Here is an 87,340-nt window from a genome sequence, read left to right on the forward strand (position 1 = left end):
CCTGGTCGTCGACGATGCGCACCACCGTGTCGGGGCCGGGCACGCCGACGGCCAGCGTCCCGGACTCCGGGTCCACCGGTGCCTCACGACCGGGCGGCACGGCGGCGCAGGGGGCGGTGCACTCGGTGAGTCCGTAGCCGTTGCGGACGTACGGCCCGAAGCCGGCCCGGAACTTCTCCACCAGGGCGGGCGGCAGCGGGGCCCCGCCGGAGGAGATGACCCGGAAGGAGGAGAAGTGGCCGGGGGTGACGGACGGGTGGGCCGCCAGGGCCATGAAGGCGGTCGAGGGGCCCACGGTGTAGTGGGGCCGGTGCTCGGCGAACGCGTCCAGGACGACGCCCGGCTCGAAGCGGTAGGCGAGGACCAGCGTGCCCCGGCTGTTGAGGCACGCCACCAGTTCGCACACCATCCCGGTGATGTGGAACAGGGGTGCCAGCGCGAAGTAGACGGGCTGCTCGGGCAGGCCGAGACCCGTTCGCTGCCGCTCGGCGTTGTACATGATGTTGCCGTGCGTGTTGGTGGCGCCCTTGGGGGTGCCGCTGGTGCCGGAGGTGTAGCTGATCAGCGCGATGTCGGACGGGGCGGGGGCGCGGCCCTCGGGCGCCTTGTGGCCCTGCCGGGCGACGGCGAGCAGGTCGTCGGCGTCGGCGGCCCGCTCGAGCCGCTCGAAGGTCAGCACCCGTGCGTCGCCGCGGGTCTGGAGGTCCAGCTCGCAGGCCGTGAGCACGATCCGCACGGGCGATCCGGTGGCCGTCTCGCGCAGATACGACTCCCAGGCGCGGTCGGAGCACACCAGGGCGGTCACCTCCGCGTCCTTCAGGACATGGGTGACCTCGCCCGACTTGTACATCGGGTTGACCGGCACGACGGTCGCGCCCGCCTTCCAGGCGCCGAGCAGGGCGAGTACGAAGTGCGGGGAGTTCTGGAGCAGGATCGCGACGCGGTCGCCGCGCTCCAGACCGCGGCCGGCCAGGTACCCGGCGACGGAGTCGGTCAGCGCGTCCAGTTCCGCGTAGCTCATCCGGCCGTCGAAGTAGGCGAGGGCGGTGCGGTCGGCCGGCGCCCCGCGCAGGGCGTGCACCAGGGAGTCGGCGGGGCTGACCGGGGAGCGCTGCGCGTCGTCGAGAAGCGCGAGCCAGGGCTTGGCGGCATACCGGGAAGCGCTCACTGGGCGGCCTCCCACTTCTGCTGGAGGTGGTTCATGCTGGTCAGCCAGCGGTCCGGCTCGGTGGCGCGCGCTTGGTAGTAGGCGGCGACCTCGGGGTGCGGCAGGATCAGGAACCGGTCCTCCTCGATGCCCTCGATGAGCGCGTCGGCGACGTCCTCGGGGGCGATCGCGGTCGGTACGAGCACCAGTTCGCCGGCGCTGCCGGAGGCGGTCAGCATGTCGGTGCGCACGCCCTGGGGACAGATCGCGTGGACCTTGAGACCGCGGTGCCGGTACGTCAGCGACAGCCACTCGGCGAAGGCGTAGGCCCCGTGCTTGGTGACGCTGTACGGGGCGGCGCCGATCATGGTGAGCAGTCCGGCGGCCGAGACGGTGGAGACGAAGCGGCCCGCGCCGCGCTCCAGCCAGTCGGGCAGGAGGGCGCGGGCGGCACGCACATGCGCCATGACGTTGACGTCCCAGGCCTGGGCCCACACCTCCTCGTCGGCGGCCTCGGTGCCGCCGGAACCGAGGCCCGCGTTGGCGCAGTAGACGTCGACCGTGCCGCCGAGGGCTTCCCGCGCCTCGGCCACGATCACGGAGGCGTCGCCCGGGACCGCGATGCCGCCGATCTCGTCGGCCACGGCCTTCGCCCGGCCGGCGTCCAGGTCGTTGACGACGACCCGGGCCCCCTCGGTGGCGAAGCGGCGGGCCAGCGCCGCACCGATGCCGCCTCCCGCTCCGGTGACGACGACTCCCGCATCCCGCACGGCTTCCACCATCGGCCTCCTTCGGCACGACGCGAATCGGCTCTGTCGCAGTCGGCTCTGCCTGCAGCCGGCTCTGCTGCGGACGTCAGACTAACCAGTCGGTATGTGACGAGGGAAGAGGCGACCCACGGCGCACGGAACGAGGAAGCCACACGTGCCGGGTCGTGCGCCGGGAACGTATGGTTCCTTCCACAGCGCCGGGGGCCGCACTAGCGTGCGTGGCCATGACAGTTCCGTCGATCACGGAGGTCACCCCATGAGGCTGTCCAGACGAGGGCTGCTGGCTGCGGCCACGGCGGCCGTGTCGCTCCCAGCACCCGTGGCCTCCGCCGCCGCGGGCGGCCGGCGGCTGCGCACCGGCTTCGAACGGCTCGCGGCCGACGGCTACGCGCCACTGGCCGGGCAACGCGTCGGCATCGTGACCAATCCGACGGGGGTCACCAGGGACGTACGGCACATCGTCGACGTGATGCACGCCGACCCCCGGGTGAACCTGGTCGCCGTCTTCGGCCCCGAGCACGGCTTCCGGGGCACCGCTCAGGCGGGCGGCTCGGAGGGCCGCTACGACGACCCGGCGACCGGCCTGCCCGTCTACGACACGTACCTCAAGAGCGGTCAGCCGCTGGCGGACGTCTTCACGGCGTCCGGCGTCGACACGGTCGTCTTCGACATCCAGGACGTCGGGGCCCGCTTCTACACCTACATATGGACGATGTACGACTGCATGGAGGCGGCACAGCTCGCGGGCAAGCGGTTCGTGGTCCTGGACCGGCCGAACCCCGTGACCGGGCGGTCCGCCCAAGGACCTGTGCTGCACCAGGAGTTCGCGTCCTTCGTGGGACGGCAGCCGATCTCCCAGGCGCACGGGATGACGGTGGCCGAGCTGGCGCGGCTGTTCAACGGGGAGTTCCTCGCCAAGCCGGTCGCGCTGGAGACCGTCCTGATGACCGGCTGGAAGCGGTCCGACTTCTTCGACGCCTCCGGCCTGCCCTGGGTACTGCCGAGCCCGAACATGCCGACCCCCGACACCGCGCTCGTCTACTCGGGGACCTGTCTCTTCGAGGGCACGAACCTGTCGGAGGGGCGCGGCACCACCCGCCCCTTCGAACTCCTCGGCGCCGAAGGGATCGACGGGCGGTGGGCGGCCGAAGCGGAGCGACTGGGCCTGCCCGGCGTGCACTTCCGCGAGGCGTACTTCGCGCCCACCTTCTCGAAGTTCCAGGGCAAGACCGTGGGCGGTGTGCAGATCCATGTGCACGACCGGGCCGCGTACGACCCCGTCCGCACCGGGATCGCGCTGCTCGTCACCGCGAAGAAGGTCTGGAGCGGATTCGCCTGGCGGTCCGACGACTGGATCGACAAGCTCACGGGATCCACGCGGGTCCGCACGATGATCGACGCGGGAGCGACGGCCGACCAGGTCGTGGCCGCCTGGCAGGACGAGCTGGCTGCTTTTCGGCGTGTCCGCAGGGAATATCTCCTGTACGGATGAGTCGTGACGTATGGCCAACCCTCCCCGGCGGCAGGACGATGCGCCCACAGCGCACTGGGCCTCGGGACAAGGGAGTCCGTCATGGCGGTACCGGCAATGAGCGTGAGTCCCTACTGGGAGCTGACCTTCGACGCGGACGGCGACGTGGACGGGCCGGAGAGGGACCGGCTGCTCGCGGAGGTGAGCCGGCAAGGGGTGCGGGACCTGCTGGTCTTCGCGCACGGCTGGAACAACGAGCGCTCCGGCGCGAGACGGCTCTACGGCCGGTTCTTCGCGCCCGTGCCGTCCCTGGCACCGGGGGCGCGCCTCGGGTACGTGGGTGTGATCTGGCCGTCGATGATGTTCACGGACGAACCGATCCCGGACTTCCCGCCGACGGCGGTGGCCGCTGCCCCCACTCCCCCGCGTCCGCAGCTGGACAAGGGCAGCCGCCATGCCCTCCTGGAGATGTTCCCCGGCCGCGCCACCGTGGTGGAGCAGATCGCCCGGCTGCTGGAACAGCACCCGGACGACGACGCCTCACTGGAGGAGTTCGGGCGTCTGGTACGACTGTTGGTGGAGGTGCGAGCCGGAGGGCCGCAGGCCGGGTGCGCCGCGGACACACTGTCGGAGCAGGTGGCCGGGGGCGATCCGCTGATGCTGCTGGGCGACACGGCACGGGTGTGCCATGAGTTCGCGCGGGCGCTGGAGCGGGTGGAGTCGGGCGACGGAGAGGCTTCGGGGGCCGCGGGGTTCGCCTTCACGCCGAAGGGTGTGTGGGACGGGGCGCACGAATTGCTGCGTCAGGCGACGTACTACGCGATGAAACGACGCGCGGGCACGGTCGGGGAGCACGGCCTCGGACCGCTGATCGGGCAACTGGCCCGGACGGCGCCGAACGTGCGCGTCCATCTCGTCGGGCACAGCTTCGGCGGGCGGCTGGTGTCGTTCGCGCTGCGCGGGCTGCCCGACGGCGTGTGGTCGGTGAAGTCGGTGACGCTGCTCCAAGGCGCCTTCTCGCACTACTGTTTCGCCGCCCGGCTCCCCGAGGACCCGCATGCGAGCGGCGCGCTGAACGGGCGGCACAACCGCATCGACGGTCCGCTGGTGTGCTGCTACTCCCGCTTCGACTCGGCGCTCGGCACGCTGTATCCGATGGCGTCGCGGATGGCGGGCGACGACCGGTCGGCGGCCGGCGAGTTCCCCGGCCCGGCGGAGGGCTTCGACATCGGCCGCCTCCTCGGGCCCCAGTGGGGGGCGATGGGCCACGACGGGGTGCAAGCGGTCGACGGGACGCGGAACTTCACGCTCGCCGACGCGCTGACGAGAAGCCTGCCGACGTCGGGCTGCGTGAACGTCGACGCGTCCTCGGTGGTCTGCCGCGGCGGCCCGCCGTCGGGCGCGCACAGCGACATCGTCCACCGGGAACTGGCCCAGGTGGTCCTGGCGGCGGGCCGGGTGAGCTGACCCGGCCCGCCGCCCGGGACGGCCTACCGGTGCGACGTGTACTCCACCACCTGCTGGAACGTCGGCCGGTTCTGCCAGCTGATCCTGCCGTGCTTGATACCGCCGAGGGCGCGCTGAGCGATCGAGTCGGCGCACCACTGGTCGCCCGCCGAGCACTGGTCGTCGCCCGGGTACACCTGGGACGCGGTCATGCCGGCGGCCTGCTTGAGGGTGCTGATCAGGGCGTCACGGCAGGCGCTGAGGCTGCCGCCGCCGCAGTACTTCTGCGTCAGTGGGCCCTGCACCGGCCGGCCCAGCACCGCCCGGATGTCCTTGTCGACATAACTCCACCAACCGTACTGGAAGGAGCTCCCGGCATGCGATCCGGTCGGGCCGTGCGCCGCCGAGGGGGACTCGTCGACCGGCAGGTTGGCGGTGATGGCCGCGTACAGGTCGTTCCCGAGCCCCGGCTCGAACTCGGCCTTCACCAGCAACGGCCACCAGGCGTCCAGGATGCGGATGGCATCGGCGTCGGCGTACGTCTTCGAGCCCGCCGAGGTCTCCGTGCGCCGTGCGCCCGCCGACACCCACGCGGACAGCTTGCTCACCGCCGCCGCGGCCGCCGGGTCCGTGACGGTCGAGCTGTTGACGACCGCCAGCAGCTTCGGCAGCACGTCCTCGGCCCGCAGATCGGCGAGCGCCGCGTCCGCCATCGCCTTCGTCAGCGAGGCGCGGGTCACCCCGCCGGCCGCCACCAGCTTCTTCACCCGGTCCTCCAGCAGATTGCCGCGGTGGACCGGGCCCTCGCCCCAGGGAGCGGCCGTGTAGTCCTTGGCCTGCTTGTTGTTCCAGGAGATGTAGTAGTCCTGGTCGATGGAGTTGGGGTGCTGGGACGGCGGTGTGTAGTCCGCCGTGTTCGTCGCCGGGTCCCAGTTCCGCCACTCGTAGGCGGTCTGGGCCCACACCGGGAACTCGGCGTCGACACCGCTCGCGCGCACCGGGTTGTCGCCGCTGTTGAAGTACGCGGTGTGCTGGGAGTCGGCGTAGAACCAGTTGAACGTGTAGTTGATGTGCTGCACGGCACTCTGGAAGTCCTGCGGGCCCTTGACGTAGCCGGGGTCGTTCAGCATCTGGAACCCGATGATCGAGTCGGCCTCGTGCTGGAAGGACGAGCGCAGGGTGGTGTAGGCGACCTTCTTTCCGCCGACGGTGGCGCGGTACTCGACCGGACCGTACTTCGTCCGCCAGACCCGCATCGTGTAGGACCCGACCGCGGTTCCGTCGGCGACGGTCGGGGACCAGGCGTTCTTCTGCTCGATCTTGTCCATGGCGGTGCAGGTGCCGTGGTACAGGTAGTGGTAGTCGTCCTGGCACAGCTCGACCGCGTAGGTGTCGATGATGTCCTGGCCGGAGGTCGTGGCACTCCACGAGTAGTCCTGCCCGCGGCCCAGTTCGACGTACATGCCCAGGCCCGCGAACGAGGCACCGCGGGCGCTGATGCCCGGGCCCTGGATCTCCTGGAGCATGAGCAGTTGGGGCGCGAAGTAGCCGGTCTGCGGTCCGAAGACGGCGACCGGGTGACCGCTCGCCGTGTACTTGCCGCTCACCACGAGGGCGTTGGACATGCCCCGCTTTGCGGAGGTCAGAGCGGTGGTGGCGGCGGTCTTGGAGGCACGGGCGGCGCTCGCGCCTGCCGCGCTGCCGGTGCGGTCGTAGACGAGCGGCTCCTGGGTGACCGAACCGGCGTCGGGCAGTGCCGCGCCCTGCGGGCTGTCGGGCTTCGAGGCGTACGGGAAGCTCTCGCCGTTGTGGACGGTGAGGACGGCCTCGGGGTCATTGCGTTCGCGGAAGGACTCCCAGACCGCGGTGCCCTGCTCCACGCCGTACTTGGACTGGGCGGCGAGCAGCGAGATGGCGTTGTTGACCTCGCCGCCGCCGCCGGAGCCGAACAGCGCGCCGATGACCGAGGCCAGCGCGACCATGTCGGTGACCTTGAAGTGCTCGATGGTGCCGGCGTTGGTGATGGCGTCCTTGTGGCCGGTCAGGACGTACTCGCCGGGGAAATAACGGCCGCTGTCGGAGGCGTCGATGTAGGCGTTGACTCCGGCAAGGTAGGCGTTGACGTCGTCGAGGGCCTGCTTGCCGCGGTCGCCGGCGCCGGCCACCGCGCGGTCGATCTGGGCCTGGAGATCGGCCTCGGTGTACGGTGCATTGCGCCAGAACTCCTGCTCAAGGCCCTGGTTGGCGGCCGCGCCGCCGGCGAAGGAGGTCAGCTGGCCGCGTCCGACGTGGCGGAAGACGTCCATCAGCCACAACCGGTCCTCGGCCGCCGCGTATCCCGCGCCGAACTCGGTGCCGTAGCGAGTGGTGCCGGTGATGTGCGGCACACCGGACTTCTTGTCGCGGACGATCGTCACGTCACCGCGGCCCGCGGGCTTCTCGGAGGAGGCGACCTGATCGGACGGGACGCCGAACGACGCGTCGTTGAAAAAGTTGTTGATCTTCGCGTCCGTGAGCGTGGAGTAGCCGGTGGCCAGGTTGGCGTACGGGCCGAGTTGGTCCTCGGCGTGGCTCGGCTGGGTGCCGAAGGCCTGGTTGAGGAGGATCTGGGCGAGGGTGGCATTGCCGTTCTCGCCCGGTGGAAGGATGTCCGAACACTGACCGCCGCAGTAGTCGTTGGAGGCGGCCGCTTCGGCCGTACCCGCGGCGACCGGCGACAACAGACCGGCGATGAGCACGCATATCGACGCGGTCTTGAGGAACTTGGGGAACCTGCGAGGAGTTCTCAGTCTGTCGAGGGTGGTGCGTGGGGTGCGCCGTGGCATGGCAGCTCCTCCCGACGTTGGTGGGCGGGACGTTACCGCCGGTATCGCCGGGAGTGAATATGAACATGCGTCAACTTTTCGGAATGACAAGGGTCAAGTGGAGCTCTCGACGGCGACCGACGGCATGAGGGACAACCGAGAACCGTGGCTGATGGAGGTCATCGGAAAACGGATGGAGCCGAATCGCTTGTCGATACGTCTATTCGGCGGCGTCCGTGCGGACGTCGCCGAAGTGACCGAAGTACAGCTGCAGGTGTGACGGAGGTGCAGGGCGATGGCCGGTTTCCGGAGTCTGGCGAGACAGGTGCGCGACCCGCGGTGCGATCTGGCGCTACGCCGCTACTCGCTGCGCAAGTGCCTTGAGAAGTTCGCCCCGTACGGGCATCGGGCGACCTGGGACCATCTGTGCTCCGGGGCCGGGTTCGGTCCCGAGGACCGCTCCCCCGACCCAGTGCGGCTCGTGGCCGCACTGGAGGAACTGGAGGAGGCCCGTTCCGTCTGGCTCGCCTATGAGGCCGGGTTCACCGAGCGCCGCAAGCGGGAGAAGCACGACGGACTGCGCAGGCCGGGCAGTGTGGACGACTGGCACCGGCTGACCTGGGGCGGCTTCGGGGTCGCCTGGTGCGACGACCCGCAGGTCCACCCTCATGAGCCGCTGGCCGAGGTGCTGCGCCGGATCATCTCCGCACTGGAGCGCGAGCCGGGCTCGGTCTGCCCGGTGTGCACCGGCGAGCGCCTCGTCTGGATGTACGGCCTGACCCACGAACCCTCGTCGGGCCCGGTCTGCACGGACTGCGGCATCGTCGTTCCGGCTCCCGTTCTGACACCCGAGACGCTGACGGCGACCAGGCGCGTGCGCCTGCTGGTGTCGGCGTGACGACAGCCCTCGGGGCGCGGGGGTGCGCCGGTGCTGCCGCGCCCCCGTTGTCAGTGGAGTTCGGCACCGTCGGTGACCTGGTCCGGGTCCGGAGGGCCTGGTTCAGTACTGGCGTCCCAGCGCTGCCCCGCCCATGGGAGGACGGGGTCGTTCAGCAGCAGTTGTCGGCCGCTTCCCTCTGCTCCGGAGTGCGTGGCGCCCGCCTGGATCCCCGTTCCACCATCAGCCGCGACCCCGACTGCCGTACGCCGATGATGTCGTCCGGATTGGACAGCACACACGTCTCCAGCGACAGGCAGCCGCAGCCGATGCAGTCCGTGAGATGGTCACGGAGCCGGCTCAGCTGGCGGATGCGCTCGTCCAGTTCGGCACGCCAGGCCTCGGAGAGCCGGGCCCAGTCCGCACGGGTCGGAGTCCGCTCCTCGGGCAGTTCGGCGAGCGCCTCACGGATGGTGGCCAGCGGGATGCCGACGCGCTGGGCGGCGCGTACGAAGGCGACCCGGCGCAGTGTGTCGCGCTGGTAGCGGCGCTGGTTGCCCGCTGTACGGCGGCTGCTGATCAGACCCTTGGACTCGTAGAAGTGCAGGGCGGAGACGGCGGCGCCGCTGCGCGCGGACAACTGGCCTACGGTGAGCTCGTGGATGGTCTCGGGGATCTGGGGCACCCCGCAGAGCCTACCCACCACGTCACCTGACCGGTCCGTTGACAGGGAACCCGGACGGGACCATGCTAAGCAGTTGCTTAGGCAAGGGTGACTTAGTGACGCGAAAGGCCGGGAACATGGCAGAGCCGAGGACCTTCACGTCCGCCGACGACCTGAAGGCGGCGGTGGGCGAGCAACTGGGATACACCGACTGGGTGGAGATCGACCAGAAGCGGATCGACCTGTTCGCGGACGCCACGGGGGACCACCAGTGGATCCATGTGGACCCGGAGAAGGCGGCCGTCGGCCCCTTCGGGACCACCATCGCGCACGGCTACCTCACGCTGTCGCTGCTCCCGCTCTTCGGACCGCAGCTGATCATGGTCGAGGGCGTGCAGATGGGCGTCAACTACGGGACCAACAAGGTCCGTTTCCCCGCGCCGGTCCCCGTCGGCTCACGCCTGCGCGCGACCGCGACGATCAGCGGCGTGGAGGACGTGCAGGGCGGGGTCCAGATGGCCGTCGCCTTCACCGTGGAGCGCGAGGGCGGCGACAAGCCCGTGTGCGTGGCCGAGTCGGTCGCGCGCTACTACTTCTGAGCCCCTAGGGGCTGCTTTTCCGCACCCACCATCCGCAGGACGAGGTCGGCGTAGAGCGCGCCGACCTCGTCGGGGGTGCGGGGGCCGTCGATGTTGAACCAGCGGGCCACGTCGATGCACAGGGAAAGCACGGCGAGGGTGGTGGCCCATACGTCCAGCACGTCGAACTCGCCGGCCGCCACCCCGTCCTCGATGATCCCCCGCACCTCGGCGTCGCACTGCCGGCGCAGGGCGACGATCTCGGCCCGGGCGTCCGGTCCGAGGGCGTCCAGTTCGTACTGCACGACCCGCGCGGTGGTGCGCCGCCCGGCGTGCCAGCGCACGAAGGAGCTCACGGCGTCGCCGAGCCGCTCCGCGGCGCTGCCTTCACGCCGGGCCGCCGTACGCAGGATCTCGAGCGCCTTCTCGTGACCGATCCGGCTGATGCGGTGCAGCAGCTCTTCCTTGGTCTTGTAGTGGATGTAGAGCGCGGCCGGGCTCATACCGGCGCGGCCCGCGATGTCGCGCGTCGTGGTGGCGTGATAGCCGCGCTCGGCGAAGGCCTCGACCGCGGCGACCAGCAGCCGCCGGGCCGCGTCGGGGGTCACCTCGACCCACGGCTCCATCTCGCCGCCGGCCGTCTCCTCCGCCGTAGTCATCGCTCGCCCCTTCCACTGGCAGGACGAACACCATACCGCCGAAGGTGAGCGGGCGCTTAGCGTGCCCGCTCACGGCGTGGGAAACATCCCTCAGAGTTTCTCGAAGGGGCTGTACACCCTGTGGGCCGTCTCCTGCCGGTCACGGACCACCTTGGCCAGGGTGAAGGCGGAGGTCACGAGATAGAGCACCGCCACACCGAGGAAGGCCCGGACCCAGGCGTCGGCGTGCAGCTGGTAGATCCCGATGGCGGTGGCGACCATGGCGACGGCGAACGACGCCACCGCCTGGCCGTAGAAGGCGGCTGTGCTCAGTGGCTTGACCGGTATGTCACTCATGCGGACCAGGGTGGCCGGATGTGGCCGGTGCCACATCCGGCAGGATACTCAGACAGCTACTCAGAACGCCGAAACGCCCGTCAGCGCCCGCCCGATGACCAGCTTCTGGATCTGGCTCGTGCCTTCGTAGAGGGTCATCACACGGGCGTCGCGCAGGAGTTTGCCCGCCGGGTACTCGTCGATGTAGCCATAGCCCCCGAAGACCTGGAGCGCGTTGTTCGCCGCGCGCACGGCCGCCTCGGAGGCGAAGAGCTTGGCCTTGGAGGACTCGACGGCGAAAGGCTGGCCGCGGTCGATCAGATCGGCGACCCGCCAGGTCAGCAGCCGCGCCGCGTCCACATCGACGGCGATGTCGCTGATCAGCTCCTGGACGAGTTGGTGGTGGGCGATGGTCCTGCCGAACTGCTCTCGTTCGGTGGAGTACCGGACCGCCGCCTCCAGGGCGGCCCTGGCTATGCCGACACAGCCCGCCGCGACCGACATGCGCCCCTTCGCGAGGGCCGACATGGCGACGGAGAAGCCCTTGCCCTCGGCACCCAGCATCGCCGAGGCCGGCACGCGGACGTCCTCGAGGACCAGCTCGGCGGTGGCCTGGCCGCGCAGGCCGAGCTTGCCGTGGATGGTGCGGCGGCTGAAGCCCGGAGCGTCCGTGGGCACCAGGAAGGCGGAGACGCCCTTGTGGCCCGGGGCGTCCGTGGAGCGGGCGAACAGGAGCACGACATCGGCCCAGGTGCCGTTCGTGATGAACATCTTGGTGCCGTTGATCACGTAGTCGTCGCCGTCGCGGACGGCCCGGGTGGTGAGGTTGCCCGCGTCGGAACCGGTGCCCGGCTCGGTGAGCCCGAAGCAGCCGACGTACTCGCCGGAGGTGAGCCCCGGCAGCCACCGCCGCTTCTGCTCTTCGCTCCCCCAGGCGGCGACGGTCTTGGCGACGAGCCCCAGCGAGACGGACACGATCCCGCGCACGGACGAGTCGCCGCGGCCCAGCTCCTCGGTCACCAGGCAGTAGGCGAGGTGGTCGCCGCCCGAACCGCCGTACTCCTCGTCGATGGTCAGCCCGAGGAACCCGACCTCGCCCAGCTTCTTGACGATCGACCGGTCGACCTCCTCGGCCCGGTCCCAGTCGACGACGTGCGGGGTGATCTCACGGTCCACGAAGTCCTCAGCCAGCCGCCGGACGGCGACCTGCTCCTCGTTGAGCTCCAGGTTCACGACGCGTCACCCCAGGGAAGTCGGGAAGGTCTTTGAAATCCGCACATTTAAATTAGCACTGCTAGTTTACGCCCGCAGCCCTACTATGAGCGCCATGGCCCGACCGCACAAGCCCCTCCTCAGCACCGACCGCATCGTCGACGCGGCACGGGCCCTGGTGGACGCGGAGGGCCTTCCTGCCGTCTCCACGCGCCGGCTCGCCGCCGAACTCGGGGTCAGCGGGCCCTCCCTCTACAACCACTTCCGCACCAAGGACCAGATCCTCGAGGCGGTGGCCGACTCGGTGAGCGCCCAGGTCGACCTGTCGATGTTCGAGGACGGCCGGGACTGGCGGACCGCGCTGCACGACTGGGCCGTCTCCTACCGGGAGGCGCTGCGCGACCACCCCCACATCGTGCCCGTGCTGGCCGGCGGGCCGGGCCGCCGCCCGGCCGCGCTCCGTCTCGCCGACGCCGTCTACGGTGCGATGGTCGACGCGGGCTGGCCGCCCCCGCAGGCCACGTCCATCGGCGCGCTCATGCGCTACTTCGTCATGGGCTCCGCGCTCGGCTCGTTCGCGGGCGGCTTCGTCGACGACGAGTCGGCGTACGACCCGGCTGACTACCCCCACCTCGGCCAGGCCCACCTTCTCGCCGAAAAGCAGGAGAAGATCGACGACCGGGCCTTCGAGACCGGGCTCACGGCGCTGCTGGACGGGCTGGAGCGGCAGTACGAGCAGGTGGGACGCCCCGCGTAGGACGACCCGGCATCCTTCGGCGGGCGCCGAAGTGTCCGTACCCCATGCTGGAGGCATGACGAGCCGGAAGGAAGCGGGGGCGGCGGGTCTGGCCCGACTCGCCGGGCTGATCGCCGACGAGACGCGGGCCGGCTGCCTGCTCGCGCTGCTCGACGGACGGGCGTGGACCGCGGGTGAACTGGCACGGCACACAGGTGTCGCGCCGTCCACACTCAGCGAGCATCTGGGCAAGCTCGTCGCGGGCGGACTGCTCGCCGAGGAGCGGCAGGGCCGGCACAGGTACGTCCGGCTCGCCGATGCCCGGATCGCCCAGCTGGTCGAGGACCTGACGGCCCAGGTCGCCCCGGACTCCGCGGCCCTGCGTCCCCGCACGCTGGGTGAGGCGAGCGCCGGTTCCGCGATGGCCAGGGGCCGCACCTGCTACGACCATCTCGCCGGGCGGCTGGGCATCGCCGTCACCGACGCACTGACCGAGCACGGGCTGCTCCACCAGGACACGGGGTTCGCGCTCACGGACGCGGGGCTGCGGTGGTTCGATGCCGCCGGGATCGGCCTCGACCGCCGGGGCCGCCGGCCGCTGGCCCGTGCCTGTCTCGACTGGACCGAGCGCCGCCCCCATCTCGCGGGTGTCGCGGGCGCTGCCCTGTGCCGGCACGCCCTGGCCGCCGGCTGGTGCGTGCGCATCGGCTCGGAGCGGGCCGTGAAGGTGACGGAGACGGGTGAGCGGGCGCTTTCGGAACTGCTGGGGATCGAGGCCGCGGCGCTGCGCTGAACGCCGACGTGCCGTCCAAAATCCGCGAGTAATGCCGTCCCTGCCCTCCTAGCCTCTGGAGCATGATGAACATCTCCCCCTCCCGTCTGGCCGCCGGAGCTGCCACGGTCAGCGTCGTGCTCTGGGCCTCCGCCTTCGTCTCGATCCGCAGCGCGGGTGCCGTCTACGCACCGGGTGCCCTGGCACTCGGGCGGCTGCTCGCCGGGGCGCTCACGCTCGGGATCATGTGCGCCGTACGACGGGAGGGGCTGCCGTCGCGTGCCGCCTGGCGTGGCATCGCGATATCCGGCCTGCTGTGGTTCGGGTTCTACATGGTCACCCTCAACTGGGGCGAGCGGCAGGTGGACGCCGGCACCGCGGCGCTGGTCGTCAACATCGGCCCGATCCTGATCGCGCTGCTGAGTGCGCGGCTGCTCGGCGACGTCATGCCGCCGCGGCTGCTGGCGGGGATGGCGGTGTCCTTCGCGGGTGCGGTGACCGTGGGCCTTTCCATGTCGGGGGAGGGCGGCTCCTCGGTGCTCGGGGTGGTGCTGTGTGTGCTCGCGGCGATCGCGTACGCCGCCGGTGTCGTCTCGCAGAAGCCGGCGCTGGGCGCGGCGAGCCCGCTGCAGGTGACGACGTTCGGGTGCCTGGTCGGAGCGGTGGCCTGTCTGCCGTTCGCCGGGCAACTGGTCCACGACGCGGCCGACGCCCCGCTCTCCGCGACCCTCAACATGGTCTACCTGGGCGTCTTTCCGACCGCGCTCGCCTTCACGACCTGGGCGTACGCCCTGGCCCGTACGACCGCGAGCCGTATGGGCGCGACGACGTACGCCGTGCCAGCGCTGGTCGTTCTGATGTCCTGGCTGTTCCTCGGCGAGGTGCCGGGCCTGCTGACGCTCGGGGGTGGCGTGCTGTGCCTGGCCGGCGTGGGGGTCTCGCGGTCGCGTCCGCGCGTCTCGCCCCCGGGCGGGCCTGTCGTGCCGTCCGCGCCCCGGCGTGAGCCCACGCTGGACTGACCGCCCGGGGGTCCGCCGCCCGGGACCGCCGATCGCCGACGGCCTCGCCTCTGCACCCGGACAGTCCCGTACACCGGCGGGTCCCCGCCAGGGACACGCCGACAGAACACCACCCGGCGCCCCGCCAAGGACACACGGTGTCAGAACACCACCCGGCGGTCCCCGCCAGGCACACACCAGTCAAAAGACCACCCGGCGTCCACGCCAGGGGCGCACGGATCAGAAGACCACCAGTGCCCGTCCTCCCCGGCCGCCCACCATGTTCTCGAAGGCGCCCGGGATGTCCTCCAGCCCGATCCGTTCCGTCACCAGCGCGCCCAGGTCCAGGCGTCCGGCCCGTACGTGTTCCGCCAGGACCGGCAGGTCCTCGGCCGGGTTCGCGTTGCCGTAGACGCAGCCCGACAGCGTGCGGCCCCAGTGGAAGATCTCCAGGGCGTTGAAGGTGACCTGCTCGTCCTTGCCCCCGATGCCGACGACCGTCGTACGGCCGCCGCGGCGCGTGGAGTCCCAGGCCGCGCGAATGCTGACCGCGCGGCCCACGCATTCCACGGCGACGTCGACGCCCTGCTTGTCCGTCAGACCGCGGATCTCGCGGGGCGTGGTGTCGGAGGCGAGCAGGAAGTCGGTCGCGCCCGCCTGCCGTGCCAGGTGCTCCTTCTCGGGGGAGACGTCCACCGCGATGATCCGTGCCGCGCCCGCGATCCGTGCCGACTGGAGGGTCGCGAGGCCCACTCCTCCGGCGCCGAAGACCGCCACCGTCTCCCCCGGCCTGACCTTCGCCGCGTGGTGCACGGCACCATAGCCCGTGAGCACGGCGCAGCCCAGCAGGGCCGCGTCGGTCAGCGGCACCCCGCCGGGCAGCGGCAGCACACAGGACGCCGCCACCACCGTCTCCTGCGCGAACGCGGCCACGTTCAGACCGGGATGCAGGTCCGTGCCGTCGTCCCGGCGGCGGGCGTGGACGTCCCCCGAGCCGGTCAGCGCGTTCGCGCACAGCCACACCTCCCCCAGCGCGCAGGCAGGGCAGGCACCGCAGGACGGCGCCCAGTTGAGGACGACGTCGTCGCCCGGCGCGACATGGGTGACGCCCTCGCCCACGGAGACCACCGTCCCCGCGCCCTCGTGGCCGAGCACGGCGGGCACCGGCACCCGCATGGTGCCGTTGGACAGGGACAGATCGGAGTGGCAGACCCCGGCGGCGGCCAGCCGGACGCGGACCCGGCCGGGACCGGGCTCCGGAAGCTCGATCTCGGTGACCTCCAGCGGGGCACCGACGGCGGGCAGGACAGCGGCTCGGACCATCTGGCTCAGCGCTCCTGGAACTGGAGGGACTTGGTCTGGAGGTACTCCGCGAGCCCGTGCGCGCCCAGCTCGCGGCCCACCCCGGACTGCTTGTAACCGCCGAAGGGGGCAAGGGGGTTGAAGCGTCCGCCGTTGATGTCGACCTGTCCGGTATCCAGCCCGCGGGCGAAGGCGGCGGCCTCCGCGTCGTCGCCCGCCCAGACGGCTCCGGCCAGTCCGTAGACCGTGCCGTTGGCGATGCGCAGGGCGTCCTCCTCGTCCTCGTAGCGCAGGAGAGAGAGCACCGGGCCGAAGATCTCCTCCTGCGCGATCACCATGTCCGGGCTCACATCGGCGAAGACCGTGGGCGGTACGAAGTAGCCGTGCTCGTACGGGGACCCGGTGCCGCCCGCGACCAGACGCGCGCCCTCGGCCACGCCCTTGTCGATGTAACCCCGCACCCGCGCCTGCTGCTTGGCGTTCACGAGCGGGCCGATGCGGTCGCCGTACTTGGCCGCGGCCGCGGCGGCGAGTTCCACCGCCTCCTCGTACTGCTCCCGGTGGACCAGCATCCGCGTCCACGCGCTGCACGTCTGCCCGGAGTTGGACATGACGTTGGCGACGCCGACGTTGACGGCCCTGGCGAGGTCCGCGCTCGGCAGGATGACGTTCGCGGACTTGCCGCCCAGCTCGAGGGCGACCTTCTTGACGGCCGCTCCCGCCGTCGCGCCGATCTGCCGGCCCACGGCCGTGGATCCGGTGAAGGAGACCAGATCGACGCCCTCGTGCGCGGCGAGCGCCTGGCCGGCCACCGGGCCGAGGCCGGTGACGAGGTTGAACACCCCGGCCGGCACGCCCGCCTCGTGCACCGCCTCCGCGAACAGCTGGGCGGTCAGCGGGGTGTCCTCGGCCGGCTTGAGGACGACCGTGCAGCCCGCCGCCAGGGCCGGGGCGGCCTTGGCGACGATCTGGTGGAGCGGATAGTTCCAGGGCGTGATCGCACCGACGACCCCGACCGGCTCGTGATGGACGGTGGAGTTGCCGACCTTCTCCTCGAAGGAGTGCGTCGCGGCGATCTCGGCGAAGGAACCGGCGACCGCGATGGGCAGGCCCACATGAACGCTCTGCGAGAACGGCAGCGGTGAGCCGAGCTCGGCCGTGACGGTCTCGGCGATCTCGTCCTTACGGGCCACGAGGACGTCCCGCAGGGCCGCGAGCCGGGCGGCGCGGTCGGCGGGCGCGGTGACGGCCCAGGCGGGAAGGGCGGCCCTGGCGGCGCGTACGGCGGCGTCGACGTCCTCGCCGGTGCCTGCGGGTACGTGCCCGATGACCTGCTCGTCGACCGGGTTGACGACCGCGATGGCGTCGGTTCCGACGGCAGGGCGCCAGTCGCCGTCGATGTACATGCCGTCATGTGCCTTCATCGTCTTCCTCCCTGGCCGGGGTGCGTCGTCCGCGGCCCCAAACTAGCGCTGTTAGTTTTGCTGCGCCAGGGGCTCCGGGGCGCTCGGCGCGGGACCCGCTCGCGGCCGGTCGGTTCCCCACCCGGGCGGCGGCCGACGGTCGGCGCGCCCGCGCCCCACGGCGGGCATGGGCGCACATTCCGGGTCAGCGCGGTGCGGGGAGCGGCGCGAGTTCGACGGGGACGCCGTTGAGCACCGCGTTGCCCGACAGCGGGTCGAGCAGGCTGCCGTCGAGAAGCTGGTTGACGTTGACACCGGGGTCCAGCGCGGCGTGGCTCATCCGGGTTCCGGGCCGGTCGTGGCCCCAGCCGTGCGGAAGGCTGACGACTCCGCGCCGGATGCCGTCGGTGACCTCGACGGGCGCGGTCACCGCTCCTCCTGCGCCCTTGACCCGTACCTGCGCGCCGTCCGCGAGCCCGAGCCGCTCGGCGTCCTCCGGGTGGATGTGCAGGGTGCAGCGGTTGGAACCGCCGGTGAGGGCAGGGACGTTGTGCAGCCAGCTGTTGTTGGACCGCAGATGGCGCCGGCCGACCAGCACGAGTGAGCCGGCGCGTTCGCTCAGGGTCTGCCGTAGGCGGGGCAGGTCGGCCGCGATGGGCTCCGGCAGCAGTTCCACCGTGCCGCTCGGGGTCTTCAGCGGCTGCGGCAGCCGGGGTTCGAGCGGTCCGAGGTCGATCCCGTGCGGATGGGCGAGCAGTGTGCGCAGGCTGAGTCCGTCGGGCCGGGCACCGAAGCCGTCGCCGTACGGGCCGAGGCGCAGCATCATGTCCAGCCGCCGCTCGGGGCCGGTCTCACCGGTGAGCTGCCCGGCCAGTTCGCGCGGGTCGCGGCCGTGGACGGGCGCGTGGGGCTCGGTCACCGCCTTGCCGAGAGTCTGCTCGATGACCAGGGTGTCCACGGCGGCCGGGTCGGCGCCGTGCATGCCGGTGGCGGCCAGGACGAGCCGCGCGAGGATCTCGGTCTCCGCCATACGGCCCGCCTCCAGAGGCACGGCGGCACGGGTGTAGCGGACCTGGTTGCGCACGGCGAGGGTGTTGAAGGCGAAGTCGAAGTGCGGCGCCTGGGACGGCGGGGGCGGCGGCAGGACGACATACGCGTGGCGCGAGGTCTCGTTGAGGTACGGGTCGACGCTGACCATGAAGTCGAGCGAGCCGAGTGCCTTGTCGAGCCGGTCGCCGTCCGGGGCGGAGAGCACGGGGTTGGCGGCGACGGCGATGACGGCGCGGACGGGGCTGCCCTCGTCTGTGGCGGTGTCGATCTCCTCGGCGAGCGCGGAGATGGGCAACTCGCCCTTGGCCTCGGGGTGCCGGCTCACCCTCGAGTGCCAGCGCCCGAGCGCGAAGCCGCGCCCCGGCCCGGCCGGCCGGGGCGTCCTGTCGGTCGCCGACAGCGGGAAGAGGGCGCCGCCAGGCCGGTCGAGATTGCCGGTGAGGATGTTGAGCACGTCGACAAGCCAGCTGGCGAGGGTGCCGTGCGGGACGGTGCAGCTGCCGATGCGGCCGTAGACCGCGGCGGTGGGCGCGGCCGCGAGCTCGCGGGCGAGGGCGCGGATGGTGTCCGCCTCGACGTCGCACGCCCCGGCGGCGGCTTCGGGCGTGAAGTCCGCGACGACGGCGGCCACTTCGTCGAGGCCGGTGACATACGGCGCGAGGTTGCCCAGGTCCACCAGGTCCTCCTCGAAGAGGACGTTGGCCATCGCCGCAAGGAGCAGGGCGTCGGTGCCGGGGCGGACGGCGACGTGCCGGTCGGCGAGCCGGGCCGTGCGGGTGCGGCGCGGGTCGATCACGGTCAGGGTGCCGCCGCGGCTCTTGAGGGCCTTGAGCTTGCCGGGGAAGTCCGCGGCGGTGCACAGACTCCCATTCGACTCCAGGGGGTTGGCGCCGATCAGCAGCAGATGGTCCGTACGGTCGAGGTCGGGTACGGGAATGGCGTTCGCGTCCCCGTAGAGGAGCCCGCTGGAGACGTGCTTGGGCATCTGGTCCAGCGTGGAGGCCGTGAAGAGGCTGTGAGTGCGCAGACCGGCGAGCAGGACCGTCGGGTAGAGCGCGCCGGCCATGGTGTGCACATTGGGGTTGCCGAGCACGACGCCGACGGCGTGCGGCCCGTACTGCTCCACGACGGGCCGCAGTCCGGCGGCGACGGCGTCGAACGCCTCGTCCCAGGTGGCCTCGCGCAGTTCGCCGTCCCGGCGCACGAGGGGGGTGCGCAGTCGGTCGGGATCGGAGTCGGCGGCACCGAAGGAGGCGCCCTTCGGACAGACGAACCCCTTGCTGAACACATCGTCCCGGTCTCCGCGGGCGCCGGTGACACGGGTGCCCTCGATGGTCAGCGTCAGCCCGCAGGTGGCCTCGCACAGGGGACAGATACGCAGGGCGGTTCGGGACACGGGTCCTCCCGGAGGGACGGCGGCAGCGGTGACGCACGAACGGAGCCGAGCATACCGACCGGTATGAACGGAGGGGAGGGGCCGGCGGGCATACGTCCCGCTCATGTGCGGCACGCAGGGGCGGGCTAGTCGAGCGCCTTCTCCAGATAGGCCCGCAGCAGTCCCCGCGTCTCCTCGATGATTCTGTCGTCGCCCTCGGGGGACATCCGGAACGCCAGGTGGACCAAGGTGTCGGCGGTCTCCACCGCTATCAGGAACGTGAGGCGCAGGTCCTCGTCCGGTTCGCGGTCGAGGTAGGCCGACAGCAGGTCCGTCAGGCGGTCGGCGACACGGTGATTGGGCCCGCTGTAGCGGGCACCGACCGGTATCTGGTTGCCGAAGTCGACGAGGGAGAAGCCGGGCGCCGTGCGCTTCATGTCCAGGTACTCGTCCAGCACCGCGTCCATCGCCCCGCGCCAGCCGCCCTCGTCACCCGAGGCCGCGAGGCGGCGGGTGACGCGCTCGGTGTAGCGCTCCAGGTTGCGCTCCGCGAGGGCGTCGGCCATCGCCCGCTTGTTGCCGAAGAAGCGATACACGGAGCCGATGGGCACGCCGGCGCGCAGGGCCACGGCGCGGGTGCTCAGGTCGTCGTATCCGACCTCGTCGAGAAGGTCGGCACAGGCGTCGAGGATCCTGGTCAGTCGTTCGGCGCTACGGCGCTGGACGGGCGCGCGGCGCAGCGATCTCGCTTGGGACACGGGCTTCATAATGCCTTTCCGCCGAGGGCCGGTGAACCTCGCCCGTCAGTACGGAAAACGATGGCCGAAGCACTCATCGACTTCCCGCGGCGCTCACCTCGGGTCCTTCGGGCCCGCCGCTCCATCCTGACTTCCCGCTCCTCACGTCCCCGCCTTGCCGTCCGGGCTCGTACCCGCGTTGCCGTCGGGGCTCGTACCCGCTCCGGCTTCCGACGCCGTGATGTCCGCGGTGCTCTCCACGGGCTTTCCGTGCACCGCCCACACGGTCTGGTCGTCCGCGTACAGGCGGGCCGTGACGTGATGCGTACCGCGCGGGACCAGTGCGCCGCTGAGGTGGTAGTCAGGAGACCGCAGCCGGGTGAGCGGGTGGCCGTCCAGGTAGAGCCGCGCGACGCCGTGGCCGGCCACCGCCACCGGGTGCGCACCAGCGGGCGAGAAGCGGAAGTTGCGGACGGTCAGTCGCACGTCCCAGTCGTCACCGGAGTCCGGCTGCACCTCCAGCGCGATCTGCGGTGCGTCCTTCTCGTCGACTTCACGGTAGTGCCGCCCTTCCTCGTCCGTGCCGTCCAGCACCTTGCCCACTGGCGAGGCCGCCACCTCGCCCTTCCGCTCGTGCGCGTCGCCGGAGCCGCAGCCGGCCGAACCACCGAGTAGGGCACCCACCGCGAGCGCGGCGAGCACTCCGCGCGTCCACGACATGGCCGGGAGCGTATTGCACGCGCAGGACGGCCGGATCCCCCGCAAGGCTGGTTCTCCCGGCTTTCCGCGCCGTCGGTCCGGGGCAGGAGAAGGGCCGCTCTGGAGGCCGGGGGGCCAACCTCAACTCCCCCTTGCGAACCAAGGACCCGAATCCTACGGTGATACATAGGAATCAGCGACAAGGGAGCCGTGATGAACGGGGACGCGAGGAAGATCGCGGAGGGACTGACCTATCTCTCCGGTTTCGGCAACGAGCACAGCTCGGAGGCGCTCCCGGGTGCGCTGCCCGAGGGCCACAACTCGCCGCAGCGCGCGCCACTGGGGCTGTACGCGGAGCAGCTGAGCGGTACCGCGTTCACCGAGCCGAGGGCCCACAACCGGCGCTCGTGGCTGTATCGCATCCGCCCTTCGGCCGCCCACCCCACCTTCACCCGCACCGACAACGGCGCGATCCGGTCGGCCCCCTTCACCGAGACGGTGCCCGACCCCAACCGGCTGCGCTGGAATCCGCTGCCCGAACCTCCGGCCGGGACCGACTTCCTTCAGGGACTGTGGACCCTGGGCGGCAACGGCGACGCCACCCAGCGCACCGGCATGGCCGTGCACCTGTACCACGCCAACGCCTCCATGGACCGTGTCTTCAGCAATGCGGACGGCGAGCTGCTGATCGTCCCGGAGCGTGGCGGCCTGCTGCTGCACACGGAGTTCGGCATGCTCCGCGTGGAACCCGCGGAGGTGGCGCTCATCCCGCGCGGTGTCCGCTTCCGCGTGGAACTGCTGGACGCCGCGCCCGACGGCGGGCAGAGCCCGGCCGTACGCGGTTACGTCTGCGAGAACTACGGTGCCCCCTTCCGCCTCCCCGATCTCGGCCCGATCGGCGCCAACGGGCTGGCGAACGCCCGGGACTTCCGGGCGCCGGTCGCCGCTTACGAGGACGTCGAGGGCCCGGTGGAGGTGGTGAACAAGTTCTGCGGCAACCTCTGGACGGCGACGTACGACCACTCGCCGCTCGACGTCGTCGCCTGGCACGGGAACCATGTGCCGTACGTCTATGACCTTCGGCGTTTCAATGTGATCGGCACCATCAGCTACGACCACCCGGATCCGTCGATCTTCACGGTGCTCACATCGCCGAGCGACACCCCGGGACTCGCGGGCGTCGACTTCGTGGTCTTCGCGCCGCGCTGGCTGGTCGGCGAGGACACCTTCCGGCCGCCGTACTTCCATCGGAACGTGATGAGCGAGTACATGGGCCTCGTCGAAGGTGCCTACGACGCCAAGGCGGAGGGCTTCGTGCCGGGCGGTGGTTCGCTGCACAACATGATGTCGGCGCACGGCCCCGACCAGGAGACGTTCGACCGGGCCAGTGCGGCCGAGCTGGCGCCCCAGAAGATCGACGACGGGCTGGCGTTCATGTTCGAGACCCGCTGGCCGCTGACCCTGACGCCGCACGCCGCACACGCCGAACACCTGCAGCGCGGCTACGACGGGGTGTGGCAGGGCCTCCAGCGCCACTTCCGCCCGTTGCACTGAGCGCCGACGACCGGTACGGATAGCCCGTGACCTCCTTCGCCCCGGATTCGATCGTCCTGAACCGCAAGCTGCCGCTCTGGTATCAGGTGTCGCAGTCGTTGCGCGCCTCGATACTCGGCCGCTCGGCGCAGGATCCGCTGCGCCTGCCCACCGAGGAGCAGTTGGCGGGGCACTACGGGGTGAGCGTGCTGACCATGCGCCAGGCGCTCAAGGAGCTGGAGGTCGAGGGGCTGATCACCCGCCACCGCCGACGCGGCACGTTCATCGAGCCGAGCGCGCAACGGGGTGCCCCGGTGCGGCTGCTGGGCTCGGTGGACGCGATCGTGGCCCAGCAGTCCGGTATGACGACCGAGCTGCTGGACCACGGCAGAAAGCCGGTGCCCGCCGAACTCGCCGAGCACTTCCCGGATCTCGCCGAGGTGGCGACGTACCACCGGCTGCGCAGCGACGAGAAGAGCGGTGAGCCGACCAACCACGCCCGCAACTACGTCCGCCCCGAACTGGCCGAGCGCATCGACCACGCGGACCTGGTGCGGTGGCCGATGACCAAGGTGCTGCGGGACGTGGTCGGCGCGGACATCAGTCGCATCACGGACACCGTGGAGGCACGGCTGGCCGACCCGGAGACGGCCCGACTGCTCGAAGTGCCGCTGCTCAGCCCGATCCTGCACTACACAGGCGTCACGTACGACGCCGGGGGACAGCCGCTCGATGTGGCGGTGATCCACTACCGGGGCGACCGCTTCTCCTTCACGGTCACCCTCGAGGCCACCTGAGCACGTCGTACGATGCCCAGCGTGACGCACGACGACGCTCCGCTGCTCGCGGACCTCATGCCGTGGTCCGTCGCACCCCTGCGGCCGGGCCGCGCCTGGCCGGCGGCACCCGACGCGGCCTCGCTCAAGGCACGCTGGGACGCCTTCACGAAGGCCGAAGGGCCGGACCGGGAGGCGCTGTTCGAGCCGACACGTTCACGCACGCCGTACTCCGCGGTCGGACAGCTTCCGGGCCGGTCCGGCGGCACGGAGAAGCTGATGCGCGCCTCGGGCCCCTGCCCGGAGCCCGTACGCGTGCTGTGCGCCCCGTTCGACGAGCAGTGGCTGATCCCCGACCACCGGCTGATCGACGTGGCGCGGCCGGAGTTGTGGCGTGTCGCGGACGAGCAGCAGGTCTTCACGGTGGAGACGGCCCCGGCGCCCGACTCCCCCGGCCCCCTGCTGCTGGCCTCCTCGTTGCTTCCCCTACTGCGCGCCGGACGCATCCGCCCGCTGTACCGCCGCCCCGGCGGTGCCGAACCCAATCTGGCACCGGGCCTGCTGGAGCATCTGACCGCCAGGCTGGGCCTGTCCCCAGCACCCGTCGACGTCCTCGCCTGGAGCGTGGCGGCGGTACGCCCGGGGCCCGACGGCCTGGCCGTCCCGCTCACCGAGGACCCCGCGCTCTGGACCCACGGCGTCGAACTGGGCCACCGCATGCTCTGGCTGATGCGGCGCGACGGCGAACGCCCCAAACTCCCCGGCGGGCGCCGCCCCTACGTCCGGGCACCGCTGCCCGCACGCCCCCTCGCGCTCCACTACGACCGTGACGAGGAGACCCTCCGCCTCGACGAGGGCCGTATCTCCCCGGTGCCCCCGGAGGCCTGGGACTTCGAGGTGAGCGGAGTCCGCGTCCTGGAGCAGTGGTTCACCGCGAGGACCGCGGGGGCCGCACCCGGCACCCTGGAGGCGATCCGCTCGGCGACGTGGCCCCAGACCTGGACGTCGGAGCTCCTGGAGCTGATCACGGTCCTGGCGCTCCTCGCGGAACTGCGTCCGCAGTGGGCGGAGTTGGAGGTGACCGCCGCTCTCACGGCAGCCGAACTGCGCACGGCGGGGGTACTGCCGGTGACAGCGGCGGCACGGCGCCCGGCCTCGGTGCTCGACCACCACGAGGAAGGCCCCGAGGGTCAGTTCGCGCTGATCTAGCCCTTGGGCGCGAACCCCTCGAGCATCCGACCGAGCGTGCGCTCGAAGGCCGCCTCCAGATCGACCGGGCCCGGAGCCTCGGAGAAGGCGGCGGCGATTCTCGGGTAGGCGCCCGTGGCGATCCGGCTCCCGAGGTAGGCCGTCCGAGCCGCGTTCTCCTGCTCCTCCGACCAGGGCAGGGACCGGGCACGCTCGGCAGTGGCCAGTTCGTTGGCGACGTACATGGTCACCACGCTGTTGAGCATCGCGATGAGCTCCATCTTCGTGCCGGCGGGCGCCTCCAGCGGGTCGAGGCAGGCCAGGCAGTGCTCGACATAGCGCAGGGCGTTCGGGCTGAAGCCGTAGATCCCCGACATCAGGCGCGGCAGCCAGGGGTGGCGGCGCATGAGGTCGCGGGTCTGGTGGGCGACCCGGAGCATGTCGGCACGCCAGTCACCGGAGGGCTCCCACAGCTCGTGTTCACCGCTGACGGCGTCGACCATCAGCTCGTACAGATCCTCCTTGCGGGGAACGTAGTTGTACAGCGACATGGTGCCGCAGCCCAGCTCGGCCGCCACATGCCGCATCGAGACCGCGTCCAGCCCCCCGGCGTCGGCGATCCGCACCGCGGCCGCCGCGATGTCGGCTCGGCGGTAGGCCGGTCTCGGCCCCCGGCCCGCACGCTCGGGACGCGACCAGATCACTTCGGGTTCGGCCGCTCGGCCCGCCATCGGTCATCACCTCGGCCTCCATCCTAGTTACGTACACCGTACGTAGTGCGCTATGGTCCCGCCATGACTACTACGTACGCTGTACTTAGTGAGGGGCTGGAGAAGCGGTTCGGGACCGTCCATGCCGTCCGGGGGCTGGATCTGGCGGTGGCTCGGGGCACGGTCTGCGGGCTGCTCGGGCCGAACGGCGCGGGCAAGACCACGGCCGTACGGCTGCTCACCACGCTGCTGCGGCCGGACGCCGGCTCGGCGCGGATCGCGGGCCACGATCTGGTGCGTGAGCCCGAGGCCGTGCGCCGCGGGATCGGTGTCACCGGGCAGTACGCATCGGTCGACGGCGACCTGACCGGGCGCCAGAACCTGCGGCTGTTCGCACGGCTGCACAGGGTCCGGGACCCGGCGGGACGCGCGGGTGAGCTTCTGGACCGCTTCGGTCTGGCCGAGGCCGCGGACCGGCCCGTGTCCACCTACTCGGGCGGCATGCGGCGCCGTCTGGACCTCGCGGCGAGCCTGATCCGCCGACCCGAGGTGCTGTTCCTGGACGAGCCCACCACCGGGCTCGACCCGGCAAGCCGCAACCGGATCTGGGAGGCCGTGCACGCCCTCAAACAGCAGGGCACCACGGTGCTGCTGACCACGCAGTACCTGGAGGAAGCCGATCGGCTCGCCGACGACATCGCCGTCGTCGACCGGGGCCGGGTCGCCCACACGGGATCGCCGTCCCACCTCAAGGCGCTCATCGGCTCGCACGCGGAGGTCGTCGTCGCCCAGGCGGACGCGCTGGTGAAGGCGGCCGGCGTGCTCGACCGGCTCACCGGCGCCGAACCGACCTTCGACCACGACCGGAACGCCGTCGGTGCGGTCACCACCGACCCCACGCTCACCCTTCCCCGCCTCGTACGCGAACTGGACGCGGTCGGCGTGCCCTTGCTCGACGCGAGCCTGCGTCCCCCGACCCTCGACGAGGTCTTCCTGCGCCTGACCAGCGCCTCTGCGGACAGTGAGGAGCTCGCGGCATGACGACATGGGCGTACGACGGCACGGCGCTGCTCGGCCGTCAGCTCCGGCGGATCCGCAACAATCCGGGGCTCGCGATCCTCACTCAGACGATGCCGATCACCATGCTGCTGTTCTTCGGGTACGTGTTCGGCAGCGCGGTCGCGATGCCCGGCCGGGAGTACCGCAGCTTCCTGGTGCCGGGGCTGCTGGCGGCCACGGCGGCGGGCGGCATCATGACCGGCATGTTCCAGGCCGCCCAGGACTCGCACCGCGGCGTGATGGACCGCTTCCGAACGCTGCCGATCAGCCGGGCGGCCGTACCGCTCGGCCAGGCGGTGGCCGACCTTGTGGTCACCGCCGCGGGGACGGTCCCGTTGCTCCTGGTCGGCCTCGCGGTGGGCTGGCGGATCGAGGGGTCCGTGCCCCAGGCGCTGGGCGCCGTTGCGCTGTTGCTGCTGTTCCGGTTCGCGTGCACCTGGATCGGGATCCACCTGGGGCTGCTCAGCCGGAGCGAGGAGGCCGCCGGGCAGCTCGGCGGCGTCACCTTCGTGCTGCCGCTGCTGTCCAACGCCTACATCCCCACCGGGAACCTGCCTGGCTGGCTGCGCACGCTCGCCGAGTGGAACCCGATCAGCGCGGTGACCACCGCCCTGCGGGAGCTGTTCTCGGGCGGGCAGGCAGGTGCCCACGTCACGGCCGTCCCGGACGGAAGCGCCTGGCCGGTGGCCCACCCGGTGGCCGGGTCCCTTGCCTGGTGCGCGGTGCTGACCACGGTCTTCTGGCCGCTGGCTGTGCGCCGGTACACACGTCAGGAGCGCTGACCGCCTGCTGACAAAGGCGGCGGTCACGGGACATGATCCCCGGCATGGATCCACTTCCGCTGCCCCTGGAGGGCATCACCGTCGTCGCCGTCGAACAGGCCGTGGCCGCGCCCTTCGCCACCCGGCAGCTCGCCGATCTGGGTGCTCGGGTGATCAAGGTCGAGCGGGTCGACGGCGGCGACTTCGCCCGCGACTACGACACCGCCGCCCGGGGGCTCGCCTCGCACTTCGTGTGGTGCAACCGCGGCAAGGAGTCGATCGCACTGGATCTGAAGGATTCGCGGGGCCTTGCCGCGGTACGGAGGCTGATCGCGGGCGCGGACGTCTTCGTGCAGAACCTCGCCCACGGGGCCGCGGCCCGGCTCGGCCTGGACGCGGCCACCCTGTGCGCGGCACACCCGCGGCTGATCGCCGTGGACATCTCGGGCTACGGGGCGTCGGGGCCGTACGCGGACAAGCGTGCCTACGACATGCTCGTCCAGTGCGAGGCGGGCCTGGTGTCGGTCACCGGCACACCGGAGCAGCCGGTCAAGGCGGGTATCCCGGCGGCCGACATCGCGGCCGCCATGTACGCGTTCTCGGGGGTCCTCGCGGCGCTCGTCCGCCGGGGCACGACCGGGCGCGGCGGGCCGGTGGAGATCTCCATGCTGGAGGCGCTCGCCGAGTGGATGGGACATCCACTGCACCATGCGATGCACGGCGGCACTCCCCCGGCGCGCACGGGGCTGGCGCACGCCGTCATCGCCCCGTACGACGCCTATCCCACGGCGGACGGCGGGCGCGTGCTGCTGTCCGTGCAGAACGACCGGGAGTGGCGGCGGCTGGCCGAGCAGGTCATCGAGCGGCCGGAGCTCGGGACCGATCCCGCGTACGCGACGAACGCGGCGCGGGTCGCGCACAGGGAGGCCACGGACGCGCTGGTCGGCAAGGCGCTGGCCCCGCTCGGGGCGGACGAGGCCGTGGCCCGGCTGGAGTCCGCCGGCATCGCGTGCGCACGCCTCAGGGACCTGTGGGACGTCGCGGACCATCCGCAGTTGGCGGCCCGGGAGCGGTGGCGGGAGGTGGGGACGCCGGTCGGGCCGCTGAAAGCACTGCTGCCACCGATCACGCTGCCGGGCGGGAACGAGGCACGAATGGGGAATGTGCCCGCGCTCGGGGAGCACACCGAGACGCTGCTGCGTGCCGTGGGGATGACGGACGACGAGATCGCAGCACTGCGCCGGGACGGTGTGGCCGCCTGAGCGCGGGCCCTTGCCGGGCGCCCGCGTCGCGGGCGCCGTACGGTACGCCGGTGCTCAGCGCCCGCCGAAGAGCGAACGACGCAGCCGGCGCAGCGGCGCGAACAGCGAGACCTTGCTCACCCGCGCACCTCTGCCGGTACGGTCGTGCGCGGGCTCACGCGAGGTCAGTTCGCGCATCAGCGAGGTGGCCTCGGCCGTCTCACGCTGCGGGACGGCGGGGCCGGCCAGCACCGAGAGATGACGGTCGAGGCGCGAACTGGTCGCGCTGCTCCCGCACGTGATGGCAGGGACCCTCGCCCTGCTGCGCACTGTTATCTGATCCATGTCACTCCCCACCCGTACGAGTCCACCCGGCCCGGGCAGAGTAACCCTATCGCTCCCAGGTGGCACTCGTGTATCGCGGTCACAGGATTCACCTTCCCCATAAGGGGGTTGACGACTACTGTCCGAATCCGATGGATTGCAGGGCGAGTTGGACAATTGGCTGGCTGGTGGGCTGCGGTGAGCCTCCGTCGGGCTCGACGGTCACGGCGAGTGACGTCGCCGACCTGTTCAGACCGCTCGCGACCAAGGGCGTGTCGCCGTCGAACAGCCCCAGGGAGCGTGGTTGCTCATGGGGGCGCATCAGCCACAGTTGATGCACACGCCCGCCGGGCGGTGTACCGAGTCCGCGCAGGGTGACGACGGCGCGCCCCTCGGACGCGGAAGCAATCACTCCGATCCCTCGGCCCTGGGCGTCCCGGTCACTGGTCGCACGGGCGTCAGGAGCGGCTAGAACGTGGGCGATCTCACGCGCCTGGGCGCGCTCCGCGTCGAGTTTGTGCTGCGTCTGGGTGGCCTGGACGGCGAAGAGCGCGGCGACGACGAGGGCCGCCGCGGCCGTCGCGGTGGCGAGCGGGGCGAACAGGGGGCGCAGCCGGGGCGCACGGATGCGTGCGGGCGGCGGCGCGGTCCCCCAGACGTGCGGCGGCAGATGCGGCGCTCGGGCACGGGGCACGTCCGCCACGGGCGAGGGGTCCTGGGGGGTGTTCCGCACAGCGGTGAGGACACGGTCGCGCAGTCCGGGCGGGGCCAGGGCCGTCGTCGACCAGGCGAGGCGGACGGCGTCCTCGGACAGGGACCGCACCTCGGCGGCGCAGCGCTCGCAGCCCTGGAGGTGCTTCTCGAACCTCACGCGCTCCGCGGGTTCGAGAGCGTCCAGGGCGTAGGGGGCCGCCAGGGAGTGCAGGTCCTCGCGTGCGAACAGTCGGCCGAGGATGCTCATGCGACTCCTCCCAGGCACTCGCGCAGCCGGGTGAGTCCGTCGCGCATCCGCGTCTTGACCGTGCCGAGCGGCAGCGAGAGCCGCTCGGCCACTTCACGGTAGGTGTAACCGTCGTAGTAGGCGAGCGTCACCGACTGGCGTTGCAGGGCGGTGAGCCGGTCCAGGCAGCGGCGCACCCACTCGCGCTCCAGGCCCGCCTCCACCTCCTCGGCAACCTGGTCGAAGGCCGGGTGGTGGGCGCGCCGGGTCTCGCGCTGCTCGCGTTCACCGGCCGCGCGGGCGCTGCGCACCCGGTCGACGGCGCGGCGGTGCGCGAGGGTGAGTATCCACGACAGGGCGCTGCCCCGGCCGGGGTCGAACCGCGGGGCGGAGCGCCACAGTTCGAGCAGCACCTCCTGGGCCACCTCCTCCGACTGCGCCGGGTCCCGTACGACCCGGCGCACCAGGCCGAACACCGGCCCCGACACCAGTCCGTACAGGTCCTCGAACGCCTTCTGGTCACCTCCGGCCACCAGCACCAGAAGCTCGTCCGCCTCCACCCGTACCCCCCTCACCGCCGCCGTGCCCGGCATGCTCACTCCACTGTGACATTCGCTGCGCTCACGCCTTCGGATGGGATACGGATCAGCAGGGGGAAAACGCGGGTCGAGCAGGCACGAAAAGATTCTTCAGGATCGACCAATCCGCCTCGGCGGCAGCTCCGAATCCCAGTGCGTCAGGCAAGTTGGCACTGAGGACGGACGGCATGACACCTATCTCCAGGAGCGCGGGGCGCAGGAGCGTCGCGACCCTCATCTGTGGTGCGCTGGCCGCCGGGGGGCTCGCAGCCGCCGGCGTGACCGCGCTGGAACCGGGGGCGGCGTCCGCCTCCTCCCACCGGGAGGCCCCGCTGATCTCGGGGCAACCGCAGTACGACAACACGGATCTGTACGCGTTCGTGAGCCCCGACAAGCCGGACACGACGACCATCGTCGCGAACTTCGTCCCGTTCGAGGAGCCGGCGGGCGGACCCAACTTCTACACCTTCGCGGACGACGCCCAGTACGACATCCACATCGACAACAACGGTGACGCCCAGGGCGAACTGCTCTTCCGCTACACGTTCAAGACCCGTACGAAGAAGAAGAACACCTTCCTGTACAACACGGGTCCGGTCACCAGCCTGGACGACCCCGACCTGAACGTCACCCAGACCTACGACATCGACCTGCTCAAGCTGCACAACCAGAAGCTGGTCTCACGCACCAAGATCGCGGACGATGTGCCGGTCGCGCCGTCCAACGTGGGCAAGGCGTCGATGCCGGACTACGGCACGCTGCGCGACCAGGCCGTGCACAAACTCACCAGCGGTGCAACGACGTTCGCCGGGCAGGCGGACGACCCGTTCTTCGCGGACCTTCGCGTCTTCGACCTGCTGTACGGCGGGAACCTCTCCGAGGTCGGCAACGACACACTCAAGGGCTACAACGTCAACTCCCTGGCGCTGCAAGTGCCGAACGACTACATCCGCGAGTCGGCGAAGCAGCCGATCGTCGGCATCTGGTCGACCGTCCAGCGCAAGGACGCACACGGCGACTGGACGCAGGTCTCGCGGCTCGGCAACCCTCTCGTCAACGAGGTCGTCAACCCGCAGAAGGACAAGGACAAGTTCAACGCGTCCGCGCCCTGGAACGACGGGCAGTTCCTGAAGAACGTGACCACCCCGGAGCTGCCGAAGCTCATCGAGGCGATCTACAAGATCAAGGCGCTGGCCGAGCCGCGCAACGACCTGGTGGACGTCTTCCTGAAGGGCGTCAAGGGCCTCAACCAGCCACCGCAGGTGCGAGCGGCCGAGGAGTTGCGGCTCAACACCTCGATCAAACCCACCGCGAGCCCAAAGCGGCTCGGTGTGCTCGACGGCGACAACGCCGGCTTCCCGAACGGGCGCAGGCTCACCGACGACGTGATCGACGAGGCGCTCCAGGTGGTGGAGGGCGAACTGGTCGGCGCCAAGAACGACCTGGGCGACGCGGTCGACGCGAACGACATGAAGTTCGGGCACTCCTTCCCGTATCTGGCCGAGCCGACCTCGGGTTCGCGCGGTCCGCTGGCAAAGGGCACCGGCAACAGCGTGCGCAACCAGCTGGGTGACGGGCTGTTGGCGACCGGCTCCAGCGGCCCGGACACCGCGCTGATCGCGAGCTCCGCCGCGGCGGGTGTGGCGGGCGTGCTGCTGATCGGCACCGCCGTGATGTGGTGGCGCCGGCGTACCCGCTACCGGGCGTACTGAGCCGCCCGTCCGACGGGCGGCCCTCCGGTCCCCGTCCCCTCGAACGGCGCGGCCCGTACCCCTCCCATCCCCCACGGCGCGGGCCGCGCCATTCCATCCGCGACAACGACCGTTTCCGCCCGGAAGACTGAGGAGAGGGCATGTCCCCGCGTACGAATGACAGCGCGCCGGAGAGCGGGCACGGCGACCGGCCGCAGGCCGAGCCGACAGGGCCGACGCTCCGCGCGGCGGAGACCGGGCCCAAGGAAAGCACCACAGGCGCCGGGACGGCCGGCGAACGAACCGGCGCCGCGGCGCAGCCTCCGACAGACGACGCCCGCACCGGCAAGGGGCACATCATGGACGGACAGCGGGAGCCGGCCGGCCCGGCCACGGCCCCGGAGTCGACCGGCCAGGGACCTGGCGCAACGGCCCCTGCCCCGGAGACGACCGGCACACTCACCGGCCCCGCGGCCTCCGCCCGGCCTGCCCCCGGCCCCGAGGGGACAGGCCAGGGAGCCGGCCCAACGGCCCCTGCCCCGGAGACGACCGGCACACCCACTGGACCCGCGATCTCCGCCCGATCCGCCCCCAGCCCCAAGCCGATCGGACAGGACGCCGGCCCAACGGCCCCCGCCTCGGAGACGACCGGCACACCCACTGGACCCGCGATCTCCGCTCGGCCTGGCCCCGACCCCGGCCCCAGGGCGACGGGCCAGGAAGCCGGCGCAACGGCCCCCGCCGCCGCCCCGCCCGGCGGCTCCGACGAACGGGTCGTCGCGCTGCGGCGGTTCTCCGCCTCGGGGCGGCGTTGGCGAGCCGCACAGCTCGGGCTCTGTGCCGCCTCGCTGGCCGTCGCGCTCACCGCCGGCGCCGTGGTCGTCGGTGCGGTGCGGGACGGTGGCGGTGCGGCCCCGGTTGCCTCCTCGCCGGGCGGCATCTCGCCCGAACTGCTCGTCAGTGGTGACCTGGACCCGAGCATCCGCGCGCTGCAGGCCCATCTCCGGGCCCAGCCACGGGACCACGGCAGTTGGGCGACCCTCGGACTCGCGTATGTGGAACAGGCCCGCACCAAGGGCGACCCGTCCCGCTACCCACAGGCCCAGCGCGCCCTCGACCGGTCGCTGAGGCTCCGCCCGGACAACGACGCCGCGCTCGCCGGCCGGGCCGCCCTCGCCGCGGCCCGCCATGACTTCACCGGTGCCCTGACGTACGCGGACCTGGCCCTGAAGCAGAACCCGTACAGCGAGCGCGCCCTGTCCTCCCGCATCGACGCCCTCGTGGAACTCGGCCGCTACCCCGAGGCCGCGAAGGCCGCCGACCTGGCCGATTCCCGCCGGCCCGGCGTCCCCGTCTTCACCCGCTACGCCTACGTCCACGAACTGCGCGGAGACGTGAAGACCGCCCGGCGGGTCCTGGAGCAGGCCCTCGGCACGGCCACCACGCGCGGCGACATCGCGTACGTGGCCACCGCGCTCGGCCAACTCGCCTGGAACCAGGGCGACTACAAGACGGCCCTCGACCAGTACGCGCGGGCCCTCGCCGCCGACGACTCGTATCTCCCGGCTCTGGAGGGCCGCGCCCGGGCGCAGGCCGCCCAGGGCGACACCGCGGATGCGATCCGCGCCATGGAGCAGGTCGTCGACCGCTACCCGCTGCCCCAACCCCTGGTGGAGCTGGGCGAGTTGTACGAGGTCCGGGGCAAGGAGGGCGATCGGGCCAAGGCCCGTGACCAATACGCCCTCGTGGACGCCTGGGTGGCGCTCGCTCGCGCCAACGGCGTCGACGCCGACCTCGACACGGCTCTGGCCGCCGCCGACCACGGCGACCGCAAGGCCGCGCTGAAGGCCGCCCGGGACGAATGGGCGCGCCGCCACACCGTGCACACCGCCGACGCCCTCGCCTGGGCCCTGCACGTCAACGGCCATGACCAGGAGGCCCTTCCCTATGCCCGGCGGGCCACGGCCACCGGTTACCGCAACGCGGCCTTCCTCTATCACCGCGGCATGATCGAGCGCGCCACGGGTCACCGGGACCAGGCCCGCGCCTCGCTCACCGCGGCACTGAGGCTCAACGCCGGTTTCTCGCCACTGGGTGCGCGTGAGGCCCGTAAAGCGCTGGAGGCGATGAAGTGAAGCTCCGTCGCGCCGTCGCCTCCGGCACGGCGGTCCTCACCGCCGCCTGCGCACTCCTGCTGGCCCCCGCCGGCTCCGCGAGCGCCCACCCGCTCGGCAACTTCACCGTCAACCGCTACGACGGCCTGATCGCCGCTCCGGGACACCTGCGTGTCGACCATGTCGAGGACCTCGCGGAGATCCCGGCCACGCAGGCCAAGCCCGACATCGAGAAGCTCGGCCTGACGGAGTGGGCCCGGCAGCGGTGCGCGCGGGCCGCCGACGGCAGCAGGCTCACCGTGGGCGGGCGCACGGCGCCACTCACCGTCGGCACGAGCCACGCCGAACTGCGACCCGGTCAGGCGGGCCTGCACACTCTGCGCGTGGAGTGCCGGCTGACGGCGCCGCTGCCCAAGGGGGACACCGTCCTCCTCGGCTTCCACAGTGCGGGCGCGAGCACCGGAGCCGGCTGGCGGGAGATCACCGCCCGGGGCGACCGTATGACGCTGATCGCGTCGGACGTGCCGAAGACCTCCGTCTCCCGCGAACTGACCAGCTACCCCAAGGAGCTTCTCTCCTCACCGGCCGACACCGTCAAGGCGTCGCTGCGGGTGCACCCCGGTGGTCCCGCCCTGGCCGACAAGCTGCGGGACGGACCGGCTGCCTCCGTGCTGCCGCGCGGCGCCGACCGCTGGACGCAGGCTCTCGACAACCTGGTCGCCCGGCACCACCTGACCCTCGGCTTCGCGGCGCTGGCCCTGGTCATCGCGATCGGGCTCGGCGCGATGCACGCGCTCGCTCCGGGACACGGCAAGACCCTGATGGCCGCGACAGCGGCGGCCCGCGGCGGCCGGGCGAAGCTCAAGGACGTGCTGCCCCTGGCCGCTTCGGTGACGGTGACCCACACCCTGGGCGTCGTCGCCCTCGGCCTCCTGGTCACGGCCGGGTCGGCGGCGACACCGTCCGTGATCGCGTGGCTGGGCCTGGCGAGCGGGGTCCTGGTCACCCTGGCGGGCGCCTCGCTCGTACGCCGGGCGTGGCGCAACCGTGGCCATGGACACAGCCACGGGACCGCGCACGGGCACGGCCCTGCGCACAGCCATGCGGACCATGCGCACGACGACGCCCCCTCCCACGCCGGTCACGGCCACGCACACGACCACGACCACGCACACGACCACGCACATGGCCACGGCCACGGCGTCCCCCACACCCATGGCGGCGCCACCCACACCCATCCCACCGCCCCGACCCTTCGCGGCACGATCCTGCTCGGCTTCGCCGGCGGGCTCGTGCCCAGCCCCTCCGCCGTGGTGGTCCTGGTCGGCGCCGCCGCGCTCGGCCAGGCCTGGTTCGGTCTCCTCCTCGTCGTCGCCTACGGAGTCGGGCTCGCCCTGACGCTGACCGCGGCCGGGTTCGCCGTGGTCAAGCTCGGCAGCGGGATGAACCGGGTACTCGACCGGCGCCCGCGCTGGACCGCGGGCCCGGCGGCGCTGGTCCGCAGGACGGCACCCCTGGGATCCGCCTTCGTCGTCGTGGCCCTCGGCGCAGGACTGGTGTTCAGGGGGGCGGCATCCGCACTCGGTTGAGCTACTTTTGGGGAGAAATCGCGCGCAGTGGATACATCACGCGGATGCGAATGGGGGGCGCCCGTGTCCGAAGAACCCGGCCATGAACGTGTGATCGCGGGCCGTTACCGTCTTCTGTCCGCCCTTGGCCAGGGCGGCATGGGGACCGTGTGGCGGGCCCATGACGAGCTACTGCACCGGGAGGTGGCCGTCAAGGAGGTGCGTGCCCCGGCCGGGCTTCCCGCGGCCGAGGTCGAGCGCATGTACACCCGGCTGGAACGCGAGGCGTGGGCGGCGGCACGGGTGGCCAACCGGAACGTCGTCACGGTCTACGACGTGGCCCACGAGGACGGCCGCCCCTGGATCGTGATGGAGCTGATCCGCGGCATAGCCCTGTCGGACCTGCTGGACGCGGAAGGGCCGATCTCCCCTCAACGGGCCGCGCACATCGGCGCCGAGGTGCTGACCGCCCTGCGCGCGGCGCACGGGGCCGGGGTGCTGCACCGCGACGTCAAGCCGGGCAACGTCCTGCTGGCGAACGACGGGCGGGTGGTGCTCACCGACTTCGGCATCGCCACGGTCGAGGGCAGCTCCGCGCTCACCATGACGGGCGAGGTGATCGGCTCACCCGAGTTCCTCGCGCCGGAGCGCGCGCTCGGTCGCACTCCGGGACCCGAGTCCGATCTGTGGTCGCTCGGCGTGCTTCTTTACGCGGCGGTCGAGGGCAACTCCCCGTTCCGGCAGAACACTCCGCTCAACACGCTGCGCGCGGTGGTCGACGAGGAGTTGCCGGCGCCGCGGCGGGCCGGTCCGCTGGCCCCGGTGATCGAGGGGCTGCTGCGCAAGGATCCGGCGGAGCGGATCCCGGCCGACCGGGCCGAGCAGGACCTCCGGCTCATCGGCGCGGGCGGCACCCCGCGCACGGGCACCGCGGCGTACACGCCGACGGTCGCGGCGTTCCCGGCCGGCCCGCCGACTCCTCCGCAGCCCACGCCGTTCACCACCGCCGTGTCCCGGCCCGGTCACCCGGCGACTCCCGAGCCGCCGCAGCGCAGCCGGCGTGCGGCGGTGGTGCTGGTCGCGGGCCTCGCCACGCTCGCGCTGGCCCTGGCCGGGCTGACGTACGCCCTGGTGAACCGCGACGACACCGGGGGCGGCAGTGCGAGCGGCGTGGCCACGCACAGCGCCGGCGCCGGAGCCGGCGGATCGCCTTCCGCCAATTCCGAGCAGAGCACCACGGCCGGCGCCACGCCCAGCAGCGGGTCCACTTCCGGCAGCGGGGACGAGGGAGGCTCCACGCCGATCCGGCAGTCGGTCCGGGTGACGGTGACCGGGACGCACACCGAGTACCACGGGAGCTGTCCGCCGCCGGATGCCCAGGCGCCCACGTTCACCGCCACGTTCACGGTGGGCAGTGTGCCGGTGGACGTGTCCTACCGCTGGGTCACCAGGACCGGGCAGGTGTCGGACCCGGGGTGGAAGACCCTGTCGTTCCCGGCGGGCGGTGGCAGGACCGCACAGCGGCAGGTCGTCGTCTCCACGTACGACGCCGGGGGTTCGGTGCAGAACGAGATCGGTGTGGAGGTGCGCAGCCCGCTCCACGTCACCTCGAACTCCGTGCCCTTCACCGTCACCTGCGAGACGGAGACCCCGTCGGACGGGGCCTCCCCCTCGAGTTCGTGACCGTCAGGCCGCACCGGCCAGCACCGGCAGATAGCCGCCGGACTGGCCGGCCGCGGTCGGGTGGTAGGACTCGCCGATGTTCAGCCAGCTGACGCTGTGCAGCCAGGAGCTTGCGGAGCAGATCTCATGGCCGCTGAACGTGGTGCGCACGTCGCCGAAGGTGAAGCCGTGGTCGGCGGCTCGCTTGGCGATCGCGGCGTCGATGTAGTCGGCGGCCCCGTTTATCGCGGACCGCTTGGTCCCGGACAGTCCGAGGCAGAAGGTGCCGAGCTTGTAGAAGCGGGGGTAACCCAGCACGACCACGCGGGCTGAGGGGGCCTTGGCGGTGATCGCCGAGTAGACCTTGTCGAGTCGACCGGGCAGGGTCGAGTCGACGTACGCCTTGGCCGTCGCGATCCGCGACAGGCAGGCGCTGTCGGACTGGAGCACACAGGTCGTCATGACGTCTGCGAAGCCTGCGTCGTTGCCGCCGATGGTGATCGAGACGAGACCGGTCGACGCGGTGAGCGTGCCGAGCTGATTGTTGAGCACATCGGTCGTACGGGCGCCCGAGCAGGCCATGAAGCTGAACGAGGAGGGGGCGTGGGCGGCCTGCCAGAGGTACGGGTAGGCCTTCGTGCTGCGGTCGCAGTCGCCGCTGGAGCTGATGTAGCTGCCGGCGCCGACACCTGAGGAGTACGAGTCTCCGAGGGCCACATAGCCGGTGGCCGCCGCGAGAGGGGACGCCTGTGCCGCGGCCGCCCCGGTGAGAGCGAAGCCGACGGCCAGGAGGAGTGACGTCACGTACGCCGCAAGTCGGGAACGTCTCATGGAACCTCCCTTTAGCAGGATGTCTGCCACAACCGTCGTAGCAGCTACGCGAGTTGACTGGAAGTGTCCATGCCAAGACCGTTTGGGCACACTCTCGTACCACCGGTCGAGGTTCGAACGACTGCTCCCAGGAGGTCACCGCTCCAAGGGGGAACACATATTTGGACCAGGCCAAGAACCCGCGCACGGCCCGTCCCCGCCTTGACGACCCCTCTACGCTTTGCGACATTGAAGCCCGGCATCCGGCGCATCGGGGGGCAAAGTCGCCAATGCAGACCTTACGTATCAAGCCACCTTCATCGGGCAAGCACGGGCAGTCGGGACGGGATCCGGGGAGGAATCTGTTCCCGCTGCTCGCGGGCGCGGCCGTCGCGGTCGCGGTGGTCGGAGCGATCCTCGCGCTCAGCGACGCCGACTCTCCGCTGCGCGGCCCGTTCACCCTGTTCTTCCTGCTCGCCGCACCGGCAACGGCCGTCGGCACCGCTCTGCGGGGGCTCGAACCCGTGCCCCGCACAGTGGTGTCCGTCGCGGGAGCGATCGCGACCGACCTGCTGATCGCCCAAGGCATGTTGGCGATGCACTGGTGGTCGGTCCGCCTCGGGATCGTCGCGGTGACCGTGATCAGCCTGCTGGCACTCCTGCTGGTAGTGGTACGACGACAGCTCCGCCGCACGGCGAGAAACCAGGGTTGAAGACATGGACATCAGCGTGTGCCGCCCCGGCGAACTCACGGCCGCCGACCGGGCGGTGTGGAGCGCTTTGCAGTCGAAGGCCTGGCTGAACGGGTCGCCCGAACTGGCGAACCCGTTCCTCTCCCCCGAGTTCACGCTCGCGGTGGGACGGACGAGACGCGACGTACGGATCGCGGTCGTGCACGAGGACGGTGAGCCGGCCGCGTTCTTCCCGTACCAGAGAACCAGCACCGGTGTCGGACGCGCCGTCGGCCTCGGCCTCTCGGACTGCCAGGGCATGGTGCACCGGCCCGGCTTCATCTGCGACGCGCAGGAGCTGCTGCGGGCCTGCGATCTCGCCATCTGGGAATTCGACCACCTGGTGGAAGGCCAGGCGCCGTTCGAGGCGGGAGCCTCCGGCACGTTCCCCTCTCCGGTTATGGACCTCGACCAGGGCTACGACGTCTATATGCGCCGGCTGCGCACCACATCACCGGTGTTCACCCGCAGGACGATGACCAAGGAGCGCAAGCTCGGACGCGACGCCGCCCAGGTGCACTACGTCCATGACGAACGCGATCCGGCGGTTCTGCGCACGCTGCTCGGCTGGAAGTCCGCCCAGTACCGACGGACCGGACGCAGCGACCGCTTCGCGCACGACTGGATCAACCAGTTGGTGCACCAGCTCTTCCACACCCGTTCGGAGTCGTTCGCGGGGATCCTCTCCGTGCTCTACGCGGAGGGCCGGCCCATCGCCGCGCACTTCGGACTGCGCACCGAACGGGTGCTGTCCTGCTGGTTTCCGGCGTACGACCCTGCATTCGGAAAGTACTCGCCCGGGCTGATCCTTTTTCTGCGGATGGCCGAGGCGGCCGCCGCCGACGGAATCGCCTATCTGGATCTGGGGCGGGGCCAGAAGGGATTCAAGGACTCCCTGAAGACACGCGAGCTGTCCGTGTCCGAAGGGTGGGTGACTCGTCGTCACCCGGTCGCGATCGGGCACAGGGCGCACCGCGCCCCAGTCCGGGCGCTGCGCAATACGGTGCTGTCACGGCCGGAGCTCTTCGGGCCGGCCGACCGGCTCCTCAAACGGATGGGGAAAATCCGTTCGGGGGGTTGACTTTATGGCCATACCGACGAAATAGGCGGACATGTTCCAGATCTTGCCATAAAGTCGTAATCGTCAACACCGTCTTACACCTACCCGCATCGGTCCATCATCCAGCCGTCCAGGGGAGGGCTTGAGTACCGCGATGGTTCCGTCGCGGGGCGCGGTAGGGGCGTGACGTACTCGGCGATCTCGGTCGTACGAGTCGTGCCGCGCGACTGGCTGCCTTTTGCGGCAGTCGGCTAGCTTTGCCAGCTCACCCGGCGTGCCCGGAGATCCATTTCGGCATTCCGTAAGTGAGAAACCCCCCTTTCGAACCGGATAAACAGCCGGACCATCCAGGGGCGGACGGTCCACCGGACGAGAGGGACACCATCATGAGTTCTGTTCTGCGCCCCGCAGTTTCGGACCAAGATCCGTTAACTCAGGGAAAGTACCGCCCCATCTCCTCACACCTGGCCATTGCGCCGCCGGTGAGCGTGGTGATCCCCGCCCTGAATGAGGCGGAGAATCTCCCCTACGTTTTCAAGACCCTTCCGGACTGGATCCACGAAGTGGTTCTGGTCGACGGCAACTCCACCGACAACACCGTCGAGGTCGCACGTGATCTGCGGCCGGACGTCAAGGTCGTGGGGCAGCGGGGCAAGGGCAAGGGCGACGCCCTGATCACCGGGTTCGAGGCCTGCACCGGCGACATCATCGTCATGGTCGACGCGGACGGCTCGGCCGACGGCCAAGAGATCGTCAGCTATGTCTCCGCGCTGGTGTCCGGCGCCGACTTCGCGAAGGGCTCGCGGTTCGCGAACGGCGGCGGCACCTCGGACATGACACCGATCCGCAAGCTGGGCAACCGGGTGCTGTGCGCGGTCGTCAACGCCAAGTTCGGCGCCCGCTACACCGACCTCTGCTACGGATACAACGCGTTCTGGCGGCACTGCCTCGACAAGATCGAGCTGGACTGCACGGGCTTCGAGGTCGAGACCCTGATGAACATCCGGGTGGTCAAGGCAGGGCTGAAGGTCCAGGAGATTCCCAGCCACGAGTACCTGCGCATCCACGGATCGAGCAATCTGCGCGCGGTACGCGACGGATTGCGGGTGCTGAAGGTCATCCTCCAGGAGCGCTCCAACCGCCGCTCACTGCGTCGCCGCCCGCGCGCCGTGGCACTCAACTCGGATCAAGGAGAGGCGTCGTGAACAATCCGGATATCTCCGTGGTGATATGCGTCTACACCGAGGACCGTTGGGAGGACATCCTCGCGGCGGTCGCCTCGGTGCGGACGCAGTCCCGGCCGGCTCTCGAGACGCTGCTGGTCGTGGACCACAACGAGACCCTCCTGGAACGGCTGACCAATGAGTACAAGGAGGTCGAGGAGGTCCGCGTGCTCGCCAACGCGGGCCCCCGCGGCCTGTCCGCGGGCCGCAACACCGGAATCGCCACCTCGCACGGTGAGATCGTCGCCTTCCTCGACGACGACGCCGTAGCCGAGCGCGACTGGCTGAAGCACTTCGCCGAAGGGTACGAGGACCCGCGGGTGATGGCCGTCGGCGGCCGCACGATGCCCATCTGGGCGTCCGGCCGCCGTCCGGCCTGGTTCCCGGAGGAGTTCGACTGGGTGGTGGGCTGCACCTACAGGGGCCTGCCGCCCGGACGGGTCCGGGTGCGCAACGTCCTCGGCGGCAACGCCTCCTTTCGGCGCAGCGCGTTCGCAGCGGCGGGCGGCTTCGCCACGGGTATCGGGCGCGACGGCGACAAGCGCCCGCTGGGCTGCGAGGAGACGGAGCTGTGCATCCGCCTCACCCGGGCCAGGCCCGACGCGATCCTGCTGATCGACGACCGCGCGGTGATCCACCACCGGGTGCCCGAACCGCGCGAGCACTTCGCCTACTTCCGCACCCGCACCTACGCGGAGGGCCTCTCCAAGGCACTCGTGGCCCGCAGCGTCGGCTCCGGCAAGGGCCTTGAGTCGGAGCGCCGCTACGCCACCCGGGTGCTGCCCGCCGGGGTGGCCCGTGGACTGCGCGACGCCCTGCTGGCCCGCCCCGGCGGCGCGGGCCGGGCGGGCGCGATCGTCGCCGGGGTGCTCACGGCCGCCGGGGGCTACGTCCTCGGCAGTGTCCGGGCGCGCAGGGGCGGCACCACCTTCTCGGTGGTGGACATCGCGGACCAAGAGGGGGACACCGTATGAACGACCAGGCCGTACCGATCCTCATGTACCACTCGGTCGCCACCGCACCGAACGACGCGACGCGGGCCCTGTCGGTGGCGCCCGAGGCGTTCGTGGAGCAGATGGCCCAGCTCGCGGACCTGGGATTCACCCCGGTCACCACCGCCGACCTGGCGCGCAGCTGGCGGCGCGGCGGTCCGCTGCCCGAGCGGCCCGTCCTCATCACCTTCGACGACGGCTACGAGGGCGTGCACGGGCACGCCCTGCCCGTGCTCGCCAAGCACGGCTTCGCCGCCACGCTGTTCGTCTCCACCGGCTGGATCCGGGGCGCCCACGACACCGGCGGCGGCCTGGACACCATGCTCGACTGGGACCAGGTCCGCGAACTGGCGGCCGCCGGGGTCGAGATCGGCGGGCACAGCCACACGCATCCGGAGATGGACCAGCTCGCCGACGACCCTCTCCGGTTCGAACTGCTGCGCTGCGCGGAGATCATCACCGGCGAACTGGGCACGCGCCCCGTGTCGTTCGCCTACCCCTACGGCTACTCGAGCCGCCGGGTGCGCCGCGCGGTGCGGGAGACGGGGTACCGCCAGTCGCTCGCGGTCGGCAACACCCTGGCGCGCCGCCGCCAGGGCCCGTACGCGCTGCAACGCGTCACCGTGCGCCGCAGCACCGGCGCCGACGAGTTCGAACGGCTCGTCCAGGGCCGTGCGATCGCCCGCAACTTCGCCAGGGACCGCATCCTGACCAAGGGGTACGCCGCGGTCCGACGAGCGCGACAGGTTCGCCGGAAGGCCGTCTTTTCCCGTGTCTGACACGACGACAGCCCAGATCGCTCAGTCCACGACCGCGTCGCCCGAGCGGTCCGGACGCCGCCTGCGGCTTCGCGGACGTGGCGGAGGCGGCGGCAGCCAGTTGTTCCGCAACGCCTACGCGCTGATGCTCAACACCGGTATCTCCGCGGTGCTCGGCCTCGGCTACTGGCTCGTGGCGGCCCACTACTACTCCGATTCCGCGGTCGGCCAGGGCTCGGCAGCGATCGCGGCGATGAAGTTCCTCGCGGGGCTCACCGCGGTCACTCTCACCGGCGCGCTGGCGCGCTTCATCCCGGTCTCGGGGCGGAGCACCCGGCGTCTGATCCTGCGTACGTATGTGGGCAGCTCGGTCGTCGTGGCCTGCGCCGCGAGCGTCTTCCTGCTGACCCTGCACGTCTGGGGGCCCTCGTACCGCTTTCTGCACGGGACCGTCAACGGACTCGGCTTCGTCCTCGCCGTCGTGGCCTGGAACCTGCTCACCCTCCAGGAGGGTGTGCTGACCGGTCTGCGCAGCGCGCCCTGGGTCCCGGTGGGCAACACCGTCTTCTCCGTGGTGAAGCTCGGGCTGCTCGTGGCGTTCGCCGTGGCCATCCCGACGACCGGCGTCTTCGTATCCTGGGTCGCGGCCATCGCCACGTCCGTCGTCCCGCTCGGCTGGCTGGTGTTCCGGCGCCTGGTGCCCCGGCACGCCAAGGCGACCGCGGCGCACACCGACCCCCCGTCGCCGAAGGAGATCGGGCGGTTCCTGGCCGGCGACTACACCGGCTCACTGTTCTCGCTCGCGGTCGTCTACCTCGTCCCGGTGATCGTGGCCTCACAGGTCAGTGCGGCGGACAACGCGTACTTCTACGTCACGACCGCCATCGGCGGCACCATCAACCTGCTCGCCATCAACATGGGCGCCTCGCTCACCGTCGAGGGCTCGCACGACCCGGTGCGGCTCGCCGCCAACACCCGGGCCGCGCTCAAGCGCATAGCCGGCATCCTGTTGCCGGTGTGCGGGGTGCTGTTCATCGGCGCACCCTTCATCCTGCACGTCTTCGGCGCGGGGTACGCCCAGGCGGCGACTCCGCTGCTGCGCTGGTTCGCGGTCGGCGCGGCGCTGCGGGTGGTCATGGAGACGTACTTCGCGGTGCTGCGCGCCCAGAGTCGCACCTCGGGACTGGCCTATCTCCAGGGCCTGCTGTGCGTCCTGGTGCTCGGGCTGACCCTCCTGCTGCTCCCCCGTATGGGGCTGACCGGCGCGGGTGTCGCGGAGATCTCCAGCCTGGCGGTGATCGTGGCGATCGCGGCGCCGAAGCTGTACAAGATCCTGCGCGCGTCCCCGGCGGACACCCCGCCCGAGGACGCGGCACCGGACGGTGACCTCGCCGACCTGGGGGCGCGCGAAGTCCCCGCGCCGAGGAGCGGGCCGTCCTGGGCGAAGAACCTGGACCCCGACACCCTCGCGCTCGGCATCCATGTCGACTTCGACCATGGGGAACGGCGGCCGGACGTGCGCCCCGGCCCGGGCACCCCGCCCACCGGGATCCCAGCGGTGTCCGGTGGGCACGACCGACCGGCCTCGGCGCTGCGGCTCCCGGCACCCGACGGTCAGGTGGACCAGCGCACCGAGCCGGAGGTTCCCCCGGTCGAGCGAGACCGGGGCCGGGAGGCGGACGAGTCCTTCCTTGTCCCGGCGCGAGAAGCCACGGACGACGCACCGCTCACGGACGACCCGCTCTCCTCCGGTTCTCCCGGCGGCGCCCACCGGTTCCGCCCGACCCGGGCCGGGCTTCTGCTGGGCTGCCTGCTCGCCTGCGCGCTGCTGCTGTACTGGGTGCCCGCGCTGAGGCTGGACGACGCCGCCCTGGAGCGGATGGATGGTCTGGGCCTTGTCTCGGTCCTGCCGCTGCCGACCCTGGCCGGGGCCGCGCTGCTGGTCGTGGTCTTCGCCGCGCTGCTGCGGCGCGAGCGCGAGTCCAGGGTTCTGCTGCTGGCCACGCTGCTGGCCACAGTCGTATCGCTGCACGCGCTGCCCGCGGTGATCGAGACCGAACCGCGGTTCCCGACGGCCTGGCAGCACCTCGGCTTCCTCGACTACATCGACCGGACCGGGTCGGCCGTGCCCGACCTGGACGCGCGCTGGAGCTGGCCCGGCTTCTTCGCGGCGACCGCGTTCGTCGCGAAGGCCTGCGGCGTCACCGACCTCACCGAGGTCATCCGCTGGTGGCCGCTCGCCATCCAGCTCCTGTATCTGGCGCCGATGTTCCTGCTGGTCCGCTCACTGCGAGCGAGCTGGCGGGCCAAGTGGTCCGGAATCTGGATCTTCGTGCTCAGTGGCTGGGTCGGCCAGGACTACTTCTCCCCGCAGGGATTCACCTATCTGCTCTACCTGGTCTTCGTGGCCATGCTGCTGGTGTGGTTCCGGGCCCCGCGCGTGCTCTGGACGACGGCACGGCCAGGTGAGGCGGAGGTCGAACCGGCCGGGCGCGGGCAGCGGGCGGCGCTGCTCACGGTGCTCATCGGGCTGTACACGGCGAGCGTCCCGGCCCATCAGCTCACCCCGTTCATGATGCTGGGCGTGCTCACGGCACTCGTCCTGGTGGGCCGCTGCGAACTACGGGGGCTTCCTCTGCTGTTCGCGGTGCTGGTCGCGTTCTGGGTCTGCTTCATGGCCGAGCCGTACTGGTCCGGGCACTTCGACGAACTCTTCGGCGGCGTCGGCGGCCTCGGCAGCAATGTGTCGACCTCCGTATCGGGGCGCATCCAGGGCGGCGACCCGACTCACAAGCTCGTGTTGTACACGCGCGTGATGCTGGCCGGCTTCGTGCTGGCCTTCGCGTGCTGGGGCTGGTGGCGGCGGCGCGCGAACAAGTACCGGGAGCGGTCGCTGCTCGTCCTCGCCTTCGTCCCGTTCCTGGGCTTCGGCATGCAGTCGTACGGCGGCGAGATGGCCCTGCGCGTCTTCATGTTCGCCGTGCCCGGCGCGGCCCTGCTCGCCGGACTCGCCCTCTTCCCGCGCACAGGGGTGACGGCTGCCGAGCGGGCCAAGGACCGAAGGCACCTCGCCCCGGTCGCGGCTCTCCTGACGGGCCTGCTGCTGATGGGCGGTTTCCTGGTGGCGCGCTGGGGCAACGAGCCGTTCGAGCGGGTCCGCGCGGGCGAGGTCGCCGCGATGGACTACGTGTACGCGCACGACGACCCGACCGTACGGCTGCTGTGGCTGAGCAACGACACGTCCGACGACGTCACTCCGGCGATGCCGTGGGGCGCCAGGGACATGGAGAAGGTGCAGTACGTGCCGACGCTCGCGCCGGTCGATCCGGGCCTGGTGGCGGGCCTGGTGAAGGCACTCAAGGACGCGGGCCCGAACTCGTACCTCATGGTCAACGCCAGTCAGGTGGTCTCCCTGCAGATGGGCGCGGGCTACTCGCCGACCTGGCAGTCGCGGCTCATCGCGAACTTGGACGACCGCCAGGAACTGACGAAGGTCCTCGTCAACGACGACGTCACCCTGTACGCGCTGCGCGAGCAGCCCGCGGGCGCGGTGGCGGAGCCGGAACCGGGTCCGATCGGCCCTCGGGTGACCTGGACGCGGTGGTCGGTCGTCGGGGCTCTCGCGGCCCTGGTACTGGTCCCGTTGCTCACGGCGCGGGAGGTCGCGCGGGTCGCGGTGCGGCCCGGTGCGCGGCGAATGCGATGGCTGCGGGCCGGCTTCTGGTTCTCCCTGCCCCTGGTGGCGGTGCTGCTGGCCTCGCTGGTCCAGCGGTTCCTGACCCTGGGCAAGGGCTGAGCGTCAACCGGCGTACGGGGTGCGGCGGCTCACCGCTCGAGCCACTTCACCTCGTACGCCTTCATGTCGAACTTCTTGCCGTCGATCGCGGCGCTGATCGTGCGGCCCTGGGTGTTCACCACCAGAACGACCCTGTCGGTGGCGAGGACGCGCACATCGGGGTCGACGTCCTCGGCGACCTGGACCGTCGTGTACTTCGTCCCCGGCCGGAACTCCTTGCCGAACCGGGAGACGAGGTCGTACATGAGCAGCGGCCTTCCGCCGTTCGCGGAGTCGGTCGGCGACCACAGGCAGCCGGGGCAGTCGGGGCCCTTCTCCTCCTCCGGGTTCCAGTAGAAACCCGAGGTGGCGCCGCCCTTGACCATGGCGATCATCCCGGCGGCCTGCACGGCGACCCGGTGGTCCTCGCTCCAGCCCTTGCGGTCGTCGTTGCCGTCGGAGGGCTCCACGTAATACTCGGCCCACCACAGGGGCAGGTCGCCGGTCTGGCGCCGTACCCAGGCACTGACGTCGGTGAGCTTGTCGGTGGCACCGAACTCGTCGGGCAGCAGCTCGTTGTCGTCGGTGTAGCTGGAGCCGTCCACGACGACGAAGTCGGCGCCCGCCTTGTGCTCGTTCCAGTAGTCGAAGGCGTCGAGGACCCGCTGGTCCATCGCCCCCCACGGCCCGCGCAGGGTGGTGGAGGCGTCGTGCTGCTGCCGCGGGTCGACGCTGTCCATGACGAGGTACGGTCCACCCACCATGATCTTCGGGTTGACCTGCTTGAGCGCCTTGTAGACGAGGTTGTACAGCTCCGTGTAACCCTCGTAGTCCCAGCGGGCCCGGGAGTTGTTCCAGAAGCCCTTGAACTCGTTCCAGACGACGAAGTGGCGCACGTCCGGATACCGCTTGGCGACGGTTGCGGCGAGGGCCGCGAAGTCCTTGTAGTGGTCGCGGGTCGGGGCGGTCTCCAGCGCGGCCTGACTCCAGTCGGTCCTGTCGACGCCCGCTCGGCCGCCCTTCATCCAGTCCGGGGCGCAGCACAGCGTCACCACCGGGGTACTGCCCGAGTCCCGGATGAAGTCGATGCGGCGGTCCATCTCCGCGAAGTCGTAATGCCCCTTGACCGGCTCGGGGTTGCCCGCACCCCAGCCCATGATGTGCTGGTTCTGCGGCATCCGGTTCGCCGACAGCAGGTCCTCGACCCGCCGGGTGGCTCCGTCGCTGCCGTCGTCGGCGCTGAACTGGGTGTGGGTGAAGCCCCAGCCGACGTCGGGTGCCGTGTTCTCGGGCGGGGTGCCCGGTGTGCCGTGCACCTTTTCGCCCTCGGTGGTGGTACCTCTGATGCTTCCGCCGTCGGGCAGCGTGCCGAGCGTCACCGCCAGGGCCAGTGCGACCACGGCCGCGCCCAGCAGCGCGGTGAGGCGCCACCGCCGCCCCCCCGAAACCCACCCATGACTCCCCATCATGGACAACAGTAACGGCGGAGGTCGACCCAGGGGCAGGTTTTGTCATACGACATCCCCGTAACAGGACGTACCGGAAGCACGGGACACAGCCGACACACCCGACGCACCTCGGAAACCGGATGCACGGGGCGCCCACGTGACGGATCATCGCGGCATGTCCGCGAACCCACACGACGCGCTGCCGATCCGGCTCAACGTCGACGACAGCGACTCACCCTCCGACATCGTCGACGCGCTGTTCCTCGGCCGCTTCGCGGCGGGCGAGCAGCCGTACTCGCACGCGGCGAACATCGACCGCGTGCGCTCCGGGGCCACGCTTCTGCCACCGGGTGCCCGGGTGCTGCGGCTCGCCCGTGACGAGGACCGCAGCGCCACGCTCGCGGAGGGCGAGGGCTGGACGCTGCTGATCTCGCGCTGGAACCGCGGCGCGGACGTCACGGTGACCGCGACCAGCGCCGAACTGGCCGAAGAGGTGCTCACCCAGGCCACGGACGGCGCGGCGGACGAACCCGAGCCGCAGCCGGAGAACGTGACCATGGGGTTCTGGTATGTGTCACCGAGGCGGGGCCCGCACCGCACGACACGGCAGATCACGGCCGGCACCTGGGAGGAGGTCCGGGCCAACTACACGGCGCCGGTGGCGGATGCCATGGACCGTCTGATGAAGACGACGCCCGAGGACATCGGGGGCCGTCTGCTGCTGCTCCACGGTCCGCCGGGCACAGGCAAGACCTCGGCGCTGCGCACACTGGCCCGCTCGTGGCGCGACTGGTGCCAGGTGGACTGCGTACTGGACCCCGAACGTCTGTTCTCGGACGTCGGTTACCTCATGGACATCGCAATCGGCGAGGAGGACGGGGCGGGCAAGGGCCGCTGGCGTCTGCTCCTGCTGGAGGACTGCGACGAACTGATCCGCGGCGAGGCCAAGCACACGGCGGGCCAGGCGCTGTCCCGGCTGCTGAACCTGACGGACGGACTGCTCGGGCAGGGCAGGAACGTTCTGGTGGGCGTCACCACGAACGAGGACCTGGAGCGCCTGCACCCGGCCGTCGTCCGCCCCGGCCGTTGCCTGGCCCGGATCGAGGTCGGCCACCTGACCCGCTCCGAGGCGGTGGGCTGGCTGGGCCGGGACGAGGGCGTCGGACGCGACGGGGCGTCGCTGGCGGAGCTGTACGCGCTGCGGCGGGGCACATCTCCGGCGTCGGTGCCGGACCCGCGGGCGGGGGCGGACTCCGGGCTGTACCTGTAGCCCTGCCGGTGGAAGCCCGCTGTCGGTGCTTTGATGGACGTATGACCCTGTTCGTCGGCACGTCGGGGTGGCAGTACAAGGACTGGCGCGACGTCCTGTACCCCGCCGACGTGCCCATGCGGCTGTGGCTGGAGGAGTACGCGCGACAGTTCGCCACGGTCGAGATCAACAACGCGTTCTACCGGTTGCCGTCGCAGGAGACCTTCGAGGCGTGGCGGGAGCGGGTTCCACCGGACTTCGTGGTGGCGGTCAAGGCGAGCCGCTATCTGACCCACATCAAGCGGCTGAAGGAGCCCGAGGAGCCGGTGCACCGCCTGATGAGCCACGCGGCGGGACTCGGCGACCGGATCGGCCCCATCCTGCTCCAGCTGCCGCCCAATCTGCGCGCCGACCCGGGCCTCCTGGACGACTGCCTCGCCTGCTTCGCGCCCGGCACCCGGGTGGCGGTCGAACCGCGCCACGACTCCTGGTGGACCCCGCAGGTGCGCGAGGTGCTGGAGGCCAGGGGCGCGGCGCTGTGCTGGGCCGATGTGCTCTCCCGCCCGGTCACCCCGCTGTGGCGGACCGCCGACTGGGGATACGTCCGCTTCCACGCGGGCCGCGCCCGGCCGTGGCCGCACTACGGCCGCCGGTCCCTGATCTCCTGGGTCCACCGCATCGCGGCCGCCTGGCCCGACGAACAGGACGTCTACGCCTACTTCAACAACGACCCGCACGCGGCGGCGGTCCTGGACGCGTCGGTGTTCGCCCGGGTGGCGACGACGGGAGGCCTGGCGGTGACCCGCACGCCACGGCGTCTGCGGACGGCGGACACGGCACAGCTGTGAACCCGGCTCCGGAAGGTGTGGCTACCCTCCGTAGGCCGCCCGCAGGGCATCCCGGGCCGCTGCCAGGCTCTCGGCCTCGCTGAGCCCGAGGCGGTGCACCCGCTCGGCGTATGCCTGCGCGGCCGCCGCCGCCTCCCGCTCCGCGGCCGCACCTGCGGCAGCCACGAACGTGCCGTTGCGCCCCCGCGTCTCGATCACCCCGTCCGTCTCCAGCGCGCGGTAGGCCTTGGCCACCGTGTTGGGCGCGAGACCGAGCGACTCGGCGAGCCCGCGCACGGTCGGCAGCCGGTATCCCACCGGGAGCGCCCCCGACCGGGCCTGTTCGGCGATCTGTGCGCGCACCTGCTCGTACGGCGCACCCGCCTCCGTGATGTGGATCTTCAAGGTCACGCGCCGATTGTCCCGCACCCGCGGAAAATTGGGAGGACTCCCCTACCCGCCCCGCGTAGCGTGCACGCCCATGACCATCAGCGTGCGCGACCTCCGCCCCTCCGTACGAGCCGACGCCGAGGGATTCGCCCGGGTCCGGCGACTGGCCCTCCCCTTCGTTCTGTTCACCCCGGAGTCGATCGCCTACGACATCGGCCATATGCACCCCGACGCCCACTACCGCCCGCTCGTGGCCGAGGAGGACGGCGAGACGATCGGGACGGCCCAGGTGGGTCTCGCTCACGACAGCTCGGAGCCCGGCCAGGCGTACCTCAACATCTACGTGCAGCCGGATCGCACCCGTCGCGGCGCGGGATCGCTTCTCGTGCGGGCCGGTGAGGAGTATCTGGCCTCCGTGGGCGCCACCACCGTCTTCGCCTGGGTCCTGGACGAGCCGGGCAACCGCGCCTTCGCCGAACGGCACGGCTATCGCCCGAGCCGCTCGGCGCACTTCCTCCGCCTCGACCTCGCGAACCACGACCTGCCCCCACTCGAGGAGGCCCCGCAGGGTGTCGAACTGCGCACGGGATCGGACTTCGCCGACGCCCCCGGTCCCCTCTTCCGTCTCGACGCGGAAACGATCTCCGACGAACCGAGCGACATCGGCCATGAGTTCACCGAATACGAGGCCTGGCTCGAGGAGACCTGGAGGCACCCCCTGTTCAGCCCGGAGCTGACCTCGGTCGCGGTGGTCGACGGCCGCCCCGTCGCCTTCAGCATGGCCCGCACCGACGGAGGCGTCCGCTACGGCACGGTGATGACCGGCACAGCCCGTGCCTTCCGCGGCCGGGGCCTGGCCAAGCTCGCCAAGAACCATTCCCTGCACCGCGCCCGGGCCGCCGGGTACACCGAGGCGTTCACCGGCAACGACGCCGGCAACGGCCCGATGATCGCGATCAACAAGTGGTTCGGCTACGAGATCTGCGCGACGGAGGTGCGCCATGTCCGCGAACTCGGCTGACCCCGCAGCCCGGGTGGACGTCGCCCTCGTCAAGTCGGGCCGTGTGAAGATCCGTTATCCCGCTGAGCTGCTGCACGACGACGGCACCCGGATCACCGTCCGCGCGCCCTGGGCGGGCGACGGCGTGCGCGACTTCGGCTTCGTGCGGTTCGAGCCCGGTGACGTCTTCACCGAGTACTACTGGCGCGACCGCTGGTACGCCGTCAAGGAGGTACGCACAGGGCAGGGCACCCTGAAGGGCTGGTACTGCGACATCACCCGCCCCGCCGCGCTCTCCGGCGGCGAACTGGTCGTCGAGGACCTCGACCTGGACCTGTGGCGTTCAGCGGACGGCGGTACCGTACTCCGCCTGGACGAGGACGAGTTCGCGGCGAGCGGCCTGGCGACGCGGGACCCGCACGCCGCCGAGGCCGCCGTGCGCGCCCTGGACGCCCTCGAACTCCTCGCCCGCGGGGACGGATTCGGGAACCTGCTGGCCTGAGCCGCCGGCGGTCAGGTCACCGCCACCACCGCGTAGCGCTCGTCGTCCACCTCTTTCCCCCACAGCCGGGCGTCGTGCGACAGCGACTCGACACGTATGTCCCGCACGAGGGGTGCGAGGAGGGCGGTCAGGCGGTCAGCGGGCACGCCCACCGGACTCGTCGTCCCCCACACTCCCTCCACCAGCACCAGGCGTCCTCCCCCGCTGCCGACCGCATGGGAGGTGCCCGAGGGACGCAGCAGCCCCCGCCAGTGCCGCAGCGCCCGGCCCGGGTCCGGCAGGGCCCACAGCACATGACGGACGAGGATGACGTCGAAGAGCTGCTCGCCGACGGGAGGGGCCGCCGCGTCACCGACCAGGAACACGGCGTCACGGCCGGCCAGCTTGGCCCGGGCGAGGGCGACCATGGCCGGAGACAGGTCGACGCCGGTCACCCGGTGCCCCCGCTCGGCGGCGAGGAGTGACAGGCTACCGGTGCCGCAGCCCAGGTCCAGCACGTCACCGGCCTGCTGCGGCAGCCACTCGCCCATGCGCGCGTCCCACGCCTCACGCACCACGGGATCGCGCAGCCCGTGGTCCGCCTCGTCGTCGAAGGCGGCGGCCGCGGCGTCCCAGTCCACGCCCGAGCCACCCCCCGAGGTTTCGGAGCGGTTGTTCCTGGCCATGTTCTTGGTCATGTACCTGGTCATATGCCTGGTCATGACCCCAGGGTGACAGGCACCACTGACAGTCGAATCGTGACAGCCGCCACAGACAGACAGCCATCCATGAGCAACCCTCGCCAAAGGGTCTACCTCCACCCAAACGCGGAACCCGGTAGACACAAGGAGGCAGCCATGCGCCGAGTGACCGTGCACAAGCCCTTGAAGAGGTCCGACTCTCGCCGAGTGCGCGAGGAGGCCGACGAGCTCCCGGTCGAGCGCAAAGAGGTGCGCAAGGACATCGCACGTGTGTGGTGGCCGGACGGCTGAGCCGGCCAGCCCACCGCCCCTGCCCGCGCCCGTGTTGAAGGGCAGCAGCCTCCGCCCGGCATCACGTCGGCCGCACGGCCCCTTGGACCGTCCGCGCACGCGGCGAGTCGGCGACCCCCTATGGGGCCACGCGCTTGACCGCCCCGGCTTCGGGGTCCCCGTACTTCGCGATCACCTGCCGGTCGGTCATGCGGTCGACTTCCTCGCTCCGCTCGACCGGGAAGATCACGTGGGTGCCCTTGTCCGTCCAGTACTCGACGACGCGGTGGGTCTGAGTGGCGCGGCCCATGGTCTGCTCCCTTGCAGTGCGTGGGGGGTTCAGGTTGTGCAGTGCGTGGGGGGTTCAGATTGCGTCGGTGCACGTCGAAGAACAAGAGGAATTAGGTCTTCCGTTTCGGTCGAGGGAGGCGTAGGTTCCGCTTACCCCGCGACGTCGGCCCGCCGGTTCCGGGCCGGACGGGCCGCGCGGGGGCCAAATGCCTTGCCGCTCAGCTCATACGAGGCCCCCTCCACCGGGCCGGGAGGGGGCCTCGGGCGGCTCCGTCGGCCGTGGCTTCGCGGGTTCTGAAGGGGTGTTCACCGGACTTCGAGGCCAATAAGGTCCCCCGCATGCGCGAAGTGGCGACCGGCGTCTGGCACTGGCAGGCGCCGCACCCGGACTGGACGCCGGACGAGCGGTGGCCGCAGCAGGTGTCGTCGTACGCCATCGACGACGGCGCCCGTCTTCTCCTTTTCGACCCGCTGTCCGTGCCGGACGAACTCCTCGAACTCGCCGCCGACCGCGAGCCGGTGGTGGTGCTCACCGCGCCGTGGCACGAGCGCGACACGCGGAGCCTGGTCGAGAGCCTCGACACGCCGGTGTTCGTGCCGCCGCCCGACACCGCCGACGACCTCGTGCGCAAGTTCGGCATCACTCCCGAGCAGGCCGGCGGCGGCAGCCCTGACGTCGCCTGGCTGTTCGCCGGGGACAGCGGCAAAGGGCATCTGTACGCGGCGGGCGACCGGCTTCCGATGGGGATCGAGGCGCTTACCGGCAGGGAGCACAACGACCTTGTGCTCTGGGCCGACAGCGCAGCGGCCCTGATCCCCGGCGACACACTGGTCGACTTCGGCCACGGCCTGCAGATCAACGACTGGCTGCGGGGCGGCGTCACACGCGAGCAGGTCGTCGAATGGCTGCGTCCGCTGCTCGCGCTGCCGGTCGAGGTCGTACTCCCGGCGCACGGGGCACCGGCAGACCGAGCCGCGCTCGAGCGTGCGCTGTCTCTCTGACCTCGCCCCTGAGCCTGAAGTCCACCGTCCTGAGCCGGCAGGCTCCTTCAACCGCCCTTCCTGATCACTCAATCAGGCCTGCCACCGCGCCGGTGGTCATGGCGGTCGGATGCGCGAGCGCGGTGAGGAGACCCTTCAGCGGGCTTTGCCCGAGGAGCGGGGGCGATCCGGACGGGTCGGCTCGATGCAACGGGGCTGAACGTGCTCGTAGATCATCATGGTCTGCACGTCGGCGACTTCGCGGCGTTCAGAGCACCCGCGTCTACAGCGACTTCGTCGCCGCCGTGGGCAAGACCCAGACCGAGGACATGGACTACTGCGCGGTCAGCATCGTCGGCCCGCGCAACCGCGTCGACAAGATCGTCGGCAAGCTCCCCCTCATGCCCTGGGCCAGGATCGAGTCCGCGGCGGCGAGGGCCTTCCCGTTCAGCACCCCTGGCAGTGAACGGGAAGACCTGCCACGGCGAGTGCCCGCCGTCAGAGCGCGCAGCGAGCGAAAGCCTGCACGCTGCCGGACTGCTGCGACTCATTCTGGAATTGGATCTGCCACTGTGTCGGGCTCACCGCACGGTTGCCCGTCACGTCGATGCTGGCGGAGGACACGCTCCAGCCACCGCTGAGGGCACCGGTGCCCTCGGGGCAGGTGACCGTGACGACCTTCGTTTGGCCGCCCGCGATGGACTCGACCGAACTGCTTGCGACGGGGGGCGGGTCGGTCATGCTCATGGCCAGTGCGGGGGACGCCAGGGCGACGGCCAGGGCGGGGGCGGCGGCCAGGGCGAGGAGCTTGGTGCGGGTCATGGTTTGACCTCCTTGAGTGGTTCATGCGTTCCAGTCGAATCGAACGCATGAACCCAGGCTAGGAACGGGGTGGATGGAGCCGCCATCCGATGCCACCCGTTAGAGTGACGAAATTCTCACTGTGAGTTATTGATCGAAGTTGCTTGGGAATAGCTGCGGCCGGAGCGTGCCTGTCGAATGCGCGTCGAACTCGACGGGCCGTCCAACATCACCCGCCCGGAAGGCCGGTTCAGAAAAGGACCTCCCAAGGACCGAACGGGACGGACCGCGCCCCCAGGTTGAAATGGACTCGCTCATGGTGCCGTCACCCGCTCAGGGAGAGTGACACGTACCGGAGTGTCAGGCATCGCGTCGGCCCACGGCCCGCCAACCGGCCAGGAGCGCGGCTGCCGCCCACAGCGCCGTCACCGCGAGACCTGTCAAAGGGCCGAGGCCTCCCGCCGGGTCCTGGTGCAGGACTTGTTGTCCGGCACGGTCCGGAAGGTGGGCGGCGACGCCCTCGGCGATGTCTCCGACCACGAAGGACACGATCAGGATGAACGGGATGAGCAGGCTGAGCACCGCGACGGCGCTCCGCAGCAGGAAGGTGAGTCCCGCGGCGAACAGGGCCATCAAAGTGAGGTAGATCCCCGCGCCGATGCCGGCCCGCAGTGCTCCTGGCTCGCCGAGGCCGATGGCGTACTGCCCCAGGAACGCCTGGCCCACCAAGAACGTGGTGAACCCGGTGGCGAGCCCTACGACGAGGGCGGCGGTGGCCACGATTGCCGTTTTGGCCGCGTAGAACAGGCCCCGGTGCGGCACGGCCGACAGGGAGATCCGCAGGGCACCGCCCGCGTACTCCGAGGAGACGGCGGTGACCCCGAAGGCGATCGCGTCATGGTGGCCGCAGGGGCGGGTGCGCTCATGGCCCGGGCTGCTCGCCGGCTGCTCGGGCCGTCGGTCAAGGAGCGTCTGTCCGAGTTGGAGAAGCGCACCGAACAACTGCTGGAACGCAACCACATCGCACAGGAGTTGCACGACACCCTCGGCCACGCGCTGACTCTGGCCGTGGTGCAGGCGGGTGCTGCCCGGGCGGCAGGCGACCCGGATTTCACCGATCGGGCGCTGGATGCCATCGAGGAGACGGGACGGGCCGCGCTGGAGGACCTGGATCGAGTCCTGCTCGTGCTGCGCGAGACGGGGCGGCCGGCCGGTACCCGGCCGGCTCTTGGCGAGGCGGGCCGTCTGCTGGAATCCGCGCGGTCTTCGGGTGCGCGGGTGGACGCCGAGGTGACCGGGATGTTGGAGCACCTTCCAGGACCGGTCTCCCGTGAGGCCTACCGGATGCTCCAGGAGGCTCTCACCAACGTGCTGCGGCACGCGGGCCCCGTCCGCATCGGCGTCCGCATCGCCGTGGAGGAGACGCGCCTGCACCTCGAGGTACGCAATCCGCTGCCTGCAGAGACGTCGATGGCCGGCACGGGCGGTGGCAGCGGGCTGCGCAGAATCCGTGAGCGTGCCGCGATGCTCGGCGGCGAGGCCCGGGCTGGGCAGGACGGCGGCCAGTGGCTGCTGCACGTCGATCTGCCACTGCGGTGATCTAGGCTGACCGGATGCCGCTCACCGTTCTCCTGGTCGACGACGAGCCCCTCGTACGGGCCGGCCTGCGCGCTGTGCTGGAGGCCCAACCGGACATCGAGGTGGTGGGCGAGGCCGCCGACGGGGCCGCCGTAATCCCCTCGGTACGGCAACTACGCCCCGGCGTCGTCGTCATGGACGTACGCATGCCGCTGATGGACGGCATCGAGGCCACGCGGACGGTGCTGCGCACGGTGCCCGACCCGCCGAAGATCGTGGTGTGACGACCTTCGAGAACGACGAGTACGTGTACGGGGCGCTACGCGCGGGCGCCGACGGCTTCCTGCTCAAGCGGGCACGGCCGGCGGAGATCGTGCACGCCGTACGGCTGGTGGCCGAGGGCGACTCCCTGCTGTTCCCGGCCGCGGTGCGGCAGTTGGCCGCCTCCTACGGCCGGGACCACTGCAATGCTGCGGCCCGGACCGCCATGAAGCGTGCCGCACTGACCGAGCGGGAGGGGGACGTGCTGCGTCTCATGGCGCGTGGCCTGTCCAACGCGGAGATCGCCGCGCGCCTGGTCGTGGGGACCGAAACCGTCAAGTCGCACGTGAGCTCCGTACTGGCGAAACTTGACGCACGGGACCGCACACAGGCGGTCATCGCGGCCTACGAGTCCGGCTTCGTCTCCCCGGGCTGAGGATCGGGCGGCGACCGGAGCCTGCACCTATCCGCGCCCAGGCGCACCTGTGCGCGCCCGTGAGTCGCCCGCTACGTTGCGGCATCAATTGAAGTGCTTGGCATGGAAGCCAGTTCGACATCTGTGCCAGGTCGCTGAACCGCTCTGGGCGTCAGAGTAGCCGCGGTGCGGTCGAGGATGAGGGCGCCTACGCGTGGCACATGCCGTTGTTGACCATCTGGGTGTGATGTGCGACCACCGGGCGCGCGCTCTTGGCCAGGGACTTCACGAGCGGGTTGGTGCCCGAGGTGATCTCCTTGTCGATGAGCGCGAGAGTCTCCACGTGGGCGGGGTACTGGGCCTTGAGCCACGCGGCATCGTACGCGGGCGTCCCGGCGAGGGACTCGAGGGCGGCGGATTGCCTCAGCTGTGCGTCCGTTTGCCCGGACGGAAGTGCCACGCCGAGTTGTGCCGCGGTCTTTACGACACCGGCATCAAGGGCGGTGTGGTCGCGGATGAAGTCGGCACCGACCCGCTTGACGCAGGCGGTGGTCGCGGCGCGCTGAGCTTGCTGACTAACCGTGATTTCCCACAGGTTTCCCTGATGGGCCGCGGTCAGGAGCTGCCTGTCCAGGGTGGAGACCGGTGACAGCGAGAACGACGACGAAGCGAGGGCCGGGAGCGACGTGGCACCCATGACGCACAGGGTGGCGGCGCAGACGGCGGCGGAACGTGCACGGAATCGAGTCGTGTACATGAGTCCTCCACAGGTCGCACGTGTAATCCTCGACGAAACCCCATCCTTGTTACTCGAAGCGTGACAAATCGTACCTATGACATGGTTCACCCGGTCGAGGTCCTCGGCAACTGAGGACCCGGGCGCGTCTGTCAGCTTCGGTGGTGGTCGGGCGTCGATCCTCGGCGACGGACCGTACGACCTTCGTAGTCCACGCCGAGTACGAGAAGTTGCGGATCCCCGCGTGAAATGGACGGTCAGACACCTGTCCGGAAAACGCGAGGCCTCGGGCGGCGACCAAGGGATACGACGCGTTCCACCCCGTACGCCGGGCATTCAACTTGCCGTGCGGGAGCGGGCTTTGGTCACTCCAGCACTGCCCCCACCAGGTCCAGCCCCAGGTCGTGGGTGTGGTGGACCGAGAGGCCCTCGTCGAGGAACCAGGCGTCGGTGGCTTCCGGGTGGGGGCCCACGACGCCGACGCGGCCGCTGCCGAAGGGGGTGACCAGGGCGGCGATGGTGCTGTTCGGGTAGGTGGCGAGGATGGTGACGTCGGCGTCGCGGTCGAGGATGAAGTGCGGGCCGTCCTGGAAGTAGAGAGTGCGGGGGATGCCGCGCCATGCGGTTTCCACCAGGGTGTCGCGGTCGTTGCGGACGGTGGCGCCGGGCGTGGCGATGTATTGGTCGGTGTCACCCGGGAGGAGCGCGAAGCCGGGGGTGGCGCCGGCCAGGTAGCCGCCCAGGCAGAAGCCCAGGTAGCGCCCGCCGCCGTGGACGTAGTCGCGGATCTCGTCAGCGTGCTTCTTCAGGCGGCGGTACGCGGCGGAGAGGGAGCCTCCGCCGGGCTGGGCGTAGACGTGGGCGTGGGCCAGGGCCGCGGCGGAGAGCGGGATCTCCTCGTGCGGTCCGGTGTAGCGGACGTCGAGGTCCCAGGGGCCGGAGGCGAGCAGTGCGGCGACCGCCTCGGAGCAGCCGGCGGGGCGGGCGGCCGGGCCTCGGTAGACGAGGGCCAGGGGGCGTCCGCCGGGAGCGGGGAGCGGAGGCTGCTCCGGGGTGCTCCGGGCACCGAAGGCCCGGCGGAGGGAGTGGAGGAAGTCGGAAGCAGGTGGCATGGATACTCACCGCCACGGTTGGTGGTTGTCACCGGGAGTGGCTCGTGTGGTGAGGGGTCGGCTGGGGTGACGGGTCGTCGGCGGGACGGAGGGCGCGGCCCTGGGCGGGGACGCCGCGCCATGCCGTGCCGGGAGTGAGGTACTCGCCCTTCATGACCAAGGAGAGGGCGTCGAGCCAGACGCCTTCACCGACGACCCCGTCGTACAGCACAACCGTGCGGCTGCCGACGGTGGCACCTGCCCGGACGGTGACCTTCGACATCTTCATGACCCGGTCCTCGAACAGGTGCGTCTGCAGGCTTACGCCTGGGCCGATCTCCGCCTCATCGCCGACCTCGACCAGGTCGAACTCGGTGAGGAAGGTGGTGCTGATCCACGTGCGCCGGCCGATCCGCGCGCCGAACAGGCGCAGCGCGGGCGGCAGGAACGGGGTGCCGGTGAGGGTGGCGAGTCCGGCGGGGACGGCGGCCGCCTCGTAGAGACCGGTGACGAACTCGGTGCGGCGGACGAACCAGCTCCACAGGGGCGCGACGTGCGGCTCGTAGGTTCCGATGACGAGGCGTTTGAGCAGGGCACAGTAGGCGATGACGATCAGGCCTGCGGTCATGAGGAGGAGGGGGGCGAGGAGGACGGAGAGGGCCGGGCCGGTGTCGTGGGCGACGCCGGAGAGGGCGAGGAAGAAGAGGAAGGCGGTCACGCCCAGAACGGACGCGGGCATGGTGACGCGGAAGAACTCGATGGCCAGGCGACGGCGGACCGCCTTGGGCGTGGGCCGGAACGTCAGTTCCTCGGGGAAGTTGCCGCTGCTCTGGCGCTGCGGGAGGTGGATCGCGGGCGAGCCCAGCCAGGAGGTGCCGGCGGGCACCCCGTCCTGCGGCGGGACGGTGCCGACGCCGATCAGGGAGCCCGGCCCGGTCCGCGTCCCGGCAGGCAGGTAAGCGGCGTTGCCGACGAACGCGTGGCGGCCGATCTCGGTGGGTCGGCAGTCGACCCGGCCGCCCGCGAAGGCGGCGCCGCCGACCCCCGCCATGTCCGCGACGAAGCTGCCCTCGCCGAGCGCGAGCAGGTCCGGGTCGAGGTGGGAGGCGGTGGAGACCTCGGCGCCGGGGCCGATGCGCGCGCCCAGCAGCCGTAGCCAGGGGACGGTGTAGAGGGTGGCGTACAGGGAGTTGGTGACGGCGAGGCTGGACTCCAGCAGCTTGTCCGAGAGCCACTTGCGGATGCCCAGGACCGATCGGACCGGGTGGGTGCCGACCGGGGAGCGGCGCAGCACCAGCCGCTTGGCGAGGGCGATCGCGGCGCAGGCGGTGACGACGTAGAGCGGGCCCGCCAGGATGAGGCCGGCCAGGACCGTGAGCGGAGTGCCCCAGGCGAGCCAGGTGAACCAGATCAGCGCGGAGCTCGGCAGCGCGACGGCCAGTCTGAGGATTTCGAGGAGGACGACGCCGAGTTGCGCCGCGGCGACATACCGGGGCCGTCGGCGCTCGGCCGTGCCGCCGGCCCGCAGCATGTCCTCGACGTGCGGGGCCAGCGCCTCCACCGGGACCGGCGGCGATCCGGCCCAACGGGCCCCGGCCGGCACCACCTCGCCCTCGCCGAGCACCGACTGCTCGCCGAGCCCGGAACCGGCTTCCATATGGGCGCCCGGCTCCAGCACCGCGTGCGCGCCCACGTAGGCGCGGGGGCCGATGTCGATCGGGGCGACCGTCACCCAGCCGTCCGCCACCCGCCAGGCGCCCAGCATGACGCCGTAGCCAACCGAGGCGTCCGCGCCGACCTGAAGCAGGGACGGCAGCGGGACGGCGCTGGTGGCGAGGGTCGTCCGCGGCCCGATCCGGGCGCCCAGCAGCCGCAGATAGCACCCGACCAGGGGGGAGCCGCTCAGCTCGGGCAGCGGGCTGACTCTCAGCAGCAGGGCGAGCGCCCAGAGTCGGATGTAGGTCGCGCCCCACAGAGGGTATCGGCCCGGCCGGATGCCGGCGGCGAGGGGGCGGGCGAGGACGGCGGGCAGCAGCCAGCGGATGCCGAAGTAGCTGATGAGTGCCGCGAGTACGGACTGCACGGGGACCGGCGTCCCGCTGGTGACCTGGCCCCCCTGCCAGCTGTCGACACCGGCGAAGGGGAGGGTGATGAGGGAGAGCAGGAGGTAGATCACTCCGGCCTGGACCAGACCGGCGGCGGCGATCCGGCCGCTGCCGTGCCGGAGCGGACGGGGGCGGGCCAGGGGTGTCGTGGGCGAGCCGTCGACAGCGGTGGCCGGGCCCTCGCCGCGCATCCTGGGGGTGTCGTCCGGGGTGTCCAGGCGTGCGGCGAGCCGGCCCACGGTCGGGTTGGCGTAGAGGTCGCGCAGGGTGGGGCCGACGCCGGCCCCGATGCCCCGGCCGCGGAGCAGCGACACGGCCTGGGCGGCGAGCAGCGAGTGCCCGCCGAGATCGACGAAGAAGTCCGCCTCGGTGGACAGCGCGTCGGGGGCGATGCCGAAGACCTCCGCCCAGACGTCCCGCACCTGGGTCTCCAACTCGCCCCGCGGGGCCTTCACACGCCCCCCGCTGACCAGCCGTCGGCCGGTCGGGGCGGGCAGCTGCTTCCGGTCCACCTTGCCGCTCGGCAAGGCGGGCAGCCGAGGCAGGATGTCGAGGAATTGCGGGACCATATAGGCGGGGAGCCGCTGCCGCAGGTGCCCGTGCAGGCGGGCGATCAGGGCATCCTCGTCCCCCGTCCCGGCCCACACCGTGCCGGTCCGCCGCGCCGTGCCGTGTGCCGTCGGCACCACGTACGCGGACAGTTCCCGGCGGTTCCCCGCTCCGTTCTGGTCCGGTATCGCGACGAGCGCGGTGGCAGCCTCGGCCACGCCGGGATCTTCGAGCAGCACATTGTCGATCTCGCCGAGATCGACCCGGTATCCCCGCACCTTGACCTCGTCGTCGGCCCGCCCCAGGAACTCGATCTCGCCGTCCGCCGTGAGCCGGCCGAGGTCGCCGGTGCGGTAGAGCCGGCTGCCCCGGGGGGCCAGCGGGTGCTCGATGAAGCGTTCCGCGGTCAGTTCCGGACGCCCCACATAGCCCCGGGCGACACCGGGACCGCCGACACAGATTTCGCCGACCGCCCCCGCGGGGACCAACCGGCGACGGTCGTCCAGCAGCACCACCGTGTAGGTGGGCAGCGATGTGCCGATCGTGACCGGCCGCCCCGGCCGGAGTTCCGTGACGGTCGCGGTGACGGTCGTCTCCGTCGGCCCGTACGTGTTGAGGATCCGGCGGCCCGGCCGGCTCCACCGCTCGACGAGCTGAGCCGGGCAGGCTTCGCCGCCCACCACGACGGTACGGAGCCCCGGCAGATCCCTGGGGATCGTCGCCAGCAGCGTCGGCACGCAGTACAGCACCGTGATTCCGGACTCCTCCAGCGCGTCGGCCAGTTCGGCGCCGAACAGCCCGGTTCCGGAGCCGACCGGCCCTGCGACGAGGGTTGCGCCGACCGTCCAGGTCGGCCAGATCTCCTCGATGGAGAAGTCGAACGCGATGATCATGCCCTGGTGGACCCGGTCTTCCGGACGTATGTCGTAGACGTCCGGGACGACGTCGAGGAAGTTGCAGATGCTGGAGTGCGCGATGGCCACGCCCTTGGGACGGCCGGTGGAGCCCGAGGTGTACATGATGTAGGCGAGGGGGTCGTCGCCGGCCGCGCAGGCGGTGGGCTCGTCGGCCCGCAGGCCCGCCGCTCCCCGCCGGACGCCTGTCGCCCCACCCCGGACATCCGGGGTGTCCGGCCGGGTGGCCGGTACGGAGGCCAACGCGGCCCCGCACCGGTCGAGTTCCACCAGCCGCGTCCGCTCCCCGAGGCACGGCTTCTCGAGGTCTGACTCCCGAAGGTTCGGCTTCCTGAGGCTTGGCTTCACGCGGTCCGGCACCCCCGCCGGCAGCCCGGCCGCCAGCTCGGACACCGTCAGCACCACGTCCACCTGCGCGTCCGCCGTGATGAAGGCGACCCGGTCCGGGGGCGCCGCCGGGTCGACCGGTACGAACGCGGCGCCCGCCTTGCCCACCGCCAGCAGCGCGGCGTACATGTCCACCGATCGCGGCAGCAGGATCGCGACCCGGGATCCCTGGCCGACGCCCAGCCCGCGGAGAAGGTGCGCGAGCCGATTGGCGTGGGCGTCGAGTTCGGCGTAGGTCAGGACGTGCTCCCCGCACTCCAGTGCCGTTGCCGAGGGCACCCGGTCACAGCTGGCTTCGAAGAGGCTGTGCAGGCGCGCCGCGCCCCTCTTGGTCGTGGTCATGACTCCATCGCATCGCCGAACCCCGGTGATCGCATCTCCGGTCCGGGCACCTCGTTGACCTGCCCGTTTTCGCGGGGTGCGGGCCGCACCTCGTGCGGGCAGGGCCGGGGGCCCATCCGTGGGACGGGGCGGGGTGAGGTGGGCCGATCCGTGAAACGGGTCGTGTCGGGGCGGTCAGCTGCGGACGGGGCGAGGCGGGTCATCCGCGGGACGGGGCCGTCAGCAATCAGCGACTGGCCGGCGCGACGAGGGGTCGCACCACGGAGTCCGGCATCGATGCCGACATCGAGCGGAGGTGAGCCGAAAAAGGGCGGGCGCCACAGTGCTGTCCCGGTGTCCTCTCCGCGCGAGGGAGCCATTCTGGGAGCCAATCACGGCGTCTGATTGCGGACGAACACGGACTGCCACGGACGATGGCGCCGCACAAGCGCAGGTGAGCCGGGGCCTGCGAACCCCTCTCCCTGAGCGCTCGGTTAGGCCTGCCTTAACGGCGCCATAAGGATCTCTTCCTCTCGCCCCCAGCAGGCGACTTCGACGGCTCCTGGGGCTAGCTTGCTGATCGCTCCCCCCACGGGATCGGCCGCAGGTCACATCCGGCCGTGGAGCCGTCTGTCGGCGTGGTCCCGCTCGTGCTCACCGCGGCCCTGTCCGCGTCGGTCCGTGACCGCGCGTCGGATGGCGGCCGGCGCGGGCGGTGAGACTCCGGGGCCTGTCCGGCGGCTCAGGTCGGACAGGCCCTGGCGACGGCCGCAGCCGCTGGGGACGGCTGCGGACGTCTCGCGGTGGTCGGCAGGCAGCCGGGTCAGCTGAACGCGGACGCGCAGGTCGTCCGCGTGGCGTGCGCCGGGTCGAGCGCGTTGGCCACCTCATGGAAGGCGATCCGGTCGGTGAGCCCGATCAGCACGTGCTCGGAGAGGTCGAGCGCGCACAGGTTCTGCAGCAGGACGTTGTTGACGTCGGACCCGCTGAGGAACTGCGAACCGTACGGCGTGACCACTTCGTCGTACTTGGTCGCGATGACCGTGTAGTGGACGCCGGCCACGGTGTCCCCACCCGCGTTGAGCTTGGCCAGGAAGGCGGAGCCCGCCACCTGGTCGGCGAGCCCGGGGGTGGCGGCGGAGAGGAGTTCCTCGGCACCGGGGAAGTACGGCAGCAGGTTGGCCAGTCCGCTCAGGGTGGTGCCGTGGTTGTCGGGCGCGACGCCCACGAGGGCGTTCACCTTGGCGGCGCCGCCAAGGAACTTGAGGTAGTAGCGCGGCATCATGCCGCCCTGCGAGTGGCCGACGATGTCGACCTTGGAGGCGCCGGTCGCGCCGAGCACGTTGTCGACGAAGGTCTGGAGCTGCTCGGCGGACGTGGCGATGGGGCCGAGCCCGTAGAAGAGGGGGACGCCCGGCAGCTGGCCGTAGTCGAGGGAGAAGACGCAGTAGCCGCGGCTCTCCAGGTAGGGGGCGAGGGCCAGCCAGTTGTCGACGGAGTTGGCGAACGTCCCGTGGACGAGGACGACGGGGCGGGGGTGGGCTGCGGACGGCTGGCAGGAGTAGTCGTTCCAGCCGCTGCTCGGGGCGGCGGCTTCGGCCGTGGCGGCCGGGACGATGGCGACCGAGGCGGTCAGCAGAAGCGCTGCAAGCGGTCTGAGCAGGCGTTTCCAGGGCAGCATCGGGTGATCTCCTTGCGGCTCATGGGGGGTGCGACGGCTCTACGCCCTGTGATCCGGATCACGAGGATGCTGTGCACTCGTCAAGTTACGAACGAGTAGGCCTTCTGGGAAGTTACGCGTCAGTAAAAACTTTCACCGATAGCCCACCATGCCAATGGTTTCTGGTAATGGGCTGAACGTATGTGACGACCCGTCACCATGCGGGCCTGAGCGGCCCATAGGGCGCGATGGACAGCAACCGACGTAGCAGTGAGCGCATTTCGGACTCCCCGAGCAGCTCCACCCACGGCTGCACCGCCTCGGCCGCGGCCTCTTCGGCGGCCCGGGTACAGGCGAGGCCGCGCTCGGTCAGCACCACCAGCCGGGCGCGAGCGTCCCCGGGGTGGGGCCGCCGCTCGGCGTACCCCTTGCGCACGATCTCGTCCGCGAGCTGGCTCGCCGCCTGCTTGGTCACCCCGAGGTGGGCGGCCGGCTCCGTGACGGTCGCGCCGTCCGGGGCGAGCCGGGCGAACGCGAAACCGTGCGCGGGCCGCAGCCCTTCGAAGCCGCGCGCGACAACACCGGCATGAATGCGCTGCGTCAGCTCACCCGCGACGGCGAGCAGGGCGGCGAGATCCCCGCCGGCACCCGCGCCCCCTTGCACACGGTCAGCCGGGAGGAGATCTTCCATCTGCTCAGCGGTGAGCTGCTGATCACGCTCGACGGCCGCCCCGAGCGGATCACCGCGGGGGACACGGTGATCGTCAATCCCGGTGTGGCCCTCGGCGTCGAGAATCCGACGGGTGAGGTCGCCGTCTCCTGGGTCACCACCTCCATCGGTCTGGAGGCGAAACTCGCCGACGGTACGCGGATCGCTCCCCCGTGGGCCCGCTGACCGGCGGAACAGCTAGGCGGCCAGCGCCCCCGGCATCACCGCGCGCGGCCCGAACCTGGCTCGCGCGCGGTCCGCGACCTCCTCGATCCGGCGGACCTTCTCGTCCACGGGGTCGAAGGTGAGCTGATGGGCCGTCTGCTCGGCGGGGGTCAGTCCCTCTGCGCGCAGGGCGAACACCCGCACCCGGGCACGCTGCAGCCCGAGCGCCCCGTACATGCGGTACGCCTCGGCGGTGAGCGCCGCCGAGTGCGCGGTCGGCTCGGCGAGGGTACGGCTGCGGGTCGTCGCGGAGCGGTCGGCGTAGCGCACGGTGAGGGTGAGCGTGCGGCACACCCGCTCGAGGTTGCGCAGCCGGGTGCCCAGTTCCCCGGTGGCGGACAGCAGGGCGCGCCGGTGCCGGACCGAGTCCAGTTCGTCGCGCTCGAAGGACCGTTCGATGGCGAGCGAGCGCGAGACGGCGTTGGGTACGACCCGGCCGCGGTCGACACCGTTCGCCTTCTCGTGCAGTTCGCGTCCGGCCCGGGCGCCGACGAGCCGCTGCACCGCCGAGAGGGGCGCGGCGGCGAGCTTGCCGACGGTGTCGAGCCCGTACTCGCCCAGGGTGCGGGCGGTGACGCCGCCGACCCCGGGCAGGGCCCGGACCGGCAGAGGGGCCAGGAACGCGGTGACGGCGTCCGGCTCCCCGGGGACCACGCGGACCGTCCCGGGCGCCGCCTCCCGCAGGGCCATACGGGCCAGCATCGGCCCGGGCCCGGCGCCGATCGCGCAGTCGACCCCGTGGTGCGCGAGGGCCCGTACCCGGATCAGCGTGGCCAGTTCGGCGGCGTCCCGTCCGAAGTAGCGCTGGGCGCCACGCAGATCGGCCAGCGCCCCGTCGGGCGGCAGTGCCTCGACGACGGGGGTGAACTCCTCGAGGAGTCCGAGCAGCCCCGGCAGCGCCGCCTCGTACATCACAGGCAGCTGGAAACGTACGCAAAGGATGGTCATCCCGCACTCCCCGGACTCTGGTGCCACAACTTCTTTCCACCCGCCGGGCCTTCGCCCGCGGGACGCAGATCGGCCCAGGGGTTCATCTCGTACCCCGTGGACATCCGGATGCGGCGGCCCTTCGCCGCGTCACCGTCACCGTCGCCGTCGTCGTCCGGCTGCCTCGGCGCGGGCTCGGCCAGTCGCTCCGCCACCACGTCGAGGCCGCCCTCGGCACGCAGTTCGGCCAGTTCGGCGAGGTTCCAGGCGGCGGAGCCCACCACGCTGAGGCTGCGCGGTCCGCGCCTCTGCACCACTCCGCGCACCAGCAGCAGCCAGGAGTGGAAGACGGTGTGGGCACAGGCGTCGTGGGAGTCGTCGAAGAAGGCGAGGTCGACCAGACCCGTGCCGTCGTCCAGCGTGCTGAAGATGACCCGCTTTCCGGAGCGGATGGGCGGGGTCTGGGTGGCAGCCTTGGCGCCCGCGACCAGTACCGTCTCACCGTGCCGCGCCGAGCGCAGCCGGTGTGCCGGGACCACGCCCAGTTCGTCGAGGAACGCACGGTGGTCGTCCATCAGATTGCGTGAGACGTCCATGGAGAGCACGCCGAGTTCGGCGCTGAGCCGCTCGGCCGCGGAGAGGTCGGGGAGCCCGGCCGAGGCCGTCTTCCGCCCGCCCGCCAGGGGGAGTTGGCCGCCGCCTCCGCTCCGGGCGCCCCGGTGCAGCTCGGTCAGGTGCAACTGGAGGTCGCGGCGGTTGGCGCCGAACGCGTCCAGCGCGCCGACCTGGGCGAGCCGCTGGGCGACGGGACGGCTCGGCCGGGCCCGCTCCCAGAAGTCGAGCAGCGAGGCGTACGGCTGTCCGGCCTCGATCCGCTTCGCCTCGGCCTCGCTGATGCCGTGCACGTCGGAGAGGGCGAGACGGAGCCCCCAGCGCCCGGTGGATCCCGCGGATTCAGACACCAGTTCGATCCGATGTGCCGACCCCGACTTGTTCACGTCCAGCGGCAGGATCGGCACCCCCCGGCGCCGCGCGTCCGCCAGCAGCAGCCGCTGGGGATACATCCCGGGGTCGTGGGTGAGCAGCCCGGCATAGAAGGCGGCCGGGTGATGGGCCTTCAGCCACGCCGACTGGTACGTAGGGACGGCGAAGGCGACCGCGTGCGCCTTGCAGAAGCCGTAGGATCCGAAGGCCTCGACGATCTCCCAGGTACGCCGAATCGTTTCTGTGTCATATCCGTTCGCCGCCGCCCGCTGGGCGAACCAGACCCGGATCCGCCCCTGCGACTCCGCGTCGGACAGCCCGCGCCGCACTCGGTCCGCCTCGTCGCGCCCGCAGCCGGTCACGATGTCCAGGATGTGGATGATCTGCTCGTGGAAGACGACGACGCCGTACGTCTCCTTCAGCGGCTCCTCCAGGTCCCGGTGCGGATAGCGGATGGGCGCCCGTCCGTGCCGCGCCTCGATGAACGGCCGGACCATGTCGGCCGCCACCGGACCGGGCCGGAACAGGGAGATGTCCACGACGAGATCGTGGAAGTCGGCCGGCTGGAGCCGGCCCACCAGGTCCCGCTGACCCGGTGACTCGATCTGGAAGCAGCCCAGCGTCTCGGTGGAGCGGATGAGACCGTACGTCGCCGGGTCGCCCGGCGGCAGGGAGTCCAGGTCGAGCCGCTCTCCCGCCGTCCGCTCCACCTCCGCGACCGCGTGCGCCATCGCGGACTGCATCCGCACGCCGAGCACGTCGAGCTTGAGCAGCCCGAGTTCCTCGACGTCGTCCTTGTCGAACTGCGACATGGGGAAGCCCTCGCCGCTGGTCGGCATGACCGGTGTACGGGAGAGAAGGGAGGCGTCGGAGAGCAGCACGCCACACGGGTGCATGGCGACGCCGCGCGGGAGGGCGTCCAGGGCCTCGACCAGTTCCCAGAAGTTTCCGTAGCTCCCCCGTTCCGCGGCCAGTGACTTGAGTTCGGGCAGTTCGTCCAGGGCCGCACGGGCGTCACGGGCGCGGATGTGCGGGAAGGACTTGGCGATGCGGTCGATGTCGGCCGGGTCCATGGACAGGGCCGCGCCCACGTCGCGGATCGCGTGGCGGACACGGTAGGTCTCCGGCATCGCGACCGTCGCGACCCGCTCGGTGCCGAACCGGCCGATGATCGCGCGGTAGACCTCGAGCCGGCGCGCGGACTCCACGTCGATGTCGATGTCGGGCAGGGCCAGCCGGCGCTTGGACAGGAAGCGCTCCATCAGCAGGCCGTGCTCGACGGGGTCGGCGTGCGCGATACCGAGGAGGTGGTTGACGAGGGAGCCCGCGCCGGAGCCGCGCGCGGCAACCCGGATGCCCATCTTCCGTACGTCGTCCACGACTTGGGCGACCGTGAGGAAGTAGGACGCGAACCCGTGGTGGGCGATGATGTCCAGTTCGTCGTGCATTCGCTCCCAGTAGGCGCGCCTGGTGTCGTAGCCGCGCAGCACCATGCCCGCGGCCGCCCGGGAGGCGAGCGCGCGCTGGGCGGTGCGGTGGCCGGCGCCCACCAGGTACGGCTCGGGGAAGTGGACCGTGCCGATGCCGAGGTCGTCCTCGGGGTCGACCAGACACTCGGCGGCGGTGTCCCGGGTCTGCTCCAGCAGGCGGTGGGCGGTGTCACGGCGGTAGCCCGCGGCCTCGACGATCCGCTCGGCGACCGTGAGCATGGCCGGTGCGTCCTTGAGCCAGGCCTCTCCCGAGTCCAGTTCCTTGGTGGGGTCGACGGGGACGAGACGGCGGGCGGCGTCCAGGACGTCGGCGACCGGGCCGAGGCCCGGATCGGCGTACCGCACGGCGTTGCTGAGCACGGGACGGATGCCCTGCTCGACGGCGAGGCCGAGGGTGCGGGCGGCCAGGCGCAGCGAGCCGGGTCCGGTGCCGGTGCGGCCGTGCCAGACGACCTCCAGACGCAGAGCGTCACCGTAGACCTCGCGCCAGGGCGCCAGCAGCCTGGCCGCACGGTCCGGCCGTCCCGCCGCGAGGGCGCGGCCCACGTCGGAGGCGGGGCCGAGCAGGACGGTCAGACCATCGCCGTGGTTGTCGGCCCAGGGCAGCAACGGGGTGCCCTCGGATGAGGGAGAAGCCGAGAGCCTGGGGGAATGGACGGCGGTGATCAGCCGGCACAGATCGGCCCAGCCGCGGGCGCCGTCGCGGGCGAGGAAGACCGCACGCGGTGTCGACTCATCGATAAAGGCACCCCCGCGCACGGGAGTACGGCGTCTCTCCCAAGCTCTCGACTCGTCCCCCACTCCCGGCCTCGCTCGATCGGGGGGACCCTCAGGAGCAGGGGTGCCCCCCGTCCGCCGTACGGACCCGGGCTCCCCCACCGCAAGCTCCACCCCGAACAGCGGCCGGACGCCCGCCGCCGCGCACGCCTTGGTGAACCGGACCGCGCCCGCGACGGTGTCCCGGTCGGTGAGCGCGAGGGCGTCCATGCCCAGCTCACCGGCGCGCTCGGCCAGCCGCTCCGGGTGCGAGGCGCCGTAGCGCAGGGAGAACCCGGAGGCGGTGTGCAGATGCGTGAAACCCGGCACACGCACCTCCCGTACCCGTGAGTTCCGCACACGGCTCTCGAACGCCAGTTCCCCATCTCCCTCACCCCCACCATAGACCAATTTTCGAACTCTTGTGCGACATCCGTCGAGCGTGTCCGGTCTGCGCGGACACGGTGACGCGACACGACTGCGGGCACCTGGACCGTGCGGCGGGGACCGTCGGAGAGGCCGCCCGCCGGAGCGCACGCGGGAGTCCCGGACACAAGCGCGCATACGGGAGTCTCGGGATAAAAGGGAGTCCCGCCCCCATGAGTGCGGGGGCGGGACTGCGCCGACGGCGGGAGGATCAGCCGATCTGGGCGCCGACCGCCGAGAGCGCCTCGGCGACCGGCTGGAAGAAGGTCTCGCCGCCCGCGCTGCAGTCGCCGCTGCCGCCGGAGGTGAGGCCGATCGCGGTGTCGCCGTCGAAGAGCGAGCCGCCGCTGTCACCGGGCTCGGCGCAGACGTCCGTCTGGATGAGGCCGCTGACCGTGCCCTCCGAGTAGTTCACGGTGGCGTCCAGGCCGGTGACCGTGCCGGAGTGCACATGGGTCGTCGAACCGCTGCGGCTCACCTTCTCACCGACGGTCGCTTCGCCCGCCTTGGTGATCGTCTGCGTGGAGCCGTCGTAGAGGTCGACCGCGCTCGGGTGGTCGACCTGCGCGGTGTACTTCACCAGACCGAAGTCGTTGCCCGGGAAGCTGGACTGCTCGTTCTGGCCGATCACCTGACCGCTGGAGTCCGACCAGCTGGAGATCGCCTGGGTGCAGTGCCCGGCGGTGAGGAAGTACGGCTGACCGTCCTTGACCACGTTGAAGCCGAGCGAGCAGCGCCCGCCGGAGCCGGTGATGGCGTCGCCGCCCGCGATGAAGGGCTTGAACTCCCCCTTGGAGCGCTTGAGCTCCGCCTTGGCCCCGAGCCCGTCGACCACTTTGGTGAGCTTGGCCCACTCGGTCCCGGAGACGGTCTTGTCGGCGGTGACGACGACCGTGTTGGTCGTGGGGTCGGTCGCCCAGGACGTGCCGGGGATGGTCGCGTCCTTCTTGAGCGTGGTGCGGGCGCCCGTCAGTTCGGCCAGGGAGTTCTGGACGATTCTCGCCCGGGCGCCGGCCGCCTGGACCGTCCGCGCGGCCGCATCGTCCAGCACGTTGACGACGAGCTGCTTCGTCTTCGCGTCGTAATACGTTCCGGCCGCGTCGGTGCCCAGGTCCTGACCGAGCGTCGAGGCGAGCTTTCCGGCCGCGACGGCTGAGAGCGTGTGGGGCGCCTCGGCCTGTCCGGTCTCGCTCGCGTTCGCATTCTGCAAGGTGACACCCGCGGCGATCAGCGCGGCGACGGCCCCGCCTGCCATGGCGGCCCGCCGCCGGGTTATACGTCGGTGCTTCAACTCACGTCCTCCTGTGGGGGGTCGGCCGCGGAGATTGTGGGGACCGCCACGACCGTAAGGCGAACGGGTACGGAGGCGGCGCGGCACACGAGCCACGTCCGCACCCACCGTATGGCCCCACTATTCCGAGGCCCACAGGGAGCACACAAGGTCGACTTCAGGACGCGCGCAGGCCAACGGCCGTACGCCCCCCACCCCTGACCACTTCTGCTTCACCCTCCGGATTGATTCCCGCTGCAAACATTCCGGGAGGGTTATCCCTCTGCCCCACACGAGGTCTAATCCTGTCTTGATTTCGACCCTTCGGGGTCCGGATCCGAGAGAGGGACGACAGACGGGAGTTGCTCCTGCACCGATTGCTCTGCCGTCGGGGGCGCCGGGGTCTGCGGGGCCGGCACCGCCGGGGCCTGCTGCCCGGGGGCTCCGGCCACCGGCTGCTGCGCCCGCTCCAGGAACCTCAGCAGCTCCACCGGGAAGGGCAGGACGAGCGTGGAGTTCTTCTCCGCGGCAACGGCCACCACGGTCTGCAACAGCCGCAGTTGCAGCGCCGCGGGTGTCGCGGCCATCTGCTGCGCCGCTTCAGAGAGCTTCCTGGACGCCTGGAGTTCCGCGTCGGCGTTGATGACGCGGGCTCGCCGCTCACGGTCCGCCTCGGCCTGCCGGGCCATGGACCGCTTCATCGTCTCCGGCAGCGACACGTCCTTGATCTCGACCCGGTCGATGGTGACGCCCCACTCCACGGCCGGGCTGTCGATCATCAACTCCAGCCCCTGGTTGAGCTTTTCGCGATCGGAGAGCAGATCGTCCAGCTCGCTCTTGCCGATGATGGACCTCAGCGAGGTCTGGGCCATCTGCGAGACGGCGAACCGGTAGTCCTCGACGCGGACGATCGCGTCGGCGGGCGAGGTCACCTTGAAGTAGACCACTGCATCCACGCGCACCGTGACGTTGTCCCGGGTGATGCCCTCCTGCGCGGGCACCGGCATCGTCACGATCTGCAGATTGACCTTCTGGAGCCGGTCGACGAAGGGCACGACCATCGTCAGTCCGGGCTCCCGCACCCCGGGCCTGAGCCGCCCGAGACGGAACACCACGCCCCGCTCGTACTGTTTGACGACCCTGGCCGCCGCCATCGCATAGACGGCGCCCACGGACACAAGGGCCGCTCCTGCCGTCAACAGCTCCTCGACCATGCCGGCCCCCTGGGGTCCGAAGTGGGCGTGTTGAGGGGAACACGCCGCACTCACCGCGTGTACTTCGACGGTAACTCCGCGGTGCGGACAAGGGCGAGCCCCCGCACGCCAGTTGCGTGCGGGGGCCCACCTGCTGCCGGCTCGGGCCGTGCCCGGATACCGGGATGCCGGGGCCGGCTCAGTAGACGTGCACCCCGTAGGCGCTGAGCGCCTCGGTGACCGGCTGGAAGAAGGTCGTACCACCGGAGGTGCAGTTGCCGCTGCCGCCGGAGGTCAGACCGTAGGCGGTGGAGCCGCCGTACAGCGGGCCGCCTGAGTCACCGGGCTCGGCGCAGACCGTGGTCTGGATGAGGCCGTAGACGATCTCGCCGTTGCCGTAGTTGACCGTCGCGTTGAGCGCGGTGACCCGGCCGCTGTGCGTCCCGGTCGTGGAGCCGCGGCGGTAGACGGTGGTGCCGACCGAGGGCGTGGCCGCGCTGGTGATGTCCTGGCTGCCCACGGCGCCCGACTTGGCCACCGAGCTGTTGGTGTAGCGCACGATGCCGTAGTCGTTGCCCGGGAAGGAGGAGCCGGCTGTGGTGCCGAGCGTGGTGGTGTGCGAGGAGTTCGACCACCAGGTGCCGGCGCCGTCGGTGCAGTGACCGGCGGTGAGGAAGTAGTAGTTCCCGCTGGAGTCCTGGACGTTGAAGCCCAGCGAGCAGCGCCAGCTACTCGCATAGATGGCGTCGCCGCCGGAGATCAGCTTGTTGAACTTGCCCGGGGTGTGCTTGATGGTGAGGGCACCGGCGTTGCTGCCGGCAGTCTTCTTGATCTTCGCGATCTCGGCCTTGGAGACCGTGCTGTCGACGGTGACGACGACGCGGTTCGTCGCGGGGTCGACGGCCCAGGCGGTGCCCGCGACATCGGAGTTGAGCACCGAGTCGCTCGCCTTGGTGAGCTGGTTGGCGCTGAAGGTGTGCACGTCGCTCGCGTTCGCGTTGGGGACCGCGATCGCGGCAGCGGCCACGAATCCGGTGGCCACGGCGATCAACCGGGTCCGTCTCGCGATGCCGCTTGTGGGGGTGGTGCGCTTGATCCTCACTTTTCGTTCCCTCCAAGGGAAGTCGGGGGTCCACGTGGGGTTGGGGCCCGTGAGGCGCAGCCAAGGGCGCCCTGCCCGGATTCCGGACAAGTCGTGCTCCTGACAAGCGCTGTGGGGGAGTATTCGGCCACACGACCGACCGACGCAAGGGCGCCTTTCGGCCGTGCAGCGTTCAACTTAGAGACCAGCCAGATACGTTGAGGGACTTCTACAGCAAGGTGCGCTCCCCCGCCTCGATCGCGAGGCCCAGCGTGTTGCCGGGCGGCGGGAAGGGGCAGATGAAGTGGTCCGCGAAAGCGCACGGCGGCAGCAGAGCCCGGTTGAAGTCCACCGTCGTACACCCGTCGGCGTCGGGCGCGGGCGGCCGCAGGAACCGGAAGCGGTAACTGCTGTCCCCGCTGGTGGTGTCGGCGAAGACGGCCCACAGCGAGCCGTCGCCCTGCACCGACACCTGGAGCGTGAGGTCCTGTCCGTCGAGCGTGAAGGCGAGCACTCCGCCGAGGCAGAGGCCACGATGCCGGCCGTCGGCGTTCTCGACGTGTACGGTGCGGCCCTCGCCGTACGGGGTGAAGTGGCCCTCGACCGACCAGCGCGGCTCGTAGGGCGTGGCGTCGATGCCCTTGAATGCCTGGCGGGCGGGCGCGGCGGGATCGTAGTCCCGAACGCCCCTGACACCCTCGCGGACGAGGACGACCAGACGGCGCTCGCCTACCGCGACGCGGGCCGCGGTCACGGGTCCCGGGTCGGCGTCGAGGCGGACCTCGCCGGTGAACGGCTTCCCGTCGACGGTCAGACCGTCGCCTTCGGCCGCCGTCAGCACCACCGCGTCACCGTCGTCCGCCCACTGGCCGGGAATGTTCGGAATTCGCCCTTCCGGGTAGTCCTCCAGCCAGGAGGTGCCGGTCAGCGCGAGCGGCCCGTAGGGCTCCGACACCTGGGCGGTGCGGTGCTCGTGCCACTGCTTCCACTCGTCGGATGCGTCCGTCGTCATGTGATCAACCCTTCCATATGGGATCGGCAGGCCCGAGGTGCGAGCGCAGCGTGCCCCGCGTGTATTCCGTGCGGACCGGACCGCGCTGCTGGAGCAACGGCTCGACCCGGTCCGCGAACTCGCCCCGTCCGCCCGGGACGGACGGGGCATGAGGATGAACCCATCGGCCGCGCCCGTCCGGACGAACTCGCCCGCCTCCTCGGCGAGGGCCCGGCAGTACCGGTGAAGCACTGCCGTCCGCCTGCCGCCATGACGGCCCGTCGGACGTCCGGTGGCACGGTCAGGCCGCGGTGCGAAGGGACAGCCGGCGCAGGAAGTCGAGCACGGACCGTGCCGCCGCGTCGTTCTGCCGGAAAGCCGGTCCGCCCGTGCGGGGCCGGGTGAACGCGCCCGAGCCCCGGCCGTCGGTGTGCGGGCCGAGTGCGAAGCGCCGTGGATGAGGGCGGCCGGACCGGTCCAGGACACGCCCGTCGGCGGGGTCCACCGCGAGCAGTCCCTCGGCGGTGGCCGCGGCCCCCTCCACGTGCAGCTCCCGCAACAGCCGGTCCCGGGTGCGCTCGACCGTGGGGTGGGGCAGCCTCGCCTCGACCAGCGCGCGGGCCTCGACGGACACGCCGGGCACGGTGGCGCTCGCCGCCCGGAACACCCCATCCTCGGCGGTGACCGTCATGCCGGCGCCGAGGAACCTCAGCACACCGGCCCGGGACAGCGCCAGCATCTGCCGCAGCCGGGGCCCGGGCGGCCCGGACGCCAGATAGCTGAAGAAGCCGTGCCACCAGGACCCGATGTCGCCGAGCCGCACCAACTGCCCGTAGACGGAGAGCAGTCCGAGAAAGACGGCCAGGTCGGGGCTGTGCGCGGAGTCGTGCCGCCGTGCCAGATCCGCCTCCACATAGGCGCGCAGCCCGTCCTGGAGCGCCTCGTGGGACCGGTAGCGCACTCCGTCCAGCGGATGGTCGAGCGCGGCGAGATCGAGCCGGTCAGCCGGGTCGGGGACGGCGGCGGCGACCAACGCCGGCAGCGACGCCGGGTCGGCCACGGCGTACTTCTCCTCGAAGTCCGTCCAGGCGGCGGTGCGCTCGGGATGGGCCGTGAACAGCCGGTGGTAGTGGGCGAAGCCCAGTTCCTTCTCGACCAGCGGCCACACGTCCCGCCGGAAGTCGAAGCCTCCCGGGCGCGCGAGCAGGGCGTCGACCTGGGCGGGACCGAAGAAGCGCGGCAGCGGCGGCCGCTCGCCCGTCCAGTCGTAGCCGATCTTGGAGTGATACGGCACGCCGCGCCGGGAGCCGACGTACAGGACCGGTTCTCGGCCCGAGGGGACGTAGACGTCGCCCTCGTACCGTCCGCCGCGCCCCTCGGTGAGCAGCACCATGAGGTCGACGAAGGCGAGTCCGAAGCCACGGACGAGGACGGGTTCACCGGCCTTCAGCGAGGACAGCTCGGTGTCGGCCGTGAAGTCGGGCGGCAGATGGACCAGGCCGTGCGTGCGCGCGTACGACGCCAGGGCGCGCTGCTCCTCGTCGAGTTCGGCGTCGAGATGGCCCAGCGTGAGAACGACGAGGTCGGCGAGGAGCGGCTCGGGCCGTCCCTGGAGCCACACCGACTGGCGGCCCTCACGCGGCCCCTCGACCCGGAGGGCGAGACGGGGGTGGTGGTGGACGTGGATGCCGGGCGGCAGGGCGGCGACCGTCTGCTCGTACACCCAGCGCAGGTACGCGCCCTGCCGCTGCCGGTCGGCGAAGACGCGCCCCTCGACGCCCGCCCACTCGTGCAGCGTCGGCCCCCCGCGCACGGGGCCCTCCATGGTCACCGTCTCGTCGGTGAACATGGTGACGTCCTCCGCGTGCGAGTTCATCCACAGCAGCGGTGACTGCGCCTCGCGCCAGATGCGTCCGCCGCCCGGGGGGTACGGGTCCACGAGGTGCACGTCGAGCTCCGAACCGGCATACAGCTCAGGCGCGTTGGCGGCGATTCGTTCCAGCAGACCGGTCCCCCGGGGCCCGGCTCCCACGATCACGAGAGAAGGCCTCATCGGAGGACTCCCGCAGGGACGAGAGAGCCCGCGGTCCACTGGCCCGGACGGTGCCGGGGGACGATACGCGGGGGTACGGCTTCTTCGGCTGCCGCGGCCGGTGGGACGAGGGCGTCGGAGGACATGCGAAGGCTCCGTGATGCGTCGAGTCGAACACGGGGTGCCTTCACACAGGCGACATGCGGCCGAGCCCCTCAGCAGGGCCGCCCACCGAGAGTACGGGGGCGTTTCCCATGGCTGTCAAGGCTGTCCATATTGTGAGCTGTGCGTCTCAAGTCGGTTGACGTGGATACGGAAGCCTGTTCCACTTGGCACATGCATCGACAGCAGCGGCTGGTCACTCGCTCCCACATCGACTTCGGTCGTGTGTGGTCCTGTTCCTGTTGAGCCGACCCCCTGCTCGCCCCGGTTTTGCCGGGCCCCTTCCGCGTTCCTCCCGCGCCTTCACACGCGTTACCCCTCCCCTCTTCGCCTTTCCCCTTCGCGCTGTTCCGCCTTCTGCTCCCAGGAGACCGCAGACCATGCGTGCGTCCTCACGCTCTCGCCACGGCTTTCTTCACCTGTGTCCTCACCGTGCCGGCGGCCCCTGTCCCTGACCGCGTGCGGCGAACTCGGTGATCACCAGGCTCGCCGCCGGAATCGACGGACGGCTTTCCCAGCACAATGCCCCGTCAGGGTGCGTACCGGCAGCGCCTCAGCAGTCGCAGCCGCAGTCGCAGCAATCGCAACCATCGCAGCCGTCGCAGCAGTTGCCGCAGCACTCGCACACGTCGCAGCAGTCCTGGCAGGCCCCCTCCTTGCGCTCCCGGCTCCAGGGGTCCTCGTACGTCCCGCAGCACAGTTGGCAGGTGCAGGCGAGCCCCAGCCACACCGCGCAGCCCGCGATGAGCCCGCGCCGGTCGCGGCGGGGCGGCTCCGGCGGCGGGCCTCCCGGATCCCCGGGGTCGCCGGGCGCGTATGGTCCGCTCGGCGTGTACGGCCCCGAGGGCGGCGGCCCGTACAGCCGGGGCGCGTCGTGCGAGCAGGCGGTCGTACCGAAGGCTCGGTCCACGGACTTCCGCAGCTCGTGGACGAGCAGGACGTGCGCGAGGCGTTTGTCGGCGAAGGTCACTTCGCGCAGCGCGAGCCGTATGCCGTGCAGTGCGTCGTCGGCGAGGAGACGGGCCTCCTCCAGCGAGGTACCGGTGGCCGTCAGAGGGTTCCAGGCACCTGACGCGGCGTCGGCCACCCTGTCCTCGACGGCGTCCAGCAGGTGGGCGAGCCGTCCGAAGAGCAGGCCCGCCTCGGCGAGCGGCTCGGCGTTGCCGGGACGTCCGGCCAGGACCGCCGTGTGCGCGAAGGCGGCGGCGGTGGCGGTCTCGGTCGGTTCGGTGACGGTCAGGATCGCCGTGCCGGGCCCGGCGAGCGCCTCAAGGCCGGCCTGCCGGTCCACGGCGTCGACGAGTACGGCGGTGTCGAACCCGACCGCGGATCCGGTACGGGCGCCGGCCCTGCCCCAGTTCGCGGCGACCCGGCGCGCGGCGGCCGCCACGGGCCTGCGCGCCAACAGCCCGTCACCGTCGGAGATGTGGTCGCGCACCTTGGCGGAGGCGAGCACCAGGGAGACCGCCGCCGCGAGTCGCGCCCCCTCACCCTGGGCGACGGAGGCCGTGCGCATTCCACGCAGCGGGCAAGGACCCGCGGTGCGCCGCCACCCCGTGGTCCGCTCCGACTGAGCCTCCGTCAGAACCGAGACGAGCAGACCGTCGTAGTTCGTGACGACTCTGGCGAGCTGACCGTGGTCGCCGCGCAGCGCGAGGCACAGCCCGCACAGATGCGCCATCCACTGGGTTCTCAGGCCCTCACTCAGCCGGTGACGGCAGGGCCGGACTATTCCGAACACGACACTCCCCCGTGGCTCGTTCGACGTTGAGCTGCGGCATCGTAACGACCCCTTCGTTCACCCGTACGCTCCGACCGTCACCCGAACGCCAACGAACATAATATTTCACTCTCAGTCAGCAGCCGTATCTCTTACAGCCCTTGGGGTACGCGGGCTCTCGACGTATTGGCCGTGCACCAGTACCGTCACGAAACCCCCGCGCGCCGTCTATCCACTTGGCGCTGCATCCGCATCATGGACGACCATGGGGTTGCGGAAAGCATGAAGGACCGCTGTGAGAGGAGGCGTCCATGGGATCGGTACGCAAGGCGAGCGCCTGGCTGGGCCTCGTCGACGACAACGATGACGAGCGTTACTACGAAGACGACTACGCCGAGGGTCAGGAGCACGGCGACACCTGGGTGACCGACCCGCACGTGAAGGTCGCCTCCGAGTCGGCGGAGGAGAAGGGCCGCCGGATCGGCACGGTCACCCCGGACAGCTTCCGGGACGCCCGCGTCATCGGCGAACTCTTCCGGGACGGCGTCCCGGTCATCATGAACTTGACGAACATGGAGTCGCCTGACGCCAAGCGTGTGGTGGACTTCGCAGCCGGTCTGATCTTCGGCCTGCGTGGCTCGATCGACCGTGTCTCCAACCGCGTGTTCCTGCTGACCCCCGCGAACACGGAGATCGTCAGCGGCGACGCCGCGAGCCGGCAGAACAACGGCTTCTTCAACCAGAGCTGAGGCAGGGCCGCTCACCGGCCCTGCCCGCTTCGGGCACGGTCACCGGAAGGCGTCGAGTCCGGTGAGCGCCTTGCCCAGCACGAGCTGGTGCATCTCGACGGTGCCCTCGTAGGTGAGCACCGACTCCAGGTTGGTGGCGTGCCGCATCACCGGGTACTCGAGCGAGATCCCGTTGGCGCCGAGGATCGTGCGGGCGGTACGGCAGATCTCGATCGCCTCGCGCACGTTGTTGAGCTTGCCGAAGCTGATCTGCTCGGGACGGAGCCGTCCCGCGTCCATGCGCCGCCCCAGATGGTGGGCGAGCAGAATCCCCTTGTGCAGTTCGACCGCCATGTCGGCGAGCTTCGCCTGGGTCAGCTGGAACCCGCCGATGGGCCTGCCGAACTGCTCCCTGCTCTTCGCGTACCCGACGGCGGACTCGAAACACGACCGGGCCGCGCCCATGGCACCCCACACGATGCCGTACCGGGCGTGCGAGAGACAGCTGAGCGGCCCCTTGAGCCCGACGACACCGGGCAGTACGGCGTCGGAGGGCAGCCGCACGTCGTCCAGGACGAGTTCGCTGGTGACGGAGGCCCGCAGGGACCACTTGTGCCGGATCTCCGGGGCGGAGAACCCGGGACTGCCGGCCGGGACGACGAACCCGCGGATCCCCTCGTCGGTGCGCGCCCAGACCACTGCGACACCGGCGACGGAACCGTTGGTGATCCACATCTTGCGGCCGTTGAGCACCCAGTCCCCGCCGTCGCGCTTGGCGTGGGTGCGCATCGAGGCGGGGTCGGAGCCGTGGTCGGGTTCGGTGAGCCCGAAGCACCCGATGACCTCGCCCGCCGCCATGCGCGGCAGCCATTCCTGCTTCTGCTCCTCGCTCCCGAACCGGTGGATCGCGTACATGGCGAGGGAGCCCTGGACGGAGACCAGGGACCGGATACCGGAGTCGGCGGCCTCCAGTTCCAGACAGGCGAGCCCGTACTGCACGGCACTGGCCCCGGCGCAGCCGTACCCGCTCAGGGACATGCCGAGCGCACCGAGCGAGCCCAGTTCCTTGGCGAGTTCGCGGATCCCCGGCAGCTCCCCCGTCTCGTACCAATCGGCCACGTACGGCAGTACGCGTTCGGCCGCCCAGGTCCGCACGGTGTCGCGGATGGCGAGGTCCTCGGCCTCCAGCAGGTCGTCGAGCCCGAGCGGATCGGTGGGGTCGAAGGGCGGCAACGTCGAGGACGCGGACATGGAGCAGCCTCCGTGACACTGAAAACTAGCAGCGCTAACCGAACCGGACGGCCCGACCGTACGTCGCGCCGGGCCGCACGTCCAGTATCGGGCGCCGTCCGGTCCGCGGGCACCGTCAGGCGGTGACGCGTGAGTCCGCGGCCTCGCGCTGTGCGGGCACCGCGGCCGAGCCGGGCGCGGGTGGCGCCTCACAGTTCATGACCCTCGGCAGCCGCAGTGCCATCACCGCGCCCAACAGCAAGAGCGCGGCGCTGACCAGAAGTGTCACATGCAGGCCGTGGACGAAGGAGTCGCGCGCGGCGTGCCGCAGGACGGCGCCGCGTGCCCCGCCCAGCCGGCCGGCCACCTCGTACGCCTCCCCCAGCGACTGACCGGCGGCCCGGGAGGCCGACGCCGGAACCCCGGGCACCGAGGACAGGCCCGGCGCGTACGCCGCGTTCATCACACTGCCGAGCAGCGCGATCCCTATGCCCGCGCCCAGCTGGTACGAGGTCTCACCGATCGCCGCCGCTCCGCCTGACTGCGACTGCGGCGCCTCGCTCAGCATCGACTCGTACGCCCCGAAGAGCGTCGTCTCAAGGCCGAAGCCGAGCAGGACGAAACCGGACAGCAGCAGGGACGGGTTGTCCCGGTCGCCCATCGCCGTCAGCGTGATCACCGCCGCGGCCGTGAGGCAGAAACCGAACGCGACCATGCGTCGCGGACCGAAGCGGCGCAGCGCCTTCGAGCCGACCAGGCCGGCCGCCATCGCCGCGAGCGTCAAAGGAAGCAGCCTCAGCCCCGTCGCCAGGGGCGAGAGGTGCAGCACCAGCTGCAGATACTGGGCCGCGATCAGCTCGAGCCCAACCAGGGCCAGCATCGCGAGCACGATGCAGCCGACCGACGTGCTGAACGCCGGACGCGCGAACATCCGCAGATCCACCAGGGGGTGCCTACGGCGTCGCTGCCGCCGTACGAAGGCCACCATCAGGACCGCGCCCACCACCGGCGGCAGCAGCGTCCACGCGCTCAGCAGCGGCGCTCCGCCACCGAGCCGCTTGACGCCGAGGATCAGTCCGAACAGACCGGCCGCGGCCATGAGCGCTCCGACCACGTCCCAGGGACCGTCGCGGTCGCCCGTCGACTCCGGCAGCAGGAGCCGCCCGACCGGCAGGCTGACCAGCATCAGCGGGATGTTGATCAGGAAGACCGAACCCCACCAGAAGTGCTCGAGGAGGAAGCCGCCCAGCAGCGGCCCGACCGCCGCCCCCACCGCGGCCACCGCGCTCCAGATACCGATCGCGGTCGCCCGCTCGCGGCGGTCGGGGAAGACCTGCCGGAGGATGGACAGCGTGGCGGGCATGATCATCGCGCCGCCCACACCGAGCAGCGCCCGCGCCGCGATCAGCACCTGCGGGTCCCGGGAGAGCGCGGCAAGACCGGAGGCGATGCCGAAGAGGCCGTAGCCGAGCAGCAGGACCCGTCTGCGGCCGACCCGGTCGCCCAGCGTGCCGAACAGGATCAACAGCGAGGCGCAGACCAGCGGATAGGTGTCTACGATCCAGAGCAGTTCTATGGCGCTGGGCTTGAGGTCCTCCGTGACGGCCGGCATCGCGACGTGCAGCACGGTGGCGTCGACGGCCACGAGCAGCAGACTCACGCAGAGGACGAAGAGAACGACCCAGCGGTTGGCACCGGCCCCGGCCGCCCGACGGCGCAGCCCAGCGGCGGCCGTGGTCGTCCCGGACATGTACGTACCTCCCAGATGGTCCCTCGCTCCGGCGGATCGACGGGGTGGGGACTCCCCGCGGCTGCGGCCGGGAGGAGTGGGGTCCCGGGGCCACGCGACGAAGCGAGCGAGTCGTCAGCGTACGCGAGTTCCCGCGGGCGTCGCGTGGCGGACCTCTCATGATTCCCCGGGAGGGGTGTGGCGTGCGCCACCTCCCCCGCGTCCATCACGCGGCCGATGGCGTCTGCGGTTCCGTAATGCACCGATAATCGAGCGCGTGACCGATCTTGGAACGCGCCCGGCGCCGACCCGCACCGGCGCCGTACGCCGGGCCGCCCCCGCGTTGGCGGGATACGCGGCCGTCCGCGCCCTGGGCCTGGTCGTGCTCGCGGTGTGGAGCGCGGCGCGCGGCGCGAGCCCGCACACCCTGCTCACCGCACGCTGGGACTCCCTCTGGTACACCCGTGTCGCCGCCCTCGGCTACGGCTACGAGGTCCGACTCCCGAACGGCGACGTCCACTCCAGCCTCGCGTTCTTCCCGCTGCTGCCCTGGCTGGAGCAGCTCGGCGCAACGGTGACCCCTCTGTCGTACGCCGACGCGGGTCTGCTCGTCTCGACGCTCGCCTCGCTCGCGGCCGCCTGGGGGATCTTCGCCGTCGCCGACCATGTGTACGGTCGCCGGGTCGGCGTCTGCGCGGCCCTGCTCTGGGCAGTGCTTCCGGTCGGTGTCGTGCAGTCGATGGCATACAGCGAGTCCCTGTTCACGGCGCTCGCGGCCTGGGCGCTGTACGCGGTCCTGACGGACCGCTGGGTGACGGCGGGCGTGCTCGCCTCGCTGGCGGGTCTGACCCGGCCGGTGGGGGCGGCCGTCGTCGCGGCCGTGTGGGCGGCGGCGATCGCCTCGTACATACGGGACGGGCGCGAGCGCCGGACCGGCGGACCACCGTTCCCTCGCCGGGCCCTCGGCATGCTTCTCGCCCCGCTCGGCGCCGCCGGCTACGTCCTGTGGGTCGGCCACCGCACCGGCCGGGGCCCGCTCGGCTACCTGGACGTCCAGGCCGGCTGGCGCAACGGCTTCGACGGCGGCTACGCCTTCGCCCGCTTCATCGCGAACACCTTCACCTCCTTCCCCTCGGCCCTCGCGGGCATCGGGCTGATCATCGGCGTCGCCGCGATCGTCTGGCTGTACGTGGTCTGCGTACGGCAGGGCCAGCCGCTGCCGCTGCTCGTGTACGCGGGGGTCGTCACCGCGCTCGCCCTGTGCGCGTCGAGCTACTTCGGCTCGAAACCCCGTCTCCTGCTGCCCGCCTTCCCGTTGCTGCTCCCCCTCGCCCGAGGTCTCGCCCGGGTGCGACCGCCGAGGTCGGCGGCGGTCCTCGGCGGTGTCGCGGTGGCGTCGGCCCTCTACGGAGCGTTCTGGCTCAACGGCTCCGGTCCGCCGTGATCGTTCGCGACGACCGGTGACCGGCAGGGTAAGTCCGGCCGAGCATTCGGTGAACGAATAGATAAGGGGCATAAAACGGAGGCGTTGTCGATCAATGGAATTGAAGGCCGAGCGTGACCCCGATAGCGGAATCCATAGAAATAAACCCGCTGTTGAGAGGAATCCCACATCACATCGTCATCACAACCCCGGTGATTCGCGTGGGTGTGGAGCTCACTCGCTGTAACGTCGATTGAGTGCGTATCGAACGAAAGCTGAGGCGTCCAGACCGGGTGTTCGCCCGGTTGGACCGTGAGCCGGAACGACCAGCTCACATTGACGTGCCCAGGATGAGCCGGCACCGAGTGGTTCTCTTCTCGGCAACTCTGGCCTTCTACACGGCGATCGTGTGGGCCGTCGTCGTCTCCTCATGGCTGGTCCGGCTCGACTGGCAGGTCATGTTTTTCCGGCCGTACCAGCAGTGGCCGCAGATCCACGCCTTCCTCGACTACTACGTGGTGCTGGGCCAGCGCGGCCCCACCGCGGTGATGGTCGCGGCCTGGCTGGGCTGGCGCTGCTGGCGGCAGCACACCCTGCGCCCGCTGCTCACCCTGGGCGCCGCGCTGCTCCTGCTCAACATCACGGTGGGCGCCGCCAAGTACGGGATGGGCCGCCTTGGACCGCACTACGCGACCGTCATCGGGTCCAACGAGATGTGGCGCGGCGGCGATATATTTCCCTCCGGCCACACCGCGAACGCCGTGGTGACCTGGGGGATTCTGGCGTATCTGGCCTCCACGCCGCGGGCCAGGCGCTGGCTGTCCGCGCTCTCCGCGGTGACCTCCCTGGGCGTCGGCATGACCACGGTCTACCTCGGGACGCACTGGCTGAGCGACGTGCTCCTCGGCTGGGCCGCGGGTCTGCTGATCCTGCTGGCGCTGCCCTGGTTCGAGCCGCTGATCGCCCGCGCGGAGATCGCCATCCTCGCCCTGCGGGACCGTCGGCGCAGCGGCCGTGCCGTCCCCGTGCCCGCTCCGGCCCCGGTCGCCGCCCGCCCGGCGTTCGTCGCCCCGCGCGTGCCGACCGAGGAGGCCCAGGTCCGGGAACCGGTGGGGGTCACCCGGACGGCCAAGGCGCCGGTGTACATGGCCCCCGGTCCGCACACGAGCCGTGGCGAGCGCACCCCGGTGACCCCGGTGGGCAGCCGGCGTCCGCCGAACTCGGACCGGGTGTCGCGCGGCACCCCGTCGGCCCGGCCCCTGACGGGAAGCTGACCAGCGACTACGACGCGGGGACCGGTACGCACGACCTCCCCGCACGGCGAAGGCCCCGGCTCATATCGAGCCGGGGCCTTCGCCGTGGGCGTCACCGGGGCCGGGCCTCGGGGCCCTTTGTCAGCCTTTCCAGCAGCGCCTGACCGTGCCGTCCACGACTTCGAAGTTCAGCCGCCCGACGCGGTACTCCATGGTGATGATCGCCCCCGGCGGCAGCGAACGGACCGTGCTCCAGCCGCGCTCACGGGCCAGCCGCTCGGCATGGTCGGCCGCCAGGCCGACGTACGTCTCGGGGATGTCGTCGGGTTCGGCTCCAGGGGGGTGAATCGGTGCCATGCCGCCACGGTAGGCCGCGGGATCTCACCGGGGAAGTGCACAGCCGTCTCTTCTGTCACACATCCCTCTCCTGTCACGCTTGTGTCACAGAACCACGACACTCGTTTCGTCGACGCGACTGTCACACGTACGAGGGGTTCTCATCCACGGACAACACCTCGAACGTAATTCGGAACTGTTCCGCCATCGCCGGAAGGGGTGTGAATAACCGCGGAATGCGCGGTGCCGGTCGAACAAGCGGATTGCATTCCCCATTCGGCGGTCGGCATGCATCTGATCCCGCATAAGAAGTGCACGGATTCCACACAGAATCCACTACCTCGGCCGGGCCGCCTCAGGCCCGCCTCGCGCTACGACGACCGTTCCACGGCCCGGGACAGCAGGTCCCGTGCGGCACGGAGCCTCCCGGTCAGTTCGGCGGGCTCCAGCACCTCGAACTCGAGGCCCGTCATCATCACGTGAATCACCAACACGTCGAGGTTCGGTGCTCCCGTGCGCAGCAGACAGCTGCCCTCGGTCTCGGCCTCCAAGGTGCCCGCCGACGGCGAGATCCTCTCGGCCGCCTCGTGCAGCGGCACCAGCAGCCGTACGACGGCCTGGGCGGCGTACGCGCGCGTGGAGACGCCCCTGGAGACGTACTCGGCCAGGTCCTCCGCCGGTGGCGTCCGCGGTGTGAACCGGGGTCCGTGCGGCGGCTTGAGGACCATGCGGTCGACGCGGAACGTGCGCCAGTCGTCGCGGTCGAGATCCCAGGCGACCAGATACCAGCGGCGCTCGGTGCACACCAGGCGGTGCGGCTCGACCGTGCGGCGGGTCAGGGCGCCGAGGGCGTTCTCCCCGCCCGAGCCCGTCCGGGACCGGGGGTGGTCGCGGTACTCGAAGCGCAACCGCTCCGCGTCCCGGCACAGATGGGCGACTTCGGTCAGCACAGCCGGGTCGACCGCCGACGGCCCGGGACCGCGCAGCATCGGCACGGTGAAGGCGTTGAGGGCGCTCACACGGCGGCGCAGCCGGCTCGGCAGGACCTGTTCGAGCTTGGCAAGGGCGCGTACGGAGGTCTCGCCGATGCCCTCGATGCCCTGTCCCGCGGCCGTGCGCAGCCCGACCGCCACGGCGACCGCCTCGTCGTCGTCCAGGAGCAGCGGCGGCAGTTCGGCCCCCGCGCCGAGCTGATAACCGCCGCTGGTGCCCGGGCTGGCGCTGACGGGGTAGCCGAGTTCGCGCAGCCGGTCCACATCGCGGCGCACGGTGCGCGGGCTGACGCCGAGGCGCTCGGCCAGATCGGCTCCGGACCATTCACGGTGGGCCTGGAGCAGGGACAGCAGGCGCAGCAGTCGTGCCGAGGTCTCCAGCATGGCCACGAGTCTGCCAGCCCTTGCGGACAGCGACTGTCCGCAAGGGAATACGGGCCAAGAGGCTGACGGACACCGGCAGATCGCGGTCCGTCATCCAGTACGGCCTGACCTCGGCCTCGCCCTGCTCCGCCCGTAGCGCGTCCTTGGGACGGCGGAACACCGGCTGCCTGTCGGCGCTGTCGGCCGGCGGCCGCGCGCCGCCCTGCGGCCTCTTGTCCGGCCGGCACGTGCGCGCCGGCGGGGACCCGGCCTCGGTGACGGACGCGGCAAGGACCAGGGTCCCACCGACCGTGGGTGGCCGGAACGCCACCGGGCTCCGGCGCCGCGATGCGGC

73 protein-coding genes and 4 pseudogenes (1 of these 77 only partly in view) are annotated in these 87,340 nt (G+C 71.2%); 37 read left to right on the forward strand and 40 right to left on the reverse strand.

Features of this window, described 5'->3' with window-relative positions:
- Positions 1–1,168, reverse strand: the 5' portion of a protein-coding gene (locus ACWDA7_RS06805) for a class I adenylate-forming enzyme family protein (protein ID WP_450603110.1). The gene continues 491 nt to the left of window position 1, outside the view; only the first 1,168 of its 1,659 coding nucleotides appear in the window; it begins with the start codon at positions 1,166–1,168; the stop codon falls past the left edge of the window.
- The gene (locus tag ACWDA7_RS06810) at positions 1,165–1,929 is read right to left on the reverse strand and encodes an SDR family oxidoreductase (RefSeq protein WP_450603111.1); all 765 of its coding nucleotides are present in this window, start codon (positions 1,927–1,929) and stop codon (positions 1,165–1,167) included. The genes ACWDA7_RS06805 and ACWDA7_RS06810 overlap by 4 nt, the downstream gene beginning before the upstream one ends.
- 244 nt (positions 1,930–2,173) lie before the next feature.
- Here ACWDA7_RS06810 and ACWDA7_RS06815 point away from each other — a divergent pair, with 244 nt between their 5' ends.
- Together ACWDA7_RS06815 and ACWDA7_RS06820 are read left to right on the forward strand one after the other, a co-directional pair.
- Positions 2,174–3,409 (forward strand): exo-beta-N-acetylmuramidase NamZ family protein, encoded by a 1,236-nt coding sequence (locus ACWDA7_RS06815; protein WP_450603113.1) that lies wholly within the window; start codon positions 2,174–2,176, stop codon positions 3,407–3,409.
- Between the two features lie 81 nt (positions 3,410–3,490).
- Positions 3,491–4,855, forward strand: coding sequence for a serine-threonine protein kinase (locus ACWDA7_RS06820; protein WP_450603115.1), 1,365 nt, complete (start codon positions 3,491–3,493; stop codon positions 4,853–4,855).
- Positions 4,856–4,878: 23 nt separating this feature from the next.
- Here the strand turns inward: ACWDA7_RS06820 and ACWDA7_RS06825 are convergent, their stop codons facing one another.
- Positions 4,879–7,659, reverse strand: coding sequence for a penicillin acylase family protein (locus ACWDA7_RS06825; protein ID WP_450603116.1), 2,781 nt, complete (start codon positions 7,657–7,659; stop codon positions 4,879–4,881).
- Here ACWDA7_RS06825 and ACWDA7_RS06830 point away from each other — a divergent pair.
- Both ACWDA7_RS06830 and ACWDA7_RS06835 read left to right on the forward strand, forming a co-directional pair.
- Positions 7,658–7,918 (forward strand): hypothetical protein, encoded by a 261-nt coding sequence (locus ACWDA7_RS06830; RefSeq protein WP_450603117.1) that lies wholly within the window; start codon positions 7,658–7,660, stop codon positions 7,916–7,918. The two genes, ACWDA7_RS06825 and ACWDA7_RS06830, sit on opposite strands and share 2 nt — an antisense overlap.
- 15 nt (positions 7,919–7,933) lie before the next feature.
- Positions 7,934–8,536, forward strand: coding sequence for a hypothetical protein (locus ACWDA7_RS06835; protein ID WP_450603118.1), 603 nt, complete (start codon positions 7,934–7,936; stop codon positions 8,534–8,536).
- Between the two features lie 151 nt (positions 8,537–8,687).
- Here ACWDA7_RS06835 and soxR read toward each other — a convergent pair whose 3' ends face one another.
- On the reverse strand, positions 8,688–9,200 hold the full coding sequence (soxR, locus tag ACWDA7_RS06840) for a redox-sensitive transcriptional activator SoxR (RefSeq protein ID WP_450603119.1): 513 nt from the start codon (positions 9,198–9,200) through the stop codon (positions 8,688–8,690).
- A 116-nt stretch (positions 9,201–9,316) separates the two neighbouring features.
- On the opposite strand from soxR, the gene ACWDA7_RS06845 reads away from it, so the two are divergent.
- Positions 9,317–9,778, forward strand: coding sequence for a MaoC family dehydratase (locus ACWDA7_RS06845; protein ID WP_450603120.1), 462 nt, complete (start codon positions 9,317–9,319; stop codon positions 9,776–9,778).
- On the opposite strand, the gene ACWDA7_RS06850 is transcribed toward ACWDA7_RS06845, so the two are convergent.
- The 3 genes from ACWDA7_RS06850 to ACWDA7_RS06860 form a co-directional block, all read right to left on the reverse strand.
- Positions 9,769–10,416, reverse strand: a complete 648-nt coding sequence (locus ACWDA7_RS06850) for a TetR/AcrR family transcriptional regulator (RefSeq protein ID WP_450603121.1) — start codon at positions 10,414–10,416, stop codon at positions 9,769–9,771. The two genes, ACWDA7_RS06845 and ACWDA7_RS06850, sit on opposite strands and share 10 nt — an antisense overlap.
- Before the next feature lie 90 nt (positions 10,417–10,506).
- On the reverse strand, positions 10,507–10,752 hold the full coding sequence (locus tag ACWDA7_RS06855) for a YiaA/YiaB family inner membrane protein (RefSeq protein ID WP_450603122.1): 246 nt from the start codon (positions 10,750–10,752) through the stop codon (positions 10,507–10,509).
- Positions 10,753–10,812: 60 nt separating this feature from the next.
- Positions 10,813–11,964: an acyl-CoA dehydrogenase family protein gene (locus tag ACWDA7_RS06860; protein WP_450603123.1), complete on the reverse strand. Its 1,152-nt coding sequence runs from the start codon at positions 11,962–11,964 to the stop codon at positions 10,813–10,815.
- A 94-nt stretch (positions 11,965–12,058) separates the two neighbouring features.
- On the opposite strand from ACWDA7_RS06860, the gene ACWDA7_RS06865 reads away from it, so the two are divergent.
- From ACWDA7_RS06865 to ACWDA7_RS06875, 3 genes are all read left to right on the forward strand, one after another.
- On the forward strand, positions 12,059–12,700 hold the full coding sequence (locus tag ACWDA7_RS06865; RefSeq protein ID WP_450603125.1) for a TetR/AcrR family transcriptional regulator: 642 nt from the start codon (positions 12,059–12,061) through the stop codon (positions 12,698–12,700).
- Between the two features lie 55 nt (positions 12,701–12,755).
- Complete coding sequence (locus tag ACWDA7_RS06870) at positions 12,756–13,472, forward strand: ArsR/SmtB family transcription factor (protein WP_450603126.1); 717 nt, start codon at positions 12,756–12,758, stop codon at positions 13,470–13,472.
- A 65-nt stretch (positions 13,473–13,537) separates the two neighbouring features.
- A complete protein-coding gene (locus ACWDA7_RS06875; protein ID WP_450603181.1) occupies positions 13,538–14,470 on the forward strand; it encodes a DMT family transporter in 933 nt (310 codons plus the stop codon).
- Between the two features lie 219 nt (positions 14,471–14,689).
- On the opposite strand, the gene ACWDA7_RS06880 is transcribed toward ACWDA7_RS06875, so the two are convergent.
- The 5 genes from ACWDA7_RS06880 to ACWDA7_RS06900 all read right to left on the reverse strand — a co-directional run bounded on the left by ACWDA7_RS06880 (position 14,690) and on the right by ACWDA7_RS06900 (position 21,036).
- The gene (locus ACWDA7_RS06880; RefSeq protein WP_450603127.1) at positions 14,690–15,772 is read right to left on the reverse strand and encodes a Zn-dependent alcohol dehydrogenase; all 1,083 of its coding nucleotides are present in this window, start codon (positions 15,770–15,772) and stop codon (positions 14,690–14,692) included.
- 5 nt (positions 15,773–15,777) lie between these two features.
- Positions 15,778–17,175: an aldehyde dehydrogenase family protein gene (locus tag ACWDA7_RS06885; RefSeq protein WP_450603128.1), complete on the reverse strand. Its 1,398-nt coding sequence runs from the start codon at positions 17,173–17,175 to the stop codon at positions 15,778–15,780.
- A 184-nt stretch (positions 17,176–17,359) separates the two neighbouring features.
- On the reverse strand, positions 17,360–19,600 hold the full coding sequence (locus ACWDA7_RS06890) for a molybdopterin oxidoreductase family protein (RefSeq protein WP_450603130.1): 2,241 nt from the start codon (positions 19,598–19,600) through the stop codon (positions 17,360–17,362).
- 125 nt (positions 19,601–19,725) lie between these two features.
- Positions 19,726–20,346 carry a TetR family transcriptional regulator gene (locus ACWDA7_RS06895; protein ID WP_450603131.1) on the reverse strand — a complete coding sequence of 207 codons (621 nt, stop codon included), beginning with the start codon at positions 20,344–20,346 and terminating at the stop codon, positions 19,726–19,728.
- Positions 20,347–20,478: 132 nt separating this feature from the next.
- Positions 20,479–21,036 carry a hypothetical protein gene (locus ACWDA7_RS06900; RefSeq protein ID WP_450603132.1) on the reverse strand — a complete coding sequence of 186 codons (558 nt, stop codon included), beginning with the start codon at positions 21,034–21,036 and terminating at the stop codon, positions 20,479–20,481.
- A 192-nt stretch (positions 21,037–21,228) separates the two neighbouring features.
- Between ACWDA7_RS06900 and hmgA the strand changes: the two genes are divergently transcribed.
- From hmgA to ACWDA7_RS06915, 3 genes are read left to right on the forward strand one after another with little or no spacing between them, the layout of a single operon-like run.
- Positions 21,229–22,569 carry a homogentisate 1,2-dioxygenase gene (hmgA, locus tag ACWDA7_RS06905; RefSeq protein WP_450603133.1) on the forward strand — a complete coding sequence of 447 codons (1,341 nt, stop codon included), beginning with the start codon at positions 21,229–21,231 and terminating at the stop codon, positions 22,567–22,569.
- Between the two features lie 26 nt (positions 22,570–22,595).
- A complete protein-coding gene (locus ACWDA7_RS06910; protein WP_450603134.1) occupies positions 22,596–23,345 on the forward strand; it encodes a GntR family transcriptional regulator in 750 nt (249 codons plus the stop codon).
- A 12-nt stretch (positions 23,346–23,357) separates the two neighbouring features.
- The gene (locus ACWDA7_RS06915) at positions 23,358–24,533 is read left to right on the forward strand and encodes a type ISP restriction/modification enzyme (RefSeq protein ID WP_450603135.1); all 1,176 of its coding nucleotides are present in this window, start codon (positions 23,358–23,360) and stop codon (positions 24,531–24,533) included.
- Here ACWDA7_RS06915 and ACWDA7_RS06920 read toward each other — a convergent pair.
- A complete protein-coding gene (locus tag ACWDA7_RS06920; protein WP_450603136.1) occupies positions 24,530–25,243 on the reverse strand; it encodes a TetR/AcrR family transcriptional regulator C-terminal domain-containing protein in 714 nt (237 codons plus the stop codon). The two genes, ACWDA7_RS06915 and ACWDA7_RS06920, sit on opposite strands and share 4 nt — an antisense overlap.
- A gap of 63 nt (positions 25,244–25,306) precedes the next feature.
- On the opposite strand from ACWDA7_RS06920, the gene ACWDA7_RS06925 reads away from it, so the two are divergent.
- The 3 genes from ACWDA7_RS06925 to ACWDA7_RS06935 are packed head-to-tail and all read left to right on the forward strand — an operon-like array spanning position 25,307 to position 28,304.
- Positions 25,307–26,263 carry an ATP-binding cassette domain-containing protein gene (locus ACWDA7_RS06925; protein ID WP_450603137.1) on the forward strand — a complete coding sequence of 319 codons (957 nt, stop codon included), beginning with the start codon at positions 25,307–25,309 and terminating at the stop codon, positions 26,261–26,263.
- Positions 26,260–27,063, forward strand: coding sequence for an ABC transporter permease (locus tag ACWDA7_RS06930; RefSeq protein ID WP_450603138.1), 804 nt, complete (start codon positions 26,260–26,262; stop codon positions 27,061–27,063). The genes ACWDA7_RS06925 and ACWDA7_RS06930 overlap by 4 nt, the downstream gene beginning before the upstream one ends.
- Before the next feature lie 32 nt (positions 27,064–27,095).
- Positions 27,096–28,304: a CaiB/BaiF CoA transferase family protein gene (locus tag ACWDA7_RS06935; protein ID WP_450603139.1), complete on the forward strand. Its 1,209-nt coding sequence runs from the start codon at positions 27,096–27,098 to the stop codon at positions 28,302–28,304.
- A 54-nt stretch (positions 28,305–28,358) separates the two neighbouring features.
- Here the strand turns inward: ACWDA7_RS06935 and ACWDA7_RS06940 are convergent, their stop codons facing one another.
- The 3 genes from ACWDA7_RS06940 to ACWDA7_RS06950 form a co-directional block, all read right to left on the reverse strand.
- The gene (locus tag ACWDA7_RS06940) at positions 28,359–28,628 is read right to left on the reverse strand and encodes a hypothetical protein (RefSeq protein WP_432926009.1); all 270 of its coding nucleotides are present in this window, start codon (positions 28,626–28,628) and stop codon (positions 28,359–28,361) included.
- 115 nt (positions 28,629–28,743) lie between these two features.
- Positions 28,744–29,568, reverse strand: coding sequence for an anti-sigma factor (locus tag ACWDA7_RS06945; RefSeq protein ID WP_450603140.1), 825 nt, complete (start codon positions 29,566–29,568; stop codon positions 28,744–28,746).
- Positions 29,565–30,107, reverse strand: a complete 543-nt coding sequence (locus tag ACWDA7_RS06950) for a sigma-70 family RNA polymerase sigma factor (protein WP_450603182.1) — start codon at positions 30,105–30,107, stop codon at positions 29,565–29,567. Before ACWDA7_RS06950 ends, ACWDA7_RS06945 begins: the two co-directional genes overlap by 4 nt.
- Positions 30,108–30,313: 206 nt before the next feature.
- Here ACWDA7_RS06950 and ACWDA7_RS06955 point away from each other — a divergent pair, with 206 nt between their 5' ends.
- The 4 genes from ACWDA7_RS06955 (at position 30,314) to ACWDA7_RS06970 (ending at position 37,181) form a co-directional block, all read left to right on the forward strand.
- Complete coding sequence (locus ACWDA7_RS06955) at positions 30,314–31,837, forward strand: DUF4331 domain-containing protein (protein ID WP_450603141.1); 1,524 nt, start codon at positions 30,314–30,316, stop codon at positions 31,835–31,837.
- 140 nt (positions 31,838–31,977) lie between these two features.
- Positions 31,978–33,951 (forward strand): tetratricopeptide repeat protein, encoded by a 1,974-nt coding sequence (locus ACWDA7_RS06960; RefSeq protein ID WP_450603142.1) that lies wholly within the window; start codon positions 31,978–31,980, stop codon positions 33,949–33,951.
- The gene (locus ACWDA7_RS06965; RefSeq protein WP_450603143.1) at positions 33,948–35,519 is read left to right on the forward strand and encodes a HoxN/HupN/NixA family nickel/cobalt transporter; all 1,572 of its coding nucleotides are present in this window, start codon (positions 33,948–33,950) and stop codon (positions 35,517–35,519) included. Before ACWDA7_RS06960 ends, ACWDA7_RS06965 begins: the two co-directional genes overlap by 4 nt.
- 63 nt (positions 35,520–35,582) lie before the next feature.
- Positions 35,583–37,181, forward strand: a complete 1,599-nt coding sequence (locus ACWDA7_RS06970; protein ID WP_450603144.1) for a serine/threonine-protein kinase — start codon at positions 35,583–35,585, stop codon at positions 37,179–37,181.
- A gap of 3 nt (positions 37,182–37,184) precedes the next feature.
- Here ACWDA7_RS06970 and ACWDA7_RS06975 read toward each other — a convergent pair whose 3' ends face one another.
- A complete protein-coding gene (locus tag ACWDA7_RS06975) occupies positions 37,185–37,991 on the reverse strand; it encodes an SGNH/GDSL hydrolase family protein (protein WP_450603145.1) in 807 nt (268 codons plus the stop codon).
- 269 nt (positions 37,992–38,260) lie between these two features.
- On the opposite strand from ACWDA7_RS06975, the gene ACWDA7_RS06980 reads away from it, so the two are divergent.
- The 6 genes from ACWDA7_RS06980 (at position 38,261) to ACWDA7_RS07005 (ending at position 46,530) form a co-directional block, all read left to right on the forward strand.
- Entirely contained in the window at positions 38,261–38,683 is a 423-nt protein-coding gene (locus tag ACWDA7_RS06980) for a hypothetical protein (RefSeq protein WP_450603146.1), read from the forward strand.
- 4 nt (positions 38,684–38,687) lie between these two features.
- Positions 38,688–39,782 (forward strand): GNAT family N-acetyltransferase, encoded by a 1,095-nt coding sequence (locus tag ACWDA7_RS06985; protein WP_450603147.1) that lies wholly within the window; start codon positions 38,688–38,690, stop codon positions 39,780–39,782.
- Between the two features lie 365 nt (positions 39,783–40,147).
- The gene (locus ACWDA7_RS06990; RefSeq protein ID WP_359391694.1) at positions 40,148–40,966 is read left to right on the forward strand and encodes a glycosyltransferase family 2 protein; all 819 of its coding nucleotides are present in this window, start codon (positions 40,148–40,150) and stop codon (positions 40,964–40,966) included.
- Entirely contained in the window at positions 40,963–41,958 is a 996-nt protein-coding gene (locus tag ACWDA7_RS06995; protein WP_450603148.1) for a glycosyltransferase family 2 protein, read from the forward strand. Before ACWDA7_RS06990 ends, ACWDA7_RS06995 begins: the two co-directional genes overlap by 4 nt.
- Positions 41,955–42,755 (forward strand): polysaccharide deacetylase family protein, encoded by an 801-nt coding sequence (locus ACWDA7_RS07000; protein ID WP_450603149.1) that lies wholly within the window; start codon positions 41,955–41,957, stop codon positions 42,753–42,755. The genes ACWDA7_RS06995 and ACWDA7_RS07000 overlap by 4 nt, the downstream gene beginning before the upstream one ends.
- Entirely contained in the window at positions 42,748–46,530 is a 3,783-nt protein-coding gene (locus ACWDA7_RS07005) for a lipopolysaccharide biosynthesis protein (RefSeq protein WP_450603150.1), read from the forward strand. Before ACWDA7_RS07000 ends, ACWDA7_RS07005 begins: the two co-directional genes overlap by 8 nt.
- Before the next feature lie 29 nt (positions 46,531–46,559).
- Here the strand turns inward: ACWDA7_RS07005 and ACWDA7_RS07010 are convergent, their stop codons facing one another.
- Positions 46,560–47,975: a GH39 family glycosyl hydrolase gene (locus tag ACWDA7_RS07010; protein ID WP_450603183.1), complete on the reverse strand. Its 1,416-nt coding sequence runs from the start codon at positions 47,973–47,975 to the stop codon at positions 46,560–46,562.
- Positions 47,976–48,132: 157 nt separating this feature from the next.
- On the opposite strand from ACWDA7_RS07010, the gene ACWDA7_RS07015 reads away from it, so the two are divergent.
- Together ACWDA7_RS07015 and ACWDA7_RS07020 are read left to right on the forward strand one after the other, a co-directional pair.
- A complete protein-coding gene (locus tag ACWDA7_RS07015; RefSeq protein WP_450603151.1) occupies positions 48,133–49,227 on the forward strand; it encodes a DUF5925 domain-containing protein in 1,095 nt (364 codons plus the stop codon).
- A gap of 41 nt (positions 49,228–49,268) precedes the next feature.
- Positions 49,269–50,054, forward strand: coding sequence for a DUF72 domain-containing protein (locus ACWDA7_RS07020; RefSeq protein WP_450603152.1), 786 nt, complete (start codon positions 49,269–49,271; stop codon positions 50,052–50,054).
- Between the two features lie 21 nt (positions 50,055–50,075).
- Here the strand turns inward: ACWDA7_RS07020 and ACWDA7_RS07025 are convergent, their stop codons facing one another.
- Positions 50,076–50,444, reverse strand: coding sequence for a GntR family transcriptional regulator (locus ACWDA7_RS07025; protein WP_450603153.1), 369 nt, complete (start codon positions 50,442–50,444; stop codon positions 50,076–50,078).
- Positions 50,445–50,514: 70 nt separating this feature from the next.
- Between ACWDA7_RS07025 and ACWDA7_RS07030 the strand changes: the two genes are divergently transcribed.
- Together ACWDA7_RS07030 and ACWDA7_RS07035 are read left to right on the forward strand one after the other, a co-directional pair.
- Positions 50,515–51,444 carry an N-acetyltransferase family protein gene (locus ACWDA7_RS07030; RefSeq protein WP_450603154.1) on the forward strand — a complete coding sequence of 310 codons (930 nt, stop codon included), beginning with the start codon at positions 50,515–50,517 and terminating at the stop codon, positions 51,442–51,444.
- Positions 51,425–51,925 carry a DUF402 domain-containing protein gene (locus tag ACWDA7_RS07035; protein WP_450603155.1) on the forward strand — a complete coding sequence of 167 codons (501 nt, stop codon included), beginning with the start codon at positions 51,425–51,427 and terminating at the stop codon, positions 51,923–51,925. The genes ACWDA7_RS07030 and ACWDA7_RS07035 overlap by 20 nt, the downstream gene beginning before the upstream one ends.
- Before the next feature lie 11 nt (positions 51,926–51,936).
- On the opposite strand, the gene ACWDA7_RS07040 is transcribed toward ACWDA7_RS07035, so the two are convergent.
- The gene (locus tag ACWDA7_RS07040; RefSeq protein ID WP_450603184.1) at positions 51,937–52,590 is read right to left on the reverse strand and encodes a class I SAM-dependent methyltransferase; all 654 of its coding nucleotides are present in this window, start codon (positions 52,588–52,590) and stop codon (positions 51,937–51,939) included.
- Positions 52,591–52,761: 171 nt separating this feature from the next.
- Here ACWDA7_RS07040 and ACWDA7_RS07045 point away from each other — a divergent pair, with 171 nt between their 5' ends.
- Positions 52,762–52,896 (forward strand): hypothetical protein, encoded by a 135-nt coding sequence (locus tag ACWDA7_RS07045; protein ID WP_450603156.1) that lies wholly within the window; start codon positions 52,762–52,764, stop codon positions 52,894–52,896.
- Between the two features lie 118 nt (positions 52,897–53,014).
- On the opposite strand, the gene ACWDA7_RS07050 is transcribed toward ACWDA7_RS07045, so the two are convergent.
- Complete coding sequence (locus tag ACWDA7_RS07050; RefSeq protein WP_450603157.1) at positions 53,015–53,185, reverse strand: hypothetical protein; 171 nt, start codon at positions 53,183–53,185, stop codon at positions 53,015–53,017.
- Positions 53,186–53,505: 320 nt separating this feature from the next.
- On the opposite strand from ACWDA7_RS07050, the gene ACWDA7_RS07055 reads away from it, so the two are divergent.
- Together ACWDA7_RS07055 and ACWDA7_RS07060 are read left to right on the forward strand one after the other, a co-directional pair.
- Positions 53,506–54,168, forward strand: coding sequence for a hypothetical protein (locus tag ACWDA7_RS07055; RefSeq protein ID WP_450603158.1), 663 nt, complete (start codon positions 53,506–53,508; stop codon positions 54,166–54,168).
- A gap of 98 nt (positions 54,169–54,266) precedes the next feature.
- A pseudogene (locus ACWDA7_RS07060) lies at positions 54,267–54,491 on the forward strand (hypothetical protein); the annotation flags it as partial.
- 154 nt (positions 54,492–54,645) lie between these two features.
- Here the strand turns inward: ACWDA7_RS07060 and ACWDA7_RS07065 are convergent.
- Together ACWDA7_RS07065 and ACWDA7_RS07070 are read right to left on the reverse strand one after the other, a co-directional pair.
- Positions 54,646–54,969: a hypothetical protein gene (locus tag ACWDA7_RS07065; protein WP_450603185.1), complete on the reverse strand. Its 324-nt coding sequence runs from the start codon at positions 54,967–54,969 to the stop codon at positions 54,646–54,648.
- A 339-nt stretch (positions 54,970–55,308) separates the two neighbouring features.
- The gene (locus ACWDA7_RS07070; protein ID WP_450603159.1) at positions 55,309–55,950 is read right to left on the reverse strand and encodes an ABC transporter permease; all 642 of its coding nucleotides are present in this window, start codon (positions 55,948–55,950) and stop codon (positions 55,309–55,311) included.
- Between ACWDA7_RS07070 and ACWDA7_RS07075 the strand changes: the two are divergent.
- Together ACWDA7_RS07075 and ACWDA7_RS07080 are read left to right on the forward strand one after the other, a co-directional pair.
- Positions 55,858–56,547, forward strand: a pseudogene (locus ACWDA7_RS07075) (sensor histidine kinase); the annotation flags it as partial. The gene ACWDA7_RS07070 and the pseudogene ACWDA7_RS07075 overlap by 93 nt on opposite strands.
- 14 nt (positions 56,548–56,561) lie before the next feature.
- Positions 56,562–57,223: pseudogene (locus ACWDA7_RS07080) on the forward strand (response regulator transcription factor).
- 187 nt (positions 57,224–57,410) lie between these two features.
- Here the strand turns inward: ACWDA7_RS07080 and ACWDA7_RS07085 are convergent.
- From ACWDA7_RS07085 to ACWDA7_RS07105, 5 genes are all read right to left on the reverse strand, one after another.
- Positions 57,411–57,959 (reverse strand): DUF4142 domain-containing protein, encoded by a 549-nt coding sequence (locus tag ACWDA7_RS07085; protein WP_450603160.1) that lies wholly within the window; start codon positions 57,957–57,959, stop codon positions 57,411–57,413.
- A gap of 344 nt (positions 57,960–58,303) precedes the next feature.
- On the reverse strand, positions 58,304–59,050 hold the full coding sequence (locus ACWDA7_RS07090; protein ID WP_450603161.1) for a BPL-N domain-containing protein: 747 nt from the start codon (positions 59,048–59,050) through the stop codon (positions 58,304–58,306).
- A gap of 28 nt (positions 59,051–59,078) precedes the next feature.
- Positions 59,079–63,326, reverse strand: coding sequence for a Pls/PosA family non-ribosomal peptide synthetase (locus ACWDA7_RS07095; protein WP_450603162.1), 4,248 nt, complete (start codon positions 63,324–63,326; stop codon positions 59,079–59,081).
- 802 nt (positions 63,327–64,128) lie between these two features.
- Positions 64,129–64,986 carry an esterase/lipase family protein gene (locus ACWDA7_RS07100; RefSeq protein WP_450603163.1) on the reverse strand — a complete coding sequence of 286 codons (858 nt, stop codon included), beginning with the start codon at positions 64,984–64,986 and terminating at the stop codon, positions 64,129–64,131.
- Between the two features lie 193 nt (positions 64,987–65,179).
- Entirely contained in the window at positions 65,180–65,629 is a 450-nt protein-coding gene (locus ACWDA7_RS07105) for a MarR family winged helix-turn-helix transcriptional regulator (RefSeq protein ID WP_450603164.1), read from the reverse strand.
- Between ACWDA7_RS07105 and ACWDA7_RS07110 the strand changes: the two are divergent.
- A pseudogene (locus tag ACWDA7_RS07110) lies at positions 65,594–65,860 on the forward strand (cupin domain-containing protein); the annotation flags it as partial. The gene ACWDA7_RS07105 and the pseudogene ACWDA7_RS07110 overlap by 36 nt on opposite strands.
- A 12-nt stretch (positions 65,861–65,872) precedes the next feature.
- Here the strand turns inward: ACWDA7_RS07110 and ACWDA7_RS07115 are convergent.
- The 8 genes from ACWDA7_RS07115 to ACWDA7_RS07150 form a co-directional block, all read right to left on the reverse strand.
- A complete protein-coding gene (locus ACWDA7_RS07115) occupies positions 65,873–66,847 on the reverse strand; it encodes a DNA polymerase Y family protein (protein WP_450603165.1) in 975 nt (324 codons plus the stop codon).
- Entirely contained in the window at positions 66,844–70,386 is a 3,543-nt protein-coding gene (locus ACWDA7_RS07120) for a DNA polymerase III subunit alpha (RefSeq protein ID WP_450603166.1), read from the reverse strand. The genes ACWDA7_RS07115 and ACWDA7_RS07120 overlap by 4 nt, the downstream gene beginning before the upstream one ends.
- Before the next feature lie 307 nt (positions 70,387–70,693).
- Positions 70,694–71,773, reverse strand: a complete 1,080-nt coding sequence (locus tag ACWDA7_RS07125; RefSeq protein WP_450603167.1) for a S1 family peptidase — start codon at positions 71,771–71,773, stop codon at positions 70,694–70,696.
- A 278-nt stretch (positions 71,774–72,051) separates the two neighbouring features.
- On the reverse strand, positions 72,052–72,966 hold the full coding sequence (locus ACWDA7_RS07130) for a slipin family protein (protein WP_450603169.1): 915 nt from the start codon (positions 72,964–72,966) through the stop codon (positions 72,052–72,054).
- A gap of 178 nt (positions 72,967–73,144) precedes the next feature.
- Positions 73,145–74,047 (reverse strand): S1 family peptidase, encoded by a 903-nt coding sequence (locus tag ACWDA7_RS07135; protein ID WP_450603170.1) that lies wholly within the window; start codon positions 74,045–74,047, stop codon positions 73,145–73,147.
- 208 nt (positions 74,048–74,255) lie between these two features.
- Complete coding sequence (locus ACWDA7_RS07140) at positions 74,256–75,038, reverse strand: DUF1684 domain-containing protein (protein WP_450603171.1); 783 nt, start codon at positions 75,036–75,038, stop codon at positions 74,256–74,258.
- A 280-nt stretch (positions 75,039–75,318) separates the two neighbouring features.
- A complete protein-coding gene (locus ACWDA7_RS07145) occupies positions 75,319–77,070 on the reverse strand; it encodes an FAD/NAD(P)-binding protein (RefSeq protein ID WP_450603172.1) in 1,752 nt (583 codons plus the stop codon).
- Positions 77,071–77,764: 694 nt separating this feature from the next.
- Positions 77,765–78,952 (reverse strand): DUF5685 family protein, encoded by a 1,188-nt coding sequence (locus ACWDA7_RS07150; protein WP_450603173.1) that lies wholly within the window; start codon positions 78,950–78,952, stop codon positions 77,765–77,767.
- A 290-nt stretch (positions 78,953–79,242) separates the two neighbouring features.
- Here ACWDA7_RS07150 and ACWDA7_RS07155 point away from each other — a divergent pair, with 290 nt between their 5' ends.
- Positions 79,243–79,680 carry a cell division protein SepF gene (locus ACWDA7_RS07155; protein ID WP_359391662.1) on the forward strand — a complete coding sequence of 146 codons (438 nt, stop codon included), beginning with the start codon at positions 79,243–79,245 and terminating at the stop codon, positions 79,678–79,680.
- A 39-nt stretch (positions 79,681–79,719) separates the two neighbouring features.
- Here ACWDA7_RS07155 and ACWDA7_RS07160 read toward each other — a convergent pair whose 3' ends face one another.
- Both ACWDA7_RS07160 and ACWDA7_RS07165 read right to left on the reverse strand, forming a co-directional pair.
- Complete coding sequence (locus ACWDA7_RS07160; RefSeq protein WP_450603174.1) at positions 79,720–80,910, reverse strand: acyl-CoA dehydrogenase family protein; 1,191 nt, start codon at positions 80,908–80,910, stop codon at positions 79,720–79,722.
- Between the two features lie 115 nt (positions 80,911–81,025).
- Positions 81,026–82,639 carry an MFS transporter gene (locus ACWDA7_RS07165; protein WP_450603175.1) on the reverse strand — a complete coding sequence of 538 codons (1,614 nt, stop codon included), beginning with the start codon at positions 82,637–82,639 and terminating at the stop codon, positions 81,026–81,028.
- A gap of 256 nt (positions 82,640–82,895) precedes the next feature.
- On the opposite strand from ACWDA7_RS07165, the gene ACWDA7_RS07170 reads away from it, so the two are divergent.
- Entirely contained in the window at positions 82,896–84,062 is a 1,167-nt protein-coding gene (locus ACWDA7_RS07170; RefSeq protein ID WP_450603176.1) for a glycosyltransferase family 39 protein, read from the forward strand.
- A gap of 236 nt (positions 84,063–84,298) precedes the next feature.
- Positions 84,299–85,315: a phosphatase PAP2 family protein gene (locus ACWDA7_RS07175; RefSeq protein WP_450603177.1), complete on the forward strand. Its 1,017-nt coding sequence runs from the start codon at positions 84,299–84,301 to the stop codon at positions 85,313–85,315.
- A gap of 120 nt (positions 85,316–85,435) precedes the next feature.
- On the opposite strand, the gene ACWDA7_RS07180 is transcribed toward ACWDA7_RS07175, so the two are convergent.
- A complete protein-coding gene (locus ACWDA7_RS07180) occupies positions 85,436–85,651 on the reverse strand; it encodes an I78 family peptidase inhibitor (RefSeq protein WP_450603178.1) in 216 nt (71 codons plus the stop codon).
- A gap of 350 nt (positions 85,652–86,001) precedes the next feature.
- A complete protein-coding gene (locus tag ACWDA7_RS07185) occupies positions 86,002–87,006 on the reverse strand; it encodes a helix-turn-helix transcriptional regulator (protein ID WP_450603180.1) in 1,005 nt (334 codons plus the stop codon).
- Positions 87,007–87,340: the final 334 nt, after the last annotated feature.

Source organism: Streptomyces sp. NPDC001156 (assembly GCF_053598275.1).

Excerpts from the sequence above, each read along its gene's own strand:
- ACWDA7_RS07160 (WP_450603174.1), bottom strand. The coding sequence starts at position 80,910 with ATGTCCGCGTCCTCGACGTTGCCGCCCTTCGACCCCACCGATCCGCTC.
- ACWDA7_RS06815 (WP_450603113.1), top strand. The coding sequence starts at position 2,174 with ATGAGGCTGTCCAGACGAGGGCTGCTGGCTGCGGCCACGGCGGCCGTG.
- ACWDA7_RS07165 (WP_450603175.1), bottom strand. The coding sequence starts at position 82,639 with ATGTCCGGGACGACCACGGCCGCCGCTGGGCTGCGCCGTCGGGCGGCC.
- ACWDA7_RS07130 (WP_450603169.1), bottom strand. The coding sequence starts at position 72,966 with ATGGTCGAGGAGCTGTTGACGGCAGGAGCGGCCCTTGTGTCCGTGGGC.
- ACWDA7_RS07040 (WP_450603184.1), bottom strand. The coding sequence starts at position 52,590 with ATGGCCAGGAACAACCGCTCCGAAACCTCGGGGGGTGGCTCGGGCGTG.
- ACWDA7_RS07100 (WP_450603163.1), bottom strand. The coding sequence starts at position 64,986 with ATGCTGCCCTGGAAACGCCTGCTCAGACCGCTTGCAGCGCTTCTGCTG.
- ACWDA7_RS07045 (WP_450603156.1), top strand. The coding sequence starts at position 52,762 with ATGCGCCGAGTGACCGTGCACAAGCCCTTGAAGAGGTCCGACTCTCGC.
- ACWDA7_RS06925 (WP_450603137.1), top strand. The coding sequence starts at position 25,307 with ATGACTACTACGTACGCTGTACTTAGTGAGGGGCTGGAGAAGCGGTTC.
- ACWDA7_RS07050 (WP_450603157.1), bottom strand. The coding sequence starts at position 53,185 with ATGGGCCGCGCCACTCAGACCCACCGCGTCGTCGAGTACTGGACGGAC.
- ACWDA7_RS06945 (WP_450603140.1), bottom strand. The coding sequence starts at position 29,568 with ATGAGCATCCTCGGCCGACTGTTCGCACGCGAGGACCTGCACTCCCTG.
- ACWDA7_RS06915 (WP_450603135.1), top strand. The coding sequence starts at position 23,358 with ATGCCCAGCGTGACGCACGACGACGCTCCGCTGCTCGCGGACCTCATG.
- ACWDA7_RS07090 (WP_450603161.1), bottom strand. The coding sequence starts at position 59,050 with ATGCCACCTGCTTCCGACTTCCTCCACTCCCTCCGCCGGGCCTTCGGT.
- ACWDA7_RS06990 (WP_359391694.1), top strand. The coding sequence starts at position 40,148 with ATGAGTTCTGTTCTGCGCCCCGCAGTTTCGGACCAAGATCCGTTAACT.
- ACWDA7_RS06830 (WP_450603117.1), top strand. The coding sequence starts at position 7,658 with ATGGCAGCTCCTCCCGACGTTGGTGGGCGGGACGTTACCGCCGGTATC.
- ACWDA7_RS06960 (WP_450603142.1), top strand. The coding sequence starts at position 31,978 with ATGTCCCCGCGTACGAATGACAGCGCGCCGGAGAGCGGGCACGGCGAC.
- ACWDA7_RS06930 (WP_450603138.1), top strand. The coding sequence starts at position 26,260 with ATGACGACATGGGCGTACGACGGCACGGCGCTGCTCGGCCGTCAGCTC.
- ACWDA7_RS06985 (WP_450603147.1), top strand. The coding sequence starts at position 38,688 with ATGGACATCAGCGTGTGCCGCCCCGGCGAACTCACGGCCGCCGACCGG.
- ACWDA7_RS06880 (WP_450603127.1), bottom strand. The coding sequence starts at position 15,772 with ATGGTCCGAGCCGCTGTCCTGCCCGCCGTCGGTGCCCCGCTGGAGGTC.
- ACWDA7_RS06885 (WP_450603128.1), bottom strand. The coding sequence starts at position 17,175 with ATGAAGGCACATGACGGCATGTACATCGACGGCGACTGGCGCCCTGCC.
- ACWDA7_RS07065 (WP_450603185.1), bottom strand. The coding sequence starts at position 54,969 with ATGACCCGCACCAAGCTCCTCGCCCTGGCCGCCGCCCCCGCCCTGGCC.
- ACWDA7_RS06955 (WP_450603141.1), top strand. The coding sequence starts at position 30,314 with ATGACACCTATCTCCAGGAGCGCGGGGCGCAGGAGCGTCGCGACCCTC.
- ACWDA7_RS06810 (WP_450603111.1), bottom strand. The coding sequence starts at position 1,929 with ATGGTGGAAGCCGTGCGGGATGCGGGAGTCGTCGTCACCGGAGCGGGA.
- ACWDA7_RS06820 (WP_450603115.1), top strand. The coding sequence starts at position 3,491 with ATGGCGGTACCGGCAATGAGCGTGAGTCCCTACTGGGAGCTGACCTTC.
- hmgA (WP_450603133.1), top strand. The coding sequence starts at position 21,229 with ATGAACGGGGACGCGAGGAAGATCGCGGAGGGACTGACCTATCTCTCC.
- ACWDA7_RS07010 (WP_450603183.1), bottom strand. The coding sequence starts at position 47,975 with ATGGGGAGTCATGGGTGGGTTTCGGGGGGGCGGCGGTGGCGCCTCACC.
- ACWDA7_RS07185 (WP_450603180.1), bottom strand. The coding sequence starts at position 87,006 with ATGCTGGAGACCTCGGCACGACTGCTGCGCCTGCTGTCCCTGCTCCAG.
- ACWDA7_RS06825 (WP_450603116.1), bottom strand. The coding sequence starts at position 7,659 with ATGCCACGGCGCACCCCACGCACCACCCTCGACAGACTGAGAACTCCT.
- ACWDA7_RS06845 (WP_450603120.1), top strand. The coding sequence starts at position 9,317 with ATGGCAGAGCCGAGGACCTTCACGTCCGCCGACGACCTGAAGGCGGCG.
- ACWDA7_RS06920 (WP_450603136.1), bottom strand. The coding sequence starts at position 25,243 with ATGGCGGGCCGAGCGGCCGAACCCGAAGTGATCTGGTCGCGTCCCGAG.
- ACWDA7_RS07180 (WP_450603178.1), bottom strand. The coding sequence starts at position 85,651 with ATGGCACCGATTCACCCCCCTGGAGCCGAACCCGACGACATCCCCGAG.
- ACWDA7_RS06975 (WP_450603145.1), bottom strand. The coding sequence starts at position 37,991 with ATGAGACGTTCCCGACTTGCGGCGTACGTGACGTCACTCCTCCTGGCC.
- ACWDA7_RS06935 (WP_450603139.1), top strand. The coding sequence starts at position 27,096 with ATGATCCCCGGCATGGATCCACTTCCGCTGCCCCTGGAGGGCATCACC.
- ACWDA7_RS07085 (WP_450603160.1), bottom strand. The coding sequence starts at position 57,959 with ATGTACACGACTCGATTCCGTGCACGTTCCGCCGCCGTCTGCGCCGCC.
- ACWDA7_RS06900 (WP_450603132.1), bottom strand. The coding sequence starts at position 21,036 with ATGTCGTGGACGCGCGGAGTGCTCGCCGCGCTCGCGGTGGGTGCCCTA.
- ACWDA7_RS06855 (WP_450603122.1), bottom strand. The coding sequence starts at position 10,752 with ATGAGTGACATACCGGTCAAGCCACTGAGCACAGCCGCCTTCTACGGC.
- ACWDA7_RS07055 (WP_450603158.1), top strand. The coding sequence starts at position 53,506 with ATGCGCGAAGTGGCGACCGGCGTCTGGCACTGGCAGGCGCCGCACCCG.
- ACWDA7_RS06895 (WP_450603131.1), bottom strand. The coding sequence starts at position 20,346 with ATGAAGCCCGTGTCCCAAGCGAGATCGCTGCGCCGCGCGCCCGTCCAG.
- ACWDA7_RS06865 (WP_450603125.1), top strand. The coding sequence starts at position 12,059 with ATGGCCCGACCGCACAAGCCCCTCCTCAGCACCGACCGCATCGTCGAC.
- ACWDA7_RS07020 (WP_450603152.1), top strand. The coding sequence starts at position 49,269 with ATGACCCTGTTCGTCGGCACGTCGGGGTGGCAGTACAAGGACTGGCGC.
- ACWDA7_RS07015 (WP_450603151.1), top strand. The coding sequence starts at position 48,133 with ATGTCCGCGAACCCACACGACGCGCTGCCGATCCGGCTCAACGTCGAC.
- ACWDA7_RS07155 (WP_359391662.1), top strand. The coding sequence starts at position 79,243 with ATGGGATCGGTACGCAAGGCGAGCGCCTGGCTGGGCCTCGTCGACGAC.
- ACWDA7_RS06850 (WP_450603121.1), bottom strand. The coding sequence starts at position 10,416 with ATGACTACGGCGGAGGAGACGGCCGGCGGCGAGATGGAGCCGTGGGTC.
- ACWDA7_RS06870 (WP_450603126.1), top strand. The coding sequence starts at position 12,756 with ATGACGAGCCGGAAGGAAGCGGGGGCGGCGGGTCTGGCCCGACTCGCC.
- ACWDA7_RS06940 (WP_432926009.1), bottom strand. The coding sequence starts at position 28,628 with ATGGATCAGATAACAGTGCGCAGCAGGGCGAGGGTCCCTGCCATCACG.
- ACWDA7_RS06835 (WP_450603118.1), top strand. The coding sequence starts at position 7,934 with ATGGCCGGTTTCCGGAGTCTGGCGAGACAGGTGCGCGACCCGCGGTGC.
- ACWDA7_RS06980 (WP_450603146.1), top strand. The coding sequence starts at position 38,261 with ATGCAGACCTTACGTATCAAGCCACCTTCATCGGGCAAGCACGGGCAG.
- ACWDA7_RS07030 (WP_450603154.1), top strand. The coding sequence starts at position 50,515 with ATGACCATCAGCGTGCGCGACCTCCGCCCCTCCGTACGAGCCGACGCC.
- ACWDA7_RS07095 (WP_450603162.1), bottom strand. The coding sequence starts at position 63,326 with ATGACCACGACCAAGAGGGGCGCGGCGCGCCTGCACAGCCTCTTCGAA.
- ACWDA7_RS07035 (WP_450603155.1), top strand. The coding sequence starts at position 51,425 with ATGTCCGCGAACTCGGCTGACCCCGCAGCCCGGGTGGACGTCGCCCTC.
- ACWDA7_RS07140 (WP_450603171.1), bottom strand. The coding sequence starts at position 75,038 with ATGACGACGGACGCATCCGACGAGTGGAAGCAGTGGCACGAGCACCGC.
- ACWDA7_RS07000 (WP_450603149.1), top strand. The coding sequence starts at position 41,955 with ATGAACGACCAGGCCGTACCGATCCTCATGTACCACTCGGTCGCCACC.
- ACWDA7_RS06875 (WP_450603181.1), top strand. The coding sequence starts at position 13,538 with ATGAACATCTCCCCCTCCCGTCTGGCCGCCGGAGCTGCCACGGTCAGC.
- ACWDA7_RS07145 (WP_450603172.1), bottom strand. The coding sequence starts at position 77,070 with ATGAGGCCTTCTCTCGTGATCGTGGGAGCCGGGCCCCGGGGGACCGGT.
- ACWDA7_RS07115 (WP_450603165.1), bottom strand. The coding sequence starts at position 66,847 with ATGACCATCCTTTGCGTACGTTTCCAGCTGCCTGTGATGTACGAGGCG.